The organism is Pseudomonas frederiksbergensis (assembly GCF_003732705.1).
Taxonomy (GTDB): domain Bacteria; phylum Pseudomonadota; class Gammaproteobacteria; order Pseudomonadales; family Pseudomonadaceae; genus Aquipseudomonas; species Aquipseudomonas frederiksbergensis_F.
Map to the genome: position 1 here is coordinate 115,344 of NZ_MOBR01000009.1, position 115,343 is coordinate 230,686.

A 115,343-nucleotide genomic window follows, 5' to 3' on the forward strand; every position below is an offset into this window, starting at 1 on the left:
CACCGACGACGACGCCTTGCGTCGGGTGCTGATCGACCGGACCCGGCCGCCGGCGTTGCTGGTCGATACCGTGCGCCGGTTTGCCACGGACAGCTGGGTCACCGGGTTCATCCAGGACATGAGCACTGAGCGGACAGCGGCGGTCGCCGACGCGGACCTGCAATTGCGTTTGTTGACCTCGCTCAAGACCTGGCCGGTGCAGACCGCGATCAATGTCGTTGACGCCACCGGCCAGCCTTTCAGCCGGTATACCGCGCCCGGCGTCGAGCAGCCCGGCAAGACCCTGCGGCTGAACCTGGACAAGGTGCGCAAAGGCGAGTTCTACCCCGAGCTGCTGTCCGGCCTGAGCGCCAGTGAACGCACGCACCTGCTCGACTCACCGTCGGTGGTGGCCGCCGAGCAGATCACCGCGCTGGTGCAGAAATTGGCCGAGCAGGCTGATCGCAAGCGCCGGGACCTGTTCGAATGGATTTACCAGCGCGCCGCGCCGGAGCAAGTGCTGCGCGCCACGCCGCTGAGTTATCAATTCTCCGATTTGCCGATCAGTGTGATCGATGAGCTGATCCGTCATGCCGACAGCAGTGAACTGACCGAACTAGAAGCCGGCAACGTGCCGCTGCGCCTGGCCGAGGAGGCACGACGCTATCGCCAGGTGGTGCGGGTCAGCCGAGCCTACGAGGGCCTGTACCTCGACGCGGTCGGCGGTATCGATACCGACCGTGTCGTATTTGGCGCGCTGCGGCATCTGCCTGGTTGGCAAAGCGATCTGTACGTGCACGTGCTGGAGTGGTCGTTCTACACCGACGAAATGGCCAGCATCGGCGCGGAAAACGCCTCGCAACAGTTGCTGATCAATGCCCATCCCGACCGTTTTGAAGTCCGCGACGCCAGCTCCAATCTGCTCAGCTACCTGCCGGGGCGCACCCGCGCGCATTATTTCCAGGCGCTGTGGGAAGGCTTGTCCGTCTCCCGTCGTTCGGCGCTGGGCTTGCACGTCGAGGATCATGGGGTCGGCCTCAGGGCGAAAATTACCAACCTGGCCCTGGAGCGGCGGGCATTCGCCCAGGCGAGCCTCGGTATTTTTCCGGTGCGGGCGGGTTATGTTTCGCCCATGCGCCTGGCGGACCCTTTGCTCGTAAAACCGTCAGCGGGGGCAGCGCCACAGGTTCCGGGGCTGATGGGCCGATCCTCCGCGGTTATCCGCCGTGCGCAGGAGCTGTACCCGACCCATTCGATGGAGCAGATCGAGCTGTTTCTCAGCAGCCTGGGGCCGGACGAAGTGTTGGTCTTGAGAAAACTGGAAAACCTGCGCCTGGAGTACCTGACCATCAGGACCGTATTGCAGAACTGGGTCAATCGCGACACCTGGTACCAGACCGAAACGGGGCCGCGGCTCAAGGTCTCGACCCTGGCCAAAAACCGCGCCGCCATGGACATCATCCGCTGCTGGCGGCGGGAAACCCCCAGCACACTAACCCTCGACGGCAGGCTGTATGAACTGTCGTTTGCACCCTTGCAACTGGGCAACTTGCCGTTGATCACTGGCGACTTCAGCCACGTCGGCGCGCTGGTCATGGATCGGGTCGGGGCCAGTCCCGGGCTGAACACGTTTCTGCGCAACTTCAAGTTCCTGCGCCGTTTGTCCCTGGTGGGCAACCAGTTGACGCGCGTGCCCCAGGCCGTCAGCACCATGCCGCGCCTGGAAACCCTGGACCTGAGTGATAACCACATTCTGATGACCCCGGCAGCGGTCGCCGATCTGGCGGGCCTGTTCCGGTTGAAAACACTGAACCTCAACACCAACCCGACCCTGACCCAGGCCCCGGATGTGGCGCGCATGCAACTGCTGGAGCGCCTGGAGCTGCGCAGCACCGGCATCAGCCACTGGCCCAGCGGGTCGACCGGATTGCGGCGCCTGAGGGTCCTGGACCTGCGCGATAACAGCATCACCGAAATCCCGGAGGACGTATTCGCCGCACCCGGCAGTTTGAACCTGGGCACCAACATTTCCGGCAATCCGCTGTCGGCGCAAGCACGCCAGCGCCTCACCGCCTTCCAGCAAACCAGTGAAATCAGCCTGGGACTGATCGCCACAGGGCGTGGGCAAGATGTGCGAGACGTATTGATGGACCTCACGATGAGTTCGACCTGGCTGACGGGAGCATCAGCGCTGGATACGGTGCGCAGGCGCCAGTTGTGGAGCGCGGTGTATGCGTACCCGGATTCGCGGCCGTTTTTCACCTTGCTCAATCGCCTGCGCTTCACCGCTGACTTCCGGGTGGTCTATCGCTCGTTGAGCCAGCGGGTGTGGGACGTGATCGAGGCCGCGGCCGAGGACAGTCATCTGCGCCGCACCTTGTTCCGCATGGCCAATGTCGGGCAACTCAGCGCCGATGGCTCGTCCCTGGTGTTCAGCGATCTGCACGTGCAAGTGCTGTGCTACCGGGCGTTGGGCGTGGTGCGGGACAGGGCCGCGACCGAGACGGAACTGGTGCGGTTGCTGCGCGGTTTGTATCGCCTGCAAGAAGTCGAGCGCCTGGCCGTGAAAAACGTCATCTCCCGATCGCGCACCGGCCCGCTGACCCTCGAACAAGCGATGGAAATCAGCCTGGCCTATCGGGTGGGGCTTGCCGAACGCCTCGATTTGCCGGCGCAACCGCGGGACATGAATTTAAGCCTGGCAATCGACGTGATTCCGCAGACCCTCGACTGGGTCTACGGCGAAGTGCTGAAGCTAGAACAGTCATCGGCGCTGGCGCACTGGATGACGCTGCAGGAGTTCTGGAAGCGTTATGTGGAAGGCATCCATCAGGCCAATTTCGATGATCTGGTGTTACGTACGGCGGTGGCTTTCCAGCAGTTGGATCGCGAGTCACGCTTTGGTCGCGAGCAGTACAACCAACATATGGACGCGATCGTTAATAATTTTCGCAATGAACGCATTGCCCTGATGGCCAAGCTGACCGCTGACAGCTTGCGGCGCAACCCCGGTTTGCCGTCGATCATCGACGACACGAAGCGCACGCCCACCCGCTTTACGATCAGCCCGACGGGGCAAAGGACAGAACCGGAACTGACAAGGAGGTCACAGGATGCGCATTGACCCAAAACACTCGGTCGGCACTGATCGTTTCGCAGGTCTGGCCCTGGACACCGTGCTGCCCATGACCCCGGCGCAATACGCCGCGAAGCTGATCGGGCAACGCTGGGGCACAGCGGTGCTTGATGCGGTTCTGGTGGACCTCAACTACGATTTTTACGGCTACCCGGCCCAGGGCGAAATTCACCAGGGCAGGGCGCGCACCTCCCGCAGCCTGGTCCAGGCGTTGCTCGAGAATTACCAGACCGTGGGCGCCGGACGCTTCGGCGAAACCGCCTTCGGTCTGTACACGCCGCCCACCGTGGGGCCCCAGGTGCGGATCGTTGAGATCGACGAATCGATCAACCCTGGCGGTGGTTATCGCGATTACGAAGGGGTGTACCGCACGACCTCGCCGCAGGTCTACGGACCCTCCACCCAATTGGCGTTGCAACCGGCGGCGTTCAAGGATTGGGTGTGGAACCTCGGGTTCAAGGCGCAATACGCCGCTTACGTGGCGGATGCCTGGCCCCAGGATCAAGCCTTGTTGGCCGCCGACGCTTATCCGTTGCGCACAGCAATCAAACTGGCCTTCGTCATGGCCGCCTGGTTACAGCATCAGGAACGCAGCTTGAGTGACGCCGGGCTCGACCTGGCGTTGCGCGCCGCCGCATTGGACGGACGGCAAACCTGGGCGCAACTGACCCTGGCGCAGTTGCAGGCGAGCACGCTGGTGCCGGACTCCGTGGAGGCGGCGCGCCTGGTGATTTATCGCTACACGTCCGAGGATATCTGGCGTTTTCGCGACCGCTCGACCGGGCGGATGCTGCTCTACGTGCCCGGCAATGCTTCGCCGTTCCATGAATTCGCCGACCATCAGGCGCTGTGCGCCTGGGTGGTCGAGATGGCCCGTGACGGTGCGCGTAAAACGGCGCTCGCCCGACACTTTGCAGACGATGATCAAGAGGACGGCACCTTTCACGCCGGGTTGCTGACCGCCCTGACCGGGATGGTCACGTACCCGCGCCAATACCGCTTGAAAAAGGGTCATGGCTTTTTCAATAACAGCGGTTATTGGTCGCCCGACACCTACGTCAGCGCCGAAGTGGCGCCGCGCGCCGAGGACCCTTTCGCGCAGTGGGTGCTGGTGATGAAACGGGCGGCGCAGGCCAGCATCGACACCATTCGCGACGACGCTCAGGTCAATCGTGACAACCTGAGTGCCGTGGTCGAGCCCGTGGTGCAATGGGTCAACCGATTCGGCCCGCTGGCCTTGTTTGTGCCAGGAGGCGAGGGCCTGCTGGCGCTGGCCGGGTTGATTGATGCCGGGTATGGCCTCGGTGAAGCGGTGAACGGCAAAACCACGGACGAGCGCTGGGGCGGTGTCGGGCGCACCCTGTTCGGTCTGCTCAATGCCTTGCCGATGGTCAAGGCTGGCGCGGTGCTCAAAGTCGAGCAGCGAGCCGCAGAGGCGAGTGTGCCTGGGGTGGTGGGCAAGGCCGCACAAACCGCCGAGCGTGCCGTCAGCGACAGCGTGGCCACGGTGCAATCACGGATTGCTCAATTGCGCACGCTCATTCCTGAAACCGCTGCCTTCGGCGACGATGCGCTGCGTGCCATCGACCAGGTGTGCGAACTCGACAGCAACGCGTTAGCCCTGTTGCAGGGTGGGCAGCCACCGTCGCCGATCCTGGCGGACACCTTGAGCCGTTTTCGTATCGATCAGGATCTGCAACAGGTCATCGACCGCCTGCCGGTGGGGTCGGCCGAGGCCGGACAGGCGCTGGCGGCGCGTGCCGAGCAGTTCAACCTGCGCTACGCCGCGACGCAGCACTCCGATCATGAGTGGGTGAGGCTGTTCCAGTCGCAGTACCCCGGCTTGCCGAAACAGGCCATCGAACAGATGCTCGACCGCTCGGGCATCGACATCGCCGCGTCGCATACCCTGGCCGAGGCCAAGCGTGTGTTGGGCGAGTTGAGCGTCAAGGCGCAGCAATATGAGCAGCATGTGCGCCTGGCCCGGGCTTACGAAGGCCTGTACCTCGCGGCGGTGAAGAATGCTGACAGCGAAGTACTGGCCTTGCATTCCCTGGAGCGCCTCGCCGGCTGGCCGGCTGGAGCGCGAATTGAGGTCTGCGAAGGTTCTGCGGCGGGCCGTGTCCTGGACAGCATCGGCCCGCGCATCGCGACGTCGACCCGCCAATTGATCAAGCTGGGATCCGGTTACCAGGACGCGGGGCGAACCGTGGACTTTTACCCGGCGTTGCTCAAGGCCTTGTCTCCCGAACAGCGCACGGCCCTGGGGTTGCGTGTCGATCACGGCCTGGAAGATTTGCAGGCGAAATTGCGCGCCATGCCGCGTTCGCGCGCCGACCTCGAATCCGGGTTGCGGCGTATGAATGCCGGCCTGCCGTTCGACAGCCTCGGGCTACGCGGCGGCGGCTTTCCGTCCACGACCGATGCGTCGGCTTTTTCCCGGGCGATCGAAAAGCTCCAGTTGCAGGAGCTATACCCGGCCAGGACGGAGCAAGAGATCGAGGCGCAGTTGGCGCTGTGGGGCGAAAAAGCGCAGATGCATCTGATCGACCTGAGCATGCAGGTGCAGCAACTACGCACCGACCTGACGACCTGGGTTGAGCAGGTCGAGGAGGATGTCGATCACATGGACATCGACCTGCTGGAAGCGGACGATCCGGAGGCCGCCGGCCTCAGTGCCGAGCAGATCGAAGCACAGAACGATGAGCGGATCGCCGAATCCATTCGCTATGAGCGGCAAACTCGAATGGAACTGGCTTACGAGTTGGATTTGTTGTGGCAGCAACGAGGCGATGCGTCCAGGCGTGTCTACAACGACGGTGAATTCGTGGGGTTTCGCCTGGAAATGGACTTCGAGCATTTTCACAGCCTGCCAGCCTTGAACGTGCAGTTGGGGCAGGTGGTGGAACTGACCATGTCCAATTTTTCGTTGACCGAGACGGACAGCCTCTCGCCGTTTTTGCGCGGATTTCGCAAATTGCGCGTGCTGGACCTGGCCGGCACCGACCTGCGCCAGAGCGCTGCCAACGGCGCCTGGGTTGGCCATCTGCCGGAGGCCATCGGCGAACTGACCGAGCTCACGCACTTGAACCTGCGGCAAACCGGCGTGACCCTGACTGAACAAGCGGCCGGTGAACTGAGCAGCCTGGCCCGGCTCACGTCGCTGGACATGAGCACTAACCCGTTGGATTTGCCACCGCTGGTGCTGTTCCTGCCCGCGTTGCGCCGCCTCAACCTGCGTGCCACCGGCATTCGGAACTGCCCGGTGGGTGTGCTCGATCACCCGTATCTGCAATTGCTGGACCTGCGTTACAACCACATCGACCGGGTCCCCGAAGCCGTGCGCATGCAGTCGGTGGGCAGCAACCGGGTTTTGCTGACGGGCAACCCGCTGAACGATGCCGACAGCCTGCGCTGGGTGGTCCGTCACCGCCAGGAAACCGGGATCAACGTGTGGATGGGCTTGCCGAGCGCCGATTTCGCCCAGCCCGATGCCTGGCTGACGGGGTTGTCACCCGAACAGTCGGCAACCCAGGCCGGGCGCTGGCAACACTTGGCCACCCTGGAGGGCAACGAACGGTTTTTCGCCACGCTGGACATGGTTCGGCGCAGCGCTGATTTCCGGGTGAATTATGCGGCGTTGCAACAGCGGGTCTGGCACTTGGTCGATGCCATCGAAGCGTCGCCCGCGCTGTGTCAGCACGTGTTCCGCGATGTCGAGTGGACCGCCGCCAATGGCGATGATCCCTTCGCCAGTTTCGATCAGCTGGAGGCGCGGGTCGCCGCGTTCAACGCCGCCCCGGCAGATTAAGGCAGGCGAAAAAAAACCTTGGGCCCGGCTTCACGGCCAGGGCTCAAGGTTTTGGGTACTACAGACTCAGCGACGGCGGAACAGCGGCAGCGGTTCGTCAGTGGCCGCCTGGTACGTCACCGAGAAGTCCTTGAGACCTTCAAGGGCTTCGTACGGGTCTTTATCGGCGCGAATGGCAAACGCGTCGAAACCGCAGCGATGCAGGTAGAACAACTGGTCACGCAGCACATCGCCAATCGCCCGCAGTTCGCCTTTGAAACCATAACGGTCACGCAGCAGACGGGCGTTGGAGTAGTTGCGACCATCGGTGAAGGCCGGGAAGTTCAGGGCGATGACCTGGAAGTTGTCCACGTCTTCACCGATTTCTTCGGCTTCTTCATCGGCGTCCAGCCACACACCCAGGCCGCCATCGCGGGCCTTGAGCATGCGGGCGTGTTCGCGCCACAGCGACAGCGGCACGATCAGGTCGTCGCAGTTGCTGATCTCGTCGATGTTGAAATCCTTGGGCAGCAAGTGCCAGGTTTCGTCGACGACTTCGTTGTTCTTAATGATTCGCTGCATAGACGCGCTCCTTGAAGAGGTCGATGCCGATACGCTGATAGGTGTCTATGAAGCGCTCGTCTTCGTGACGTTGTTCGACGTACACGTTGATCAGCTTCTCGATCACATCAGGCATGGCTTCCTGGGCGAAGGACGGGCCGAGGATCTTGCCCAGGCTGGCGTCACGGCTGGCGCTGCCACCCAGGGACACCTGGTAGAACTCTTCGCCTTTCTTGTCCACCCCGAGGATGCCGATGTGGCCGACGTGGTGGTGACCACAGGCGTTCATGCAACCGGAAATGTTCAGGTCCAGTTCGCCGATGTCGAACAGGTAATCCAGGTTGTCGAAACGACGCTGGATCGATTCGGCGATCGGGATCGACTTGGCGTTGGCCAGGGAGCAGAAATCACCGCCCGGGCAGCAGATGATGTCGGTCAGCAAGCCGATGTTCGGCGTGGCGAAACCTTGCTCGCGCAATTCGCCCCACATCGCGAACAGTTGCGACTGCTCAACGTCGGCCAGAATGATGTTCTGCTCGTGGGAGGTGCGCAGTTGACCGAAGCTGTAACGCTCGGCCAGGTCGGCCACGGCGTCGAGCTGCTTGTCGGTGATGTCGCCCGGTGCCACACCGGTCGGCTTCAAGGACAGGGTCACGGCCACGTAGCCCGGCTTCTTGTGCGCCAGGGTGTTGCGGGTGCGCCAGCGGGCGAAACCCGGGTGTTCCTTGTCGAGTGCGGCCAGTTCGGCGGTCTGGTTCTCCAGCGCCTTGTAGTCCGGATCGACGAAGTGTTTGGCCACGCGATGCACTTCGGCCTCGGTCAGCGTGCTCTGGCCACCGCGAAGGTGTTCCATTTCCGCGTCGACTTTTTGCGCGAAGACTTCAGGGGTCAGCGCTTTAACGAGGATCTTGATCCGCGCCTTGTACTTGTTGTCGCGACGGCCGTAGCGGTTGTAAACCCGCAGGATGGCGTCGAGGTAGCTCAACAGGTCCGGCCACGGCAGGAACTCGTTGATGAACGCGCCAACCACCGGCGTACGACCGAGGCCGCCACCGACCAGCACACGGAAGCCCAGTTCGCCGGCGGCGTTGTGCACCGGCTCGAGGCCGATGTCATGGACTTCGATGGCCGCACGGTCGGAAGTCGAACCGTTGATGGCGATCTTGAATTTGCGTGGCAGGTAAGCGAATTCCGGGTGGAACGTCGTCCACTGACGGACGATTTCGCACCATGGACGCGGGTCGATCAACTCGTCGGCAGCGACACCGGCGAACTGGTCAGTGGTGACGTTGCGCAGGCAGTTGCCGCTGGTCTGGATCGCGTGCATCTGCACGGTGGCCAGTTCGGCGAGGATGTCTGGAATGTCTTCCAGCGCCGGCCAGTTGAACTGCACGTTCTGCCGGGTACTGATGTGGGCGTAGCCCTTGTCGTAGTCACGGGCAATCTTGGCCATCATTCGCGTCTGGCGCGAAGTCAGTTGGCCGTAAGGCACCGCCACCCGCAACATCGGGGCGAAACGCTGGATATAAAGGCCATTTTGCAGGCGCAGGGGGCGGAATTCTTCTTCGCTCAGCTCGCCTGCCAGATAGCGTCGGGTCTGATCACGGAACTGCTTGACGCGGTCCTCGATGATCCGCTGATCGTACTCGTCGTATACGTACATATAAGTCCTGTTCTCAGGCTTGGGCCGGTCGGTTCCAGTTGCGTTTTTCGCTTGCTGAAGTCTCCGATACTGCCTCGGCAATTCTGCGCGCACGGCCGCGCACTCCCTACGGAGCCGGGGCAAGATACCAGTTTGCAGTTATGCGCAAAAGTGATGTTTGAGTATATGTAAAGAACCAAAACGACTAACGAGAACCGTTATCGAAAAGCCATTAGTTGTGGTGCGGGCAATCGTCGTCTTTACTGTGGTCGAGTCTTTATGCAATCACCGATAAAACCGACAAGAGGCGATGCAATGAGCAACCCAACCAAAGCAAGGAAAAGCGACAGTACAGTTGACGCTTGGGCGATTTTGTTCCTGATCATTCTGGTCGTAGGAACCGCCGTTTTCTGGGTCAGTCACCAATAGCGACCCCGTCCGGGCCCGGTTCCGACGGATTGTTGGACAGAACCGGAATAATCCCCGTTTTTCGGGCGTTCGCTGGCTATAATGCGCGGCGAATTTCCGGGGCTCGGACCATTAATGTTGAAGTTTTTGTGTGGTGTATTGCTGACGCTTGGCTCGGTCTTCGGACCCTGTGCCCAGGCGGCTTCGGTGCTGTTCCTGAGCCCGGGAAGTACTAACGAAGCGTTCTGGGTCAGCTATGGGCAATTCATGCAGGCAGCGGCCACGGACTTGGGCATGGACCTGCGGATTCTCTATTCCCAGCGCATGCCCGAACTGACGATTGCCCAGGCTCGCACCGCGTTGCAGGGGCCGGATCGCCCGGACTATCTGGTGTTCGCCAACGAACAATACGTGGCCCCGCAAATCCTGCGCCTGGCCCTAGGCAGCGGCGTGAAGCTGTTCATGGTCAATGCGTCCCTGACCGACAATCAATTGAGCCTGCTGGGTGACCGCCCGGACCGATTGGGTAGCCTGGTGCCCAACGACGAGGAGGGCGGCTACCTGATGCTCAACGAACTGATCCGCCAGCATCCACCGGCAGCGCCGGGCCAATCCATCGAGTTACTGGCGTTTTCCGGGCTGAAGATCACCCCTTCGGCGCAACTGCGGGAAAAAGGCATGCTGCGCGCCCTGGCTGAACACCCGGAAGTGCGCTTGCGCCAATTGGTCTACAGCGGCTGGACCCGTGAGCGCGCTTATGAGCAGGCGAAAATGTTGTTCCTCCGTTACCCCGAGGTGTCGCTGGTATGGTCAGCCAATGACGAGATGGCGTTCGGTGCCATGCAGGCCTATGCCGAAACAGGCGGCAGGCCTGGGGTGGATGCCTTGTTCAGCGCCTTCAATACCTCTCCCGCCGCGTTGAAGGCCATTGTTGATGGACGCTTGAGCGTGCTGTTGGGCGGGCATTTCACCCTGGGTGGTTGGGCGCTGGTGGAGTTGCACGATATCGATCAGGGCGTGGAGCTGAATCAGTATGGCGGGCGTGACCGGCTGATTCCGTTGTTGCAGCTGATCGACAAGGCCCAGGCCAAGCGGATGCTGGCCATGGGCGATTCACCGGACTTCGGGGTGGATTTCCGGCACCTGTCGGCCAAGGGCCGGCCGACGTCCTATCGTTATCCGTTCAGCCTGCAAACCTTGATGCGCTGAATTCGCTTCAAACCCCGGCCAGCAACAGCACCAGTTTCACGATGCCGAACAGCGACAGCGCGAAGACTGCCGTAAACACAATCCCCAGAATCACGAAATGACTCGGCTTGCCGTGGGTAAAGTCCCGAGCGCGATTCTTGCCGCTCTGTACCCCGAAAGCTGCGGCTATCACGCTGTGCAGCATCTGCCACAAAGTCGGTGGCTTGTTGTCGACTGGATCGTCCATAAATCCCTCGTCATGTTTGTGTGTCAGGCAAGCATAGACAATGGGAGGGATTCCTGTGGGATCGAGCCTGCTCGCAACCTCAGCGCAACTCCAACTGCCGCCGATACGGCAGATCCGGCCCGGTCTTGCTGCAGGTCAGTGCCGCTGCTTGCACCGCAAATTTGAGCATGGCGTCAATCTGCTCGCGACTCAGGCGCTGCACACCGTCCACCGAATCCAGTTGCTGCTCGGTCAGCCAGGTAATCAATGCAGCCTGAAAGGTATCGCCCGCCCCAACCGTGTCAGCAATCTTCACCGGACACGCCGGCACCGACCATGATCCGTGGGCCCGGCTGAATACCGTCGCGCCTTCGCCACCACGGGTCAGGAAAACCAACTGACAGCGATGCTGCAGCCAGCCGTCGATCACGCGTTGCGGGTCCTGTTCGGGGTACAGCAGGCTCAAGTCTTCATCGCTGACCTTGATCAGATCGGCCAGCTCCACCAGTTGCGCAATCCGCGAGCGCCACAGATCAATGTTCGGTTCAGGATTCAACCGCACATTCGGATCAAGGCTGATCAGGCGTTTACCGCTTTCGCGCTGGACCAAGGCCAGCAGCGTGTCCGCAATCGGCTGCACCACCAGTGAAAACGAGCCAATGTGCAAGCCGCGCACTTCAGGCCCCAGTTCCGGCAGATGCTCCGGTTTCAATTGCCGATCCGCGCAACCTTCGCCACGGAAGCTGTAGTGGGGCGAGCCATTGGCGCCAACGGCGACCATGGCCAACGTGGTCGGTGCGGCGAAATCCACCAGGTAATCCGGGCGTACGCCTTCGTCCTGCAACACTTGCTGCAAGCGGCGGCCGAGGTAGTCGGTGGACAGCCCGGCAAACAGTGCCGCGTCTACGCCCAAACGGCGCAAACCCACCGCGACGTTGAACGGTGAGCCACCGGCAATCGCCTTGAAATTCACTTTTGAAGCCAGACCACTGGCATCGTCTTCGCTGAAGAAATCGAACAGCGCTTCGCCACACACCAGATACATAATTGTTCGCTCTTTAAAGGGTTGCGACATGCTGTTGATAGCGCTCGTAGGCTTGCTGAGCGGCCGTCACATTGTCGGCGATCGGCAGCGTTTCGCTGGCCAGATCGAGTTTTACGCAGCGCTGGCACAACTCCGCCAGGGTGCTTTCGTGTCCGTTGGACCATGATTTACACCACGCCGCTTGAATCGCCGCGCCCAAGGCCGCGGCTTCGCTTTGTTCGGTGCAGATCACTGGTGTGTTCATGATATCGGCGACGATCTGTCGCCACACCGGGCTTTTCGAACCGCCGCCGATCAAGCAAATGCTGCGGCTTTGTAAGCCATTCTGGCGCAGCAGGTCCAGTCCGTAACGCAGACCGAAGGTCGTGCCTTCGACGGCGGCGCGGCACAGGTTGGCCTGGGTCATGTTGGTCATGGTCAGGCCGTGCAGGCTTCCGGTGGCGTGGGGCAGGGCGGGGACACGTTCGCCGTTGAGGAACGGCAGCATGCTCACGCCGTCCGCACCAATCGGCGCATGGGCGACCAGATTGTTGAATTGTTCGATGTCCAGTTCGAACAGGTCGCGAATCACCCCGGTAGCGTTGGTCAGATTCATGGTGCAGATCAACGGCAACCAGCCGCCGCTGGAGGAGCAGAACGTGGCGACCGATGCATCCGGGCTGACCTGGGGTTGTTCGGAATAGGCACAGACCGTGCCGGAGGAACCGAGGCTCATGGTGATCGCGCCGGGCTGGATGTTGCCGGTGCCGATGGCGCCCATCATGTTGTCACCACCGCCACTGGAAACCAGCGCTTGCGGGTTAATGCCCAGGTGCTCGGCGATGCTCGGCAGGAGTGTGCCGACAGGCTGGTGCGCGTCGATCAGCTCCGGCAACGCTGCTTGCAGGCGTCCGGTGGCGTCGATGTCGCGCAGCAGCTGCAAGTCCCATTGGCGGGTGCGCACGTTGAAATAGCCGGTGCCCGAGGCGTCGCCGTATTCGCTGCAACTGCGGCCGGTGAGCCAATAATTGAGGAAGTCGTGGGGCAGCAGGATGCGGCCAATGCGGGCAAAAATCTGTGGGTGCTGTTCTTTGGTCCAAAGCAGTTTGGACACGGTGTAGCCCGGCGCGATGACGATGCCGAGGCGTTCCAGCGAACCTTTTTCACCACCCAGATGCGCCAGCAGACGGTCGTTTTCCGGCGTGGATTCGGTGTCGCACCAGAGCTTGGCCGGGCGCAGGACCTGGCCTTGATCGTCGAGCAGCACCAAACCGTGTTGCTGGCCGGAAACTCCGATGCCGAGAATGTCCTGGCCGTCGACGTTGGCGGCAAGCAGGGCGCGGCGGGTGGCCAGGGCAAAGGCTTCCAGCCATTGATTGGTGTCTTGCTCACGGCGACCGTTGGCAGCGCTGATCAAGCTGTGGGCGGCGGCACCCTGGCCCAGCACCTGACCGCTGACGGCGTCGAGGATGATCGCTTTGGTGCCTTGGGTGCCGCAATCGATGCCGAGGAATAGTTGTTGGTTTGCCATGTCATGACCCTACCGAAGATCGTTCCCACGCTCTGCGTGGGAATGCCTCAATGGACGCTCTGCGTCCGCTTTTGGATGGGACGCGGAGCGTCCCGGGCTGCATTCCCACGCAGAGCGTGGGAACGATCAGGCGGCGAGGACTTTTTCGAGGGTTCGCGTTACGCCCACTTCCCGCAAGCTGTTACAGCACCACTCAAACGCCGCGACAAACTCCGCCGAACGCGGGATTTCCTTGCCAAAGATCTCTTCAACCTCCAACAACCGCTGGGTGATCAACGCATCATCAGCCACCAACGCCTGACAGAACGCCGCCCGCGGATCGGGAATCGCGTAGGTCGTGCCATTCTCATCCACGCCCTTCAAATACAAGGCCCAGGCCGCCACCACTAGCGCCGCACGCTTGGTTTCCTGACCGTCGGCAATCAACCGGTTAAGCGTCGGCACGGTGAATTTCGGAAACTTCGACGAACCGTCCGAGCACACCCGTTCCAATTGATCGGCAATCGCCTGATTGGAAAACCGCGCCACCAGGGTGTTCTTGTAGTCGGTCAGGTCGATCCCCGGCACCGGCGCCAGTTGCGGCGTGACGTCCAGGTCCATGTAAGCGCGCATGTACTGCACGAACAGCGGATCATTCATGGTTTCGTGGACGAAGCGGTAACCCTTCAAGAACCCTAGGTACGTCAGCGCCAAATGGCTGCCGTTGAGCAACTTGATCTTCATTTCTTCGTAGGGCGTGACGTCGTTGGTGAACTGCACGCCGACCTTTTCCCAGGCCGGGCGGCCGTTGACGAATTTGTCTTCCAGCACCCATTGCACAAACGGTTCGCAGACCACCGGCCAGGCATCGTCGATCGCATGTTTGTCGTGCAATTGCAGTTTGTGCTCGGTGCTGGTCATCGGCGTGATGCGGTCGACCATGGCGTTGGGGAAACTGACATTCTGGTCGATCCAGTCCCGCAGATCGGCATCGCGCAGGGCGGCGAAAGCCAGCAACGCCTTGCGGGTCACCGCGCCGTTGTGCGGCAGGTTATCGCAGGACATCAAGGTGAACGCTGGCGTACCGGCGGCGCGACGTTTGGCCAATGCGGCGCACAGGAAACCGAACACGGTTTTCGGTGCATTGGGATGCGCCAGGTCGTGCTGAATCAATGGCAGATGGGCCATGAACTCGCCGTTGCTGTCGTCGATGCAGTAGCCGCCCTCGGTGATGGTCAGCGAAACGATGCGGATCTCGGGATTGGCGAGTTTGTCGATCAGCGCGTCGGCGCCGTCTTCAGCCAGCAACATGTCACGAATCGAGCCGATCACCCGGACTTCGGCGTCGTCGTTGTCGCCCAGTTCAAACAAGGTGAACAGGTAATCCTGTTCCTTCAGATCGTCCCGGGCGCGGCGGTCTTCGGCACGCAGGCCGACCCCGCAAATCGCCCAGTCCAGGCCTTCGCCAGTGTTCATCAGCGCATCGGTGTAATACGCCTGATGCGCCCGATGGAAACCGCCGACGCCGATGTGGGCGATGCCTTGGCGCGTATCGCTCAGGGCGTAGGCGGGCAGCACCACCTCAGGCGCGAGGCGATTGAGGTTCTGTTTATTCAGTTTCATCGCATAGTCTCGTCAGGCAGCTGCGCGCAGTGGGCGAGTTAACGCCACGCCGTCGGCATCGAATAAATGGCAGTGTTCGGCGTCCAGGTGCAGGCTCAGCGACTCGCCATAACGGCTGGCCAGGTCGCCGCGAACGCGCATGGTCAGCGCCTCACCGGACGAGGTCACCACGTGGCAGAAGGTGTCGCTGCCCAGGCGTTCGCTGACGTCGGCGGTGACTTGCAGGGTGCAGTCGCCGGGTTGCGCGAGGTTGAGGTGTTCCGGGCGAATCCCGAGGGTCACCGGGCCGCCGACGCTCAGGTTGGCGCCGCTCAACGGCAGGGTAATGCGGGTGCCGGCGTCCAGTTGCACTTCGACGCTCTGGCCTGTGACGCCGGTAACCTTGCCCTTGAGGAAGCCCATTTTCGGCGTGCCGAGGAAGCCTGCGACAAACAGATTGGCCGGCTGGTGATACAGGTCCAGCGGCGAGCCGACTTGTTCAACTTTACCGCCATTCAGAACCACGACTTTGTCGGCCATGGTCATGGCTTCGACCTGGTCGTGGGTCACGTAGATCATGGTGGCTTTGAGTTCTTTGTGCAGGCGCAACAGCTCCAGGCGCATCTGCACCCGCAGGGCGGCGTCGAGGTTGGACAGGGGTTCGTCGAACAGGAAGATTTTCGGGTTGCGCACGATGGCGCGGCCGATGGCCACGCGCTGACGCTGACCGCCGGACAGTTGTTTCGGCTTGCGTTCCAGCATCGGCCCGAGTTCGAGGATGCGCGCGGCTTCGCCGACTTTTTTCTCGACTTCGGCTTTTGGTACGCCGGCCAGGTCGAGGGCGAACGACATGTTCTTTTTCACGGTCATGTGCGGGTACAGGGCGTAGGTCTGGAACACCATCGCCAGGTCACGCTTGGCCGGGCTGACTTCAGTGATGTCGCGGCCATCGAGTTCGATGGTGCCGCCGCTGACTTCTTCAAGGCCCGCGATCAGGCGCAGCAGGGTGGACTTGCCGCAACCCGACGGACCGACGAACACCACGAATTCTTTGTCGTTCACTTCCAGGTCGATGCCCTTGATGATGGAAAAGCCTTCGAAGCCTTTTTGCAGATTCTTGATTTTCAGGTTGGCCATGATGATGGGCCTCCACTTTTAGTTATTCAGTTGAGCCGGGCGCGCTTTTTTGTGGGAGCGAGCCTGCTCGCGAAGACGTCGGCACTTACTACATCAATGCAAGCTGACCTACCGCTTTCGCGAGCAGGCTCGCTCCCACAGGGGATAGCTTTGAGTCGGCAATCCTTATTTCACAGCACCAAACGACAGGCCGCGGACCAGTTGTTTCTGGCTGATCCAGCCGAAGATCAGGATCGGCGCGCAAGCCAGGGTCGATACCGCCGACAACTTGGCCCAGAACAGACCTTCAGGGCTTGAGTACGAGGCGATCAAAGCAGTCAGCGGCGCGGCTTTGGACGAGGTCAGGTTCAAGGACCAGAACGCTTCGTTCCAGCACAGGATCAATGACAACAACACCGTGGAGGCCAGGCCACCCTTGGCGATTGGCAGCAGTACCCGGACCATTTCCTGCCACAGGGTTGCCCCGTCGAGGCGAGCGGCTTCGAGGATGTCTTTGGGGATGTCTTTGAAGTAGGTGTAAATCATCCAGACCACGATCGGCAGGTTGATCAGCGTGTAGATCACGATCAGCGCGATACGCGTATCGAGCAGGCCAAAGCTCTTGGCCAGCAGGTAGATCGGCATCAGCACGCCCACCGGCGGCAGCATCTTGGTGGAGAGCATCCACAGCAGCGTACCTTTGGTGCGTTTGGTTTCGTAGAACGCCATCGAGTAAGCCGCCGGCACCGCAATCAGCAGGCACAGAGCCGTGGCGCTGAAGGAAATCACCACCGAGTTCCAGGCGAAGCTGAAGTAGTCGCTGCGCTCGTTAATGTGCAGGTAGTTCTCCAGGGTCGGCGTGAAGATGAACTGCGGCGGCGTGGCGAACGCGTCGATTTCGGTTTTGAAACTGGTCAGCACCATCCAGAAGATCGGGAAGAAGATCAGGATCGCGATGGCCCAGGCCAGGGTGCCAAGCAGCAGGCTTTGCAGACGGCGGGATTGTTGAAGAGTCATGGCGCAGGCCTCAGGCTTTGTCTGTCAGGTTTTTGCCGATCATGCGCACCAGCACGATGGCCGCGACGTTGGCAATCACCACCGCGATCAAACCACCGGCGGACGCCATGCCGACATCGAACTGCACCAGCGCCTGGTTGTAGATCAGGTAGGCGAGGTTGGTCGACGCGTAGCCGGGGCCGCCGTTGGTGGTGGTGAAGATTTCGGCGAATACCGAGAGCAGGAAGATCGTTTCGATCATCACCACCACCGCAATCGGCCGTGCCAGGTGCGGCAGGGTCAGGTGCCAGAAGATCGCGACCGGGCCGGCACCGTCGAGGCGTGCGGCTTCTTTCTGTTCCTGGTCCAGGGACTGCATCGCGGTCATGAGAATCAGGATCGCGAAGGGCAGCCATTGCCAGGACACAATGATGATGATCGACAGCAGCGGGTAGTGGGCCAGCCAGTCCACCGGCTGCGCGCCGAACAGTTTCCAGACGTAGGCGAGGATCCCCGACACCGGATGGAAAATCAGGTTCTTCCAGATCAGCGCTCCCACGGTGGGCATGATGAAGAAGGGCGAAATCAGCATGACCCGCACAATGCCGCGACCGAGAAACTCACTGGCCTCCAGCAACGCACTGATCAACACACCGAACACCACGCTGATCAGCAGCACACTGCCCACCAGCAACAAGGTGTTGGTGGCGCCGGGCAGGAAGCCCGAATCGGTGAGGAAATAGGTGAAGTTCTCCAGCCCCACGAACTCGTTTTCGCCGGGGTTGAGCAGGTTGTAGCGGATCACTGAGAAGTAAAGGGTCATGCCCAGCGGCACGATCATCCACAGCAGCAACATGGCGACCGAAGGGCTGACCAGAAACCAGCCGGGATTGGACAACCGGCTTTTACGCACCGGTTGGGGAATGTCCATTTGAGCTTTGGCAGTTGAAATATTCATGGCGAGAGAACCAATTAAGAACATGAGCAAGAGAGCAGTAGGAGCAACGCTTGCTCGCGATGAACGATGACGCGATTCATCTGACGGACCGCGTCGTGGCGATCGCGGGCAAGCCTTGCTCCTACAGGTAGTGCGGGGTTACTTGGGATAACCGGCGCGCTTCATCTCACGTTCGGTGGTTTGCTGGGCGGCGGTCAGGGCCTGGTCGACCGTGGTCTGACCGATCAGCGCTGCCGAGAAGGACTTGCCGACCTGCGTACCGATGCCCTGGAATTCAGGAATGGTCACCAACTGGATGCCGATGTAAGGCACAGGCTTGATGCTCGGTTTGCTCGGGTCGGCAGTTTTCAGCGACTCAAGGGTCACTTTGGCGAACGGCGCGGCTTTCATGTAAGCCTCGCTGTAGGTCGAGGCCCGCGTACCTGGCGGTACGTTGGCAATGCCGTCTTTCTCGGCAACCAGTGCGCCGTACTCCTTGGAAGTGGCCCAGGCGCTGAAGGTTTTCGCCGCGTCCTTGGCCTTGGAACTGGTCGGAATCGCCAGCGCCCAGGAATACAACCAGGCCGAGCCCTTGTCGGTGGTTTCGTGCGGTGCGTAGGTAAAGCCGACGTGCTCGCTGACCTTGCTTTGGGTCTTGTCGGTGACGAACGAGCCGGCGACGCTGGCATCGACCCAGATCGCGCACTTGCCGCTGTTGAACAGCGCCAGGTTTTCGTTGAAACCGTTGCTGGAGGCGCCGGGCGGGCCGGAATCCTTCATCGTTTTCACATAGAAGTTCAGCGCGTTTTTCCACTCCGGACCGGTGAATTCCGGCTGCCACTTCTCATCGAACCAGCGCGCACCGAAGGAATTGGCGACGGTGGTGATCAGCGCCATGTTCTCGCCCCAACCGGCCTTGCCGCGCAGGCAGATGCCGTACTGCTCTTTATCTTTGTTGGTGAGTTTGCTGGCGAATTCGCTGATCTGGGTCCAGGTCGGGTGCTCCGGCATGGTCAGCCCGGCGTCCTTGAACAGGTCGGTGCGGTAGTAGGTGATCGAGCTTTCGGCGTAGAACGGCAGGGCATACAGCGAGCCCTTGACCGACAGACCTTCACGCACCGACGGGAACACATCGTCGAGGGCGTAGCTGGCCGGCAAGTCCTTCATCGGTTCCAGCCAGCCTTTGGCGCCCCAGAGTGCAGCTTCGTACATGCCGATGGTCAGCACATCGAACTGTCCGCCCTGGGTGGCGATGTCAGTGGTCAGGCGTTGGCGCAGGACGTTTTCTTCGAGCACCACCCAATTGAGCTTGATGTCCGGATGCTCGGTCTCGAACGTTTTCGAGAGCTTTTGCATGCGGATCATGTCGCTGTTGTTGACGGTGGCGATGGTCAGGGTCTGAGCGCCGAGGCTGACGCTGCTGAGTGTCATACAGGTGAGGGCAAGCAGAGCTTTTACAGAAGGTTGCATCGTGCACTCCTTTTCTGCACCCAGCGGGGACAGAAGGACGGTTATTGTTTTTGTGTCTTCCGACGGCAGGAAGAATGTGCAGTGATTACAGCCTTCAATTGAGGATGTGACAAATCATCCATCGCACTTTAATCGATACTTTTTTGCACTGGGGTTTGGGGCGGGAAGTACGGGGTAGGGCTTTTGGGGGATGGTCGGTGATGAAATGCGTATAGGTTTTGACCGTGTAGGAGCAAGGCTTGCCCGCGATGGCGGTCTTGAGGTCGCTATCGCGGGCAAGCCTTGCTCCTACAAAGCCGGCGGTTAACCGCGGTTTTGTTCGGTCAAGCGCTGCACGGCTAATCGCCGATAATGTGACGGAGTCATGCCTTTGAGTTGCTGAAACCGTCGATTGAAGTTGGAAATATTGTTGAAACCCGACTCAAAACACACGTCAGTCACCGGTTTGTCGCCATCGGCCAGCAGTTCACAGGACTTGCTGATCCGCAGGCGATTGACGAATTCGATGAAGCAGCGTCCGGTGGCTTGCTTGAACACCCGACTGAAATACGTCGGCTTCATTCCCAGGTGTTCGGCGACTTCTTCCAGCGGCAATTCCCGAGCGTAATGGGCAAAGATGTAATCCACCGCCCGGTTGGTGCGATCCACGTTGTGTTCATCCGCCAGTTGCGGCGTCGTCGCCCCCGACAGCAACTGGTAATCATCGGACGCCGCGAGCAGTTCCAGCAAAATCAGAAAATGCCCGAGCCGCGTCACGCCTTTGGTGTCGGCAATGCGCTGCATCAGTGTCATGGCCTGGCGGATGGTGCGCTTGCAGCGAAACTCGATGCCGTACTGCGCGCGCTCCAGCAATGGCACCAGGGTCTTCAGTTCGGCAAACACCAGGTGAGCGCTATCGAACAGCTCATCGGTGAAGTTGACCAGCATGTCCCGTTTGGGCACCACCTCGTCCTCGGCCACCTGGCTGATCCAGTTGTGCGGCAGGTTGGGACCGGTGAGAAACAGGGTTTCCGGGTAGAAGTTACCGATGTAGTCGCCGATGAATACCTTGCCGGAACTGGCCACGATCAGGTGCAGTTCATATTCCTTGTGGAAATGCCAGCGCACCAGGGGGCACGGAAAACCATGCTGGCGATAGATGATGGACAACCCGTTGTGGTCGTCCATCAACTCGTAGGAAGGATCGGTAATGCGCGCAGATCGGCTCATGTCAGGGCACTTTTTTTGTTATTGCCCCTGGATGATGCCTCTTTCCGCACCGATTACGCCAGCGCTCAAACCGGTTGGCTGGCGGCCTTCATGCTATTGGCCACCCAGCAATAACCGACGATTTGCGACTCATCGAAAAAGTCGGTGCTGATGATGCTGCATTGGCTGATCCAGTCCTGGTGAGGGTGAAACCACGTATTGATGTGTTGTTTGATGTCCACCGGCCCGCCGAGAAACGTATAGCTGGTGGCGGTCAATGACCACAGGTAGGCACCGAAACGCGGCGTGTCGAGGGTCTTGGCAATATGCCGGCGCAGATCGTCGACATCTGTCAGGCGACTGCCGCTCCAGCGATGGGGCGTGGAGCTCCAGAAGTAATCCATGTCCAGTTCTACCGAAACGCGGGAGGCAAGGACGACGCGTTTTTTACTGCTCGCCGCCTTCAGTTCGCCGATGGTTTTCTCTTCGTCATCCTGAGAAATGGCCCGTGGCCCGAGGCGCTGCACCAGCAGGTCATTGAATTGCCGGTAGTCGAATGGCTTTTCACCGTCGCCCAACTGATGAAAGTCCAACACGATGAATTCATCCGGGTTGCGGTCCAGAAAGGCATTCACCGCATCGATCAGCTCTTCCAGCACCCGATAGGACTGGTAGCCGTTGTGATGGAAGTAGAACGTACCCTTGGGTGAGCCCGGCGTGTAGCCCAGGCGCAGATCCAGCGCCCGGGCTCCGTTGGCCAGTTGCAGGCAAACGAGTCGTTCTGACAGGTGGTCCAGTTGCCGATGATGACTTCGTAGTTGGGGGCTTTTTTGTCCATGCCGGCGTTGTGCGTGCCAGGCCAGATCAGATCGATAAGTCTTAAGCGGCTGATGTCGGGAACGTTGGTCATCCAGCATTGTTTGTCGACATTTGAAGTTGGGCTGTAGGTCATGTTTCAAGGCTCCTGCCTGGGGCTCGTCTCCCCATCCTTGGGGGCGAGGTATCGTGGAAAAATCACCTCATGCCCAAAAGCCTAGAAGCCACGGCGATGTTTTTCAACGCCCGGAAACATCCACATAAATATAGCCTTGCGCCACTTATTTCAGGTCGTTTATCACCCGCGAGACTCGGAAACGTCTGACCCGACAATTCGATTTTTCGCCTCGATCCATTGGGCCATGTACTGCGTACTTTTATGCGCGTGATGGCGAAGCATGGCGCCGGTGAAGTTGTCTCGGCGCCGTTCGGCCAAGTCGCGAAGACAGGCTTGCAGCCGCTGGATCAGGGCCGGGCCATGCACTGATTGAAGGTATTGAGCCGCGAGCAACCGATCACCACGGTTTTGCGCCTCTGTCCACAACGCCTTGTCCTGGTACAGCGCAACCGCAGCGGCGGCGATGGCTTCGGCGGATTCACCAATAACCCCCGGCCATGGCAACCCGTCGCTCATGCCCTCGGCGCCAATCGGCGTGGTGATGTTGGGCGTGCCGCAGAGCATCGCGTCGATAAGCTTGCCTTTGATCCCCGCGCCAAATCGCAGCGGTGCCAGGCAGATTCTGGCCGCCGACATCACTTGTAACGCATCCTCAGCCCAGTTCATCACGTGAAACCCCTGCGCCGGATTGTGCAGGGCCGTCGCTTTGGGCGGCGTATACGCGCCATACAAATGCAGCTGCGCACCGGGCAATTGCTGGCGAATCAACGGCCAGACTGCGGTTTTCATCCAGAGCACCGCATCCCAGTTCGGCGCGTGGCGAAAGTTGCCGATACTGAGGAAATGCGCGCGATCTTCAAATGGCCGATGGACAGCCGTTGGCAGGGCAGGCATCAACGGGCACAGGTGCAGCAAGTCTCGGGGCAGTTTGAATTGCTCGACCAGCAGCTCGATTTCCACCGGCGAAATCATCAGGTTCAGGTCGCAGCGATACAGCGCGGCAATCTCGCGTTTGGCCAGATCGGTGCTGGCCATCAACTCGAATTCCTCGCGCAACGCCGGGGCGAATAAATCGCTGAAGTCGTTTTCGTCGGCACTGGCTTTCAAGCGATCCTTGAGGCGTTGGTGTCGGGCGTGACGCAGGCTTTGCAGGTCGGACGTCTCCAGTACACGCAAAGCGTCGGGGCAGTGTTTCTCCACGCGCCAGCCGAATTGTTCTTCCATCATGAACTGGTCGAACAGCACGATATCCGGCGCCAGTTCGCGGATAAACGTGTCAAAACTGCTGTTATTCAGCTCGATTGCGCATTCCCGGACGCCCAGCGCAGCGAGGTCGGCCTTATGCTCGCCAACGCCCGCCGGGCTACTGAAGGTGATGTCCCAGCCTTGCTGCAAAAACGTTTCAAGAATTTGCATCACATGCCCACTGGCCGCCGAAGAGCGGGGTTCGGGCCAGACGTAACCAATGACCAGGACTTTGGTTGTGGGCTGACTCATGGACATGTTCCTTGACGGCGGGTGAGGGGGCGGCGGTAAAAGGCCGCAATTAAACCACAGTCCTTGGCTCTCGCCCCTCGGGCCTGGCCGTCAATGCCTCATCTAGGCCAACGTGGACAGATTAACAACCACAGAACCTTTGATGAGTTCGCCACCGGCCCCGACAAACTTGCGCTCCATGGCGTACAGGTTTTTGAGAAACAGTGAAGGATTCGTCGAACGTTGATTCAGCAAAGAGACCGCCACGGCATAGGAGTCGGCGTTCAACAGCGCGGGATGCTTGACGACCACCTGGGGCAGGCGGGTCTTGATCTGATGGAAATGATCCAGTTGGAGTTGCTGGATACCTGACTTCCAGGGATGCGCGGCAAGGTTCATCAACGGATTGACATCGATATTGCCGGCGGATCGCAGGCCTGCGTACATCAAATCCACTGTCTGCTGCGATCCGTGGGACATTTCATGCACGATGCCGTCGGCAATCCGGCCCCGGTCAAACTTCGTGCTTTGAAAGTAATCGCTCATTTCAGCGGTGTAGATGGTCAGAAACTTACTGTTGAACGCATCCGCCTGATAGCCGCCGGCTTTCCATTTGGCAAAGCGGTCGATGTACATTTCAGCCAGATAACCTTCGTCCGGGATTTTTTCAAAGTGAATGTTCTTGGTCGAGACATGGGGCAGGTCTTTTTTCATCTTGATCAGTACATCGCTGACATGCTCGGCCGCGTCTGCGGAGGCATCACCGAAGACAAGATTGAGCACCGACTTGATTTCCAGGTGATCGCTGTCCTTTAAAAGCTGGAGCAGCGCCCGGTCGATTTTTTGTTGGGCGATCGGCAGACTCTTGCGCACATAGGAAAACGCAAAGCTGTCAGGCAGCCACCTGAGCCAGGCCCGCGACAGCGCTATTTTTGTACGTTGCAGCGGAGTCAGCCGTGGCCCCCAAGGCTTGCCAGTCCGCAGGTTCAGCGCGTGCCAGTCGTCAACGTTGCGCACGGCCCACAAGGCAGGGATTTCGTCCGAATGGCCGACAACCTTCCAGGTCCCCTGCGTTGTTTCCAAGTGCTGCGTTGCCTGAATAAGCGCTTGGGACGGGTGATGGGTGAGCCTATGCAATTGGTCGACACCTGAATCCAGCAATTCCCGTCCCGCCTTGCCCAAACGCCGGACTCCTTTGCCCAGCAGTTTGAAGCCACCTGTGGCCAGTTCCGGGAGGCCATCCAGCGGGTTCAACGCCGCAATCACCAAGGCAGAGGTGGCACGTGCCAGCTTCGCGGCTTTCGCCGCAGCGGATGCGGATTTGGCGGCAATACCGGCGAGTTTGGCGGCGGCACCGACCACCATGAACAGGGTCGCCACGATTTCCAGCGCGCAGCTGCCGGTGGCGTCCAGCTTGCGGTCGGCATCGCCCGAGGAGAGGTCCTCGATGCAGGCTTTGAACGGCACAAGGATGTTGACGAGCGTCGCCAGCCTTTCTTCGGACTTTTGAACAGCTTCTTCCCATCTGGTCTGGCCCCAGGCCTCGGCGCGCAGCTCTGGCCCGGTCACGAAGGGGCGATGTTTGACCACAAAATCAGCAATGGTTTGGAAGTGCGCCGAATAGAAACTTTGATAACCGCTGGCGTAGTGTTCAGCCACAGAAGGTGCCGGGATCGACCCCAGCCTTTCTATGACCGCCAGGCTGCGCTTGCCACTTTCGGGTTGAACCCCGTGGGTATAACTCTCAATGTCCAGTGGCAACGTAAAAGGGGACGTGGGCGCGGTGTACGTGGTGAGATTGCCCGTAAACGCTTGCCGTGACGGCATGTTCAGCAGGTCGCGTTCGATGATTAGCCGGGCCAGTTCCGGGTTCGAGCGACATTCTCCGTACAGGGTGAACAGTTCGTAGCAATAGAATTGGTTGTCGAATTCGACGCCCAACACCACCCCGAATCGCCCGGTAGCGGCATCCTTGTCCCGTTGGTTCTCTACCGGGTCAGGATGCCGCGGGAGAATCTGTAAATCCGGATGTAGCACCGCCAGGATTGGATGGACGGGCAGATTCGGTCGTTTGTCGTGCTTGATAACAGAAGGCCTAATCGTGAATACGTCGATTTTGCCGTGTTGCAACTTGTGTCGATCGTGCTGTGGCAACGCGGCCATGGCCAGTTTTAACGTGCTGATCACCGCGTTTTCATGCCGGGTATGGGCGCGTTTGAATTCGAGGTCAAACAGGCCGTGGGGCGAAGCCAGGTCGGTGAGCAGTTTCGGAAATCGCTGGTAAACGCTGACCTGCGGTTTCCTGACATCCCACTGCCGGGTGGCAAGGTCATTGGACATATGCAGGTCGAGCATCGACATGGCCAATGGCTCGTTGAACAGATCTTCTCCGCGCCCCTGTTTCAGATAGAGCACTTCCTTTTGCAGGAAATCAGGGTCGGGCGCCGCGTGTTGCAGCACCTTGAGTGCCACTTCGCGACGGGTGGGCATTGGCGTGGCCAGTGTGTGTGCGGCCTCGGTCAGCAGATCGGCGTTTCTTTTAAAAGCTTCCAGCGCGGTGACGAACGCTTGCTTCTTCGGATCCCCCAAGTCCTTCTGCTCAATCACGCCGTGCAGCAGGGCCCAATCAATGATGATCTCGCTGGCAATCAAACCTTGTAGCGATTCCTGCGCCGGTGTGACCGGTTGCAGTTGCCCCAAGTCCTGGATTTGCGAATAGGTCATCAAACGGCTGGAGCCCGCAGCGTTCAGTTCTGCCAGGCTCACACCTTGCCGCAAACTGATCCATTGCTCCGTACCCAGCAATAACGAGGACGGCATTTCCCTGACCAGAAACTCCGGGGCATTGCCTGCCAACAGAAGGTGAGCAACCAGAGGCGCGAGATCGTCCGGGACCCGGCATGCCGCAACTAGGTGATATTCAAATTCGATACGTACCCGCGCGAGCGGTTTTTCTACGTTATCCGGTGAATACAGGTCATAGCCCGCCATGTGATTTTCAGCGGAAGCGGTTTCGATAGCGGCGGGTTCATCCAGCAGCACGGCGGTGAGCAGCAATTGTTGCAAAAGCACTTCGTCGACGGATTCACCTTCCTGTGCGCCATACCAGCCCAGTGCATCCAGGTAGTGCTGTGACCAACGGGCGGCTGTTTCGCTCGACACAAACTTTTGCAACAGGGCATCGGCGTTATCGCGGATGTAATCGGCTGATCGTAATGGCAACAAACTTCGGCTTAACGTTTTCAACAATTTATGAGGGGCATCCACCAGATCAAGGGTGACTTGCTTAATGCTGGTCTTGTTTTCATCCGTCAGGCAGAACGGCTGTTGCCGGGAGGGCAAAAGCAATTCCCGGTAGTTGCCATGGGGTGCACTTGCGGCGGGTGCCAGGGACAGGAACTTGAATAGGCTGAGCGTCTCGGCCGTGTTTGTGGGCACATAGTAATCATGGAACCTGAGCCACTGCTCAACGTTCACCAGACCACCGGAATAGACCGCGCCACCGGTGATGGCGGCCAGTTCGGCAACCGCATCCATATCGCTCTGGAGGTCGGAAAAGGGTTCAACGTCGAGGTTCAGATCAGTCTCCGGTTGATGACCGCTCTCCTCAGGCGTCCAGCCCGCAGGTAGCGCGCAAACCCGGCCGTCTGCGTACACGGCAATATGGCTGGCGTCCACCTCACGACCCTGACGCAGTTCAATGAATGCCCCGGTTTGCATGATTTCGTCGAGCATATTCTGTGCGGGTTCATACGCCAGACTAAAACTGGAGAGCGGATCGCACTGTATATAAGCCTTGAGATAACTCAATCCGAACGTTGAAAAAGTTTGAATGGCATCAATGACGGCTGTTTTATCGGCATGATCTGCTGACTGTTGATTAAGTGCGACAGTAATGTGTTCGTCAGGGTGGGTTGCCGACTGTAGTCTTTTTGCCGTATCGCGAATAAGTTGGGTCATAAAATGAATCCGTTCAATTTATTTAAGAGAAGAAAACAGGGGGCACTTGTTGTACCGATCCGTGCGGTGTGACGATCAGGGCAAGATATTGAAATCAGACAGATTGAGCTTCGGTCCTCTCGGCGCCATCGTGGCCAGGTCCAGCAAGTACCAATCAGTACCTTTTTTGATGATCAGCAAGTTGAACAGGGTGGTCGCGTTATCATAAGTCAGCCATTTGGCTTGCTTTACCTGCGGGTTATTCAGGGTGTGACTGATGTCCTTGGATTGCCCGACGATATTCAACTCCCGCAGATGGGCTGCGGCACGGGCTGTCTCGCTGCGAGCGGATCTGGACAGCAGTAACGTCCCTTTTTTGGTCAGCGCGGTACCTGCCGTCACCAGTTCGGGGAAACCGTCCAAGGGATTGATGAGCGACGCGACAAAGCCGGCCCCCACTTTGCCCAGGCTGAACACCTTTGACGCACGTGAACCGGCACGCATGGCGACGGATAGTATTTTGGGCGCCGTACCCAAGACCGCGCCCATTACCGACAACCCATCCAGCACACAACCGACCGCACCTGCGACTTCGCGCTCGGGGTCACCTGACGTTAGATCTTCAATACAACCCTTGAAAGGAATGATCAAGTTCAACACTTGATGGAAGTTGTCGACGTTTTGGTTTCGTTGCCTCTCCAATAAAGTGATGCCCTTTGCCGCCTCGTATAAATCATCGTGATTAATCGGTGGGCAGACTTCGAATATCTTTTTAACCAATTCGGCAATGCTTGGTGAGTAGAACGTTTCAAGGGAGCTTATAGACGTGTTGCCAGACTTGATCATCGCGCGTTGCCATAGTAAATCCACCACCACACTCGACGTTGTGCCTGTTATGGGCCGGGTGGCGGAAAAATAGGCGTTATAGTCAAGCGGAAAATGTTCTTCCTCGGCAATGCTGAAAATATCGATTCTAGAGAGGTAGTCATCATCTCGACCTTGAAGTGTAAACGGTATATCCAGAAGCCTTTGGAAGGCTGGTTGCAGGTAACACTCACCACGCAAAGTAAATAATTCGTAGTAGTGAAGCTTGTCTTGATAATGGGAACGAATAATGACGCCGTATTTTGCTCTGGCTTTTTTGCGTTCGTTCTCTGTTTCGAATGGTCGGTTGTTGTCGATTTTCTTGCGTACGCCATACACGTTGACGTCGCCGTACTCCAGCGGCAGCCGGTCTTTTAATGGCAGGCGTGAAAGGGTCAGCCTGGCGTTAGTGGAAAGTGCATCACTCAGCGCAGAAAAATAGGCTTCAAACGTTTCATTAAACGTGCCGAGCAGGTTGTTGTTAAGTTTTCGAAAGTACTGTTGCGGTTCTTTTAGCCAGGCAATGGATTGGTCATGACGAAAATCGTAGGACAGCCCATCACCCTGAGCGTTGAGTAAGTCGCCTGACATATACAGTTCTAAAAGGGAATGTTCGTAAGGTACATGCCGATTGGCATTCGGGACGACCGAGTAGGTATGAGTGCGCAGTACTTTTCGCTCAAGTACACCTTGGTCGGCAGGTAACGCTTTTTCCAACTCTTTACGCGCTAATGACTCACGCGTCGGCAGTGGCGTGCTCAACCCTTCGGCGCATTTCCTCAGGCTTTCAATGTAGTCATCATGCCGCCGGGAGGCCCGAATGAAATCCTCCTTGGTGTAATCGCCTTGCGGGTTGTAGCGGATTTCCCCGTTTAATGCCGCCCAGTTCAACAGCGGCCTGATGATCATTGTGGTGTAAAGCTCATCTTGCTCGGCGTTCACCAATTGGCTTTGCGCGTACCGCATGACTTCGTCATACGTCATGACGCAGCAGGCCCCGGGAATCATGGTTTCAATGTGCGCGGCGGCATGGGACAAGCTGATCCAGCCCGTGGTGCCCAGTAACAGCGAATCCGGTACGCCCCTGACAACGAACTCTGGCGCAATCGCGGCCAATAACAAGTGAGCAACGATCGGTGCCGACAGCGGTTGCGCTATACCGCAGGTAATCAGTTGCCGCTCAAGCGCAATCATCACTTGTTGACGATTCATCTCGGTGTTTTGTGGCGCGTATAGCGCGTATCCGAACAGGTTCTGATCGCTATCATCACGGCCGATCGACGGATCGATCTCTAACAGCAGACCGGCCACCAGTAGCGAGTAAAGATCAGCGTCCGAGGGCGTCTCACTGGCTGCTGCACCGTACCAGCCAACGTGCCTGAGCCAAGCGGCGGCCTGACGTTGTGCGTTCACTGTGGTGAAAAGACGGCCTAGCTCGGCGCGTGGGTTGAAGCGGATGATGTCAACCGCCCGAGAGGGGTCGAGCAAACGCGACAGGGTACTTGCACCAGAGGCTAAGTGCGCTCGTTGTTCATCGGTCAACGTCAGGGGTGAAGGTGAGGATTTATTCACCAATTCGCGATAGTTGCCCAGGTTGAAGGTCTTGGCCCTGGGGAATTTAATCGGAATGAGCGGGCCGGCAATGCGCTTCAGGTGTGCGGCAAAGGCAACGCCATAAAAGTTGTGCCACTGCTCGACACTGATGTCAGTCGCAGAGTAGATAAAACGTCCGCAGCGCAGGGTGGCCAGGGTCAATAAATCGAGGTGTGCGCTCAAGCGGCCGTGGTTATCGATCAGGTGGGTCAGGTTTTGTCGGCGATCGTCGGTTTTTGCATAAAGATTCCTGAATTCATCGCAGTAAAACAGTGCGTCCTGGGGGACACACAGCAACCGGCAGACGGTTTTGAACTCCGAGGTATTCATCATATCCAGCAGCAGGCCGCGTTCTTTCTTGTGAACAATATCCAGTGATGACCCCGTGGTGCAGGGGACTTGGAGTTCGCACAATAAAAGCTCAGCGGGTAGTGGGTTATTGAGTGCGCGTAGTTTGTCGGCGATGGATTCTTTTTCTTTTTTATTGAATGTTTCTATTGTAGGTCGGAGCGCTTCAATGTCGTTCTTTGAAATGTTTGTTACGTTATTCATGTTACATCCTTGCAAGGGTGATGTTTTGACAGGTGAATATGAATGCTCGCCTTCCCATAATGTAATTTGAGAGTTGGCTAGATAGCCAGTTTGTTATTTAAACGGGTTATGTCATTGAGGCTTAATGATTTTTTCAGTTTGGGGAACAGGGTGGAGCAACGACGAAGTGATATCGCTTCGTCGTTGCGGGGAGGGGCAATAGCCTGGTTTATTGCGCTGGGGTCTCGGGTAACGTCCTGCACAGCGCCTCATCGGCAGGCGGTGCCTGGGTCGGGTACGCGTTCGGGAGCACCGTGACAGTCGTCGTCGCGAAGAAACCGTCCGCAAACTCGAACTCGAAGAACTCGGCGCTCCAGCCTGCCTTGGGCGCCTGTAAGGTCACGTCCAACGTGGTCGATGCCGGCCATTGCGCGGCGGTGTAGCGCACGCCGCAGTTGTACCGAAAGTCCCGCGCCTGCGGGTTGACGGCGGTCCATTTGGTGATCTTGACCGGTGTTTCGGACAATGTCAGGTGTAACCGGCTCGAGATTGCGTTCAGCCGCTGCTCTTGCGTGTTCACCGTTGGCAGAGCCTTGCCCGCCTGCCGCCGTTTGACGTAAGGAATCAGGTTGGCTTCCACAAACGCCCGCACATCGTGGGCGGCGTTGGGTATCACACGCAGGTTTTTTTCCCCTGGCAAGTCCGGGAAGTACAGGCGCGAAGCATCCGGAATGAAAAAATCATCGCCGCTGGCATTGATGATGTATTTGGGAATGCTCAACCGGGCGGCATAGGCGGGGGGATAGGTCATCGGGTCTTCGACCTGCATTAGTTTGGTGAACACCGGGGTCTTGCGCTGGGCGATCACGCCTTGCAGGTAATAGTCGATGTACGCCAGGGGCCAGTTATCGCCATAGGCCCGAAACGTTTGGTCGAACACTTTCTCGGTGTTCAGCACATCAATCACAAACGGCGCGATGCTATCGATCCGAGCGTCCGCCAGGGCTGCCAGCCACACCGCCCAACCACGCTTTGACGCGCCAGTGGCCAGAAAGCTCTTGACCCGGCCGGATGGCGCTTCTTTCTGTGCCAGGTCCATGGCTTTGACCAACGCCTCCATCATCGGCACATGCACTGACATGAAGGGTTGCTGTTCCGGCGCCTGCATGAACAGTTTCCAGCTGTGGGCCACGCTGCCATCTTCAGTGCGCTGCAGGCCGTCATCGCTGTAGGTCAGATACTGGTTCGGCACATTGCTGACCGCCACCACGATCGAACCGGTCTGCCGGGCGATATTGAGCAGTGTCTGTTGGGTGAAATTGTTGGGTGCGCTGGGGGGCTTGCCGGGCTCCGGGTTGTTGACGCCATCGTTGGCGACCAATACGGCCCGCGTACCCTGAACGTTGTCTGGGATGTACAGGTCGACGTCGTGCAACCATTCTGCCGGTGCGACCTGGCTGTCCGGGCTCCAGGACTGGGACGTCAGCTCGAATCGGCGGATGTTGACGCCGGGCAGTTGCTCCTGGCCCTTGTTGGTGTAGCGCAACGGTTGCGACGCCTGGGCTTTGCGATAACAACTCAGGACTTCGCTGAACGCCTGTCCGCTTTGTTCAAAGCAGTGCTGTGGATCATCGGCGGAGGGGGATTGGCAGCCATAGCCGGCGCTGAGCAGCAACGCTAATGCGCCGGTTTTCATATAACGTGCGTAGAGATCGGTTTGACTCGGCATGGACTCGGTTCCTTATGAGCGGGATGACCGGTCTAATCAAACTCCATGCGAGCGGGGTTCATCTACTGTCAGAGTTGACAGGTGCTATACGCAACGTGCTCAGGCCAACATGCCCTTGACCTTATCGCGCAGTTGATCAATCGAGAATGGTTTGCCAATCACCTGCATGCCCGCCGGCACCTCAATACTTTCGGCATAACCGCTGGCAAACAGGATCGGCAGCTCCGGACGCAGCATCCGCGCTTGCGTGGCCAGTTCACGACCATCCATCACCGGCAGGCCGACGTCGGTCATCATCAGGTCGATGTGCTGGTCTTCGTCATTGAGAAACTCCAGTGCCTGTTCGCTGCCATCGGCTTCCAGCACCTTGAATTCAAGTTCCTCCAGCACATCGACGATCAGCATGCGGACGATGGCATCGTCTTCGACGACGAGAATGATGGACGGATCGGCGGACGAATCGGCGGACATAGTAGGAGCTCTCGAGGGGTGGATTTGCGGGTCGGCGGTCGATCGAAATCGCCGGTCTCTTGCTTGAGTAAATGCCGGACATCGACAAGTTCCCGACACGAGACAAAAAACAACAGCTATACAAGAACCAACAAGGATAACGCGCGGCATTGATCAAGCGCAGTTAATTGCAGGAATTTGTACCCAAAGCTGTCAGAAAATTAGAACCGTATGATCGTTTTGGGGCAAACTCCTTGGTTTTCAACAGTTCGACAAGGCCTTCCCCATGACCCCAGCGTCTTCGGTTGATGAGCAACGATTCCGCAAACTCCTGAGCCGTAACGTCAGCTTGCCGTTGGGCGTGGGCGTGATCAGCGCGGTTTTCTTTGTGGCGTTGATCACGTACCTGCTGTCCGTCATCCAATGGGTCGAGCACACCGACCGGGTGATCAATAACGCCAATGAGGCGGTGAAGCTGACGGTCGATCTGGAAACCGGCATGCGCGGCTTTCTGCTCAGCGGCGACGAGCACTTCCTGGACCCGTACGAAACGGCCCGGCCGAGAATCGCCGTCGCCCTCAATACCTTGCTCGAACTGACCGCCGATAACCCGGTCCAGACCGACCGTTTGCGTCGCCTGCAAGCCTTGCAAACCGAGTGGGCCACTTACGCGCAATCGATGATCGATCTGCAACGCAGCAGCGGCGACTATCGCGGCGCGGTGAAGGCCGGGCGCGGTAAGCGCCTGACCGATGAAATCCGCAAGCAATTCGAAGACGTGATCGACATGGAGCAGCAGTTGCGCACCACGCGTAACGACGAAGTACGCCGCACCACGATCTGGAGCATCACCCTGTACCTGTTGTTCGTGGCGGGGATCAGCGCCTTGCTGGCCTATGTCGGCCGGCGCGACTTGATCACCTTGTCCGAGAACTACAGCGCCACTCTGGCCGCACAAAACACCGCCGCTGAGCGCCTGGAGAAGCAAGCGTGGCTGCGCAGCGGTCAAACCGAACTGGCTGAGCAGGTGCTGGGGCAACTGACCCTGAACCTGTTAGGGCGCAATATCCTGCAATTCTGCGCACAGTACCTGGGCACCGCCGTGGCGGCCATTTACGTGCGGGAAGAGCATGGCGGCCTCAAACGCGTGGCCTCTTATGGTTTGTCCCGGGAGCAGGAAGCGCAGGAACAGTCGATCTACGACGGCGAAGGGATTCTTGGCCAGGCAGTCAAACAAGGCCGGCTGATTCGCCTGGATGACGTGCCTGAAAATTATTTCAGAGTCAGCTCCGGCTTGGGCGAAGGCTTGCCGCACAGTGTGCTGGTGGTGCCGACCAGTGACGACGACCGGGTCAACGGCGTGATCGAACTCGGCTTCCTGCGCCCGCTGGACGAGCGTGACGTCGAATTGCTCGAATTGATTGCCGGCAACATCGGCACCTCGATCGAAGCCGCGCGCTACCGTCAACGCTTGCAGGAAGTGCTGGCCGAAACCCAGCAGCTCAACGAAGAACTCCAGGTTCAGCAGGAAGAACTCAAGACTGCCAACGAAGAGCTGGAAGAGCAGTCGCGGATTCTCAAGGAGTCCCAGGCGCATCTGGAAACCCAGCAAGTGGAGCTGGAGCAGACCAACGAGCAACTGGCCGACCAGGCACAGATCCTTGCCGATCAGCGCGACGCCATGGACCTGAAGAACACCGAACTCAATCAGGCGCAGATTCAGCTCGAAGAGCGTGCCGAAGAATTGCAGCGCTCCAGCAAGTACAAATCCGAATTCCTCGCCAACATGTCCCACGAACTGCGCACGCCGCTGAACAGTTCGTTGATCCTCGCCAAGTTGCTGGCGGAAAACCCGCAGGACAACCTCAGCGCCGAACAGGTCAAGTTTGCCGAGTCGATCTATTCCGCCGGCAATGACTTGCTCAACCTGATCAACGACATTCTCGATATTTCCAAAGTCGAGGCCGGCAAACTGGAAATGCTCCCGGAAAACACCAGCGTGTCCCGTCTGGTGGAAGGCCTGCGTGGGATGTTCGAGCCGATGGCTTCGGACAAAAAGCTGGATTTCCACATCGAGTTGCAGCCCGGCGCACCGATGATGATTTTCACCGACCGCCAGCGTTTGGAACAGGTGATCAAGAACCTGCTGTCCAACGCCGTGAAGTTCACCGAGAAAGGCACGGTCAGCCTTACGGTGGCGAGTCAGCCGGGGGAAGGCATCGCCTTCATCGTTCGCGACTCCGGGATCGGCATCGCCGCGGAACAGCAGGAAAGCATCTTCGAAGCCTTCCGTCAGGCCGACGGCACCACCAATCGCCGGTACGGTGGCACCGGGTTGGGCCTGTCTATTTCCCGAGACCTGGCGACGTTGCTTGGCGGTTCAATCAGCGTCACCAGCGAACCGGGGCAGGGCAGTGCGTTCACCCTGGTGTTGCCGCAGCAGTACGTCGAGCCGGGTGAAGTGCCCATCGAGCCAATGCGCGCAACGCCGGTGGCTTATGTGCCAAAAGCGCCGGTCGCCGCACTGGTGCCGTTGATTGCCGAAGTCGACATCCCGCGTTTCGACGATGACCGCGCCAAGGCGCCGTTCGCCACCCGTTGCATCCTGGTGGTGGAAGATGAGGCGAATTTTGCGCACATCCTCTACGACCTCGCCCATGAACTGGGTTACCAATGCCTGGTGGCCCACGGCGCTGACGAAGGTTACGACCTGGCCAAGGAATACATCCCCGACGCCATCCTGCTGGACATGCGCCTGCCGGATCACTCCGGGCTGACGGTGTTGCAGCGCCTGAAAGAACACGCCGAAACCCGCCACATCCCGGTGCACGTGATTTCGGTCGAAGACCGGGTCGAAGCCGCGATGCACATGGGCGCCATCGGTTACGCGGTCAAACCGACTACCCGCGAAGAGCTCAAGGACGTGTTCGCCCGCCTCGAAGCCAAGCTGACCCAGAAGGTCAAGCGTGTACTGCTGGTGGAAGACGATGACTTGCAGCGCGACAGCATTGCCCGCCTGATCGGCGACGAAGACATCGAGATCACCGCCGTCGGCTTCGCCCAGGAAGCGCTGGACCGGCTGCGCGAGACGGTGTTCGACTGCATGATCATCGACCTGAAGCTGCCGGACATGCTCGGCAACGACCTGCTCAAACGCATGGCCACGGAAGACATCTGCTCATTCCCGCCAGTGATCGTCTACACCGGGCGCAACCTGACCCGGGACGAAGAGGCCGACCTGCGCAAGTATTCGCGCTCGATCATCATCAAGGGCGCCCGCTCGCCAGAGCGGTTGCTGGATGAAGTCACACTCTTTCTGCACAAAGTCGAATCCCAGTTGTCCCATGAGCGGCAGAAGATGCTCAAGACCGCGCGCAGTCGCGACAAGGTCTTCGAGGGTCGCAAGGTGCTGCTGGTGGACGACGATGTGCGCAACATCTTCGCCCTGACCAGTGCGCTGGAGCAGAAAGGGGCAGTCGTGGTGATCGGCCGGAACGGTCGTGAGGCGATTGAAAAATTGAATGAAGTCGAGGACATCGACCTGGTGCTGATGGACGTGATGATGCCGGAGATGGACGGTTTCGAGGCCACGGCCTTGATCCGCCAGGACCCGCGCTGGCGCAAGCTGCCGATCATCGCCGTGACGGCCAAGGCCATGAAGGACGATCAGGAGCGCTGCCTCGCGGCGGGCTCCAACGATTACCTGGCCAAGCCGATCGACCTGGATCGCCTGTTCTCACTGATTCGCGTGTGGTTACCGAAGATGGAACGTATCTAAGTGGAGCGAAATACCGAAATCGAATTGCGGCTGCTGATCGAGGCGATCTACCTCAAGTACAGCTATGACTTTCGTGATTATTCCGGTGCATCGATCAAGCGTCGGGTCGCTCACGCGTTGAGTCAGTTCGAGTGCGCGACCATCTCGGCGTTGCAGGAAAAAGTCCTGCACGACCCGACCGCGTTCATGCAGTTGCTGCAATTGCTGACGATCCCGGTCAGCGAGATGTTCCGTGATCCTTCGCACTTCCTGGCGATCCGTCAGGAAGTGGTGCCGCTGCTCAAGACCTATCCATCGATCAAGATCTGGATTGCCGGTTGCAGCACGGGCGAGGAGGTCTATTCGATGGCGATCCTGTTGCGCGAAGAGGGTTTGCTCGAACGCACCATCATCTACGCCACCGACATCAACCCGCGCTCGCTGGAGAAAGCCAAGCAGGGGATTTTCTCTATGGAGAACGTCCGCGCCTACACTTCCAACTACCAGCAGGCCGGTGGTCAGCGCTCGTTTGCCGATTACTACACGGCGGCGTACGGTTACGCGATTTTCGACAAGACCCTTTGCGAGAACGTGACCTTCGCCGACCATAGCCTGGCGACCGACAGTGTCTTTTCAGAAACTCAATTGGTTTCGTGTCGCAATGTGTTGATTTACTTCAATAAAAAACTTCAGGATCGTGCCTTTGGTTTGTTTCACGAGTCCCTGTGCCATCGTGGTTTTCTGGTGTTGGGCAGCAAGGAAACCCCGGACTTCTCGGCATTCGGAAAACAGTTCGAGCCATTGGTCAAACAAGAACGGATCTACCGCAAATCATGAACAGTGAAGCCGGTTTGCCGACCGTAGAGGCTATCGTGATCGGCGCGTCGGCCGGTGGCGTCGAGGCGTTGCTGAACATCCTCAGTCCGCTGCGCGAAGGCTTTGCGCTGCCGATCATCGTGGTGTTGCATTTACCTGACGAGCGTCGCAGCCACCTGGCCGAAGTGTTTGCCCGGCGGGTTTCATTGCCGGTGCTGGAGGCCGTGGACAAGACGCTGGTCGAAGCCGGGACCCTGTATTTCGCAGCGCCGGGTTATCACCTTTCGGTGGAACAGGACCGCAGTTTTTCGTTGAGCCTGGAAGACCGCGTGCACTATTCGCGGCCCGCCATCGATTTCCTGTTCGAATCTGCCGCCGACGCCTACGGGCCGGCGCTGGTCGCCGTGCTGTTGACCGGCGCCAACCGCGATGGCGCCAACGGTCTGGCCCAGGTCAAGTACCGTGGCGGCCTGACCGTGGTGCAGGACCCGGACGAAGCCCAGGTCGCGACCATGCCCCAGGCGGCGCTGGACTTGCATCAACCTGATCACATTCTCCCTATACGCGGCATCGGCCGTCTGCTTGTCGAGCTGGAACGAATAGCATGCTGAGTAACATCCAAGCCAAACTGCTGATCGTCGACGATCTGCCGGAAAACCTGTTGGCGCTCGAAGCGCTGATCAAGCGCGAAGACCGCGCGGTGTACAAGGCGCTGTCGGCGGACGAAGCCTTGTCGTTGTTGTTGCAACACGAATTTGCCATGGCCATTCTCGACGTGCAGATGCCCGGCATGAACGGCTTCGAACTGGCCGAGCTGATGCGCGGCACGGAAAAGACCAAGAACATCCCGATCGTTTTCGTCAGTGCCGCCGGCCGGGAGCTGAACTACGCGTTCAAAGGCTACGAAAGCGGCGCCGTGGACTTCCTGCACAAGCCGCTGGATATCCACGCGGTCAAGAGCAAGGTCAATGTGTTCGTCGAGTTGTATCGCCAGAGCAAGGCGATGAAGCAACAGGTCGAAGCCCTGGAGCAAAGCCGTCTCGAACAGGAAGCCTTGCTGAAAAAACTGCAGGCCACCCAGAACGAATTGGAGCAGGCCGTGCGTATGCGCGATGACTTCATGTCCATCGTCGCCCACGAAGTGCGCACGCCGCTCAATGGCCTGATCCTCGAAACCCAGCTGCGCAAGATGCACCTGGCCCGGGACAACGCGGCGGCGTTCACCCTGGACAAGATGCACGCCATGGTCGAGCGCGATGAACGCCAGATCAAAAGCCTGATTCGCCTGATCGAAGACATGCTGGACGTGTCGCGCATTCGCACCGGCAAACTGTCGATTCGGCCAAGTCGCTTTGACCTGGTGAAACTGGTGGCCAACCTGCTGCAAAACTTTGCGCCGCAATTCGATGCCGCCGAGTCCACGGTGACGTTTACCGCTGACGAGCCCGTGGAAGGCCCGTGGGATGAGTTCCGTATCGAACAGGTGATCTCCAACCTGCTGACCAACGCGTTGCGTTATGGCGGCAAGGGCCCGATCGATGTGCGGGTGTACAGTCACGAGGGCCAGGCCAGGGTCGAGGTCCAGGACCGTGGCATTGGCATCAGTGAAGAAAACCAGAAACGTATTTTTCAACAGTTCGAACGGGTTTCAGCCAAGACCGTGGTCGCGGGACTTGGGCTAGGGCTATTTATTTCCGAGCAAATCGTTGCCGCCCATGGCGGATCCATCGTCGTCGAGAGCAGAATCAACGAAGGCGCCTTATTTCGCGTTTGTCTGCCGTTGTAGGAAAGCAGCCAGACAAACGCAACCTCTGAGCGACCCCACGGTCGTATCAGCAGCTATTGACCGAACAAAGGCTTCCCATGAGTGAAGATGCGCAAGATGTAGTACTCATTGTCGAGGACGATCCCTCGATTTTGATGGTGTTGTCTGCCTATCTGTCGGGCGAGGGCTATCGGGTGTTGCAGGCCGAAAACGGCGAGCAGGCCTTCGAGATCCTTGCCAGTAAACCGCACCTGGACATGATGATTACCGACTTCCGCCTGCCGGGCGGGATTTCCGGCGTGCAAATTGCCGAACCCGCCGTGAAGCTGCGACCGGAACTCAAGGTGATTTTTATCAGCGGTTATCCGCAGGAAATCCGCGAGACGGACAGCCCGATCACCCGCAAGGCGCCGATTCTGGGCAAGCCGTTTGACCTGGATGTGTTGCAGGAATTGATGCAGGAGATGCTCTCCTGAGTTCGCAAACCTGCTGTCGGTGCATGGCTTGACGGTGAGGGTGATGATGAAATCGCTTTCGCGGGCAAGCCTCGCTCCTACGGGATCGCGCCCATACCTGTAGGAGCGAGGCTTGCCCGCGAAGGCGTCCTCGAAGACACCATCATAGGCAAGCCATCTCGGGCTCGAGCGTTCTAGATCCGGATCATTTCCCTGACCTTCGCCGTTAACAAATCGAAGGTAAACGGCTTGGTGATCATCTGCATGCCCGGGTCGAGGAAACCACCGCGCACCGCCGCGTGCTCGGCGTACCCGGTAATGAACAAGACCTTGAGATCGGGCCGGTACTGCCGGCCGATTTCCGCCAACTGCCGGCCGTTCATCCCTGGCAGGCCCACGTCGCTGATCAGCAGATCGATGCGCTGGGCGGAATCCAGGATCGGCACCGCACTGTCGGCATCTCCCGCCTCGACAAACGCATAGCCCAACTCGCTCAACACCGCACTGACCAGCACCCGAACCGCTGGATCGTCCTCGACGATCAGCACGGTTTCACCGTCCTGGGCGTAAGGCGCTTGCTGGATATCCGCGAGGGGATCCAGCACCAGATTGCCGCTGTAACGCGGCAGGTACACGTTAACAGTGGTGCCGTTGTCGACTTCGCTCTGAATGGTGACATGGCCCCGGGACTGTTTGCTGAAACCGTAAATCATCGACAACCCGAGCCCGGTCCCCTGGCCGATAGGCTTGGTGGTGAAGAACGGATCAAACGCCCGGTTGATGGTGCTTTGCGGCATGCCACAACCAGTATCGGTCACGCTGAGCACCACATAATCCCCCGGCTCAAGGTTGCCGTGGGCTTCGGTGAAACCGGTGTCCAAATGCTGGTTGAAGGTTTTCACCACCAGTTTGCCGCCGTCAGGCATCGCGTCGCGGGCATTGAGCACCAGGTTGAGCAGGGCGCTTTCCAGTTGATTGGGATCTGCCTCGGCCACCCACAGCTGTTCACTCAACTGCATGTCCAACTGAATGCTTTCGTTGATGCTGCGTTCCAGCAGTTCGCCCATCGACGTCACCAGGGTGTTCATCACCACAGGCTTGGAGTCCAGCGACTGGCGTCGGGAAAACGCCAGCAACCGGTGAGTCAGGCCCGCGGCGCGGTTGGCTGAAGTGACCCCCAGATCGATCAGGCTGTCGAGGTCCTCGGTGCGCCCACGGGCCAGACGGCGGCGTAGTAACTCCAGGCTGCCGATGATCCCGGTCAACATGTTGTTGAAGTCGTGGGCGATGCCGCCGGTCAACTGGCCGACCGCTTCCATTTTCTGTGACTGGCGCAGCGCTTCTTCGTTATGGCGCAGCTGGGCGGTGCGCTCTTCGACCTGTTGCTCAAGGGTTTCCAGGGTGTTTTGCAGGCGCAGTTCGCTTTGACTCAGATCTACCAGCCGATCCCGAGCTTCGTACTGTCGTCGTCGCCCACGTAACGCGGTGGTCACCAGACTGATCAGCGTCACCGGATGGAAAGGACGCTCCAGAAAGGTCACGTTGCCCAGTTGCGGGCCGAGCCGAGACGCCGGATTTTGTTCCGGGCCGCCGTGGTAAGTCATCAGCACAATCGGCAAATCCGACCACGCCGGTTGCTGTTCGATCAGGCCGAGCAGGGGCTCAATGTCACCGCCGAGCAAAGCTTCGGAGGAGATCAGCAGCAAACCGGCGCCATGCTCCAGTTCGCTGCACAAGCCTGGCAAGTCACGGCTGATGACGCCGTCATAACCCGCCTCGTTGAGCATCATCAGCGCAATCTGGCTGTCGCGCCCCAGCGGCGCGAGGATGATCGCGCGCTCGGAGGTCGCTGCCAGGGAAGTCATTGGCCGTCGTCCTTAAGCAGCGGGTTGCTGGCGCCCAGGTAGGTCGGTACGCCGCGCAGCACACCTTGGAATGCATCCAGTGGTTCGCCGATGGTCATGCCCTGGCCGCTGATGCGGTACTCGCGGATGGTCGATTCATGGCTGCCGGTGCGTTTTTTGATGATCGAGATCGCCCGGCGCACTTTGCCCAAGGCTTCAAAATAACGCAGCAGAATGACCGTATCGGCCAAGTAAGTGATATCCACCGGCGCTTGCATGTCCCCGACCAACCCGTGCTGGGCGACGGTCATGAACGTCGCGGCGCCTCGGCGATTGAGGTACAGCAGCAACTCATGCATGTGCAGCACCAGGGCGTTTTCCTCGGGCATCGCGGCCTGATAGCCGTTGATGCTGTCGATGACCACGGTTTTGATGTCGCGCTCATCGACGCAGCGGCGAACCCGGTGGGAAAACTCACCGGGGGACAACTCGGCCGCATCCACCTGTTCGATCAGCAGGTTGCCGGTGTCTTGCAACGCCTTAAGGTCGATGCCCATGTTTTTCATGCGCTCGAACAGCAAGCCCAGCTCTTCGTCGAAGATAAACAGTGCCGCTTTTTCACCGCGGGCCACGGCCGCTGCGGCGAAGATCATCGAGATCAGCGACTTGCCGGTACCGGCCGGGCCGAGGATCAGCGTGCTGGAGCCCGTCTCGATGCCGCCGCCGAGCAGGGCGTCCATTTCCTTGATGCCGCTGGTCAATTGCTGGCGCACGTAGCCGCCACGGTGTTCGGCCGCCACCAGGCGCGGGAACACATGGATACCGTCGCCCATGATGGTGAAGTCATGGAAACCGCCGCGGTATTTCTGGCCGCGGTACTTCACTACGCGAATACGCCGGCGTTCGGCGCCGTAGTTGGGGGTCAATTCTTCAAGGCGAATCACCCCGTGCGCCACGCTGTGGACGGTCTTGTCGAGGGATTCGGTGGTCAAATCGTCGAGTAACACGACCGTGGCGTCGTAACGCACGAAGTAGTGCTTGATCGCCAGAATCTGCCGGCGATAGCGCAGGGAGCTTTGGGCCAACAGGCGGATTTCGGACAGACTGTCGAGGACCACACGGGTCGGTTTGACCCGTTCGACCACTTCAAAAATCTGCTTGGTCGCTTCGCCCAGTTCCAGGTCCGAGGAGTACAGCAAACTTTGCTGGTGCTGGGCGTTGAGCAGGCTTTCGGGAGGCGTCAGCTCAAAGATATGGATGTTCTCATCCAGCGCCCAACCGTGGGACAACGCGCCTTGGCGCAGCTCCCGTTCGGTTTCTGACAAGGTGATGTACAACGAGCGCTCGCCGGCTCGGGCGCCGGCGAGGAGAAAATGCAACGCAACGGTGGTTTTACCGGTTCCGGGTTCACCCTCCAGCAAAAACACATGGCCGCGGGACAATCCACCGGCCAGGATGTCATCCAGACCTTCGATGCCGGTGGCGGCTTTTGCACTGAACAACTCGTTAGATGTAGACAAAAAATGCCCTCTCATGACTAGGGGAAGCGAGGCAGCAGGCCTGAAGTGCCTGAATTGACTGCCTGTTTCTCTTGACCCTTGGCCGAGACGACGGTTCAACCTTTTTTGCCGTGTGCGATGACGCCTGTTTACTGTAGGAGCAAGGCTTGCCCGCGATAGCAATCTCACGGACGCCATCGCGGGCAAGCCTTGCTCCTACAGGCCTGCTCGACGCTGTTTTTTTTGTAGGAGCAAAGCTTGCTCGCGATAGCAATCTCACGGACGCCATCGCGGGCAAGCCGTGCTCCTACAGGTCTGCTCGACGCTGTTTTTTTGTAGGAGCAAAGCTTGCTCGCGAAAGCGATCTTACGGACGCCATCGCGGGCAAGCCTTGCTCCTACAGGCCCGCTCGACGCTGTTTTTTTTGTAGGAGCAAAGCTTGCTCGCGAAAGCGATCTTACGGACACCATCGCGGGCAAGCCGTGCTCCTACAGGCCTGCTCGACGCTGTTTTTTTTGTAGGAGCAAAGCTTGCTCGCGAAAGCGATCTTACGGACGCCATCGCGGGCAAGCCTTGCTCCTACAGGCCTGCTCGACGCTGTTTTTTTGTAGGAGCAAAGCTTGCTCGCGAAAGCGATCTCACGGACGCCATCGCGGGCAAGCCTTGCTCCTACAGGCCTGCTCGACGCTGTTTTTTTGTAGGAGCAAAGCTTGCTCGCGAAAGCGATCTTACGGACGCCATCGCGGGCAAGCCTTGCTCCTACAGGCCTGCTCGACGCTGTTTTTTTGTAGGAGCAAAGCTTGCTCGCGAAAGCGATCTCACGGACGCCATCGCGGGCAAGCCTTGCTCCTACAGGGACGGTGGCGAGCGTTACAGGCCTTGCTGCAACGCCGGGTCATCCGGGTTCATCTGCTCCAGTTGCGCCAGCAGAATCTGCACGTTCTGCAACTGTCCGCTTTCTGTCCAGTAATTGATCAGCAATACCCGCGCCTTGCGGTCGGCGGGGTGACGCTGGACGATTTCCTGTAATTGTTTTTGCGCCGCTTCCAGCTCTTCCTCGCTGTGCAGCGTGGTGGCCAGGTCGTAGCGGTATTCCTTGTTGTCCGGCTCAAGCTCAACCGCTTTCGAGAGGCCGAGCACGGCGAATTCACTCTGCCCGTGGTGCAACAGCCAGAGCCCGAGGGCATGTTGCAGGTAGGCGGAGTCCGGTTGGGCCTGCAACTGCTTGGCCAGCAACTGCCGCGCGGCGTCGCTCTGGCCTTGTTTGTCCAGCACTTCGATTTGCATCACCAGCGCCGGCAAATTCCCGGGCTCAAGCTGCAAGGTGCGTTCCAGGGCGTGTAGCGCCTCTTTCAATTCCGCGTTGTGCAGGTGCAGTCGCGCCAATTGGTAGTGAGTGTTGGCGCTTTCAGGTTCGCCCTTGAGGACCAGTTCCCAGGCATCGATGGCCTGCTGCAAGGGCCCGAAATACAAACCCAGATCATCCGGCGACAGCCCCAGTAGCGCGTTGATGGCGGCAAAACGCACGGTCTGTTCGCTGTCATCGAGCAAGGGGCCGAGCAGCAAACTGCGCTGACCACTGGGGACCAGGCCGACAACGCTCTTGATCGCGGCCACCCGGACATCCATCGAGGCGTTTTGCAAATCCGCGCCGGCCAGTTTCAAGGCTTGCGGGCTGGGGTAATTCGGCAGTTCGGCGAGCAACCAGATGCGACGTTTGGCCGATAAGTCAGGACGGCCCAATTGCTGGTAGAGAACCCGCGCCGCCCCCGGTTGACCGGCGCGCGCCTGGGCCAGCGCCTCGCTGTAGCCATGTTTGATCGCCTCCGGCACCATGGGCGTGGTACCGCGCAGGAAAAACCAGGCAAGGGCAACGGCAAACAGGACGCAGAGGCTGATAAGCAGGTAGCGGCGGGACTGGGGCATGCACGGATCCGGGAGCTGGCGAGCTTTTGCAAAGACGCCAGCTTCGGTCAGGCGCGGCGTTGAGTCAAACCCTGGCTCAGTTCAAAACGTATTCGATCGGCTCCAGGGCTGGCGGCAAATCGGTTTGCCCCAACGCGGCCAGGACTTCGCGCTCAAGCGTGCGCAATATCGCGTTACACGGTATATCGTTTTCATCGAAGCCGAACGGGTCTTCGAGGTCATCGCCAATCTCATCGAGACCGAAAAAAGTGTAACTGACGATGGCGGTGAACACCGGCGTCAGCCAACCCAGGGGTTCGGCCATGGCAAACGGCAACAAGATGCAAAACAGGTAAATGGTGCGGTGCAGCAATAACGTGTAAGGGAAGGGCAGTGGCGTGCTTTTGATCCGCTCGCAACTGGCCTGGACCTGACTCAGGCTGACCAGCCGCGACTCGAGTTGGGTATAGCGCCATTCGCTGATTCGTCCGAGCTCGGCGAGTTCCGAGCAGCGGGCGCCGATGCGTTGCAACAAGGCGTCGGGAATGTTCGGGTGCTGATGGTCGATGGGGGTTGAGGTCCACGGCGCGACGGCTTGGCGTTCACTTTCAAAGCGCAGGCGCGCGATCAGGCCATGGGCGAAGCCGCAGAGTTCGCGCAACAACAGCTCGCGTTCGTCTGCATCCATCAAGCCCTGGGTCTGGCGGATCAGCGAGCGCACCTCGATGATCAACTGGCCCAATTGCTTGCGACCTTCCCACCAGCGGTCGTAGCAGGCGTTGTTGCGAAAGCTCATAAAGATCGAAAGCGACAACCCGAGCAGGGTAAAGGGCGTGGCGTTGACCTTGGAGAAGTAGGCCGGGTGCCAGGTTTCTACCAGCACGATCACCGAGGCGAGCAGGGTCACTAACAGGCTGCGCAAGGCAATCCGCTTGGCAATCGAGCCTTTGAGGGAAAACAGGATGCCGATCAGGTTCGGCTTGGGACGTACGATCATGGGGGCGGGGCTTTTATCGAGTGACGCTTTCGCAGCGATTGAAGCCTAGGGGCAGGGTGGGTTTCTGTCCAATCGCTATGGCTGACGGGGTTATCGAGCGCATCTATCGGAAACCTCTGACTCATCAGCGAATTTACCTACGGCTCCTGTCGACTTTTTAACCTGTCGAGGTCCTGAGCCAGTGACTACGCTTGCTTGAGATGACCCGATGAGTTCGCCCATGCAACCGTTTCTTCAATACTTCAGGATGTTGCTCAACCCCGGCCAAGGGGTGCTGCTGTTTGCCTTGCGAACCATCGCCGCCGGGTTGTTGACCTTATACCTGGCGTTCCTGTTCGACCTCGACCAACCGAAGTGGTCGATCATGGCCGTGGTCATCGTCAGCCAGCCGCTGGGTGGCATGGCGTTGGCGCGCAGTTTCGGCCAGGTCATCGGCACCACCGCGGGCGCGGCCGTCGCGGTGTTGATCATGGCGATTTTCCCCCAGGCGCCGTTGCCTTTCATTATTACCCTGGCCTTGTGGCTGGCGCTGTGTACCGCTGGCGGCACCTTGTTGCGCTACACCAGTTCTCAGGCCTTTGTGCTCAGCGGATATACAGCGGTGGTGGTGGCGCTGCTGTCGGTACCGGATCAGGACGGCACGTTCCTGCTGGCCGTGACCCGGGTGACCGAAACCTTGCTGGCGGTTGCCTGTGTGTGCGTGGTCAGCCTCCTGACCGCTCGGCCGGAGACGGTGGCTCGCAACTATTTCGCCAAGGTCGATCACGTGATCAAGTTGCTCGCGACCCACGCGGCGGCGGTTATTCGCACCGAAGAAAGCGAAGCGGATTTTCATCGCCGGCAAATGCAACTGCTGGGCGAGATCAGCGCACTGGAAGGGTTGCGTCGGCATTTGTACTTCGACGCGCCACGGCTGCGCAGTGCCGATGGCCTGGTGCAATTGCTGGGCAATCAACTGGTGCTGCTGACTTCGCGGCTGACCGCTTTGCGCCACCAGCGAGAGTTGCTGGCCGAGCGCTGGCAGGGCGCATTGCCGGAAGAAATCCAGCTGCTGCGCGCCGAAGAGTTGACCTTTCTCGACGAATTGGCGACTCAGGGGCGTTCGTTATCGCCCGAGGCTCGCCAGCGTTTCGTGGCGCTGCAACAGCGATTCGATAACCAAGCCTATAAAGCCGAACAACTCACCGAAACCATGACGGCCACCCTGCGCTCACTGGCCTGGGCGTTGCGTTGGGAGCAGGCGCGGCTGTTGCAACAACTGGAACAGATTCTGGAGTTGAGTGACGCGATCCAGGACGGGCGCGAGGCGAGTTGCGTGTTTCGCGGGCAGGAGAATCCACTGCATCTGGACTTCACCCTGGCCGCGATGAACGCCACGCGTGCCTTTACCGCCCTGGTGGTGGCCGGACTGATTTGGATCGAAACCGGTTGGGACGGCGCTCGCGGCGGGATGGTGCTGGTGGGTATTCTCTGTTCGCTGATGGCCACGTTTCCGCGACCGCTGCTGGCGGCCCAGAGTTATGCGCGGGGCCTGGTGTTGGCGCTCATCGTTTCAGCGCTGTATCTGTTCCTGCTGTTGCCGATGATCAGCAATTTCGAAATGCTCGCCCTGCTATTGGCGCCGTTGTTGTACGCCGTCGCGGTCGGGCTGACCACGCCACCCACCACCGGCACGGCCATTGGTCTTGGGCTGTCCACGTTCCTGCTGTTCGGTCCGCAAAACATCGGGATTGGCCAGAACACCGCGATCCAGTGGTTCGAGTTTGCCGCCGCCTATACCTGCGCCACGGTGCTGGCGTTGAGTGTCTATGCGCTGATCTTTCCGTTTCGGCCGGTGTTGCGGATGCGCCGCTTGTTCAATGAGAACTGCGAGCAGGTCTACACCCTGATGAAGACGGCGGCCACCGATGAGCAGCAATTCGCCTTTGAAAGCCGCATGGTCGATCGCCTGACCATGATGCTCGGCTTGCTGCCGGCGATCAGTGACCGGCGCACCAGCGAGTTGTTCGAAGTCAGCCTCGGTTGCATGGCGCTCGGCGTGGCGTTGAATCAGCTCCGGCAACAGGGGCAGGGCAACACCTTGCTGAGCAGCGAACAGCAAAACCGTTTACTGGGTGCAGTGCGTGAAACCGGCAGGTTGATTGCCGGGCGGCCAGGGATTGACCTTGAGCGACTGCTCGGGGATCTGCATGGCCTGGGCGATGAAATGGATGACCTGCATCTGGATGTTCATGAGCACTTGTGGTCGGTGTTCCGGATGCGCGTATCGCTGCTGATCGTGGTGGCGTTCCTGCAGCGTTATCGCAACTACTTTCAACCCGCAGAACCCGAAGGAGTACCGGCCCTTGCCCATTGATCTGGAAGTAGGCGGGGTCTATCTGCCGCCGATTGCCCAGGCCCTGTTACTGGCCTTGCCGATTTTCCTGGTGCTGGACTGGCTCCTGCGGCGTTTCGGGGTATTGCGTTTCGTCTGGCATGAAGCGCTGTTCGAAGGGGCGTTGTATGCCTGCGTTTGCGCCACGCTGATTCTGGTCATGGGAGCCTGATGCCTTGAAGAAAATCCTTGCCCGACTCGCGACCGTCGCGGTGGTGTTGCTGGCCTTCATCCTTGGCTGGTTCGCCTGGGAACATTACACCCGCGCGCCCTGGACCCGGGATGCCAGGGTGCGTGCGGATGTGGTGACATTGTCGGCCGACGTTGCGGGACGCATTGTCACCCTGGGCGTGCAGGACAACCAGCATGTGGAGAAAGGCCAGTTACTGCTGGAGATCGATCCGGCGCGCTACAGCCTGGCGGTAGAACGGGCCAAGCGTTCCGTGGAAGTGTCGAAAGCAACCCTCGGTCAATCCCAGGCTTCGATTGTCTCCAGCGAAGCCTTGCTCAAGCAGCGTCAGAGCGAGGAGCAGCGGCGGCGCAAGTTAAAACTGGGGTTCGCGATTTCCGGTGAAGAGTGGGAAAAATCCAGCACCGAAGTCGCGGTGGCCCAGGCCGAATTGTTGCGCAACCAGGCCAACCTTGGACTGGCTCAGGCCAATGTACAACTATCGATTGCCGCTCTGACCCAGGCCGAGCTCGACTTGCAGCGCACCCGGGTTGAAGCGCCGGTCAGCGGCTACGTCACCAACCTGCTGACCCGTCAGGGCGACTACGCCACGGCCGGTGGTGCGTTGTTGGCGCTGGTGGACAGCGATTCGTTTTATGTCAGCGGCTACTTTGAGGAAACCAAACTGCCGCGAATTGAGGAGGGCGACCGGGTTCGGATCGAGTTGATGAGCGGCGAAACATTTGGCGGCACGGTGCAGAGCATTGCCTTTGCCATCGCCGACCGGGAAAACGCTCCCGGCGGCCGGCTGCTGGCCAACATCAACCCCAGTTACACCTGGGTCAAACTGGCGCAGCGGGTGCCGGTTCGGATAGAAATCGATGCTGATTACGCCGCTAAAAACCGGCTGCGAGCCGGCACGACAGCCACCGTCACCGTGATGGAAAACCACAAACCCGAAGAACATCGCTAAACCTCTGTAGGAGCAAAGCTTGCTCGCGAAAGCGGTGTGTCAGGCAAAACAGATATCGACTGACACTCCGCTATCGCGAGCAAGCTTTGCTCCTACAGGGGAATGTGATGTCTTTTGAGCAGGCAAAAAAAAGCCCCGCGACCGAATGAGACGCGGGGCCAAAAAATTTGGTTGGTTGCGGCCAACCAAAGGAGCTCTTTAAAACTTTACTTACTGGCGACCGTCTCCGGCTGCCAACCGCCACCAAGGGCCTTGTAGATCGCGACGATGCCGCGATACAGATCCACTTCGGCCTGGGCCTGGGAGTCTTCGGCCGCCAGGCGTTCACGCTGGGCATCGAGCAGGACGAGGAAGTCCGCCGTGCCTTCGCGGTAGCGAATTTCCGCCAGGTCGGCAGCGGCGCGGCTGGATTCGCTCTGACGAATCAGCGAAATCAACCGTTGCTGACGTTTGCCGTAGTCGCTGAAGGCGTTTTCCGATTCTTCCAGGGCCAGCAGCACTTGTTGCTCGTAGGTCGCCAGGGCGCCTTCGGCTTCAGCGTCGGCACCGCGCAAACGGGCCCGGACGCTGCCCAGGTCAAACGCTGCCCAGGTGATGCTTGGGCCGAGTGCCCAGGCGTTGGCCGCCGAGGAACCGATCTGCGAACCACGCCCGGCAGTAAAGCCGAGGAAGCCGCTGAGGCTGACCCGTGGGAACAAATCAGCCTTGGCCACGCCGATACGGGCGGTAGCGGAGGCCAGTTTGCGCTCTGCACTGAGGATGTCCGGGCGACGTTGCAGCAGTTCACCCGGATCACCGATCGGCAGCGCCTTGGCGATGGCTGGCAAGTCTTTCGGACTCAGGTCGACGGTCAGCTTTTCCGGACGTTCACCCAACAGGGTGGCGATACGGTTTTTCTGCCGAACCTGTTCGGCCTGCAGTTGCGGCACGCTGGCTTCGACGGACGCCAGGCGCGCATCGGCGCGGACCACATCGAGCTGGTCGCCGACGCCGGCATCACGCAGGCTGACGGTGATCTTGCTCGATTCCTGCTGGTTGTTCAGGTTGGCCAGGGCGATCTTTTCCCGCAGTTGCGCACCGCGCAGCTGGCCGTAGGCGTCCACCAGTTCGGCAATCATGCTGACTTGCAGTTGGTACAGATCGGCTTCAGCCGCTTGCTGCTCGGCCTCGCTGGATTCCAGGTTGCGCTGGATTCGACCGAAAAGGTCCAGTTCCCAAGCCATGTCCAGGCCCAGGTCGTAGCGTTCGCTATTGACCCGTTTGGTGGTCTGGCCAGGGATTTGCCCCTTGGCCAGGTCACTGCTGGCCCGGCTGGTGATGGTCGGCATCGCGTCGTTGCTGGCGTCATCGCGAATCGCTCGCGCGGCTTTCCAGCGAGCGAAGGCGACGCGCAGATCGCGGTTGCCTTGCAGCGATTGCATCACCAACTGGTTGAGGGTCGGGTCTTCAAACTGTTGCCACCAGATGCCTTCGAAACGCGAGCGGTCGTAATTCTTCTGACCGTTGGCGCCATCGGTGACGGCCGTGATATTGGCCGCCTCCGTGGTTGGGGTTTTGTAGTCCGGGCCGACGGCACAGGCGCTCAGGGCCAGTACCAGCAAGCTCGGCAGGAAGGCTTTCAGGCTCATTGATGCGACTCCAGTTGCTTTTGAATAGTCAGCGCCTTGGCCGCTTTGCGCGCTTCACCGCGCTCCACAAAGTTACGAATCAATACGTAGAACACGGGTGTCAGCAACAGACCGAAGAAGGTCACCCCGAGCATCCCGGAGAACACCGCCACGCCCATGGCATGACGCATCTCGGCACCGGCACCGCTGGAGAACACCAGTGGCACAACACCCATGATGAACGCGAAGGAGGTCATCAGGATCGGCCGCAGACGCAGACGGCATGCTTCCAGTACCGCAGCCAGAGGACTAAGGCCTTCCTGCTGTTTATCCTTGGCAAACTCGACGATCAGAATCGCGTTCTTACAGGCAAGCCCCACCAGTACGATCAAGCCGATCTGGGTGAAGATGTTGTTGTCGCCTCCCGAAGCAATCACACCAATAATCGCCGACAGCAGCGTCATCGGTACGATCAGGATCACCGCCAGCGGCAGGCTCCAGCTTTCGTATTGAGCCGCGAGTACCAGGAACGCCAGCAGTACGCAGAGCGGGAACACGAACAGCGCGGTGTTGCCGGACAGAATCTGCTGGTAGGTCAGGTCGGTCCATTCGTAGGTCATGCCGTTCGGAAGTTCATCCTTGAGCAGTTTTTCGATGGCGATCTGAGCCTGGCCGGAGCTGTAGCCTGGAGCCGCCGCACCGTTGATTTCAGCGGTGATGAAGCCGTTGTAGTGCATCACGCGGTCCGGACCCGAGGTGTCGCTGACCTTGATGAAGGTCGCCAGCGGAATCATCTCGCCTTTGTTGTTGCGCACTTTCAACTGACCGATCTGGTCCGGTTCGAGGCGGAACTGTTGCTCAGCCTGAACGTTGACCTGGTAGGTGCGGCCGAAGCGGTTGAAGTCGTTGGCATACAGCGAACCCAGGTAGATCTGCAGGGTGTCGAAGATGTCGCTGACGGCCACGCCGTGGGTCTTGGCTTTCTCACGGTCGATAGCGGCATCGACCTGTGGCACGTTCACGGTGTAACTGGTGAACAGCGCGGCCAGTTCCGGCACGTTGTGGCTCTTGGTAATGATGTTCATGGTTTCTTTGTACAGCTCGTCGTAACCCAGGTTGCCCCGGTCTTCGATCTGCAGGCGGAAACCACCGATAGTGCCCAGGCCTTGTACCGGCGGCGGCGGGAAGATCGCCATGTAGGCTTCTTCGATCCCGGCGAACTTGCCGTTCAACGCACCGGCAATCGCACCGGCGGACATGCTCGGGTCTTTACGTTCGTCGAACGGTTTCAGGGTTACGAACACGATGCCGGCGTTCGGGCTGTTGGTGAAGCCGTTGATCGACAGGCCAGGGAAGGCCACCGCACTTTCCACGCCGGGCTGTTTCAGGGCGAGGTCGGACATGCGTTTGATCACGTCTTCGGTACGGTCCAGGCTCGAGGCGTCCGGCAATTGCGCGAAGGCCACCAGGTATTGCTTGTCCTGGCCGGGTACGAAACCGGTCGGGGTGTGGGCGAAACCGAAGAAGGTCAGCACCATCAGGCCTGCGTACAACAGCAGGGCAATACCGCTGCTGCGGATAACCCGGGCTACGGTGCCGACATAGCCATGGCTGGCACGGTCGAAAAACCGGTTGAACGGGCGGAACAGCCAGCCGCCCAACAGTTTATCAAGCACTTTGGTAAAGCGATCTTTCGGCGCATCGTGGCTCTTGAGCAGCACGGCGGCCAGGGCAGGGGACAGTGTCAGCGAGTTGAACGCCGAGATCACGGTCGAGATGGCAATGGTCAGGGCAAACTGTTTGTAGAACTGGCCAGTGAGTCCGGAAATGAACGCCGCCGGGATAAATACCGCACACAGCACCAGCGCCGTCGCGATGATCGGCCCGGTCACCTCACGCATGGCTTTCTTGGTGGCTTCGACGGGCGTTTCTCCCAGCTCGATGTGCCTTTCGACGTTCTCCACCACCACGATGGCGTCGTCCACCACGATACCGATGGCCAATACCAATCCGAACAGTGACAGGGCGTTCAGCGAGAAGCCGAACAGGTGCATCACCGCAAACGTACCGATCAACGAAACCGGCACTGCCACCAATGGAATGATCGAGGCACGCCAGGTTTGCAGGAACAGGATCACGACCAATACAACAAGGATCAATGCTTCGAAGAGGGTGTGAACCACCGCTTCGATGGAACCGCGCACGAAGATGGTTGGGTCATAGACGATGCTGAAGTCCATGCCTTCCGGGAAGCTCTTCTTCAGTTCGGCCATCTTGTCGCGAACTTCGTTGGAGATCTGGATCGCATTGGAACCAGGACGCTGGAAGATCGGGATCGCTACCGCCGGTTGGTTATTCAGCAAGGAACGCAGGGCGTATTGGCTGGAACCCAGTTCAACGCGAGCGATGTCTTTGAGGCGCGTGATCTCACCGTTGTCGCCGGAGCGAATGATGATGTTCTCGAACTCTTCCTCGGAAACCAGACGACCTTGGGTGTTAACCGACAACTGGAAGCTGGTGGCATTCGGCGCAGGTGGAGCGCCCAAAGCACCGGCAGCGACCTGACGGTTCTGCTCGCGAATGGCGTTGACCACATCGGTCGCGGTCAGGTTGCGCGAAGCGGTCTTGTTTGGATCGAGCCACACCCGCAGGGAGTAGTCGCCCATACCGAACAGTTGCACATCACCGACACCGCCCAGACGTGCCAGCTCATCCTTGATGTTGAGCAAGGCGTAGTTGGACAGGTACAGCATGTCGTAGCGTTTGTCCGGCGAGGTCAAGTGGACCACCATGGTCAGGTCTGGAGAGGCCTTGTCCACGGTGATACCAATGCGCGTCACTTCTTCTGGAAGCTTCGGCTCGGTCCGGGTTACGCGGTTCTGCACTTGCACCTGCGCGTTGTCCAGGTCGGTACCCAGGGCGAAGGTGATGGTCAGGGTGATCTTGCCGTCAGCGGTGGACTGCGAGGACATGTACAACATGTTCTCGACGCCGGTGATGGCTTGCTCCAGAGGAGCGGCCACTGTTTCACCGATGACTTTAGGGTTGGCACCCGGGAAGTTGGCGCGGACCACAACGGTCGGCGGCACCACTTCCGGGTATTCGCTGATCGGCAACTGGAACAGCGAGATGGCGCCGGCGATCAGGATCAGCAGCGACAGCACCGCTGCGAAGATCGGCCGTGAAATGAAGAATTGGGAAAAATTCATCGTAGAGATCCCTTAACCGCGTGGGGTCGCAGCAGCCAGTTTCACAACCGCACCCGGCGCAACCTTGGCAGGTGCGACTTGGGGCAGGTTGCTGGCTTCCAGCGCTTGTCGTTGTTGAGCCAGAGCGGCGAGGGTTTCCTTGGAGGCCATCGGGATCACTTCAGGGGTGACCGGCGAACCCGGACGAACCCGTTGCAGACCCTTGACGATGACGGTGTCGTCTTTCGTCAAACCGTTACGCACGATGCGCAAGCCTTCGATCTTCGGACCCAGTTCGACCGAGCGGTATACCGTCTTGTTGTCGGCATCCATGACCAGCACGAACTTTTTACCGAGGTCGGTCCCGACCGCTTCGTCGTTGATCAGCACGGCGGAGTAGGTGCCGCTGCCGACCAGTTTCAGGCGAGCATAAAGGCCCGGGGTGTACTGGCCGTCAGCGTTATCGAACACCGCGCGGCCACGGATGGTGCCGGTCTTCGGGTTGACCTGGTTATCAACGAAGTTCATCACGCCCTGGTGCGGGTTGCCGTCTTCGTTGGACAGGCCGAGGTACACCGGAGTCGTTGCGCCGCGTTTACCCTGGCGAGCGAGTTGGGTGTATTTGAGAAATACACGCTCGTCGGCGTCGAAGTAGGCGTAGACCTTGTCGGTGGACACGACACTGGTAAGCGCAGTGGTATCGGCGGTTACGAGGTTGCCGGCGGTGATTTCCGCACGGCTGACGCGGCCACTGATTGGCGAAGTGACGCGGGTGAAGCTCAGGTTCAGTTTGGCCAGATCCAGTTGGGCCTGGAGGGCACCGACCGCTGCGCGGGCTTCTTGCGAAGCGCTGGTGCGCGAATCGGCCAGTTCGGCGGAGATCGCGTTGCTGGTACGCAGGCGTTCACCGCGTTGGGCTTCGTTTTCGCTGCGGGTGGCGTTGGCGCGGGACTGGGCGACCAACGCTTCGAGGCGGCGAACTTCAGCCTGGAAAGGGCGGGGGTCGATCTGGAACAGTACGTCGCCTTTCTTGACCAATGCGCCTTCAGTGAAAGCGACTTCATCGATCTGACCGGAGACCCGTGGACGAATTTCTACGGTTTCTGGCGCTTCGAGGCGCCCGGTGAATTCGTCCCACTCGTTGACTGGTTGCTCCAGCACCTTGGCCACACTGACCTTGGCCGCTGGCATGCTGGCGGCAGTCTCAGGAGCCTTGCCGCAAGCGCTCATCACCAAAACGGCCAACAAGGCCAACGGGAAGCGCAAATGTTTGAGTGACTGTTCCATGGATGCATCCGCCAATGTATTAAGAATGGACGGATGATGCTCGGCGAGGCTGTATCGCACGAATCGAATGAGGCAAAGGTAACTATCATTCGGAATGATATAAGCGCGAACCAAGCCCCCTAGCATGCGCCTTTCGTTAGGGGGCTATCAATCGGCGTGATGACAAATCTGTGTTGCGGGGAGTGCAAAGGTCGGCCTGATTTGAAAACTTGTCAACGGCGCAAACAAAGAGACGGCCATGGCGGCCGTCTCGATCAGCGTTTACTCAATCAGCTTCAGTTGATCCCTTTAGGGTTCGGGCCGAAACGGTTGACGCCAGGCGTGCTGTCCTGGGCCAGGAACACAATGTTCACGATCGGCAGCAGGATCCACCAGCCGCTGCGATCAGTGTCGTGCATCCGGCGAATGGCTGCCGCGATACTCGGCAGCAACACCGCCAGGCTGTAGAGATTCGAAAGGATCCCTTTGGCACCCAGTACGGCGTCAATAACGCCGAGGACGATGGCGACCCCAAGGTTGATCAGAATAAACATCCAGTATTCCCGACGGCTCGCGCGGCCGGTGAACACAGCATATTTCTTCAGCACTTCAACATAAGGATTACCTTGCGCCGCACCGGCGTTCGGCGCCGTGAACGCCTGCTGGCTTACTTGAGCCTGAGGTGCGCCGCATTGCGGGCAGGCCACAGCCAGGCTGCTGATTTCCTTGGCACAACCACGACAAAAAACCATGCTCATATTTTTTCCCTAAAATTAGTCCAGCGATAGGCCGGCGAAACAAAGCGTCGCAATAGCCGACAAGACAACGCCTGCGATCGCGAGGTTATTTCCCGGTTTTTTTTGATTGATGCTGAGGATGCCGCAAACAAGGCCGGCGACAGAGAAGATGCTGATTCCGAAGAGGGTATCTCTATCCCATTCGGAATCATCAAATAGCGTAAGTACGCAGATAATGCCCAATATCAACGAGACAATCGCCAGCCATGGAGAGTCGACGCCCGCCGTTGCCGGCAAGGCAATGTGTTGGCTCGCTCCGCATCGCGGGCAGGTTGGGGCTGTCTCGTGAATGTCCTTGGCGCACGCACGACAAAAAACCATTGCCATCGTTATCCTTAACTTTAAATGCTCAATACCCGCCCGGGTATCGACGGCTACCGGGATAACTTGAAGTTATTCCAGGTTTTATTTCGGTATTCATGCCGCATAGCCATGGTAGTTCACGTTTTGGGGAAGAACAGCGAAAAACAGATAGTCCCGGGCGCTGGCTGTTCAACACTCACATCACCGCCATGCAATTGCATGATTGCGACGACAATGGCGAGGCCCAGGCCATATGAATCGGAGCTTTGGTGACGCGAGGCATCGCCGCGGTAAAAGCGATCAAACAGTTTGCGCAGGGTTTCTTCGCTCAGTACGGGGCCCTGATTCTCCACATCGATCCGCCATCCGCCGCCGGCCGCAACGACGCGCATCAGAATCTCGCTACCCTCGTTGGCATACCGAATAGCGTTCGCGACTAAATTGCTCAAAGCCCGGCGCAGCAACAACGGGTCAGCCAGCAGGGTGCCAGCGCCGGTGGTCACGAGGGTCATCTGCCGCTCTTCGGCCAGCCCTTCGAAGTACCCGGCGATACGCTGCAGTTCATCATTCAGTACCAGCGGCTGGCGTTCGATCAGCGACTGCGCTTCATCTGCGCGAGCGAGGAACAAGATGCTTTCGACGATGCGGGAAATGCGTTCCAGTTCTTCAAGGTTCGAGGCCAGCAGCGCCTGATATTCGTCCTCGCTGCGAGACTGGCGCAGGGCGACCTGGCAGTGGCCCATCAACGAACCCACGGGGGTGCGTATTTCGTGAGCCAGGTCGGCGGAAAACTGCGTCAGGCGCTGATAGCCGTTGGCCAGGCGATCAAGCATGGCGTTATAAGCGTCACTCAGTTGTTGCAGTTCAACCGGTGTGTCGGCGCTGTCCATCCGGCTGTCGAGCCGTTGGGGCGTGATATTGGCGGCATGCGCGGCCATTTTGCGCAGCGGGCGCAGGCCGCGACGCAGCAGCACGTAACCGAGCAGCGCGGTGAGCAGGAATGCCAGGGTCACGGCCAGGTAAATACGCTCGCGAAACGCCGCGAGCATGGCCATTTCCTTGCTCATGATGTGCGCGGCAGTCAGGCGCACTTCGCGCCCGCCCGAGGTCGTTTGCACGGTCGCTGCGCGCAAGGGTGCTCCGGAGTCGGTCACGCCGCTGCGCAAGTCGGTGACGCTCAGCTTGGTTTCTTGGCCAATCACGGGCAAATCGGGCAGCGTGACGTTCAGCGGATTGACCATTATGACCGGCGGCTGGCCGGGCTCGGCGATGATGAAAATGTCGTCTTCACTGTCGAGCATGTTCTTGAAGATCTGCGGGCTGTCGCGCAGCTTCTCGATGGCCAACTCGTAATGCAGCAGCTTGCGAAAGTGATCCAGGCGGCCCATGACCGCGTGATCGCTGTAGATCAAGACCGAGGTTTTCATCGACTGGTACAGATAAAACCCGGCACCGGCCACGGCGAGCATCGCCACCAGCGAGAATGCCAGGGTCGAGCGCAGGGTCAGGGAAGGTTGGCGTCGGGTCCGCATGGCCGCACCTCGCACACATAGCCGATACCGCGAATGGTATGGATCAGCTTGATCGGATAAGGCTGGTCGACCTTGTTGCGCAGGCGTTTGACGGCCACGTCCACGACGTTGGTATCGCTGTCGAAATTCATGTCCCAGACTTCCGAAGCAATCTGCGCCCGGGACAGGACATCGCCTTCACGGCGCAGAAACAGGTGCAGCAGGGCGAACTCCTTGTTGGTCAGCACGATGACTTGCTGTTGGCGCGTGACGCGACGGCGCACCAGGTCCAATTCCAGGTCGGCGATGTGAAAATGATCGGCTTCGCGGACCACGCCACGGCGCAGGATGGTGCGAATGCGCAACAGCAACTCGGTGAAGGAAAACGGCTTGACCAAGTAGTCGTCGGCCCCCAGCTCCAGCCCGCGTATGCGGTCATGCAACTGATCGCGAGCCGTGAGGAACAGCACGGGCACGTCTTGTTTGGCGCGCAATAGCTCGATGATTTGAAATCCATCAATGCCGGGCAACATCACATCCAGTACGATCAGGTCATAGGGCGTTTGCAGTGCCATGTGCAGGCCATCGGCGCCGTGTTGGGTCCAGTCGACGTTATAGCCGGACTCGCCAAGTCCCTTTTTCAGGTACTCGCCGGTTTTGGTGTCGTCTTCGATCAGCAGAATATGCATCGTCAGGGGGCGCTCGGGTCTCTGGGTGACGGGATTCAGCCCGCGGCATTGGCTCTCTGGCTTGCAGTGTAACCAGCTGAGCAGGCTGAGTCGGTTACATTTCTGTCATTCGCAGAAGGGCGTCGCGAATGACAAAAATGTCATCCGGCGGTCATCGTGAGGTCCCGGTCCGGAGCCGAGGATGGCGGCACATAAACCAGTGAGGAATTGTCGCAATGAAGCTCAAGACTGCTCTGTCCACCACGTTCGGTTTGCTGATGCTCAGTGCTGCCGTCATGGCCACCGCGGCCGATATGCCGGTGATCAAGCCGTTGCGTGGCACCGTTGAAAGTGTCAGCAACAACACGCTGACGTTCACCACCCGCGCCGGCGCACAGCAGACCATCGGTCTGACTGACAAGACCGGCATCAACCGGGTATCGAAGACTGATATCGAGTCAATCAAGGCCGACAGCTTCGTCGGCTCGGCAGCCATCCCCCAGGCCGACGGTTCGCTGAAGGCGCTGGAAGTCACCGTCTTCGAGTCCAGCCTGAAGGGCAGCGGCGAAGGTCATTACGGTTGGCAGAATGCCGACGGCAGCACGGGCACCATGACCAACGGCACGGTGGGCAAATTGTCCAAGGCCAATGGCCGCACGCTGACCGTCAATTACAAGGGGGGCGAGAAGCAACTGGTCGTGCCGCAAGATGTGCCTATCGCCTACGTAGAACCAGGCAAGGCAGATGAGTTGGTCAAGGGCGCGAAAATTGTCGTGTTCCCGGCCGAGGGTGGCACCACCGCACGCGGTATCGCCGTCGGTAAGGATGGCTTCCAGCCGCCGATGTAATCACCTGAAAAGGCTGGAGCGGTGTCGTCTGGCATCGCTCCAGTGCACGGATGGTTTCCGAGAGAGGGGCAGCATGCGCAAAAAATCCATCCATCCCTGGCCCGTTCGGCTCACCCATTGGCTCAATGCCGCCTGCATGGTCTGTATGTTCATGAGCGGTTGGGCGATCTACAACGCGTCCCCGTTGTTCGTCTTCAGGTTTCCGGTTGCATTGACGGTGGGAGGGTGGCTCGGCGGCTCGCTGGCCTGGCATTTCGCGTTTATGTGGTTGCTGTTTATCAACGGCCTCATCTATGTGCTGTACGGCTTGATCAGTCGCCACTTCAAGCGTGATTTCTTGCCGATCAGTGTTCACGCGGTAAAGCATGATTTGACGGATGCACTGCGTTTTCGACTGGTGCACGAGAAGGGCGTCTATAACGCGGTGCAACGCCTGATGTATTGGGTGGTGCTGGCGGCAGGTTTGTTGATCGTGATCTCGGGGCTGGCGATCTGGAAGCCCATTCAACTTCAAGAACTGGTAGCGCTCCTGGGCGGCTATGACGTTGCCCGCTACGTGCATTTCGCGGCGATGGCGGTCATTGGCGCGTTCGTCGTTGTGCATCTGGCGCTGGTGCTGCTGGTGCCAAAAACCTTGTTGCCCATGATCACTGGCGGCGTACGGCCGATTGAAAGCGGAAGAACCGACCATGATTGAGCCCAAAAAAACCGCGATTCAGCGCATCAAACTTGAGCCCGCCCAGCAACTTCAACTGGAAAACCTCCAGCGCCGCAACTTCCTGCGGGGCGGCTTGACCGTCGGCGCGATGGCGATGCTGAGCGGTTGCAACCTGCAGGACGGCGACCAAGTCGACAAGGTGCTGTGGGCCATGTCCCGTTGGAACGACCGGGTTCAGGCCTGGCTGTTCAGCGGGCAGAAACTGGCGCCGACCTACACCAAGGCGCAAATGACCACGCCGTTTCCATTCAATGCGTTCTATGGCCAGGAGGATATCCCGGACGTCGATCTGGGCGATTATTCGCTCGCCGTTTCCGGGCTGGTACGGGACAAGGCGCCGTGGACGCTGGAGGGGCTGCGCAAACTGCCGCAGCGCACCGACATTACGCGCCTGATCTGTGTTGAAGGCTGGAGCGCCATCGGGCAATGGGGCGGCGTACCCCTGAAGACGTTCCTGGAGCATATCGGCGCTGACACAACGGCGAAGTTTGTCGGTTTCAAATGTGCTGACCGCTATTACTCAAGCCTCGACATGCCGACCGCCTTGCATCCGCAAACGCTGCTGGCACTGGATTACGCCGAAGTCGCTTTGCCGCCGGAGTATGGCTACCCACTACGAGTTCGAGTGCCCACCAAGTTGGGCTTTAAAAACCCAAAGCATATCGTTGAGATCTTTGTCAGCAACGACAATCCCGGTGGGTATTGGGAAGACCAGGGTTATAACTGGTTTAGTGGTATCTGATGGGAGAGAAATGAAGAGCAAACACTTCGCGACGACCGAACGGGGTAGGGGAGGCGCCGGTAAGACGACTTCCCCGACCTGCAACCGTTTCATGACTCAGACCAATACCAGTTCAAAGCGTCCTTGAGGGGTGGTGTCCTTGAAACGCACCTGCAAGTGGTGGTCATTGCCATAGACGTCGACGGCTTTTATCACGCAGGGACCGTTGTGATTGATTGCACTCTGACTGTGGTAGGGGATGTTATTTGAGGCCTGCAGCACCAGCGTGACATGGTTGGCTTTCGGGTTTTTCACCTGCCTGACCGGTGTGAACGTGCTGCCTAACTGAATGTTGGTGTTGTAGATGAACGTGGTCCCGCCCGGTGCTGCATACCCGACATTAGACGCTTGGGTAACGGATTGATGCTTGTCTGCCCACTGGATCATTCCCGGCGGCAACATGTTCGCAGAAACAAATCCCACCACGGGCTGCTGTACGCCGGCCCCCGCCAACGAGTATTGCAGGGTGAAAATGTCGGAGTTTTCGTTCCCTTCCGTCAACGTGCGCTCGAAGGTGTAATTGCCCGGAACTTGATAAGTCGGAATTTCGGCAGTGCGTACATCGACGCTCTTGTTGAAACTGGTTTCTGACCCATCGGTGTAGTACCTGTGTTGGTGCCCATCGTCGGTGTGGCGGGTAATGCTTACGTACAGCGTTTCCTGGCGCTGGCGAGGTTCGATCTGGCCTGCCGAAACGTAGAAGCTTTGCGTGAAAATATTAGTCGGCGTGTCATCCGGCACCGACTTTAGAGTCCCCGGATACTGAAGGTAGGTATTGGGTGTGTCACTGAAAAACCAGGGTTGTGTGAGCTCGGTCCCCTCAGGCAGTTCCAAGAGTTGTCCGAGGCGGTCGCGCACCACGAGCTTTATGCTCTTCTTCTCTTCGTCTTTCAGCGGAATAGCCATCCGTGACTCCACTAATACCCTCACCTCTATCTGCTGGCGGCCATTAGGATAAACACGGTCCGAGGGCGACATTACAGCAATTCTGAGATCGGCCAACCAACTGCCAAGCGGTGGTTTTGTGTCTTGAGTGTTCATTACGAACTCCTTAAGTGGAGGGGATTCTGATCAGGTTTTGATTTGTCCCTGAGTCTAAGTGCCTGCCCATTCAACGGCTAACTGATAAGTCCAAGGCTCGCGATTGGGCTGAATTGAGGTCAGTGTTACTGCGAGCTTGATGGGGTTGCCATACACATCCGTGGCGACGCCGTAATAACCGGTTCGTTGGTCAAACAACTGGTTGTACGGTGAATAAGCGGCCACTGCTATTGCAATGGAACCTGCACGCGGCGCCCCGATAGTCTTCAAGGCCTCGTTCAGTGCCCGTCCCAAGCGATTAGTAGCAGGCTCGATGGGAACATCTTTTATTGGTGTCGAGCTTCCTGAATCACCAAACGCGGTCCCTTTGTTGTGGTGCAGTGCCGATATTTTTTTGTTGGGTTCCAAAATTGAACCCGGAAGAATGGCAATGGCGGTCGACGTTCCGGGATATCGCAAACTGGTATACGAGTTCCATACTTTGTAGGTGTAGCCCTCGAACTGCGCATTGAAGATTGGGTCAGGCCCACTTTGCGCTACAACCAACCCTCCGTTGTAGGTGGCATATTGCGGCGGCTCTACCGAGCGCAACATGAAGCTACTGTTGAAACGACCATTCTGTCCATTCCCGCCATAAGGAACATCACGTTGGTTACTGACATAGGTCGTGCTGCCTACTTTGACCTGGGCCACAAACTGAATCGTTGTTCCCTCGGGAACACTGGTGTAGCTGATGTAGCGGCGGAATGTCTGCAGATTATTGGGGCGCGCCGCCGGCAACGTGTCTGAGTCTTCCATCCCTGCCCGTGGGATAAGATTTTCAGGAAACTTCAAAACCCCGTTCGGCGGCGGGTTTTTATCGCTGGTCCAAGTGCCTGGAACCTGCATATTGGGAATAGCATTCGCGTTCAGATCATCAGGAAGTTGCACAATTTCACCGTTGATGTTTCGCGCTTGCAGCGTAATTAACACCGCGCACTTTTGTTTTCCGTTTGAAAACAATCGAGCCTGTGCGTTTTGTTGAAATTGGAAATCTTCGGTCTCTATCAGCAAATAACTGAGGCTGACAGGGGTGTTGACAGAGTTACCGTGCTTTTTCATATCGATTTACTCTTGTGTGGCTACTTTCGGGTAGGTGATCACGCTATGCATAGCCGTTCTACCCGGCAAACCTGTTCCTCGAAACTGTAAGAAATAACAGTTCCGACAGACGGTAAAGACGCTTCTGTGTAAGGGTTTTCTTCAACGAGACCGCATTAAGATTGTGACGAGGCCGTTCGTCGGAACTGTTATTTCTTACAGGTGGCGAACGCGAGATAAACGGGACAGCATCGACTCATCCCATCGCCACCGATTAACGAGGATGCACAGATGACACCTATCAAGTTCTTTTTGACTATATTGGCGAGCCTGGCAATTTTAAGTAGTACTCACGCCGCTGAGAAAGTTGTCGATCCGAGTGTCGTGACGTTGATATCACTTTATAAAAAACAGGGCGAAACCCATTTTGACTGCAGCTTCAACTTGACTGTGGGCCCTCACAACCTAAAAAATATCAACGGCTGCACCAATGATGATGACTACTATTTCAGAATAACGAATCCCAATGATGGGCTGTTTTTTGCAATAACCGACAGTCCCGACTGTACAGGGACAGGACCTTGGGTGAATTATAAAATAATTGATCCTGAATATGGCTCGACTTCACCTCTTTTGAGGATTGAGGCCGCCTACAATCAACCTAAGGGCGTTGAGATTGCTGCTGGAATATATACAGCAGGTTTTGATTCAAAAAAAGGAAGGAAATTGGAAGGGAAGGTGTCGTGCGTGCACGTTTACCCCTAGGCCGTTTCCGGGAAAGTAATTAGATGGTAGTTTTGCGCATTCCAATTATTCAATCACTGTTTATGGTATTTACTCACCAAGTGTTTTCCCTGCTTGAGCCCAGCGAGAGTTGATATGAGCACTATCACCCCGGAAACAATAAGTCGCCTCGCCAGCGGCGGCCTCTACTCCCAGGCCAGCAACTTTCTCAGCCATGTCAGCACCGGGGTCGATGTGCGCACCGGCCAGTTTACGCTTGCAATCCAACTTCCAACGTTGCAATCCAACCATCTTGCTGGGCCGTTTGTGAGTCCGGGTTTACACTTCAGTCCAATGCTCTCTCATACCAACTATGGATTCGGGCTTGGTTGGCAAATGGGTGTTTCAATGCTGGACCTCAATACCAACCAACTCACCCTTATCACCGGTGAGCAGTTTCGTCTTGATCGACGCAACTCCGATTTCTTCCCCAATGGTTTGATGGTCTTCCATGACCAAAAGCTGCGCAGTTTCGTGGTGCGCCAAATAGGCGTAGACGGGCGCGTGTTTCGTGTCGAGCACAAGAGTGGCGATACCGAATGGCTGGAGGTTCGGGAGCGCAGCGGCGTGGCGATGGTGGTGCAGATGCGTTCGCCCCATGGACGGCAGGCATTTTTTGAGTGGCTTTCCCGGGGCGATAACCAGTTTCAGCTAGGTAGCATATGGGATGAGCGGGGACCGCAGCAGCCCTTGTTGCGAGTCGTGCTTAACCGTGACGGCGCGGAGTTTGACTTTCACCCCGGCACCTCCAGTGAGTCGAAGATCATTTTGCAACAGACCAACGGAATGCTGAGCAACGTGATCCTGCCGGACGGCGATAGCCGCTGGACTTTCGACTACATGACCGACCGGGACAGCGGATTGCTGTTCCCCAACAAGGTGTTCGGGCCGTTGGGCAGTGAGGACACCGTGCAGTACGCCACTGGCAACCAGGGGCATATCCTGCCACCCGGTGCGCCATTGACCTCGCTGCCGAGGATCACCAACCTGCGGCATTCGCCGGGTGCCGGGCAACCGGAAATCTACCGTAGCTACACCTACATCGGCACGTCCAACTTTCTCGGCGGTGACGTTGCGCCCCCGGGCGGTTGGCAGGACGGCACCGATAACCTGTACCGCAGGGACAGCTACGAATACACCTCCATCGAAACAGTACAGAACGCCAAAGGCGAAACATTGGCCACCGGCGAGCGCACCTGGAACCGTTTTCACCTGCAAACCAAAGAGGTGTTGACCCGCCACAGTACCCGGCTGCAAAACGGTATAACCGTGGCTCAGAACCGTACCGTCACGAAGGAAACGATCTACGGCGACGATCCGGGTAAAGGCTGGGAAGACCAACCCGCCTGGTGCCAACTGCCGGTGGCGACCATTACGCAGTTTGACGACGCAGAGCAAGCGCCACGAAAATTTCGGGAAGAGACCGACTACGACGACTATGGCAATGTGCTGCAAAAACGCTACGCCGATGGGCGGGTGGAAACCTTGGTGTATTACCCGCCGGGCGGTGGCGAGGGCTGCCCGGATGACGGCAGCCCCTTTGTACGCTGGTTGAAAAGCCAGACGTTGAACCCCGCGACACCGGCCGGCGGTGCGCGTACCGTGGAAACCCGCCAGACCTATGCGTTGCTGCCCAAACGTAAAGCCGACGACGTACAGGTGCTGGTGGCGGTTGAGGAAATCGCGCTGGCCATTGACGGTCCGGCGCCAGAGCTGATCGGTACGACCCGGCAGACCTGGAACCTCAACCCCACCAGTGCGTTTTTTGGTCAACCGCTTCAAAGTGTCAGTACCTTGAACGGCTTTGCCACCACCACCGATTTCCAGCGCTCTGTGGACGTGGCTGGTGTTGGTGAAACGGTGACGCACACCGGGCATGACGGGCTTTCGACCAGCACGCGCAACCTGCGCAATGCGCGCAACGGCCTGACGTTAAGTGAGCACAACGTAAACGGGCTGGAAACGGTGCACACCTATGACCATTTAGGGCGGATCGTGTCGCAAAAAGCATCGGTCGGGACCCCCTATGCTGTCACCAAAACCTACGCTTACAACCTCGCCGACAGTCAGCGCCAACGCGCCGTAGTGGTTGAAGAAACTGACTTCACCGGGCAGAAATTGCGCCGCTACCTCGACGGAGACGGGCGCATCGTCAGAGAGACGCGTCAGGACGTCGACATCACCGGCGACGCGTTTCGCGAGATATGGTCGGGTATCTATGACCATGACGGAAAGCTGGCCGAGGAAACAGCGCAGGACTGGTCACCCGGTAACCCCGCCCCGACTCGCCTGACCACCACTCGCGAGCTGGATGCCTGGGGCGAGGTGAGCGTGCAGCATCAACCCGACGGCTCCAGCAGCCATACTTTTTACGATCCGATCAAACTGATCAGCCGCCACTGGACACAGAGCCGCACGGGTGAGCGCAGCGCAGAAACGGAAGTGCTGCGCAACGAGGCCGGCGAAGTCGAAAAAGTCACCCTGTATGCGCCGCGGATGGCAGACGGCAAACCCGGTGCTGTGGTGCGTGTGGAGAGCTGGACATTCGATGGCCTGAACCGCCCCATTACCCATTCGGTCGTCGCCGATGGCCTGACGACGCTCACCCGGACGGAGCGTGATGTGTTTGGCCGTACCATCGCTGTGACGCGTGAAGATAACAGCGTGGTGCGCTGGAGTTACGCCGCACAGAGCGACGGTGAAGATCCGGAGAAAGTGACACTCACCCCTTCGGGCGGTGAAGAACGGGTGTTGGCTGAGGTGACCTACGACGGCCTTGGACGGCCTGTCACACAGCAATCGAGCGGTCAGGTCGAACGGTTGAACTACCTCAAAGGCCAGATTCTCCCGGAGTCCTCGGTCCTGCCCGATGGGCACGTGACCAGAATGAGCTATATCCGCGCGCTTGATGAGGCGCCGCTGAGCGTCAGCCCGGACAACGAAATCGCCAACACGTACAGCTATAGCACGCCGAATGGTTACCTGACTGAAATCACCGGAGAGCTGGGTCGGATCAATTTTGAGTACACCGCCTCCGGGCGCCTGGTCAAGGAACACTGGACGCTGGGCAACGAGACTTACACCAGCGTTTCGACCGAGACGCTGCTCAGTCGCCCGCTGAGTTTTACGGACGTGGGCGGCACACAGCACCAGGTCGAATATGACAGCCTCGGGCGGGTCGCCCTGCAATTGTCGGGAGTAATCACGGTCAAACCCGACTACGACGCTTTTGGCCGGGTCGAACAGATCACTACCACCGATACTACCAATGGCAGCAGCCTGACGCAGACGCTGGCGTATGACGCTATGGGTCGCGAGTTGAGCCGCACTTGGGAAAACATCGGTAACGGACTTCGGCATAAAACCGTGCAAACCTTGGGCTTTAACAGCCGCGACAAAGTCATCAGCCGTTGCTGGGAGCAGGACGGTCACCTTCAGAGCAAGGAAACTTACACCTACGATGCCCGTGGCCGTTTGACCCAGACCGATGCCAGCGGACCCAAGTCACCGCTGGACGGGCGCACAGGCAAGCGCATCAGCCAGCAGAAGTTTACGCTGAATGCACTGGACGGTTACGAAACCGTCGAGACCGTTTTCGCCGACGGCACCGGCAGCGTCATGACCTTCACCTATGACGCGGTGGCACCGGATCGTCCGGTCAAGATCAGCCATCGCGGTGTTCAGGACGTCGATATTGCACTGGTATGGGACGCCGCTGGCAGATTGCTAGAGGAGCGACGCGATGACGTGCTGTACCGACAGTTCGAATGGCGCGCCGACGGTCTTGTGCGCCGCGTGACCGGGATGGGCACCCGCAGCGATTATCGCTATGACCCGCAGGGGCGCGTCGGCGAGCAGCAAACAGACGCGGGCACCACACGCCGCTTCTATAATGGCGCTCAAGTCATCAACGAGCGCGGCGCGGAGGGTTCTTTACTGACGCTGGTGCGTTCTGCCAGCGGCGTATTCGCTGAAAGTCTCTTGAGCCAGTCGATACGCACCGTCCGGTTGACCGGCAGTGATGGCCAGGGCTCGGTTCGCCTGGAGTCCGACCACGAAACCCGTCTGGTCAGCTACACCGCTCACGGCAATGATGACGGCACTGCGCAGAGCCGGGTGGGTTATGCCGGCGAGCTGCGCGATCTGGAGAGCGATCTCTATTTTCCCGGTAGTTACCGTCCTTACGACCCGGTGCTCATGCTGTTTTTGGCCCCGGACAGTGCCAGCCCGCTGGGCGCCGGCGGGTTGAATCGTTATGCGTATTGCGGCGGGGATCCGGTGAATCGAGTAGACCCGGATGGGCACAGCTTCTGGAGTTGGGTTGGGGCAGCCGTAGGGTTAGTGCTCGGAGGAATCGCCATTGTCGCTTCGGCCGGCACACTGACACCCGTGGTGGCCCCCATAATGGCGTCGATAACAAGCGGCACGATCACCTCAGCTATGCTAGGCGCAGTTGCTGCTGCCACATCGGTCTCTTTTATCGCGACGGCGGCGGCAGTGACGCTGACAGCCGTATCGATCGCTACCGGGTTGGCGACGCCCATTCTGGAGCTAACGAACAATAAGCAGGCAGCAAAAATCACGGGGTACGTTTCGGGGGGGACAGGCGTGGCCACGACTGTTGTCAGTGCAATACCCGGAGTCGTGAGAATCGTTGAAAAAGTGGGAAAGTTTGTTGGGCGGTGGCAGTACATGCTTCAGCACTCGACCGGGGGGCGCCGGTTACCGGCCCGCGTTCTCACTGTTGACCCCAGTAACCCCCAATTCGGACCTGGCCTGGTTAACAATTATCAGGGGGGAGGGGCAGGTTCTTTCTTGATTTCCACGAGCGGAACACCAGGAGGAAGATTTGCGTCCATGGTAACCAGATCGCTAGTATCTCCAGCGCAAGCTGCCGATGAGCTGTTGCCATTGATGGCGTATGTTCCCGCAGATGCGCAGGTGACTCTAGTGGCGTCTGGCGTCACTAGCACCTTGGCCGTGCAGGCATTTGCCGATGCTCTCGGGCGTAACTTAAATGCGTTTTTCGGCAGAAACGTGATTTTTCAGCTAAATAATCCGCGTTTGAATCAGCCCTTCAGTGAGAATCTATTTAATTACCCGCTACGAAACAGCCGGAGTATGGTTGCGCGGATACTTCGGCGGATGGGACTGGGGAACACTGCTATAACCAGAAGACCGGCCCGGGGAATGCGAATTGAGGCGGCAACGAATTCGCGGCCATTGGACCTGCCGGTATGGAACACTCCGGTGGACTTTCCGCCATCGTACGGGGAGGTCACGCTACCGTCGTACTCTGAAGCCTTGCGACTGCCGCCGCTCTATACACCTTGACAACACCTGTGACTCACGATGGACGCCCATCGTGAGTCAGCCCTGGTCTGTCATTGCCTGCTTGCCCCGAATGCGCGCCGTATTCGAGCGTTCGCATACGGGGTTGCTGACTGCGGACTGGGGCTGTCGAACGTGATGCACAACTACCAACAGAGCGAATCTTCTCCCAAATAGCATTAATTCCAATAAGCTGTGGTTAAAATCTGAAATAACTAACTAAAGCACAAGATCAGGGAATTACGCGCCTTGAACTGTAGTCTGGTTAATTCTATTATTTTGGGTATTAAAGGGTGTACAGCGACGGAAGACACGTGATGTTGGATTTAAGCTTCAGTAAGCCCAGTGAGATCGTCAAGCGACTCTGTGATCGCCTGCGCACGGAGCGGTTGGCTCTGCAGATGACGCAAGCCGATGTGGCCGGTCGCGCCGGTATCGGGACCAATACCGTGTCCAACCTCGAAGCCGGGCGCAATGTCGGGTTCGAGAATCTGGTCCGTGTGGCCATGGTTCTTGGGCGAACCAAGGAGCTTGAGGGACTTTTTTTGCCAAAGCTGGACAGCCTTGAAGACATTCGCCGATACGAAAACACTGTCAATCGTCATCGTGCCAAGAGGAAGTCCGACAATGCTTGAGCAAGTTGACGTCTACTACGGTGGCTGGGGTGAACGTTGGCTGTGGGGCACGCTTGTGTCTACGACCGCCATCACCGGTCGCCCGCAGATTGTGTTTGAGTACAGCAATGAAGCGAAGCGTAGAGGTTTGGAGCTGTCGTCCTACACACTTCCATTGGAGGGTGCCCAGTTACGTCGAGGCTTTCCATCCCACCAGTTGGGCCTGCCAGGGCCTGTTTATGACGCGTTGCCTGACGGTTGGGGCATGCTGTTGATGGATCGGTTGTTCAGGCGCCGCAGCCTCAACACAGCACGCATAGGACCTCTGGAGCGGCTGGCATATATTGGCAACAATGCCATGGGGGCCATGTCGTTCGAGCCCGTGGCGCCCGAGGGGCAGGCGCCGCAAGCGCATATCCCCCTTGAACTTCTAGCGGCTGAGGTTCAGGAAGTTCTCAATGGTGAAGGTGGGGAATTCCTGCAGACGTTGCTGCTGGTGGGGGGGTCGCCTCAAGGCGCCAGGCCAAAGGCGTTGGTTTATCGCGATCCTCAAAATGGAGCCTTTACTACCGCCGCCAAGCCGAACTTTGAAGCCTGGCTGATTAAATTCCCGGCAAAAGAAGAACATCCCGAGGTGTGTGCTATCGAAATGGTCTATGCCGAGTGCTTGCGCATGTGCGGCATCCAGACTCCGGATACGCAGCACTTCAGCCTGCCCAACGGGCTGGCAGCCTTCGCGAGTAAACGCTTTGATCGTATAGACGGTCAGCGCGTGCCCATGCAAAGCCTTGCAGCCTTTACCGGGGCCGACTACAAGTCACCGGGGGCCTTGGACTACGTCAACTTCTTGCGTGCGACACAGATGTGCACTAACGATGTGCGAGAGAAAGCTATCGCCTTCGAGCGTGCCGTCTTCAATGTCGCGTTCAACAACCGAGACGACCACCCCAAAAACTTCGCCTACGTCATGTCGCCGTCCGGTGCATGGCGGCTGGCGCCGGCCTACGACGTGACTTTCTGCGAGGGACCGGGCGGTTATCACCAGATGGACGTGATGGGCGAGGCCTTGGAGGTTGACCGAGATGCGATGCTCAGACTCGCAGACGAAGCAGAGGTCTGCGTGGAGAATGCAGGCGGCATCATTGACAATATTTGCCGCGTCGCTAGCCAGTTTTCAACCATCGCCGAGAACCTTTTTCCACGCTTGATCACCCAAGACACCCTGGACATTATTCAAGGCCGAATCGACGAGAACATCGACCTGCTGCGCTAACGCTGCTCGCCCACAGCTTCAAACGGATGTTGAACCTGCTGGGCGGTAACGCGCTGATGGCGGCGATGAAGGTCTGAAGCGCTTGAGCTACGCGGTGTCTGCGGCATCTCTTTCGTACAGTGCTTCGCGCTTCAGGGAATTGGGTGCCGAGTTCTACAAGCTATCCGGATCCCCAAAAAACATCTGAATCCTGGACCGCAACCAGCGCTCCCCCGGATCATTGTCCTGCGAACCCCGCCAGGCCATGTGCAATTCAAAACTGCGCGTCGGCAACGGCGGATCCTCCGCGCGAACACCGCCGGCCGCTGTCAACGCTTCAGCGGTGTAGTCCGGCACGGTGGCGACAATATCGGTCCCGCTAATAAGCGTGCTCAACCCATTGAACTGTGGCACGGCCAGTACCACATGACGTTTGCGCCCGAGCTTTTCGAGTTCTTCATCTATAAAGCCACTCAGGTCACCGGCGAACGACACCAGTGCATGGGGCCGCTCGCAGAAGTCGTCCAGGCTTAGCGGCCCCGGCACGGTGTCTGCCCGCAACAGCTTCGGCATGCTGCGACGCAGCACTTTGCGCTTGGCGTTGGCCGGCAGGTCGGCGGTGTAGCTGACACCGATTGAAATTTCCCCTGAAGCCAGCAGGCTTGGCATCAAGATGTAGTTGGCTCGACGCACCACCAGGACGATGCCCGGTGATTCGGCGCGCAGGCGTTTGAGCAACATGGGCAGCAATGCGAATTCGACGTCGTCCGACAGACCGATACGAAACACCGCCGTGCTGGTGGCCGGATCAAATTCCGCCGCGCGACTGACCGCCGTGGAAATGGAGTCCAGCGCCGGGGAGAGCAGGGCGAAGATCTCCACGGCCCGGGCCGATGGTTCCATGCTGCGGCCGGTGCGCACGAATAACGGATCGTCGAACAGCCCGCGCAGGCGTGAGAGCGCTGCACTGATCGCCGGCTGGCCGAGGAACAATTTCTCCGCAGCACGGGTCACACTGCGTTCATGCATTAATGTTTCGAAAACGATCAACAGGTTCAGGTCGACACGACGCAGGTCATTACGATTCATCTGGAGTCCTGGCAGAGTCAGCAAGCTTGACGTGGGCGGCCATATGGGAACAATGGCCGGCATGAATATTACGGGCAAAGGCTGCTACTCTGCACCGTGTAATTCACTTTTTACTTAAATGGCTGCTTCGGTTTTTACGGTATCTGATGATGCCGCCGGCGCTGCGGAATCAATGACAGGCATGTCGACTATTAATAGCCACTGATGGTCTTGGGTAGAAAGCCCAGATAGAGTTCGTGGCATTAGAGGTTACTTTGACGAGGTTTGCGATGTCCCGCACGATCCGTTTTCACAAGTTTGGTCCAGCCGAGGTGCTCAAATGCGAAGAGCATGCGGCCGCTCTGCCTGCACCGGGTGAAGTGCAGGTGCGCGTCGAAGCAATCGGCATCAGCTGGTACGACATTCTTTGGCGCCAGAACCTGGCTTCTTCTCACGCTCGTCTGCCTTCAGGCCTTGGCCATGAAATGTCAGGTGTGGTGACGGCAGTCGGTGACGGTGTTGATGACCTGGCAGTAGGCGACAAGGTCGCCAGCTTCCCGGCCGAGAGCCCCAACGATTATCCGGTCTACGGCGAGCAGATTGTTCTGCCACGCTCGGCATTGACCCGCTACCCGGACGTGCTCAGCCCGATCGAAGCCAGCGTGCATTACACGCCGCTGCTGATCGCCTATTTTGCCTACGTCGATCTGGCGCGGGTCAAACCGGGGCAGTTTGCCTTGGTGACCGACGCAAGCCACTGCGCAGGGCCGTCCTTCGTGCAACTGGGTAAAGCCTTGGGTGTACGGGTGATCGCGGCGACCAAAACTGCGGAAGAACGTGAATACCTGCTGTCCCTGGGTGCCGAGAAAGTCATCGTCACCGAAGAACAGGATCTGCTGATGCAGATCAACAAGATCACCGACAACCGTGGCGTCGATGTAGTGTTCGACGGTCTCGGCGGGCCACAGATGTCGTTGCTCGGTGACGTGCTTGCGCCTCGTGGCAGCCTGGTGCTCTACGGCCTGCAAGGCGGTAACCAGACGCCATTCCCGGCCTGTGCAGCGTTCCAGAAGAACATTCAGTTCTTCGTGCACTGCATCGGTAACTTCACCGGCAAGCCGGAGCTGGGCATCATTCAGGATCAGGTGGCGTTGCAACGAGCGTTGCGCGACATCAACCAGTTGACTGCGGACCGTGTGCTGCTGCCGCTCAAGACTCGGGTTTTCCCGTTTGCCGAGTTTGTCGAAGCGCACCGCTACATGGACGAATGCCCATGCCGCGAACGAGTGGCTCTGCAGGTCGAGCCGGCGTAACACCTTTCAAGCAATGCCCTCGATGCCTCCGGTGCTCCCTGCACCGGGGGCATTGTCGTCCCTGACGACCCGGTTTCAGCAACTGAACCGGTTTTTGCTTTTGATCTGTATCTTCTAATCATCATATAAGCCCTGATAATTGAATGATTACTTTCATCTCAAGGAACGAGTCATGAGTGGGCGTTCGGCTGATATTAATCAGCTCATGTTTGCGACAGACGACGGGCAAATGTCACAACGTTTGAAGACTAAGGATATATCAGTGTCTTCTTTCTCTATTTCTTGTACTCAATGTCTGTGGGACGCTGTCGGAAGTTTCCTAGGAAGTCGAAAAAATCCCAAAGGGCCTTGCCCTGCCGGGCTTTGCGAGGAGGTGGCTGTCGCCTTGGCATAGGCAGAGTTCATACATTTCAAATAATTACCCAAAACTTAAGTGCTAGCATTTTGTGACAGGATCCAGCACTTCACACCGAGAATCGGTCGCGCAGTGTCTATCACTCTTTGCGTGACATTGAACTTCCGAATACCAGGTAAAACACTGATGACCACAATCCACGACCAGGCAATGAACTATGTATATCAGCAAGTACTGCAAAGGCTGCTGAGTTTTTTCTCACGCGCCGAACGCACAGCCTTGCAGCTGATGATTCAGCGCCTGGTGGTGTCGGCCGGCGGCATAGAGCGGATTGGCGACTTCAAGGTGATGTCGATTCAGTCCGGGACACTGGACAGCTGCTACACCCTCGCGTTGCTGCGCGCAGCCCAACTGAGTATCGCCAGCCGGGCACCGGCGACCTTTCAGCTACGGGTGGCGACCTTGCGCTTGAGCGGGACCAGTTCTGCGGCGCTGGAAAATATCCATCGCACCAATGCGGCACTGTTCCTCTACGACGATCCGCGGGTTGAATTGTTGATGGTGGATAACCGCGAGATCCTGCCGTTCAACCATTTGGCGCCGATCTCGGAGGCGGGGCGCGAGTCGAACCGGCTCAACCTGTTGATGGTCGGCCATCAACGGGCGTGGGAGGGGCCGCTCGATCTGTGGGACGACGGCTACCTGACAACGGGCGAGTTCTACGGGCAAATTGCCCGGTGGGACAATGGCGTCGATGCGTTGATCAGCAGCGAAACGCCTCGCCAGCAGAAGCAGTTTCTCGACGGCTTGAAGCGTGCAGCGCAAAAGGCGAGCCTCGGGACATTGAATTACAACGTCGCCGGGTTCGATGGGTTGTTCGCCATGCTCGATGATCTGGGCAGTGACTACTTCCGTGAGTTCTACGCCGGTCATGAGTACGCGCAGTGGCGCCCGGCGGGTCGATTCGAAGCCTGCCGTCGCACGACCAATATCGATATTCACGACATGGTGGTTGGGAAACTGGAAGAGCGCTGGCCGTTGCTCACTGAGTTCCTGGGTGTCCAGCTCGACGAAATGGCAGCGCACCTGAGCGATAGCGAATTCGTCAGCCCGACGATTGCGGCGCACCTGCGGGGGTTACAGGCGTGCGTTGTCTCCGGTGACAGTTACGAAACCGGCATTGCTGAATACTTGCAGCGAGCCTTGGTGATGATGCGTCGCAAGCAAGTGCCGGAACGTTTTTGCGAACTGGCACTGGAGTCGTTCGGCAATCCGGCAGCCATGGTTGATCGGCGCTTACAGGCGGCGGACGAGGCACTGAAAACCCTCGGGTTGACCGAAACCCAATTGATCTGCCTGCTCTTTGCGCCGTTTGTCGATGGCGGCGCAGGGCTGGAGCGCTTCCTGCGCAGTTGCCATCCCGGCATGCTGGTGGCAATGCCGGACCTGCACAAGGCGATGCAAGGGCATCAGGTGGCCGAACAGGTGATGCAATGGATGGTCGATGTCAGTGGGTTGCCGGTCAGCCTGATCGGCACGTTGTATCGCATGAAGCCGGTGACGGTGGAGGACAGCATTGCGGTCGAAGACCCGCCGAACGATGACGCTGACGTGATTGGCGAACTGTCAGCGGGGCATTGAAGGTGCAGGGGCTGCCACGATTCACAACCGTTCAGGCACACAATTGCACAGTGTCCGGCTATTACCGATGAAAGGACCCAGGGAAACGGACTTTGCGTACCAGGCGGTGTATCGATATTTGACGCACCTCATCAACGAACCGGGCTGCGGCACGCCGATTCGCCTGCCTTCGCTGAGGCAGTTGGCGCTGCGCCTGAACGTGTCGATCTCGACCATCCAGTACGCCTATTCGCTGCTGGAAAAAGAAGGGCGGGTCTACTCGGTGGCCAAGTCTGGCTATTACTCCCAGCCGATCGCCACCCTGGGTCCGTTGACCAGCGGTAATGATTTGCTTGAAACCGTCTATTTCAATGCGCGGCGTCCCGGAATGCTGGTGTTGAGCGCCGATGAGCCGGCCCTGCTGCAACCGCTGGACAGCCCGTTGCTGATGCTTGAGCGCGAATTGCTGCGTCAATATCCGCGCCAGCCACAATCGGCTTCGCAACCCTGCGGGGAGCAGGAGCTGCGCACGGCCCTGGCGGCGCGCTACACCACGTCGCCGGCGCGTTGCTGGCATGCCGACGAGGTTTACATCGGTGCCGATCTGCGGGGAGTGCTGGAAATACTGATCACCATCCTCTGTCTGAAGGGCGCCACGGTGGTGGTTGAATCGCCGTGCGACTGGGTGATTCTGCGTTTGCTCGAGGCGGCGGATGTACGGGTGATCGAGCTGCCATTGCAAGCTTGCGGCGCGCTGGACCTGGGGCAGCTTGAGGAAGTGCTGCAGACCCAGCCAGTGCGGCTGGTCATGCTTTCGTCGGGCTTGAGCATGCCGCGGGGAAGCCAGGTGCCCCACGACAAACGCCAGTCGATCGCGCAGCTGTTGGCCCGGCATGACTGCTGGGTGCTGGAAAACGACTGTTATGGCGAGCTCGGTTTCGAGCTAGAAGGGCCGAAGTTTCGCGACCTTCTGGACCCTGACCGGCTGATCGTGTTTTCTACTTTCGAGAAAATCATCGGGCCGGAAGCGCCCTACGGCTATCTGCTCTCACGGCAACTGGGTGAGGAGCTGCAGCGGCATTTCCTGCTGCGTGCGTTTCGCCTGTCACCGATCCGCCAGAAAGCCATCGCCCGCTTGTACGGCAATGGACGTATCGACCAGCATCTGCAAGTGCTGAGGCGTATGCTCAAGGATCGTCAGTTGCAGATGATCCAGCTGCTGCACGAACGGCTGGGGGACGCCTTGCAACCGGTCGAGCCGCAGGGTGGGGCGACGATCTGGGTGCGCTCGTTGCGCCAGGTCGATGTGCGCCGGGTGTTCCAGCGCTTGCTCAAACAGCAGGTGGTGATTGCGCCAGGCGAGCTGTTCAGCCTGCAAGGCCTGCACGGTCAGCATCTGCGCCTGAGCCACACGTTCAGCGGCGAGCATGACCTCGGCTACGCTCTGGGATTGCTGGGGGATGCATTGCGTCTGGAAGCGATTGAATGAGCTGCGTTAAAAAAGGTCGCGGAGCGTGTGGATCGTTACCATCGCGCGATGGTCAAACTGCCAGTAAACTGCGTTCCTATTCCTGAACCACTCTTTTTCAGAGGTTTTGCATGACACTCAGTCCTTTTGCGGGCAAACCGGCACCGGCAGAATTGTTGGTCGACATCCCGCGACTGGTAACGGCCTATTACACCGGCCAGCCTGATGCCGCCATCTCTACACAGCGCGTCGCCTTTGGCACGTCCGGTCACCGCGGCAGCTCTTTCGACTTGAGTTTCAACGAATGGCACGTTCTGGCGATCAGCCAGGCCATTTGCCTGTACCGGCAAGCCCAGGGCATCGATGGTCCGCTGTTTGTCGGTATCGACACCCACGCGCTGTCGACCCCGGCCGGCGCCAGCGCCCTCGAAGTGCTGGCCGCCAACGGTGTCACCGTGATGATCGCCGAAGGCGACGAGTACACGCCGACCCCGGCCATCTCCCATGCGATTCTTTGCTATAACCGCGGCCGCACCTCGGGCCTGGCGGACGGCATCGTCATTACGCCGTCTCACAACCCGCCACAAAGCGGCGGCTACAAATACAACCCTACCAACGGTGGCCCGGCCGATACCCACATCACCAAGTGGATCGAAGCCAAGGCCAACGAACTGCTCGGCAACAAGCTGGCTGGCGTCAAGCGCATCAGCTACGAGCAGGCGCTGAAGGCCAGCACCACCCATCGACACGACTACGTGAACACCTATGTCGCCGACCTGATCAACGTGATCGACTTCGATGCCATTCGCGATGCCAAGCTGCATCTGGGTGTCGATCCGTTGGGCGGAGCAGGGGTGCGCTACTGGTCGGCGATTGCCGAGCATTACCGCCTGGATCTGGAAGTGGTCAACACCCAGGTCGATGCCACTTTCCGCTTCATGACCGTCGATTGGGACGGGCAGATCCGCATGGACCCATCGTCCACCCACGCCATGCAAGGTCTGATCGGGCTCAAAGATCGTTTTGACGTGGCCTTCGGCTGCGACCCGGATCACGACCGTCACGGCATCGTCACCCCGTCCGGCGGCCTGTTGGCACCGAACGCCTACCTTGCTGTGACTATCGACTACCTGTTCCAGAACCGCCCGCACTGGCGTGCCGATGCCGCCGTGGGTAAAACCGTGGTCAGCAGTGGCTTGATCGATCGCGTGGCCAAGCGCCTGGGTCGTCGCCTGTACGAAGTGCCGGTTGGCTTCAAGTGGTTTGCCGATGGCCTGTTCGATGGCTCTCTGGGCTTCGGTGGCGAAGAAAGCGCCGGTGCCTCGTTCCTGCGCAAGGACGGCGGCGTCTGGAGCACTGACAAGGACGGCTTGATCCCGGCCCTGTTGGCGGCAGAAATGACCGCCCGCACCGGTCGCGACCCAAGCCAGGCCTATCGCGCACTGACCGATGAGCTGGGCGAACCGTTCTCCGTTCGGGTCGATGCCAAGGCCAATCCTGAGCAGAAAGCGCTGCTGAGCAAGTTGTCCCCGGATCAGGTCACCTCGACTCAATTGGCTGGCGAAGCGATCCAGAGCATCCTCAGCCATGCTCCGGGTAACGACCAGGCTATCGGCGGCTTGAAAGTCATGACCGAAAACGGCTGGTTCGCGGCGCGTCCGTCGGGCACCGAGGACATCTACAAGATCTACGCCGAAAGCTTTATCAGCGACGAGCATCTCAAGCAGTTGGTGGCTGAGGCTCAGACGTTGGTGGATGGCGCGATTACTGCGAAGTAGTTGAGGGTCTCTTCGCGGGCAAGCCTCGCTCCTACAGGATAGAGTCGATCACATGATTTGTGAGCGATTACGTCCTGTAGGAGCGAGGCTTGCCCGCGAAGGCATCAGCATGAACACAGAAGATCTCGAACCAAACAAAAATGGGCGACCACTCGGTCGCCCATTTTTTTGCCCGGTATTTAAGCCAGATCAACCAACACGATTTCACTGTCTTCAATCGCCGTCACCCGCAACACCTGTTCCTCAGCTACCGCCACACCGTCTCGAGCTTGTGCACGCAAGCCATTGACTTCAATCACACCGGTGGCCGGAACCAGGTACGCGCGACGCCCATTGTCCAAACGATATTCCGCCGATTCCCCGGCTTTCAGGTTCGCCGCCACCAACCGTGCATCAGCGCGAATCCGCAGGCTTTGATCGTCGCCGGCCTTGCCGCTGGCCAGGGTCACGAAACCTTCACGCTGACCTTTCGGGAAAGGCTTGGCGCCCCACGACGGTGCCGAACCGGCCTCGTTTGGGATGATCCAGATCTGGAAAATCCGCGTCTCGGTGGATTCCAGGTTGTATTCGCTGTGGGCGATCCCGGTACCGGCGCTCATGACCTGAACGTCGCCTGCTTCAGTGCGACCCTTATTGCCCAGATTGTCCTGGTGGGTAATCGCACCTTCACGCACATAAGTGATGATTTCCATGTCGCGGTGCGGATGCTGTGGAAAGCCCGTGCCGGCGGCGATCACGTCATCGTTCCAGACCCGCAGGTTGCCCCAGTTCATGCGTTTGGGGTCGTGGTACTCGGCGAACGAAAAGTGGTGATGGGCATCCAACCAGCCATGGTGGGCGCCGCCCAAGGTGTTGAAAGGTCTGAGTTCAAGCATGATCGTCTCCTGAAAAGGTTCGTCATGGGGCGGTGCGCCTGAGCCACGAAACAAGAACCGGTGGTTGATGGCGTGCATCATCTATCAGGTGATAATCGATAAAAAGCGTAAAAAGTGCCTCAAAACAATCGAATTGGTTGATGTTAAATAACCTCGAAACATTCTCATCCAGCCTTCACTTCATCGCATAAGCCAATGACCTGTAAGCATTTCACTAGAACTCAACGGCAAATGCAGACACCATAGCCCTCAACAGCCTCACACCCTGGAGTCCGTCCGCGTGCCGCAACACACCCCTGATCTTCCACCTGAACTTCGTCCCCTCGCCGAGATGCCACTGCTCAAGCGCCTGGCCGTCCGATTTTTTGGGCATGGCCTGACCCGGTTACGCGCGCAACACCGTGCGTCGTGGCTGCACGGGCAAGCTGATGGCTTTCGCAGCGGTCACAGCGCCGGGGTGGATTACGGGTTCAAGGAAGGCAAGCTTGAAGGGCTGGAAGAAGGCCGACAGGTGCTGCTGATCCGCGACTCGCGCTCCACCGAGCACCGGCCACCGAATGTCGATGACCATTTGTTCGATGATTGGCGCCTGCCATTGAGTGCCGAGATCAAGAAACGCATGAAGGCGGATGTCGCGCGGCTGCTGCCAGCCCACGCCCAGCCAAGCGTTGCGCAATGGAAGATGATCTTCAGCGACACACCATCGACCTCAGTGATTGCCGGGGCGGGCGCGGGTAAGTCGACGACCCTGGTCCTGCGCATTCTACTGCTGACCCACTACCTGGGCTTTGAACTCAGCTCGATGACCGTGGTGACCTTCACCCGCGAATCGCGCAAAGACTTCATTAATAAACTGATCGAACTGTTTGGCTTGTGGGGCCGGGTGCTCAGCCTTAAAGAAGGGCGGGATCTGGTGCGTACCTTTCACTCGCGGATTCTGCCGATGGTCCGCAGTTTGCCGGGGTTCGAACGCCTGCAAGCCTTCGAAAACCTCAGCAATCGCCCACAAGGCGGGGATGAGGAAGTCGACAGTAATCCGTTCGACCTGCGCATCAACGACGCCCAGCGCCAGCAACTCAATGCCTGCTATCACGGCTTGTTTACGACCAACGAACGCTTCCGCGAGTTGATTCAGCCGTTATCCCGCCACGCCTTGCAGCTCAAGGAGCTGGAGCGCGATCACCCGGATGTGCAGAAGCGCGTGGCCGTGACCGAACTGGCGGCCAAGCGCGATGAAGAGCTCTGCGACACGATAGAAGACCTGTGGTTTCGCGCCGGTGCCTGGCCAATCAAAGGCATTGAGCCCAACCGTCAGGCATTCGATATCAACGGCTCGACATTCCATTGCCATGGCTATATTCCGAGCCTGGACGCCTGGGTGGTCCTGGGTTTCGATCCTCGGGAAAACCCGCAAGTCAGCCGCCCGAATGCCAAGCTGACGGTGCGGGCCGAATGGGCAGTAAAGCGCACCCTGTTTCAAGCTTTCTGTCGTAAGCCATTGATATGGCTTGATAGTTACGAGTCATCCAGACGTGTTTTAGCCTCGCTTGCCGGGGATGCCAGCGCCGGGCCGGGCTTTGATTACAAGGTGAAAGGTGAGCTCGGTTCTGCGCCGTTGCTCGATTGTTTTGTCGCCGCCGCCGGGTTTATCGAGAACCTGGGGTTGGACGTTCCCGACGCTGTAGGCCGGATGAGTTTCGCCAAAGATGACCCGGACCGGTTTTTCTTTGAAGCCCTGAGCCTGTTCTGGCGCGCCCTGGAAGACCACTTGCTTGATCAAAAGCCGCCGGTGATGACGTACAACCGAATGTTTGCCTTGTTCAGCGAGCACTCGCCAGAAAATCTGAAACTGTTGAGCGACGAACTCCTCAGACCGCTGTCGCACCTGATGATCGACGAATTTCAGGACGTATCGCCGAAAATCGTCTCCTGGATTCGCGCCAGCCTGGCCGAAATCCGCAGCCGTGGGCCGGCGATGCATGTAGGGCGCGGCGCTCAGCGTTCGTCATTGCTCTGTGTTGGCGATGATTGGCAGTCGATCTATGGCTGGCGCGGCAGTTCGCCTACGTATTTCATGGAGTTCAACAAGGAATTCCCGTCGCCAAGCACGACCCGGGTCATGCTCAGCGACAATTACCGCAGTCATCAGCACATCATCGATGCCGCCGAACACATCGTGCGGGCTGCTCCGGCCATCCCTGGCAAAAAGGCCAGGGCCAGCGGCGAAGCCAAGTCGCTGCAACCTGTGAACGTGTTTGATCGCGATGATCAGGGCATGGCGCAGCGACTGATGGAACACTACAGACGGGGTGATTCGATCTTGATGCTTTATCGAAAAAGTAACGATAAGTTATTAATACAAGAGCATATTCAGTCTGTAGTTAATGTGGATTCGAGCTTGCCGTACGAAGCCCGGCGCCTCAAACAACTGACCTATCACAGCGCCAAGGGGCTGCAGGCCGATGCGGTGTTCTTGCTCGGCGATTGCCAGCATCTGACCAGTTCGCCGTACAAGAACCAGGTGTATCGCATGGCTGGACTCGGCAAGACCGGGGACAGCGAGGCTTATGACACTGCGCAGAAAGACGAGATTCTGCGGTTGGCCTATGTCGGCATTACGCGAGCGGTGAGTCATTGCTATTGGTACGTCGATGGCCAGGACGGCCAGGCCGTCAATATGCCCAAGGCATCGGACAAGATCGACAAGGGCAAGGTGTTCTTTGCCGATCACCGGCAGAGCGCGAAATCGGCCTGACCCAAATCCCTGTGGGAGCGAGCTTGCTCGCGATAGCGGACGACCAGATAACTTACATGTTGACTGACACACCGCCATCGCGAGCAAGCTCGCTCCCACAGGTTTTGCATTGAGTCAGCAAAAATACGCACCCACAAAAAAGCCCACATCCTGTGGGCTTTTTGTTATCTGCAAACGGCGTCAGGCATAACTCCTGAGTGCCACCGGCGGAATGAACGCTTCGAGTTCGTCCTCCACCGCTTCAATTATTCGTTCTACATCCGCAGCATTCATCACGGTCGCGCAAGGAATGCCGGCAATGGCGATCATGGTTTCGCCACTGGCACGGTCAAAAAGACGGGCAATCATGCTGCCCGGCGCGTCCATGCTCGCCTCGAAACCCATGGGATGAAAATGCCAGCGCATCAGCTGGCAGGCGTTTGGAAAGGTGACTTTGCTAAAAGACCCTTTGTTCATGTGTTGCCCACCTTAGTCATCGAGCGCTTCCTTTAGCTCATGTGAGGAGGGGTAGAACCTTCAATGGTTCAACCGATTAGTGCATTTAAAAGTAGCATCCAGATGTGAAAACCATGTGGATTTTTTCAGTCCGTTTGGCGATTGGTGTGATTTTTTTTGATATGGGTCACGTAACGCGGCGTATTCGCCAAAAGGCCAGCATGGATTGGCGGCCATTTGGCCATTGAAGCCGGGGCGTAACTTGGGCAAGCTCGGTTTTTTTCGCCGAGCCCTTTATGCACGCCGATGACGATGGTCCGCTGCAAACCCAGGCCACGGGCGAGACGGTCATGCGCTACCACCTGTGCTGGAAACACCGGGATCTGGACGGCGTCATGGCGCTGTATCACCCGGACATCCAATACAGCGACTTTTTCCAGAACCGCGTGATGGGGCTGGACGAACTGCGCGAGTACGTGCGCGACAGCATGCCGCGCAATCCCGGGGAAGCGCTGGAGCATTCGGACCGCATTCGGCTGGACGGCAATACGGCGTTCATTCAATACCAGATGACCTTGCGCGGCGGCGAAGGGCTGGTGTCGTTCCGTTCCAGCGAAGCCATCACCGTGCGTGACGGGCTGATCTGGCGGGTCAACGAATATGCGTCCCTGGTGCGCGAGCAACCGCCCAGCAAAACCTCGAATAATCTGCGCCCGGCGGCCAGTCGGCTTGGATTGTCCCCGCGCCAACTGAGCTTTATGGCCGAAGACCTGCAGCAGTACTTTCAGCGCCAGCAACCGTATCTGGACCCTGAACTCGATTTGCAGCGGGTGGCGAAGGAGTGCGGTTACAGCCGTAATCAGATTTCCTACCTGCTGAACCAGGTGCTCGGGCAAAGCTTCTATCGCTACGTCAACCAGGCGCGCTTGCAGCATTTGCTCGCGGCGTTGGACAAGGCCACGCCACCATTGCGCGTCGATGAACTGGCGTTTGCCGCCGGTTTCAACTCGCTGTCGGCGTTCTACAGTTGTTTCCGCCAGCACACCGGCCAGTCGCCCAAGGCCTACGTCAAACAAATTTCTTTGCGTGCACGCGCGCAAGACAGCCTCTGAGGTCACGCTCTAGGATCGACGCCATCGAAGTTTGAGTGGTGGAGTCTGGTATGCCGGCGTGGCGCAACATCAGTTTATGGATGGATCAACTCGACGAGCCGTTGCTGGCCCGTCCGGCCCTTGACCAGGATCTGGACGTCGACGTGGCCATCATCGGCGCCGGCTACACTGGGCTGTGGACCGCGTACTACCTCAAGCGCCTGGCCCCAGGCCTTGAGATCGCCATCGTCGAAGCGCAAACCGCCGGTTTTGGCGCGTCGGGTCGTAATGGCGGTTGGTTGATGGGCAACCTGCTGGGCGAAGACCGCTTGCTCGCCGGCCTCTCGCCCGAACAGCGCCGGGCCTCATTTGATCTGTTGCACAACATTCCGGATGAAGTGGAGATCGTCCTCGAACGCGAAGGCATCGCCTGTGATTACCGCAAGGGTGGCGTGCTGTATTGCGCGGCCCGTTATTCGGAACAGGAAGCCAGCCTGCGCAGTTACCTGGACAAACTCTATCGCCAGGGCCTCACCGAAAACGATTACCGCTGGCTCAGCCCCGAACAATTGGCGCAACAAATCAGAATTGCCAAACCTTATGGCGGTATCTATGCACCGCACGTAGCGACCATTCACCCGGCAAAATTGGTGCGCGGTCTGGCCCGGACGGTGGAGCGCTTGGGCGTCAAGATTTACGAGAACAGCCCGGTCACCCAGTGGCAGTCAGGCAGTTTGTGCACGGCCAAGGCTCAGGTGCGCAGTCGCTGGATTGTGCCCGCGGTCGAAGGCTACGCCGTGACATTGCCGCCGCTGGGGCGTTATCAGTTGCCGGTGCAGAGCCTGATCGTGGCCACCGAGCCCTTGTCCGCCGCGACGTGGGACGAAATCGGCTTGAGCCGCGGTCAGGCTTTCGGCGAGAGCAGTCGCCAGGTCACCTACGGCCAGCGCACCGCCGACAACCGCCTGGTGTTCGGCGCCCGGGGTGGTTACCAGTTTGCGGGCAAATTGCGTCATGACTTCGACCTGACCACCAGTGAAGTCGAGCTGCGGCGTTATCTGTTTGGCGAACTGTTCCCGCAACTCAAGAACGTGCGGATCACCCACGCCTGGGGCGGCAACCTGGGCATGTCCCGCCGCTTCAAGCCGCACATGCTTTGCGATCGGGCCAGCGGCATCGCGTTGTCCGGCGGTTATGGCGGGGAGGGCGTGGGTGCCAGCAATCTGGGTGGGCGAACCCTGGCCGATCTGATTCTGGAACGCGATACCAACCTGGTGCACCAGCCCTGGGTTCTGCCGCAGGGTGGCCTCGATGCGCTGAAAGCCTGGGAGCCGGAACCCTGCCGCTGGCTTGGTTACAACGCGATCATCCGCAGCTTCGTCCACGAAGACCAGACCCTGGCCAACCCGGCCACCGCACCCTGGCGGCGCAAACTGGCCAGCGGCGTGGCGGGGTTCATGGAAGGTTTCATGCAGTAACCATTGAAAGGTATGTCCATGAGCATCACGCAATTCAAAAACACCGCAACCCTGAAGCTGGACGAATCCAACCCTGTCGCCGTGCCGCTGGGAACCCTCGTGGCTGTGGCCTCGACCACCAGCGTCGAACGCGACGACGGCGTGGAAACCGGCGTCTGGGAATGCACCCCCGGTCGCTGGCGGCGACAGATCGTCGCCCAGGAGTTCTGTCACTTCATCCAGGGTCGCTGCACGTTCACCCCCGACGGCGGGGAAACCCTGCACATAGAAGCCGGCGATGCATTGATGTTGCCGGCCAACAGTCTCGGTGTCTGGGATATCCAGGAAACCGTGCGCAAGACCTACGTTTTGATTTTTTGATCCTTTGATTGCCTGCCAATAACAATAGCCCCTACAGGAATCGACTCATGATCCGAAAGACACTGACTCTGGCGCCCCTTGCACTCGTCGCGACCCTCGGCCACGCGGCCGAAACCGTCAAGATCTACAACTGGTCGGACTACATCGCCCCGGACACCACCAAGAATTTCCAGAAAGAAACCGGCATCGGCTTCACCTACGACGTCTACGACAGCAACGAAACCCTCGACGGCAAATTGATGACCGGCAAATCCGGTTACGACGTGGTGTTCCCGTCCAACCACTTCATGGCCCGGCAGATTGAAGGCAAGGCGTTGAAGAAGCTCGACAAGAGCCAGTTGCCCAACTGGAAAAACCTCAACCCGGTGCTGCTCAAAGCCTTGCAGACCAACGATCCGGGCAACGAGCACGGCTTCCCGTACCTGTGGGGCAGCACTGGCATCGGCTACAACATCGCCAAGGTCAAGGCTGTGTTGGGCGATAACGCGCCGGTGGATTCCTGGGATTTGATCTTCAAACCGGAAAACATGCAGAAGCTGCAAAAGTGCGGCGTGGCCATCCTCGACAACGGCCCGGAATTGCTCCCGGCCGCCCTGAATTACCTGGGCCTGCCGCACCACAGTAAAAACCCCGAAGACTATAAAAAAGCCGAAGCGCTGCTGCTCAAAGTCCGGCCGTATGTCAGCTATTTCCACTCGTCCAAATACACCAGCGACCTGGCCAACGGCGACATCTGCGTAGCTGTCGGATTCTCCGGCGACATCCTGCAAGCGGAAAACCGCGCCAAGGAAGCCAAGAACGGCATCGACATTGGCTACTCCATTCCCAAGGAAGGCGCCGCCATCTGGTTCGACATGGTCGCCATGCCCGCCGACGCCCCGGACGACAAGGCCGGCTACGCCTTCATGAACTACCTGCTGCGCCCGGACGTCATGGCCGACATCAGCAACTACGTGCACTACGCCAATGGCAACGCACAGGCCGACAGCCTCATTGATCCCGCAATCAAGAACGACACCAAGGTCTATCCGAGCGCGGAAATGATGGGGAAATTGTTCGCGCTGGAGGCGATGCCGCTGAACATTGACCGGATTCGGACAAGGGTTTGGAACAAGATTCGGACGGGGAGTTGAGTCAGTCTAGATCGTCTGAAATAGCGAAATGATCTTGAGACCTGTCAATCCTGACAGGTTTCAACGTTTTTATTTGTCGGTTAAATCATGACGGCAAGCGCCTCCCATTGAGGCGACACAAGGAGGGTTCGTCATGAGCAGCACTGTCACCGGCACGATGAAAGGCACTATTTCCAATTTATACACGGGGGTGCAGAGGCCCTTCACTTCAACCAATGTGTTTCGACATAACTCCGACCACCACTTGAACGTCACCGGATATGCGGGAGGTTTCGCCGGGGAAGGTATCGCTTTTAGATTGGCCGACGAAAATGCTCTGAGCGGTACGTACGAGGTGGGCAGCAGTTCTGTGGTGGGTCTCTTCTATTTTGTGAACCCGTCTGGGGAAGTGTTCGAAGCTGTCAGTGGCACCATCCACCTTCAGAATCACCAGCCGGAGGAGCGAGTCAATGGACGATTGAATTTTCGTTACCATACTCAGGCAGGCGAGCGAGTGGATGTTGAGGCAGTGTTTGCTATCGAAGGCATTGATCGAGTGCCTTAGGGCGTGAGGATGAGAGGGACGGATTTATTGATCAGGAATCCGTCCGCACTCATTCATGAAGCGACACATCAGCGCTTGAATTTAGTTGATGGCAATGCACTGGCACTCATATTAATAAGTTGAACAAAGTGAGACGTCCTCGACAAAAACCAACTTACCCCTATTTAATAATTAAATTTGAAATTGTCAGACAATTCACCCAAATCCACCCATCTAAAACTATATTTCGACCTCGCATCCCTTGTTTCCGGGCACTTGCTGGAACACAACAATTTGACCTCAAAAAAGTACTAGACGTTTGATTTCAAATTGTGTCAGTTTTCTTTCGCCTTCATTGGGCGAGTGATAGGACGATCTCGCCAGAGATTGTCTCTATCTGACAAAAACTGTTCCATTGCTTAACAAGGAAGTGTGTTTATGTCGAAAGTAAAAGCCAAAGCTATTGATTCCGCCGAACTGGCCTTTCAGCCACTGCAAGCACTGGCCGCGCCGAGTTCTGCGTTCAACCAGATCAATAGCTTCAGCCATCAATACGATCGTGGCGGCAACCTCACGGTCAATGGCAAACCCTCCTTCTCGGTGGATCAAGCCGCGACTCAACTGCTGCGCGATGGTGCTTCCTGGCACGATCTCAACGGCAGCGGCAAGATCGAACTGACTTACACCTTTCTGACGTCCCAGACCTCGAATTTCAGCGGCCTGGGCGTCACCGGTTTCAGTCAGTTCAGCGCCCTGCAAAAAGCCCAGGCTGTGCTCGCCATGCAATCCTGGGCCGATGTGGCCAAAGTCACCTTTGCCGAAGCGGCCAAGGGCGGCGACGGTCACATGAGCTTCGGTAACTACAGCGGTGGCCAGGAAGGCGCAGCGGCATTTGCGTTCCTGCCGGGCACCGAGCCGGGTTATGACGGTCAGTCCTGGTACCTGACCGGCAGCGGCTACAACGTCAACAAGACCCCGGGTGTGAACAACTACGGGCGTCAGACACTCACCCATGAAATCGGCCACACCCTGGGCCTGTCTCACCCTGGCGACTACAACGCCGGCGAAGGCAACCCGACCTACAACGACGCGTCCTACGGCCAGGACACCCGTGGCTACAGCCTCATGAGCTACTGGAGTGAAAGCAACACCAGCCAGAACTTCAGCAAGGCCGGTGTCGAAGCTTATGCCTCCGGTCCGCTGATGGACGACATCGCGGCCATCCAGAAACTCTACGGCGCCAACACTGAAACCCGTACCGGTGATACCACCTACGGCTTCAACTCCAATGCCGGTCGTGATTTCCTGAGCGCGAGCTCGTCGGCCGACAAACTGGTGTTCTCGGTTTGGGATGCGGGCGGCAAGGACACCCTGGACTTCTCCGGTTTTACCCAAAACCAGAAGATCAACCTTAATGACGCCTCGTTCTCCGACGTTGGCGGCCTGGTAGGTAACGTGTCTATCGCCAAAGGCGCGATTATCGAGAACGCCATTGGCGGTTCGGGCAACGATCTGTTGATCGGTAACAGCATCGCCAACGAACTGAAGGGCGGTGCCGGCAACGACCTGATCTACGGCGCGGGCGGTGCGGACAAACTGTGGGGCGGTTCGGGTTCGGACACCTTCGTGTTTGCCGCCAGCAATGACTCCAAGCCAGGTGCAGCCGATCAGATCCTCGATTTTGTCAGCGGCCTGGACAAGATCGACCTGACCGGCATCACCAACGGCGCGGGCGTGCACTTCGTGAGTTCGTTCACGGGTGCGGCAGGCGACGCGGTCTTGACCTCTTCGGGCGGCAACAGCCTGTTGTCGGTGGACTTCTCCGGGCACGGCGTGGCTGATTTCCTGGTCAGCACCGTTGGCCAGGCAGCAACCACGGACATCGTGGCCTGATACAAGGCAAAAGGAGCGCGGCGCGTCATGCGCCGCGCTCTGTCCTTGCATCCATGTCCGCTGTGGGTGAGGCTACACCCCGGAGTGAAACGTCCTATGACCCATAACGCCTTTACCTACAAAGCAACTGCGTGGCTATTGGCGACGCTGATGATGTTTTTTGGAGATGTAGCCATGGCAAGCAGCCTGAAATTAGCGGACCCCTCGGAACTGGCAGGCCTTTGGCAAGCGACTTTGAACGACTCGCAAGACACCGCTGAGTCTCAGGCCTTGCAGGACAAGCCATCGAACACGTGCACCATCGATTTTCAACAAAAACAGACCCTGGGTGACGGCGCCGAATGCCTCAGCGCCTGGCTGGAGGAACCTGCGATTGGCTGGTTTACCGAGCCGGACGGCATCTCGATCACCGGTAAAGAAGGCTCAAGAATCGTATTTTTCAGCCGACAAGCCGAGGGGCTGTATAAAAGCACTTCGAAGTCGGGACTGATCATTACGCTCAAGCGCGCCGCGCAATAAGCATAAGTACAAGATCGATGTTCTGAGCGCTGGATATAAAGCGCGTCAATGCAGTTATAGGCAACGGATCAATAACCCTGGCCCTCGCTAGATCCAAAAGAGTTGTTATTCATTTGTAACCGCCAACTAGCAAAGAAAGAACGCCTGGGCTCGCGTGCAGGCCGTTAATTGAAACCTCGTCAAAGAATGGCGAGGACTAACATCTCAGGATAAATCAATGAAGATGGCGAAGGCCCCAGGCACCGCACCGTTACTCAAGGCACTGGGCGACTATAAGAGCATCTTGATCAGCGTCGGTTGTTTTACTGCACTGATCAACGTGCTGATGCTGGTTCCCTCCATCTATATGCTCCAGGTTTATGACCGGGTGCTGTCTTCGCAAAACGAAACCACCCTGGCGATGCTGTCCTTGATGGTGGTCGGTTTCTTTGCCTTCATCGGCATGCTCGAAGTCGTACGCAGCTTTATCGTCATCCGCATCGGCAGCCAACTGGAGCGCCGCTTCAACCTGCGGGTCTATCAAGCCGCATTCGAGCGCAACCTGTTCAAGGGCGAGGGCAACGCCGGGCAATCCCTCGGGGATCTGACCCACATTCGCCAATTCGTCACCGGCCCGGCGCTGTTCGCCTTCTTCGATGCGCCGTGGTTCCCGGTGTACTTGTTTGTGATTTTCCTGTTCAACGTCTGGCTGGGTGTTTTGGCCACGGCCGGTGCCGTGTTGCTGATCGGGCTGGCGTGCCTCAACGAGGCCATGACCAAAAAGCCCTTGGGCGAAGCCGCCGGTTTTTCCCAGAAGTCGAGCCAACTGGCCACCAGTCACCTGCATAACGCCGAAACCATCCAGGCCATGGGCATGCTTGGGGTGCTGCGCAAGCGCTGGTTCCAGGTGCATTCGCGTTTCCTGGGTTTGCAGAATCAGGCCAGCGACACTGGCGCGGTCATCAGTTCCTTGAGCAAAACCTTGCGCCTGTGCCTGCAATCGCTGGTGCTGGGGCTGGGTGCGCTGTTGGTGATCAAGGGTGACATGACCGCCGGGATGATGATTGCCGGTTCGATTTTGATGGGCCGCGTCTTGAGCCCCATCGATCAACTGATCGCCGTGTGGAAGCAATGGAGCGGCGCCAAACTCGCCTACCGTCGTCTCGACGCGTTGCTGCAAGCCTATCCGCCGAGCGATGAAGCCATGGCGCTGCCGGCCCCGCAAGGCCAGATCACCTTTGAGCAAGTCAGCGCCGGCCCGCCAGGCAAACGTGCGGCGACCTTGCACATGGTTAATTTCAGCCTGGGTGCCGGAGAAGTGCTGGGCGTGCTCGGCGCTTCCGGTTCCGGCAAATCGACCCTGGCGCGGGTGCTGGTGGGTGTCTGGCCGACCCTCGGCGGCACCGTGCGACTCGACGGCGCCGACATCCATCGCTGGAACCGCGACGACCTCGGCCCGTACATCGGTTATCTGCCCCAGGACATCGAATTGTTCAGCGGCAGCATCGCTGAAAACATCGCGCGGTTCCGTGACGCCGATCCGCAGAAAGTCGTTGAAGCGGCCCAACACGCCGGTGTCCACGAACTGATCCTGCGCATGCCCCAAGGCTACGACACCGTGCTCGGTGAAGATGGCAGCGGTTTGTCCGGCGGCCAGAAGCAGCGTGTGGCTCTGGCTCGTGCGTTGTACGGCAACCCGAGCCTGGTGGTGCTGGATGAACCCAACTCCAACCTCGACACCGTCGGCGAAGCGGCATTGGCCGGCGCCATCGCGCACATGAAAGCCCGGGGCACCAGCGTGATTCTGGTCACCCATCGCTCCTCGGCGCTGGCCCAGGCGGACAAACTGCTGGTGCTCAGCGACGGTCGCTTGCAAGCCTACGGCCCGAGCCAGGAAGTGCTCAAGGCACTGTCCGGCAACCAGTCCGGCAATCAAACGGCCAATCAGGAACAGAAGGCGGCGCAGGCACCGGGCGGGCTCAGCATGAGCCGGCAGTATCAGCCCACGACAAGGAATTCGGGTGTATGAGCAGCGCACGCATGAACACTGAAAACGAAGCAACCATGGAACACGATTACATCGCCGAGCGCCCAGAGCGCGATGCCAGGTTTTTCTCCCGCATGGGCTGGATTCTGGCGATCGTCGGCGCCGGCAGTTTCTTCACCTGGGCCAGCCTTGCGCCGCTGGACCAAGGGATTCCGGTGCAAGGCACCGTGGTGGTCTCCGGCAAGCGCAAAGCCGTGCAGTCGATTGGTAACGGTGTGGTCAGCCGGATTCTGGTGCGCGAAGGCCAAGTGGTTAAGCAAGGCCAGCCGCTGTTCCAGCTCGACCAGACCCAAGCCGCTGCGGATGTCGATTCGTTGCAGGCGCAATACCGCATGGCCTGGGCCAGCGTCGCCCGTTGGGAAAGCGAGCGGGACAACCTCAAGCAGGTTACGTTTCCCGCCGAGCTGAGCAAGGACGCCGATCCGCGCCTGGCGTTGGTGCTGGAAGGCCAACGTCAATTGTTCAGCAGCCGTCGCGAAGCCTATGCCCGTGAACAGGGCGGGCTGCGTGCCAATATCGAAGGCGCCAGCGCGCAATTGGCCGGCATGCGCCGTGCGCGCACCGACCTGACGGCCCAGGCCAACTCGCTGCAACAGCAATTGAGCAACCTTCAACCCCTGGCAGACAACGGCTACATCCCGCGCAACCGGTTGATGGAGTACCAGCGTCAACTGTCGCAAGTGCAGCAACAACTGGCCGAGAACACCGGCGAAAGCGGCCGGGTGGAGCAGGGCATCCTCGAAGCGAAACTCAAGCTGCAACAGCACATCGAGGAATACCAGAAAGAAGTCCGCACCCAACTGGGTGACGCGCAGCTCAAAAGCGTGACCCTCAAGGAGCAACTGACTTCCGCCGGGTTCGACTTGCAACACCGCGAGATCATCGCCACCGCTGACGGCGTCGCGGTCAACCTCGGGGTGCACACCGAAGGCGCCGTGGTGCGCCAGGGCGAAACCCTGCTGGAAATCGTGCCCCAAGGTACGACGCTGGAAGTGGAAGGGCACTTGCCGGTCAACCTGATCGACAAGGTCGGCACCCACTTGCCGGTGGACATCCTGTTCACCGCGTTCAACCAGAGCCGCACCCCGCGAGTGCCGGGGGAAGTCAGCCTGATTTCCGCCGACCAGATGATCGACGAGAAAACCGGCGCACCGTATTACGTGTTGCGCAGCAGCGTCAGCGATCAAGCCATGGAAAAACTCCACGGGCTGGTGATCAAGCCTGGCATGCCCGCGGAAATGTTCGTGCGCACCGGTGAGCGTTCACTCCTCAACTATTTGTTCAAGCCGCTGCTCGACCGGGCAAACTCCGCGTTGACCGAGGAATAAGGATGTTCGGCTGTATGAATAAGCTTTCCATGCTCGGGGCAGCCCTGGCGTTGCTGACGTGCAACAGTGCGATGGCCCTGGGGCCGTTTGAAATCTACGAACAGGCGTTGCGCAATGACCCGGTGTTCCTCGGCGCCATCAAGGAACGGGATGCAGGTCTCGAAAACCGCATCATCGGCCGCGCCGGGCTGTTGCCCAGGATCGGTTACAACTACAACAAGGGGCGCAACTCCTCCAAGGCCACCGCCCTTGATGAACGTGGGCGCAACCGCACCGATGACCGCAACTACAGCAGTTACGGCTCGACCCTGAGCCTGCAACAACCGTTGCTCGACTACGAGGCCTACGCGTCGTACCGCAAAGGCGTGGCGCAGTCGCTGTTCGCCGATGAAACCTTTCGCGGCAAGAGCCAGGAATTGCTGGTGCGGGTGTTGGAGAACTACACCAAGGCGTTGTTCGCCCAGGATCAGATCGACATCGCCCAGGCGAAGAAAAAGGCCTTCGAACAACAGTTCCAGCAGAACGAGCAGATGTTTCGCCAGGGCGAGGGCACGCGCACCGATATTCTTGAAGCCGAGTCCCGTTATGAGTTGGCCACGGCTGAGGAAATCGAAGCCCGGGATGAACAGGACGCCTCGTTGCGCGAGTTGGGCGCGCTGATCGGCGTGCCGGCGATCAACATCGGCGACCTGTCACCGCTGGACCAGAACTTCCAGACCTTCGCCCTGACACCGGCCAATTACGACACCTGGCACGAGATGGCCGTGGCCAACAACCCGAACCTGGCCTCCCAGCGTCAGGCTGTGGAAGTGGCGCGCTATGAGGTCGAACGCAACCGCGCCGGGCACCTGCCGAAAGTCAACGCGTACGCCACCGTGCGGCAGAACGAATCGGAAAGCGGCAACACCTACAACCAGCGCTATGACACCAACACCATTGGTATTGAAGTCAGCGTGCCGCTGTATGCCGGCGGTGGGGTGTCGGCCATGACCCGTCAGGCCAGCCGCACCATGGAACAGGCCGAGTACGACCTCGATGGCAAGACCCGGGAAACCTTGATCGAATTGCGCCGTCAGTTCAGCGCCTGCCTGTCGGGGGTCAACAAACTGCGCGCCTATCAAAAGGCCCTGACCTCTGCTGAAGCGTTGGTGGTGTCGACCAAGCAAAGCATCCTCGGTGGCGAGCGGGTCAACCTCGATGCACTGAACGCCGAACAACAACTGTTTACCACCCGCCGCGATCTGGCCCAGGCACGTTACGACTACCTGATGGCGTGGACCAAGCTGCATTACTACGCCGGGACGTTAAATGAGCAGGACCTGGCGAAGGTTGACGAGGCGTTTGGCCGGGGGGGATTCAAGCAGTGATGGAAGCTTAAGAGCCACCCCTCACCCTAACCCTCTCCCCAGGGGGGAGAGGGGACTGACCGGGTTGTACTTTCGAGCTACATCGACCTGAAAAACCGAGCCGAACTCAGGTTTGAAAACAATGAAGATCGGCTCCCTTTCCCCCTCTCTCCACTGGGGAGAGGGGACTGACCGGGTTGTACTTTCGAGCTACATCGACCTGAAAAACCGAGCCGAACTCAGGTTTGAAAGCAATAAAGATCGGCTCCCTTTCCCCTCTCTCCACTGGGGAGAGGGGACTGACCGGGTTGTACTTTGGCGCTACATCGACCTGAAAAACCGAGCCGAACTCAGGTTTGAAAGCAATAAAGATCGGCTCCCTTTCCCCCTCTCTCCACTGGGGAGAAGGGACTGACCGAGTTGTACGTTGGCGCTACATCGACCTGAAAAACCGAGCCGAACTCAGGTTTGAAAACAATGAAGATCGGCTCCCTTTCCCCTCTCCCCAGGGGGGAGAGGGGACTGACCGGGTTGTACTTACGAGCTACATCGACCTGAAAAACCGAGCCGAACTCAGGTTTGAAAGCAATAAAGATCGGCTCCCTTTCCCCCTCTCTCCACTGGGGAGAAGGGACTGACCGGGTTGTACTTTGGCGCTACATCGACCTGAAAAACCGAGCCGAACTCAGGTTTGAAAGCAATAAAGATCGGCTCCCTTTCCCCCTCTCTCCACTGGGGAGAGGGGACTGGCCGAGTTGTACTTTGGCGCTACATCGACCTGAAAAACCGAGCCGAACTCAGGTTTGAAAACAATGAAGATCGGCTCCCTTTCCCCCTCTCTCCACTGGGGAGAGGGGACTGACCGAGTTGTACGTTGGCGCTACATCGACCTGAAAAACCGAGCCGAACTCAGGTTTGAAAACAATGAAGATCGGCTCCCTTTCCCCCTCTCCCCATTGGGGAGAGGGCTGGGGTGAGGGGTGGATCTTCAGTCAGACACACATTTAAGTAACACAGCAAAAACAGCACGACCACCCCCGCGAGCAGGGGGCTAAAACTCTAAAAACGCCAAAAAAGCGAGAAAGACATGGACGTACAAATCAAACCGATTTCGGTCGGCACGCTATTGCTCCTGGTTTCGGCCATCCCCGGCGCAGTCCAGGCCCAGTACCTTGAAACCGGCAAACCCGGCGACGCCGCCAGTTGGCGTTCCGCCGAGTTTCAGCGCGATTGGGGCTTGGCGCGCATTCAGGCCGATCAAGCCTACGCCGCCGGCATCACCGGCAAAGGCGTGATCATCGGTGAACTGGATTCCGGTTTCGATTCCGCCCACCCAGAGTTCGCCACCGACCGCTATCACGGGGTTACGGCCAGCGGCACCTACGTCGATGGCACACCGTTCAATGTCAACGGTACGCTCAACGCCAACAACGACTCCCACGGCACGCACGTCGCCGGCACCATCGGCGCTTCCCGCGACGGCACCGGCATGCACGGTGTGGCGTACAACGCGCAACTCTACGTGGCCAACACCAACAAGACCGACAGCTTCCTGTTCGGCCCCAACCCCGATCCACGCTATTTCAAAGCGGCGTATGACGCGCTGGCGGATGCCGGCGTGCGTGCGATCAACAACAGCTGGGGCAGCCAGCCGCCAGATGTCAGCTATCGAACCCTCGACGATTTGCACGCGGCCTACGCCCAGCACTTCAACAAAGGCACCTGGCTGGATGCCGCCGCCGACGTCTCTTCCCGTCGCGGTGTGATCAACGTGTTCAGCGCCGGCAACAGCGGTTACCCCAACGCCAGCGTGCGTTCGGCGCTGCCGTACTTTCAGCCGGGCCTGGAAGGCCACTGGCTGGCGGTCTCGGGCCTGGATCAAGGCAATCTGCAAAAGTACAACCAGTGCGGGATCGCCAAATACTGGTGCATCACCACCCCCGGCGCGAAGATCGACAGCACCATCCCCGATGGCGGTTACGCGATCAAGTCCGGCACCTCCATGTCCGCGCCGCACGCCACGGGCGCCCTGGCGCTGGTGATGGAACGCTATCCGTACATGAACAACCAGCAAGCGCTGCAAGTGCTGCTGACCACCGCGACCCAGCTCGACGGGTCGATCACCGACGCACCGAACACTCAGGTCGGCTGGGGCGTCGCCAACCTCGAACGGGCGCTGCACGGGCCGGGGCAATTGCTCGGCGCGTTCGACGCCAGTCTGGGGGCAGGGCAGAGCGATGTCTGGAGCAACGGCATCAGCGACAAAGCGTTGATCCAGCGCCAGGCCGAAGACGCCGCCGAACACAGCGCCTGGCAACAAACCCTGAAGGACAAAGGCTGGGAAAACGGCGTTGCGGCGGGTGCCAGTCAACAGGATCAGACCGACTACGCAGTGGGCATGGCGCGGGATGCCGCAGCCGCCACCCGGGTTTATGAAGGCAGCCTGATCAAGTCCGGCGCCGGACGCCTGATGCTCACCGGCGACAGCACCTATCGCGGACCGACCACGGTCAACGGCGGCCTGCTGGCGGTGAACGGTTCCCTGGCCTCCAGCGTCACCGTGAATGACAGCGGCACCCTGGGCGGCTCCGGGCGCATCGGCGCACTGACGGCCAACGCGGGCGCGACTGTCGCTCCGGGCAATTCCATCGGCACTTTGCAGGTCAACGGTGACGTGACCTTCGCACCGGGTTCGACCTACGCCGTGGAACTGTCGCCCACCAGCAGCGACCGGATTGTCGCCGGCGGCACCGCCACGGTCAGCGGCGCCACGGTGAGCCTGTCCCTGGAAAACAGCCCGACCTTGCTCAGCGCCCAACAAGTGCAAAGCCTGCTCGGTCATCAGTACGACATTCTGCAAGCGGCGGGTGGTATCCAGGGGCAGTTCGGTGCGGTGTTGCCCAATTACCTGTTTATCGGCGGCAGCCTCGATTACTCGGCGAACAGCATCCAGTTGAGCGTGGCGCGTAATGCCACGAGTTTCGCCAGCGTCGGCCAGACCCCCAACCAGCGTTCCGTGGCCAGTGCCGTGGAAGGGCTGGGCGCGGGCAATCCAGTCTACGAAAGCGTGCTGCTGTCGGCGTCCGCCAGTTCGGCGCAGCAGGCGTTCCAGCAGTTGTCGGGGGAAATCTACCCGGCGCTCGGTTCGGTGTTGATCAACGACAGCCGTTACCTGCGCGATGCCGTGGGTGAACGTCTCAACGACGCGAAAGCCTCCCAAAGCAACGGCTGGATCAAAGCCCTGGGTGCCTGGGGCAACACAGATGATCGCCATGACACGGCCGGCTATACCACCTCGATTGGTGGTTTGCTGGCGGGTGTCGATGGTGCGGTGGATGAGCAAACCCGGATCGGCCTGGTGGCTGGTTACAGCGACAGTTCGGTCAACATGGGTTCGGGGACGCATTCCTCGGCGCAGGTCGACAGCTATCACTTGGGCGCCTATGCCGGCCACGAATTGGGCGCCTGGCGCCTGAGCGCGGGCGGTGCCTATAGCTGGCATCGCGCCGATGTGAAACGTGATCTGCAATACGGCGACGTCAGCGCCAAGCAGAAAGCCAAGGTTGATGCGGCAACGACTCAGGTCTTCGGCGAAGCGGCGTATCGCCTGCACCTGCAACCCCTGGCCCTGGAGCCGTTCGCCAACCTGGCTTACGTGCACCTCGATACCGAGGGCTTCACCGAAAAAGGCGACGCCGCCGCGCTGAAAAGCCATGGCGACACCCGCGATGCGGTGCTCAGCACGTTGGGCCTGCGGGCGCTGAAAACCGTGAACCTGTCCGGCCAGCAACAATTGGACCTGAGCGGCAGCCTCGGCTGGCAGCACAACCTGAGCAGTGTGGATGCCGAGCAGCACCTGGCGTTTGCCAGCGGCGGCAGCGCGTTTGCGGTGGAAAGTTCGCCACTGGTGCGCGATGCCGCGCTGGTCGGTGCCCACGCCAGCCTGGCCCTGAGCCGCGACATTCGCCTGAACCTCGATTACACCGGCCAATTGGCCAGCCGCGAGAAAAGCCATGGCGTGGTGCTGAGCCTCAATTGGCAGTTCTAAACATTTGATGGGGTGAATGGGGTTATCCCGGCTAAGGAAATTTCCCTGTGGGAGCGAGCCTGCTCGCGAAAGCGGTGTATCAGCCAACATCGATATCGACTGACAGGTCGCCTTCGCGAGCAGGCTCGCTCCCACAAGTTCCGCAGCAGATCAGGTGAAGCCCATTGCCACAGGATTTTTGGCAACACAACTAAGGAAGGTAGCTGGATGACTGTTGAAAACAAAAAGTTCGCGTTGAAAACCCTCAACCTCGCCGTGCTCTGCGCACTGGCCACGCTGGGCACTGCCCATGCCGCGCCTTATGTGGAAAGCGGCAAACTCGGTGACCCGAACAGTTGGCGCAGCGCCGAGTTCAACGCCGATTGGGGCGTGGGCGCGATCAATGCCCAGCAAGCCTACGCCGCCGGTTACACCGGTAAAGGCGTGAAGCTGGGGATCTTCGACCAGCCGGTCTACGCCCAGCACCCGGAATTTTCCGGGGCCAACAAGGTGATCAACCTGGTCACCAGCGGCATCCGCGAATACACCGACCCCTACATCCCGGTCAAAGCCGGGGACGCCTTCCGTTATGACGGCGCACCCTCGATCGGTTCCGACGGCAAACTCGGCGCCCACGGCACCCACGTCGGCGGGATTGCTGCCGGCAGCCGCGACGGCGGGCTGATGCACGGCGTGGCCTTCGGCGCGCAAATCATCAGTGCCGACAACGGCGACCCAGGCCCTGAAGACGGGATCATTCGCGGCAACGACGGCGCGGTCTACAAGGCCGGCTGGGATGCCCTGATCGCCAGCGGCGCGCGAATCATCAACAACAGCTGGGGCATCGGCATCACCGACCGCTTCGACCTCGGCGGGCGCAACCCGGCGTATCCGCACTTCACCGTGCAGGACGCGCAATTGCAGTTCAACGAGATCCAGCCCTTGCTCGGCACCAAACCCGGTGGTGCCTACGACGGCGCCATCGCCGCCGCCCGCAGCGGCATCGTCACGATCTTCGCCGCCGGCAACGACTACAACCTGAACAACCCGGATGCCATCGCCGGTCTTGCGTACTTCGTGCCGGACATCGCGCCGAACTGGATCACCGTCGCCGCCCTGCAAAAGAACCCGGACCTGACCAGCGCCGATATCTACAACATCAGCGTGTTCTCCTCGCGCTGTGGCTACACCGCGAGTTACTGCGTGTCGGCGCCGGGCAGCAAAATCTACAGCTCGATCATCACCGGCACCGACCCCAACAATGTCGGCACCAGCTACGCCAACTACAACGGCACCTCGATGGCCGCGCCCCATGTGGCCGGTTCCATGGCGGTGTTGATGGAACGCTTCCCGTACATGACCGGCGCGCAGGTCGCCAGCGTCTTGCGCACCACCGCCACCGACCTCGGCGCCCCTGGCGTTGATGCGTTGTACGGCTGGGGCATGATCAACCTGGGCAAAGGCATCGACGGCCCGGCGATGTTCGTCACCGAGCAAGACATCCCCGAAGAGTTCCGCATTCAAGGCGCCTACGGCTCCAGCCAGTTTGTCGCGGACCTGCCGGGCATCGGCGGGATCATCGACGCCGGCAAACCCACAGAACGTGTCTGCAACGACGTGCACTGCGGGCTCGACACCTGGCGCAACGACATTTCCGGTCACGGCGGCCTGACCAAGCAAGGCATCGGCACCCTGGTGATGACTGGCGCCAACACCTACACCGGCCCGACGCTGGTCAATCAGGGGCGCCTGGCGATCAATGGTTCGCTGACCTCGGCGGTCACGGTCAATGACAGCGGCATCCTTGGCGGTAACGGTCGCATCGGCGCACTGACCGCGAAAAGCGGCGGCACCGTGGCACCGGGCAATTCCATCGGCACCTTGCAAGTGGCCGGCGACGTGGTCTTCGAGCCGGGTTCGACCTACGCGGTGGAACTGTCGCCCACCAACAGTGACCAGATCATCGCCGGCGGCAAAGCCGTGATCGATGGCGCAACGGTCAGCCTGTCCCTGGAAAACAGTCCGACCTTGCTGACCACCGCCGAAACCCAATCCTTGCTCGGCCATCAGTACAACATTCTGCAAGCGGCGGGCGGCATTCAGGGCCAGTTCGGTGCGGTATTGCCGAACTACCTGTTTATCGGTGGCGCTCTCGATTACTCGGCCACCGGCATTCAACTGGCGGTGGAGCGTAACGCGACGTCCTTCAGCGATGTCGGCCAGACCCCGAACCAACGCGCCGTGGCTGCGGCCGCCGAGCAATTGGGCGCGGGCAATGCGTTGTACGAAACCCTGCTGTTGTCGCCAACCGCAGCGGTAGCCCAGCAAGCGTTCCAGCAACTGTCCGGCGAGATTCATCCGGCCATCGGCACGATGCTGATCAACGACAGCCGTTACCTGCGTGACGCGGTCAGCGATCGTTTGCGTGAACGTGATCTGTTCGACGCCGGCGCGCCGACGGATGACAAAAGCAACCTGTGGGTCAAAGTCCTGGGCGCCTGGGGCAAGAGCGATGGCGGCAACGAGAACGCGAGTTCCACCAGCTCCATCGGCGGTTTGCTGGTGGGTGGCGATGGCTTGATCGCTAAAGATACCCGTCTGGGTTTCGTCACCGGTTATAGCAACAGCTCGTTGAGCATGGGCGATGGCACGCACTCGTCGGCAGACGTCGACAGCTACCACTTGGGTGCGTACCTGGGGCATGAAATCGATGCCCTGCGCCTGAGTGTCGGCGGTGCCTACAGCTGGCATCGCATTGATGCGAAACGTGAGCTGCAATTCGCCGATGTCAGCGGCAAGCAGAAAACCAAACACGATGCGACCACCGCGCAGGTGTTCACCGAAGCGGCTTATCGTTTGGACCTGCAACCCCTGGCCCTGGAACCGTTCGCCAAACTGGCCTACGTGCACCTGAACAGCGACAGCTTCACCGAGAAGGGTGATGCCGCCGCGCTCAAAAGTGGTGAAGACAACCGCGACGCGGTGCTCTCGACCCTCGGCCTGCGGGCGAGCAAAGCCATTGCGCTGTCTGACCAGAAGCAACTGGAACTGTCCGGCAGCCTTGGCTGGCAGCACAACCTGAGCAGTGTCGATACCGATCAACACCTGGCCTTTGCCAACGGCAACACCGGGTTCAACGTGCAGAGCGTTTCCATGGATCGCGATGCCGCCGTGGTTGGCTTGCGCGCCGGGTTGGCCTTGAACAACGCCACACGGGTAAACCTGGATTACAACGGGCTGCTCGGTTCCAACGAGAAGGACCACGGCGTGGGCCTGACCCTGGACTGGCAGTTCTGATTTGACGCTAAGGAAGCCAAAACATGGGACTGTTTGATTACAAAAATGCCGGCAGTGCGGCCGGCAAGGCGTTGTACAGCGATGCCATCGCCCTGACGCTTTACGCCTACACGCCGACGGGCAAGCCATTGCCCGCCACCGCTTGGGCGCCGATTGGCGCGACGGCGCTGGGTTATCAAGGCAAGGTCAGTGCGCAAGGTTCGTTCTTTGGCGAGAAGGACGGGTTCACCAGCGCCGAAGCCGAAGTGCTCGGCAAGTACGACGCGGCGGGCAAGCTGATCGGCATCGGCGTGGCCTTTCGCGGCACCGGTGGCCTGGGCTACAGCGACACCTTCGGCGACATCAAAAACAACCTGCTGGCCGCCATCGGCCCGGTGGATTACGCGAAGAACTACGCGAAAAATGCCTTCGACACCTTGCTCAAGGACGTCGCGGCCTTCGCCATCGCCCATGGCGTGGGGGCCAAGGACGTGTTGGTCAGCGGCCACAGCCTCGGCGGCTTGGGCGTCAACAGCGTGGCCGAGTTGAGCGGCGACAACTGGGGCGGTTTCTTCAAGGAGGCCAACTACGTGGCTTTCGCTTCGCCGACCCAAAGCGTGTCGACCAACGTGTTGAACATCGGCTACGAGAACGATCCGGTGTTCCGCGCGCTGGATGGCACCACGTTCAGCAGTGGCTCGGTGGGTAAGCACGATGGTTATCAGGCGTCGGCGACCAACAACATCGTCAACTTCAATGACCATTACGCCTCCACCGCGCAGAACCTGGTGCCGTTCAGCATTCTTAACCCGATGAGCTGGTCGGCCCATGGCTCGCTGGGCTATGCCGACGGCTTGAACCGGGTGATCGGTTCGAGCTTCTACGACCTCACCAGCAAGGACTCGACGCTGATCGTCTCCAACCTGGCGCTGGATTCCCGGGGCAAGACCTGGGTCGAGGATTTGGGTCGCAGCGGCGAGCCGCTCACCGGCAGCACCTTCATCATCGGCACCGACAGCAACGACTTGCTCAAGGGCGGCGCCGGCAATGACTTCATCGAGGGCCGGGACGGCAACGACCGCTTCCGCGATGACGGTGGCTACAACATCCTGCTCGGCGGCAAGGGCAGCAACACCTTCGAGCTGCAAAAGCCGTTGCAGAACTTCAGTTTTGCCAACGACGGCGACGGCACGCTGTATGTGCGCGACGCCTACGGCGGCATCAGCCTGACCCGGGACATCGGTGCGTTGGTGAGCAAGGAGCCTGGCTCGTGGTTGAACACTAAGGATGTCACCTACAACGTCACGGCCAACGGTTTGCTCAACGGTACTGAGCTGACCCACTACAACCATTCGCTCAATGGCGACGCCTACGGCAACACCCTGGCGGCCACCGTTGATGGCGACTGGCTGTTCGGCAATGCCGGAGACGACCTGCTGCGCAGCGACAAAAGCCACGTCACCTTCGTCGGTGGCGCGGGCAATGACGTGATGCACGCCAGTGGTGGCAATAACACCTTCCTGTTCAGCGGTGCCTTTGGTTTCGATGCGATCAATGGCTATCAGGGCAGCGACAAACTGGTGTTCATGGGCGTACAGGGCGCGGGGCAGGGCTATGACTACAAGCAACATGCGACCCAGTCCGGCCACGACGCGCTGCTCAAGGTCGGCGATTTTACCGTGACGTTGGTCGGCGTCGGGCTGGATAGCCTTTCGGCTTCAGGCGTTACTTTCGCGTAAGAACAGCTGCATGCACTGAATGCTCCGGGGCGCCTCGTCAGTGAGGCGTCCTGGTTGTGAGCTATCTCTGACAACTCCAATAAAGAGAGAGGCAATTTCAATGGGTGTGTATGACTACAAGAACTTCAGCACAGCAGAATCCAAGGCGTTGTTCAGCGACGCCATGGCCATCACGCTGTACTCCTATCACAACCTCGATAACGGCTTTGCCGCTGGCTATCAGCACAACGGCTTCGGCCTCGGGCTGCCAGCGACGCTGATCACCGCGCTGGTCGGTGGCACCGATTCCCAAGGGGTGATTCCCGGCGTGCCGTGGAACCCGGATTCGGAAAAACTCGCACTGGAAGCCGTGAAAAAGGCCGGTTGGACGCCGATCACAGCCACGCAATTGGGCTATGACGGCAAGACCGATGCACGGGGAACCTTCTACGGTGAGAAGGCCGGGTTCACCAGCGCGCAGGTCGAGATCCTCGGCAAATACGACGCCCAGGGTCATCTCACCGAAGTCGGCGTGTCTTTCCGTGGCACCAGTGGCCCACGGGAAATTCTGATTGGTGATTCCATCGGCGATGCGATCAATGATCTGTTGGCCGCTTTGGGCCCCAAGGATTACGCGAAAAATTACGTCGGTGAAGCGTTCGGCAAACTGCTCGGCAATGTGGCGGCGTTTGCCAGTGCCAATGGTTTGTCCGGAAAGGACGTGCTGTTCAGCGGCCACAGCCTCGGCGGGCTGGCGGTCAACAGCGCGGCGGACCTGAGCACGGACAAGTGGGGCGGTTTCTACAAGGATTCGAACTACATCGCCTACGCCTCACCGACCCAAAGCAGCAACGACAAAGTGCTGAACGTCGGTTACGAAAACGACCCGGTATTCCGCGCCCTCGACGGCTCGACCTTCAACCTGGCGTCAGTCGGCGTGCACGACGCGGCCAAGGCATCGACCACCGACAACATCGTCAGCTTCAACGATCACTACGCCTCGACCGCGTGGAACGTGCTGCCGTTTTCCATTCTCAACATTCCGACCTGGATCTCGCACTTGCCGACTGCGTACGGCGATGGGATGAACCGGGTGATCGAGTCGAAGTTCTACGACCTCACCAGCAAAGACTCGACCATCGTCGTCGCCAACCTCTCGGACCCGGCGCGGGCCAACACCTGGGTCCAGGATCTGAACCGCAACGCCGAAACCCACAAGGGCAGCACCTTCATCATCGGCAGCGACGCCAACGACCTGATCCAGGGCGGCAAGGGCAACGACTACCTCGAAGGCCGGGACGGCAACGACACCTTCCGCGACGGCGGCGGTTACAACATCGTGCTCGGCGGCAAGGGCAGCAACGTGCTGGATTTGCAGCAGTCGGTGAAGAACTTCGTGTTCGCCAATGACGGCGTCGGCAACCTCTACGTGAAGGACGCCAACGGCGGGATCAGCATCACCCGCGACATCGGCAACATCCTCACTAAGGAACCGGCGTTCCTGTGGGGCGTGTTCAAGGACGACGTGACCCACAGCGTCACGGCGGATGGCCTGAAAGTCGGCAACAACATCACCCAATACGCCTCGACGGTGAAGGGCGGCGCGGGGGCTGACACGCTGACGGCACATGCCACGGGTGACTGGTTGTTTGGCCTGGACGGCAACGACCATTTGATCGGCGGCAAGGGCAACGACGTATTCGTCGGCGGCGCCGGCAATGACCTGATGGAGTCGGGGGGCGGGATCAATACGTTCCTGTTCACTGGCGGGTTTGGCCAGGACAAGGTGATTGGGTATCAGGCCAGCGACAAACTGGTGTTCCTCGGGGTTCAGGGCGTTACGCCCGACGATAACTTCCGCGCCCACGCCACGACGGTCGGGCATGACACCGTGCTGACGTTTGGCGGGGATTCGGTGACGTTGGTGGGGGTTGGGCTGGAGAGTTTGTCCGGCTCAGGGATCGTCATCGCCTGATAAGGCCTCTTCGCGAGCAGGCTCGCTCCTACAGGGAAATGCACAGGGAAATGCATTCCAATGTGGGAGCGGGCTTGCTCGCGAAAGCGGTGGGTCAGTCAACCTCTATGCTGACTGTGAAATCGCCTTCGCGAGCAAGCTTTGCTCCTACAGGATTGGCGTCGCTCCACGGTATAGCGGCCGACAAAAATCCCCTGTAGGAGCAAGGCTTGCCCGCGATGAGGCCGCCCCATTCAACATCAAATCAAGCCGTCAAACCCGAGCCCGAATCCGCCGCCCCAACACATCCATCACATCACACCCATCCCTCAACAACATCGCCGCCGCCTGCGCCAATTGCTGCACATCGGCGCCCTTGGCCTGGCTGATATCCAGGCTGGCCAGACTCTCCATCATCTGCGTCCCCGCCAGAAAACGGCCGGCAGCGCTGTCGTGCAACACATCCAGCGGCGCCTCGGTCGCGACCATCAGCACCGGCGTATCGCTGTCATTGCTGGTCATCGGCATATGCGCATTCATGCTTCACCTCCCGCTTCGGCCGCATGCAAACCGCCGATCGAAGCCTGAACAATCGAGCGCGCAGTGCCGAGCATTTGTTGGCTGGCCCAGCGCATGGATGCACCGTGTTCCGGGCGGGTGGCGGTGGGGGCTTGATGGGCGAGGGCTTCGGCGCAGCTGAGGTAGACCGAGGCGTGTTCCAGGGCGTCGAGAAGCGGGATATCGGGTTGTACGGCGAAGAGGTGGTGATCGACGTGATCGCAGGGGGAAAAAGGGGTGGATTTTGTGGTTGCTTGCGTCATAAGCGAGGTATCTCTTTTAGATTAAAAAGAGCTGCCACGAAATCGCCGTCAAACGAATTGGGTGGCAACTGTGCGCAGGTTGACGGACCGGTCCTCACTAACCCGGCGCATCCGAAGATGCCCCACGCACAGTCGCCATATGCAATGACCGGGCACACAAGTGCACGAGCAGAGAAAGGCTGAGCGCGTAGTAAGGAAGTCCAGGCCGTCAAACCCGATCACGAATGAGTCGTGACGGGCGTGAGGATAGGGAGCCAGGGCAGGGCAGTCAACCCGGCGCAACGCCTGAAACAGCTGCTTTTCCCGTAGGCAACTTCCGCACCCGGCCACACCCCGTAGGCGCAGCTTCGTTTCACTCGACAGCTCCTACAAGGGGCGTGGGTCTCTAAAAATACATGCGTCCCCGTTTTGCAATTTTTTTGCTCAAAATCCTTGAATTACCTCAATAGTATCAATGGGCGTACGGGCTATATAAACGCGACTGCTATCCGCGCTAACGGCAATGCCATATGCAGCGCTACTGCCATCTATCTGATGAATAACTCGCTGAGTCATTACGTCAATTACCGTTATTAGTCTGTATGATTCGTGGGAGATATAAGCGCACGCCCCGTCCGGGCTAAATGCGATATAACTTGGTCGGTACGAAACAGGTATATTTTTAACTGCTTGATTTGAAGCGGTGCTAATCACTGTAACTGAACCCTCATTGTAGTGGCAGACATAAACAAAAGCTCCATTAGGACTCATCGCAAGGGAAGTGTTCCCTGGTGTTGGAATGCTTTTCAATACTGTGTGCGTGCGCGTATCTATGACATCTATGTCGTTGTGGTTATCGCTTCTGGTATAGAGCGAGTTGCCGTCGGGGCTGATGATAATTTTCACGGGGAGCCGAACGGTACTGATGAAAGACAACTTCTGAAGTGTTGCTGCGTCAATTACTGCGATTTGGTAACCCTCGGGATCATTGCAGCCAACATAAATTCTTTTGCTATCAGGACTAATAGCAATGCCTATACCGTAACGCACGGGTAGACGTCCTATAACTGTATTACTGGTTGTATCGGCTACAGCTGGTTGGTTATCATTGCTACAGGTTAGATAAAGACGTCCGCCATCTGGGCTAATAGCTAGGACTCTAGGATTAGAAGCAATTGGCATATTGAATCTTGCTACTTCCAATAATGTCGTAGCATCTGCTACGACGATTATACTGCTATAAGTTTCTCGGCAATAAAGACGAGTGCCGTCCGGGCTGATTAAAATGTCGCCTGCTCGAACGGCAATAGTACCTAGTGGTGGCTGCGCAGTGATGATTAGATCGGACTCGGTTATAACTGAAGAGCTGCTCGCTATCAATTTATATTCCCCTGTGTCCATGTTTGCCTTCACGCCGCTGATAACAACAGTGCCGTCACTATCTGTCTTGAACCCACGTGCTCCGTTCCCACCATCAGCATATTTGAACTGCGCGGGCAACGTCAGCGTTACTTCGCCGTTGGCAACTGGTGTGTTGTTTAAGTCGTGCAGGCTAAGTTGGATGTTCTTGACGCGGCCCATCGGTGCAACTACATACGGTCCATTAATAAACTCCAGTTTAATCGCCGCAACCGCTTTGACGGTATATATGCGTACCGGAAACCTAACCGCCGACGCTCTATCCGCCACCTTGTCAAAGTTGACCATAAACGTAACGGTCAACTCCGAACCGTCCTTCAACGTCCTCAACCAATCAATAGGTGCCGGTGTTTCCAGTCCGGCCGAAGGGATGTGAGCCGGACCTTCCCAAATGATCAACTCATCCTCGGCACCATTCTCTTTTGTTCCTTTCAGACTCAGCCACACCCGTTGACCGCTGAGTTGCAACAGCCATTCGTTTACGGCCAGTTTCTCATCACCCTTCAGCCCGGCGACGTTCAGATCCCTTTCCGTCACTCCCGCGATGGTTGGCGTTGGTAAATCAGCGCTTTGATCCGGAATGTTGAGCACGTTCAAACGCAACGGGAGCGAAGGTTGGGCGGGGTCACTGCCGCGCGTGACGCTATACGTTACGGTCACGGTGGTTCCCAGACAAAACGCTACCAGCGAGTTCGGCAACGGCACGTCTTTCGGGCTCACTGTCACAATATCGATCGAGGTTGTGGTGTGAGAACCTTCGGCCGGTCTGCCAGCAGCGGCAGCCCAGGTGACGGTAATCTTGTCGCCGACCTGCATGTCGTCGTAGTCCACGACAGCAGTCAGAACATCTTTGGCAGCCACTGGATTTAGCGTGGTGCCAGGCGCTTCCTTGATCTCCGGCGCCTTCAACTCCAGTTGCACGCCGCCCACACTCCACACCCGCGCCATCGAAAACCGCGTCACTTCCCCCGTGCGTTTACGGTAGTAATCCACTGTCACCGTGCCATTGAGGTTGGGGTGGATATGCTCTGGCCTGACAAAAAACGGTACCGGTTTGCCGGCGGTCTGGTTGGTCAGCGGAATTTCGTATAGCGGATGAGCCCCGGTGACCGATCCGGTCCAGCGCAGGCCGACGGTGTCGCCGGCGCGGGTGTCGGAGGGTAGGTTGAACGGCGCGATCACGTTGGCGCCGTTCGGGGTGTTTTCCGGCAGTAGCACGTCGCCGTCGGCTTCGGTGATTTCCGGTTGTTTGAAATCGGGCAGGGCCACGCCGACGCTGAGTTCCAGCGGCAACGAGTCGCGCTCGCTGCGCACCGCCAGGTCGTCGTTGGCCACCACGTAGTAAATCTTCAGCGTGCCGCCTTGCAGCGGCGCAATTTGGTTGCCGGGCAGGTCGCGGGTGATGGCGGCCTTGCCGTCGCTGTCGGCGACGATGATGGTGATCGGGTAATACGTCTCGCCACCGCCGGGACGCCGGCCCTGGCAATGCACGGTGATCAGGTCCCCGGTTTTTCGGCCTTCAAAGTACGGCACGGAAATCGTCGCGTAAGGCGAATCCGGCGGCAGGGTGCCGCCGGGTGCTTGCGCCACGCTCGGGGCAGGTAAACGGCTGATATCGCCTTGCACGCTGACGCTGGCGGTTTTCGACGGGCGATCCGTTTCGCCGCTGCGCACCCGCACGTAGGACACCGTGGCGAAGCCTTGGGCGATGGCTTTGACGGCGGCGTTGGGGATGGTGAAGTCGAGCTGAAACGGCACGAAGTCCACCAACTCTTGCAACGGCCCGACAATGATCGGCGAGCCTTGGGCGGGCGTACCGGTCCAGGTGAGCCGGACAGTGTCGCCCACCGCGAAGTCTGCGGTGGTGGTGTAGACCCGCACCACGACATCGTCGTCGCCCAACTGGTCGAGATCGATGCTGTTGGTGGGTCTGTTGTTGACCAGAACCAGCGGCGCATCCAGCCGATTCCCCCCCAGATCCACCAGCACATAACTGAAGGGCGCCCACGGATCACGTTCATCCGGGTAGTTACCGACGCAGTCGATCACCTGATACGTCACCACCACCCGCGAGCCATCGCCGGCCTTTTCGATCACATCGCGGGTGAAGGTGATCACGATAGGGTTGTTCACCGGGTCATCGACCTGTTCCTGGGTCACCGGATAGTGCATCACCTCCTGACTGCCCCAACGACAGACGATGCGGTCGAACGCCGTCATGTTTTCATACGGCTCAATCCGCAACTGCACACCGCGATCCGCCATATCGGCATCGACACCGCCGGAGATGTCCGTCAGGAAGGTGTAGCGAAAGCCCGAATGCCCCGGCTCGGGGCTGTCGTCGTAACCGCCGGGGCGGGTGGTCTTGACCAGATAGGTTTCCTTCGGCTCCGAGTCTTCCGGTCCTTGACTGCGGCGTCTCACCCGATAAAAAACCGGCATCGCGTCACCTTCCAGCACTTGACTGCGCGGCACCCAAAGCACCACTTGCTGGTTCACTTCATGGTCAAACTGGATGGATTTGCTGGCGGCTGGCGAGGTGAGGCTGTGCCAGAACAGTTCAACCTCATCGCCGATGCCCATCACACCCCAGGGGGAGATGATGCATTGCAGGTTGCCTTCAAGGGCACGAATCGGGATGCCGCCGGCGTAGTGCCGAGGGTCGATCAGGTCAGTGCCGGACGGGAAGTAGGGCGGGCGCAGGGCGAGGGTGGAATCGGATTCAAGTGCAGGTAACCGGGTCATGGGAAGGCTCCTTTGCCGCAGGACGGGCATTGGTGCTATCACACGAAAAATGATGGGGTATTGGCTACTGTCAGATCTGACAGTGGCGACGGGTGGTCGATGTACAAACCCTGTGGGAGCGAGCCTGCTCGCGAAAGCGGTGGGTCAGCCACCTTCAATGTTGAATGTGAAACCGCCATCGCGAGCAGGCTCACTCCCACAGGGATTGGTGCCGAACACGGATTTTGTGTTCACCGAAGATCCCCTGTGGGAGCGAGCCTGGTCGCGAAAGCGGTGGGTCAGTCACCTCAATCATGAATGTGAAACCGCCATCGCGAGCAGGCTCACTCCCACAGGGATTGGTGCCGAACACGGATTTTGTGTTCACCGAAGATCCCCTGTGGGAGCGAGCTTGCTCGCGAAAGCGGTGGGTCAGCCACCTTCGATGTTGAATGTGAAACCGCCATCGCGAGCAGGCTCACTCCCACAGGGATTGGTGCCGAACACGGATTTTGTGTTCACCGAAGATCCCCTGTGGGAGCGAGCTTGCTCGCGATGAACGATAACGCGTTAAACCTGGCCATCACCCGTGACTTGAAGGTCACAACAGGACTCAAACACCTGCACCAACAGGAACCGGCATTAAAGCATCCGCTCGCTTCTGCGTTATTTCTGTAACGCACCAGCGGCATGCCGCCATTGAGTACAGGAGATTCAGCAACGTGAGTAACAGCAAGAGGGTTGTCTTGGGGTTGGCTTTGGCCGTGTTATCGGCGAACGCTGCTGCAGAATTGCCTCACAACTCGATTTTGAGCCGTTATGGCATGACGCCCGATGAGTTGCCGAAACCGGCAGTGATCGAAACCCAAGAACCTGTCGACGAGAAAAGTCGCTTTCATATCGAGCCGGAGCAGCCTTGGGCGACGATCCGGATCGGTGACGGGAAGAAACCGCAAGTGACCGGCAATATCAGTATCGATAATTCAGTGCAGCAGGAATATGACCGGTGCCAGAAGCTGCGGGCGGAGATGATCAAGCGCGGGGAGCGTTATGTTGTCTGCGATACCAGCATTCCGGGGATGCCGTGATTTTGCAGCGTCTGTGAGGGCCTCTTCGCGAGCAAGCCCGCTCCCACATTTGGAATGCATTCACCTGTGGGAGCGAGGCTTGCCCGCGAAGAACGATAACGCGGTCTCAATCTTCCTTGCGAACCGTCGCCACATCATTGGCATTGACCTTCACTTTCGCCCCGGAAATATCTTCGAATTCATAGAAGCCGTCCTTGGTTTTGGTTTTCGGCATGTCCTTGGTCAAATACTGGGTGCCGTTCTGCAAGGTCACCACCGTTGGCGTCGAGCAACCGGCCAGGGCCAGGAAGGCGGCTACTGCCAGGGGCAGGCCCAGGGTTTTGATATTCATACACACCTCTCATGATGCTGAAAAAATCAGTGTGACTGCGTTCAGTCATCACTGTTGCTCTATGGCGATTGGTGCCATGGATCGGCAGAAAGTTCGATGGTCACCTGAAAAATGCTGGATTAGCCGCGCCGCCCATCTTTTTCCGTTTGCGCCGGCCGGGCATGGCTGGTATCTGTACGCATAACCAGTACTCGCTCGCCATGGCCCTTTTTCCTGTGACTGCAAACCCGCTCGACGATCCGTTCTATTACCTGAACAACTTTATGCAAGTGCTTGATTGGCTTGAGCATCGCTATGCCGATGTGTTGAGTCCGCAAGAACAGCATTTCATTCTTGAGTTCAACCGGCTGCCCCGTGAATCCCGGGCACTGCTGGTGCGGATGGTGATGCGCAAGGGTCTGCATTTCAGGGCTGGCAAGCTGCATTACGTTGAGATCGGCGATATTGCCAGTGCAGCCTGCCCATTGCTGGAACTGGGCTGGATCGATGAGCAGGCGCCGTTATTAATAGAAGAACTGTTCGACGTACTGCTCAAGGCCGAGATTCTCCAATGCCTGGGCCATGCCATCGAGCAGCCTAAAGGCAAAAAGACCGATTGGCTGCCGCTGCTGGGTGAGCAGTTTCCCGAATCCCGCAGTTTCCAGCAGTGGTGCCCGACGCTGGATGACCGCTTGTTCAGCCTGACCATCATGGGCCTGTGCGACCGGTTGCGCTTGATGTTCTTCGGCAATCTTTACCAGGACTGGTCGGAGTTTGTGCTGGCTGACCTCGGTATCTACACCTATGAAAAAGTCGAGTTCTGCGATGATTCTCGCGGCCTGCGCAGCCGTGAGGACGTGGACGCCTGTGTGTTCTTGCACGAGTGTCAGCAGCGCTTCGAGGCTGGTGAAGCGGTGGCGGATGTTGTCGGGCAGATCAACGCATTGGCGCTGAGCAATCCGTGGCTGCAACGCCGTCGCGGCAAGCTGCTGTTCCAGATCGGCCAGCACTGCGAACGCATCGCCGATTTCTCCACGGCGTTGGGCATTTACCGCGAATGTGGGTATCCCGGCGCGCGCCTGCGTTTGATTCGAGTGTTGGAGCGTTGCACTGAATACGCGTTGGCACTGGAACTGGCGATCATCGCCGAGCTATCGCCGCAAAGCGCCACCGAACAACAGCAGTTGCTCCGTGTGCTGCCGAGGCTGCGGCGCAAACTGGGCGGGCCGCCGATCAAACGCGCAGGTCCCCGGGTCATGGAACGCCTGGACCTGCAACTGCCCCGCACCGATCTGGCGCTGTCGGTGGAGTATTACGTGCAGGCGCACCTGGCCGAAGAGTCGGCGCCGGTGCATTACGTCGAGAACAGTCTGATCAATTCGCTGTTCGGCTTGCTCTGCTGGCCGGCGATTTTCGCGCCGTTGCCGGGGGCGTTTTTCCACCCGTTCCAGCGCGGGCCGGTGGACTTGCTCAATGAAGACTTTCACGCTCGCCGAGCCGAATGGTTCCAGGCCTGCCTCGCCGAGCTGGATGACGGACGCTACCGCCAGACGATCCGCGAGCGTTATCTGGCCAAGTGGGGCGTGCAGTCGCCGTTCGTGTTCTGGGGCGCGCTGAGCGAAGAACTGCTCGATCAAGCGCTGGACTGCCTGCCGGCCGAACACCTCAAGCACTGGTTCAATCGCCTGCTGCTGGACATCAAGGCCAATCGCGCCGGGATGCCGGACCTGATCCAGTTCTGGCCGCACAACAAGACCTACCGCATGATCGAGGTCAAAGGCCCCGGCGACCGCCTGCAAGATAACCAATTGCGCTGGCTGGAGTTCTGCCACGAACACCAGATGCCGATTGCGGTGTGCTACGTGCAATGGGCGGAGCAGAGCGCTTGAGCTACAGCATCGCGGTGCGGGCGCTGTGTGAGTTCACCGCCAAGGTCGGTGACCTGAACCTGCGCTTCACTCCATCGCCGACCGCGCTGGAAGGCATCGTCGGCCATCGCACGGTCGCGTCCCGCCGCAGCGACAGCTACCAAAGCGAAGTGGCGCTGGAAGGGCTGTATCAAACGCTGAAGGTCAGGGGCAGGGCGGACGGTTACGATCCTGCGCAAAACTGCCTGGAGGAAGTCAAAACCTATCGCGGCGACCTGAGCAAACAACCCGCCAACCACCGCCAATTGCACTGGGCCCAGGCCAAGGTCTACGGCTGGCTGATGTGCCAGAAGCTGCAATTGGCGCAAATCAATCTGGCGCTGGTGTATTTCGACATCGTCAGCGAGAAAGAAACCTGTCTGGTCGAGGGCTTCAGCGCCGCTGAGCTGGGGGCGTTCTTCGAGCACCATTGTCGATTGTTCCTGCATTGGGCCGAGCAGGAAATGGCTCATCGCGACGCCCGCAACCAAGCGGCGCAGGGCTTGACGTTTCCCCACGCCGGGTTTCGTCCGGGGCAACGGCATCTGGCTGAGTCAGTGTTCAAGGCTGTCAGCACCGGTCGCTGCCTGATGGCGCAGGCGCCCACCGGGATCGGCAAGACCGTTGGCACGTTGTTCCCGATGCTCAAGGCGTTGGCGCCGCAGCAACTGGACAAGGTGTTCTTCCTCACGGCGAAAACCCCGGGGCGCAAACTGGCACTGGACGCCGCGCAGGTGATCCTCGACAGCGCCGACGCGCCACCGTTGCGAGTGCTGGAAATGATCGCCCGGGACAAGGCCTGTGAGCACCCGGACAAAGCCTGCCACGGCGAATCCTGCCCGTTGGCCCAGGGCTTCTACGATCGTTTGCCCGCCGCGCGCCAGGCAGCCAGTCAGTTGAGCCTGTTGAACCAGAGCGCCTTGCGTGACGTCGCGCTGGAGCACAACGTTTGCCCGTATTACCTGAGTCAGGAAATGGCGCGCTGGGCGGACGTGGTGGTCGCTGACTACAACTATTATTTCGACTTCAGTGCCTTGCTGTTCGGACTGGCCCAGGCCAATAACTGGCGGGTTGCGGTGCTGGTGGACGAAGCCCACAACCTGGTGGAGCGCGGCCGGCAGATGTACAGCGCCAGCCTCGACCAGGCGACCCTCAACGTCGTGCGCAAAACCGCGCCGCAGCCGCTGAAGAAATCCTTGCAGCGGGTCAACCGTGAATGGAACGCCTTGCATGACCTGCAACTCAGCCCCTATCAAGCCTACGACAAGGGCCCGGAAAAACTGCTCCAGGCCTTGTCATCGTGCAGCGCGAGCATCGGCGACTACCTCAACGATCATCCCCAGGGCCTGGACAGCGCCTTACAGAATTTCTACTTCGACATCTTGCAGTTTGGCCGGGTGGCGGAGCTGTTCGATGAGCAGTTTCTGTTCGACATCAGCAAGCGCGACCTGGAGCGTAAACGCAATCTGTCACAGCTGTGCCTGCGCAACGTGGTGCCCGCCGGGTTCATCCGCCCGCGCCTGACGGCGGCGCGCAGTACCGTGCTGTTTTCCGCGACCCTGAGCCCCCGGCATTACTATGCGGACCTGTTGGGCACACCGGCGAATACGGTGTGGATCGATGTGGAGTCGCCCTTTCACGCGGACCAGTTGCAGGTCAGCATTGTCAGCCAGATTTCGACCCGGTTCGTTCACCGTCAGGCGTCCCTTGAGCCGATTGTCGAGCTGATCGCCCGGCAGTTCACCGAGCGCCCTGGTAACTACCTGGCGTTTTTCAGCAGCTTCGATTATCTGCAACAAGTGGCGCAGTTACTGGCCGAGCGGCATCCGCACATTACGTTGTGGTCGCAGTCCCGGGGTATGGCCGAACGTCAGCGCCAGGACTTCCTCGACCAATTCACCGCTCACAGCCAGGGCGTCGGCTTCGCGGTACTGGGCGGGGCATTCGGCGAAGGCATCGACTTGCCCGGCGCCCGACTGATCGGCGCTTTCATTGCGACCCTGGGGCTGGCGCAACTGAACCCGGTCAACGAACAAATGAAACACCGCATGGCGGCGATTTTCGGCGCCGGTTATGACTACACCTACCTGTACCCCGGCGTGCAGAAAGTCGTGCAGGCCGCCGG

General features: G+C 59.0%; 76 protein-coding genes and 1 pseudogene (2 of these 77 cut by a window edge). 40 read left to right on the forward strand and 37 right to left on the reverse strand.

Going from position 1 to position 115,343, the window contains the following annotated elements:
- Together BK667_RS12270 and BK667_RS12275 are read left to right on the forward strand one after the other, a co-directional pair.
- A protein-coding gene (locus BK667_RS12270; protein WP_123597745.1) for an NEL-type E3 ubiquitin ligase domain-containing protein crosses the window boundary here: on the forward strand, positions 1-3,103 show its 3' portion. It extends 1,805 nt beyond the left edge of the window; 3,103 of the gene's 4,908 nt are visible here — the last part of the coding sequence; its start codon lies beyond the left edge, outside the window; its stop codon occupies positions 3,101-3,103.
- Positions 3,093-6,926 (forward strand): dermonecrotic toxin domain-containing protein, encoded by a 3,834-nt coding sequence (locus BK667_RS12275; RefSeq protein ID WP_123597746.1) that lies wholly within the window; start codon positions 3,093-3,095, stop codon positions 6,924-6,926. Before BK667_RS12270 ends, BK667_RS12275 begins: the two co-directional genes overlap by 11 nt.
- 66 nt (positions 6,927-6,992) lie before the next feature.
- On the opposite strand, the gene BK667_RS12280 is transcribed toward BK667_RS12275, so the two are convergent.
- Positions 6,993-7,487: a DUF934 domain-containing protein gene (locus tag BK667_RS12280; protein ID WP_123408979.1), complete on the reverse strand. Its 495-nt coding sequence runs from the start codon at positions 7,485-7,487 to the stop codon at positions 6,993-6,995.
- The gene (locus BK667_RS12285; protein WP_123508470.1) at positions 7,471-9,129 is read right to left on the reverse strand and encodes a nitrite/sulfite reductase; all 1,659 of its coding nucleotides are present in this window, start codon (positions 9,127-9,129) and stop codon (positions 7,471-7,473) included. Before BK667_RS12285 ends, BK667_RS12280 begins: the two co-directional genes overlap by 17 nt.
- Before the next feature lie 522 nt (positions 9,130-9,651).
- Between BK667_RS12285 and BK667_RS12290 the strand changes: the two genes are divergently transcribed.
- Positions 9,652-10,725 carry an ABC transporter substrate-binding protein gene (locus BK667_RS12290; RefSeq protein WP_123597747.1) on the forward strand — a complete coding sequence of 358 codons (1,074 nt, stop codon included), beginning with the start codon at positions 9,652-9,654 and terminating at the stop codon, positions 10,723-10,725.
- A gap of 7 nt (positions 10,726-10,732) precedes the next feature.
- On the opposite strand, the gene BK667_RS12295 is transcribed toward BK667_RS12290, so the two are convergent.
- The 15 genes and pseudogenes from BK667_RS12295 to BK667_RS12365 form a co-directional block, all read right to left on the reverse strand.
- A complete protein-coding gene (locus BK667_RS12295) occupies positions 10,733-10,951 on the reverse strand; it encodes a DUF2970 domain-containing protein (protein WP_123597748.1) in 219 nt (72 codons plus the stop codon).
- A 79-nt stretch (positions 10,952-11,030) separates the two neighbouring features.
- Entirely contained in the window at positions 11,031-11,975 is a 945-nt protein-coding gene (locus BK667_RS12300) for a carbohydrate kinase family protein (protein WP_123508467.1), read from the reverse strand.
- Between the two features lie 13 nt (positions 11,976-11,988).
- Entirely contained in the window at positions 11,989-13,485 is a 1,497-nt protein-coding gene (gene xylB / locus BK667_RS12305) for a xylulokinase (RefSeq protein ID WP_123597749.1), read from the reverse strand.
- A gap of 126 nt (positions 13,486-13,611) precedes the next feature.
- Positions 13,612-15,087, reverse strand: coding sequence for a mannitol dehydrogenase family protein (locus BK667_RS12310; protein WP_123597750.1), 1,476 nt, complete (start codon positions 15,085-15,087; stop codon positions 13,612-13,614).
- Between the two features lie 12 nt (positions 15,088-15,099).
- Positions 15,100-16,203, reverse strand: coding sequence for an ABC transporter ATP-binding protein (locus BK667_RS12315; RefSeq protein ID WP_123508464.1), 1,104 nt, complete (start codon positions 16,201-16,203; stop codon positions 15,100-15,102).
- Positions 16,204-16,368: 165 nt separating this feature from the next.
- Entirely contained in the window at positions 16,369-17,199 is an 831-nt protein-coding gene (locus BK667_RS12320; protein WP_054046221.1) for a carbohydrate ABC transporter permease, read from the reverse strand.
- 10 nt (positions 17,200-17,209) lie between these two features.
- Positions 17,210-18,109, reverse strand: coding sequence for a carbohydrate ABC transporter permease (locus tag BK667_RS12325; RefSeq protein WP_236708625.1), 900 nt, complete (start codon positions 18,107-18,109; stop codon positions 17,210-17,212).
- A gap of 165 nt (positions 18,110-18,274) precedes the next feature.
- Positions 18,275-19,585 (reverse strand): ABC transporter substrate-binding protein, encoded by a 1,311-nt coding sequence (locus tag BK667_RS12330; RefSeq protein ID WP_123508463.1) that lies wholly within the window; start codon positions 19,583-19,585, stop codon positions 18,275-18,277.
- A gap of 303 nt (positions 19,586-19,888) precedes the next feature.
- Positions 19,889-20,794, reverse strand: a complete 906-nt coding sequence (locus BK667_RS12335) for an AraC family transcriptional regulator (protein ID WP_123508462.1) — start codon at positions 20,792-20,794, stop codon at positions 19,889-19,891.
- Positions 20,795-20,859: 65 nt separating this feature from the next.
- Positions 20,860-21,725 (reverse strand): annotated as a pseudogene (locus BK667_RS12340) (phosphatidylinositol-specific phospholipase C domain-containing protein).
- A gap of 162 nt (positions 21,726-21,887) precedes the next feature.
- Complete coding sequence (locus tag BK667_RS12345) at positions 21,888-23,204, reverse strand: glycosyltransferase (protein ID WP_123597751.1); 1,317 nt, start codon at positions 23,202-23,204, stop codon at positions 21,888-21,890.
- Between the two features lie 102 nt (positions 23,205-23,306).
- Positions 23,307-27,143: a hypothetical protein gene (locus BK667_RS12350; RefSeq protein WP_148060135.1), complete on the reverse strand. Its 3,837-nt coding sequence runs from the start codon at positions 27,141-27,143 to the stop codon at positions 23,307-23,309.
- Positions 27,144-27,218: 75 nt separating this feature from the next.
- Positions 27,219-30,131 carry a hypothetical protein gene (locus BK667_RS12355; protein ID WP_123597753.1) on the reverse strand — a complete coding sequence of 971 codons (2,913 nt, stop codon included), beginning with the start codon at positions 30,129-30,131 and terminating at the stop codon, positions 27,219-27,221.
- Positions 30,132-30,339: 208 nt separating this feature from the next.
- Positions 30,340-31,839 carry a PhoPQ-activated pathogenicity-related family protein gene (locus BK667_RS12360; RefSeq protein WP_123597754.1) on the reverse strand — a complete coding sequence of 500 codons (1,500 nt, stop codon included), beginning with the start codon at positions 31,837-31,839 and terminating at the stop codon, positions 30,340-30,342.
- A gap of 99 nt (positions 31,840-31,938) precedes the next feature.
- Positions 31,939-32,310, reverse strand: a complete 372-nt coding sequence (locus tag BK667_RS12365) for a response regulator (RefSeq protein ID WP_123597755.1) — start codon at positions 32,308-32,310, stop codon at positions 31,939-31,941.
- Between the two features lie 265 nt (positions 32,311-32,575).
- Here BK667_RS12365 and BK667_RS12370 point away from each other — a divergent pair, with 265 nt between their 5' ends.
- The 5 genes from BK667_RS12370 (at position 32,576) to BK667_RS12390 (ending at position 39,103) form a co-directional block, all read left to right on the forward strand.
- Positions 32,576-36,067 carry a response regulator gene (locus BK667_RS12370; RefSeq protein WP_123597756.1) on the forward strand — a complete coding sequence of 1,164 codons (3,492 nt, stop codon included), beginning with the start codon at positions 32,576-32,578 and terminating at the stop codon, positions 36,065-36,067.
- Positions 36,068-36,883 carry a CheR family methyltransferase gene (locus BK667_RS12375; protein WP_123508454.1) on the forward strand — a complete coding sequence of 272 codons (816 nt, stop codon included), beginning with the start codon at positions 36,068-36,070 and terminating at the stop codon, positions 36,881-36,883.
- Complete coding sequence (locus BK667_RS12380) at positions 36,880-37,473, forward strand: chemotaxis protein CheB (RefSeq protein ID WP_123597757.1); 594 nt, start codon at positions 36,880-36,882, stop codon at positions 37,471-37,473. The genes BK667_RS12375 and BK667_RS12380 overlap by 4 nt, the downstream gene beginning before the upstream one ends.
- The gene (locus tag BK667_RS12385; RefSeq protein ID WP_123508452.1) at positions 37,467-38,648 is read left to right on the forward strand and encodes a hybrid sensor histidine kinase/response regulator; all 1,182 of its coding nucleotides are present in this window, start codon (positions 37,467-37,469) and stop codon (positions 38,646-38,648) included. The genes BK667_RS12380 and BK667_RS12385 overlap by 7 nt, the downstream gene beginning before the upstream one ends.
- Before the next feature lie 77 nt (positions 38,649-38,725).
- Positions 38,726-39,103 (forward strand): response regulator, encoded by a 378-nt coding sequence (locus BK667_RS12390; RefSeq protein WP_059405185.1) that lies wholly within the window; start codon positions 38,726-38,728, stop codon positions 39,101-39,103.
- Positions 39,104-39,276: 173 nt separating this feature from the next.
- Here the strand turns inward: BK667_RS12390 and BK667_RS12395 are convergent, their stop codons facing one another.
- The 4 genes from BK667_RS12395 to BK667_RS12410 form a co-directional block, all read right to left on the reverse strand.
- The gene (locus BK667_RS12395) at positions 39,277-40,947 is read right to left on the reverse strand and encodes an ATP-binding protein (RefSeq protein WP_123597758.1); all 1,671 of its coding nucleotides are present in this window, start codon (positions 40,945-40,947) and stop codon (positions 39,277-39,279) included.
- On the reverse strand, positions 40,944-42,446 hold the full coding sequence (locus BK667_RS12400; RefSeq protein ID WP_123597759.1) for an ATPase domain-containing protein: 1,503 nt from the start codon (positions 42,444-42,446) through the stop codon (positions 40,944-40,946). Before BK667_RS12400 ends, BK667_RS12395 begins: the two co-directional genes overlap by 4 nt.
- A gap of 849 nt (positions 42,447-43,295) precedes the next feature.
- Complete coding sequence (locus BK667_RS12405; RefSeq protein WP_123597760.1) at positions 43,296-44,351, reverse strand: tetratricopeptide repeat protein; 1,056 nt, start codon at positions 44,349-44,351, stop codon at positions 43,296-43,298.
- 76 nt (positions 44,352-44,427) lie between these two features.
- Positions 44,428-45,327: a bestrophin family protein gene (locus BK667_RS12410; protein WP_123597761.1), complete on the reverse strand. Its 900-nt coding sequence runs from the start codon at positions 45,325-45,327 to the stop codon at positions 44,428-44,430.
- A gap of 208 nt (positions 45,328-45,535) precedes the next feature.
- On the opposite strand from BK667_RS12410, the gene BK667_RS12415 reads away from it, so the two are divergent.
- Genes BK667_RS12415 through BK667_RS12425 form a run of 3 tightly spaced genes read left to right on the forward strand, consistent with a single transcriptional unit; the run spans position 45,536 to position 48,843 of the window.
- Complete coding sequence (locus tag BK667_RS12415) at positions 45,536-47,683, forward strand: FUSC family protein (RefSeq protein ID WP_123597762.1); 2,148 nt, start codon at positions 45,536-45,538, stop codon at positions 47,681-47,683.
- Positions 47,673-47,873: a DUF1656 domain-containing protein gene (locus BK667_RS12420; protein ID WP_123508446.1), complete on the forward strand. Its 201-nt coding sequence runs from the start codon at positions 47,673-47,675 to the stop codon at positions 47,871-47,873. The genes BK667_RS12415 and BK667_RS12420 overlap by 11 nt, the downstream gene beginning before the upstream one ends.
- 4 nt (positions 47,874-47,877) lie before the next feature.
- On the forward strand, positions 47,878-48,843 hold the full coding sequence (locus BK667_RS12425; RefSeq protein WP_123597763.1) for an HlyD family secretion protein: 966 nt from the start codon (positions 47,878-47,880) through the stop codon (positions 48,841-48,843).
- 206 nt (positions 48,844-49,049) lie between these two features.
- Here the strand turns inward: BK667_RS12425 and BK667_RS12430 are convergent, their stop codons facing one another.
- From BK667_RS12430 to BK667_RS12460, 7 genes are all read right to left on the reverse strand, one after another.
- Positions 49,050-50,471, reverse strand: coding sequence for an efflux transporter outer membrane subunit (locus BK667_RS12430; protein WP_123597764.1), 1,422 nt, complete (start codon positions 50,469-50,471; stop codon positions 49,050-49,052).
- Positions 50,468-53,659 (reverse strand): efflux RND transporter permease subunit, encoded by a 3,192-nt coding sequence (locus BK667_RS12435; RefSeq protein ID WP_123597765.1) that lies wholly within the window; start codon positions 53,657-53,659, stop codon positions 50,468-50,470. The genes BK667_RS12430 and BK667_RS12435 overlap by 4 nt, the downstream gene beginning before the upstream one ends.
- A gap of 12 nt (positions 53,660-53,671) precedes the next feature.
- Complete coding sequence (mexE, locus tag BK667_RS12440; RefSeq protein WP_123597766.1) at positions 53,672-54,925, reverse strand: multidrug efflux RND transporter periplasmic adaptor subunit MexE; 1,254 nt, start codon at positions 54,923-54,925, stop codon at positions 53,672-53,674.
- 275 nt (positions 54,926-55,200) lie between these two features.
- Entirely contained in the window at positions 55,201-55,662 is a 462-nt protein-coding gene (locus tag BK667_RS12445) for a DUF805 domain-containing protein (RefSeq protein ID WP_123508441.1), read from the reverse strand.
- Between the two features lie 15 nt (positions 55,663-55,677).
- The gene (locus BK667_RS12450; protein WP_123597767.1) at positions 55,678-56,028 is read right to left on the reverse strand and encodes a DUF4190 domain-containing protein; all 351 of its coding nucleotides are present in this window, start codon (positions 56,026-56,028) and stop codon (positions 55,678-55,680) included.
- A 113-nt stretch (positions 56,029-56,141) separates the two neighbouring features.
- Positions 56,142-57,536: a heavy metal sensor histidine kinase gene (locus BK667_RS12455; RefSeq protein ID WP_123597768.1), complete on the reverse strand. Its 1,395-nt coding sequence runs from the start codon at positions 57,534-57,536 to the stop codon at positions 56,142-56,144.
- Complete coding sequence (locus BK667_RS12460; RefSeq protein ID WP_122539579.1) at positions 57,509-58,204, reverse strand: heavy metal response regulator transcription factor; 696 nt, start codon at positions 58,202-58,204, stop codon at positions 57,509-57,511. The genes BK667_RS12455 and BK667_RS12460 overlap by 28 nt, the downstream gene beginning before the upstream one ends.
- Before the next feature lie 215 nt (positions 58,205-58,419).
- On the opposite strand from BK667_RS12460, the gene BK667_RS12465 reads away from it, so the two are divergent.
- From BK667_RS12465 to BK667_RS12475, 3 genes are all read left to right on the forward strand, one after another.
- Positions 58,420-59,031 carry a hypothetical protein gene (locus BK667_RS12465; protein ID WP_123408408.1) on the forward strand — a complete coding sequence of 204 codons (612 nt, stop codon included), beginning with the start codon at positions 58,420-58,422 and terminating at the stop codon, positions 59,029-59,031.
- A 73-nt stretch (positions 59,032-59,104) separates the two neighbouring features.
- Positions 59,105-59,728, forward strand: a complete 624-nt coding sequence (locus BK667_RS12470; protein ID WP_123597769.1) for a cytochrome b/b6 domain-containing protein — start codon at positions 59,105-59,107, stop codon at positions 59,726-59,728.
- Positions 59,721-60,491 carry a molybdopterin-dependent oxidoreductase gene (locus BK667_RS12475; protein ID WP_123597770.1) on the forward strand — a complete coding sequence of 257 codons (771 nt, stop codon included), beginning with the start codon at positions 59,721-59,723 and terminating at the stop codon, positions 60,489-60,491. Before BK667_RS12470 ends, BK667_RS12475 begins: the two co-directional genes overlap by 8 nt.
- Before the next feature lie 96 nt (positions 60,492-60,587).
- Here BK667_RS12475 and BK667_RS12480 read toward each other — a convergent pair whose 3' ends face one another.
- Both BK667_RS12480 and BK667_RS12485 read right to left on the reverse strand, forming a co-directional pair.
- On the reverse strand, positions 60,588-61,571 hold the full coding sequence (locus tag BK667_RS12480; protein WP_123597771.1) for a hypothetical protein: 984 nt from the start codon (positions 61,569-61,571) through the stop codon (positions 60,588-60,590).
- 54 nt (positions 61,572-61,625) lie between these two features.
- Positions 61,626-62,672, reverse strand: a complete 1,047-nt coding sequence (locus BK667_RS12485) for a hypothetical protein (protein WP_123597772.1) — start codon at positions 62,670-62,672, stop codon at positions 61,626-61,628.
- A 270-nt stretch (positions 62,673-62,942) separates the two neighbouring features.
- On the opposite strand from BK667_RS12485, the gene BK667_RS12490 reads away from it, so the two are divergent.
- The 4 genes from BK667_RS12490 to BK667_RS12505 all read left to right on the forward strand — a co-directional run bounded on the left by BK667_RS12490 (position 62,943) and on the right by BK667_RS12505 (position 70,652).
- A complete protein-coding gene (locus tag BK667_RS12490) occupies positions 62,943-63,416 on the forward strand; it encodes a hypothetical protein (RefSeq protein ID WP_123597773.1) in 474 nt (157 codons plus the stop codon).
- A gap of 114 nt (positions 63,417-63,530) precedes the next feature.
- The gene (locus BK667_RS12495) at positions 63,531-68,768 is read left to right on the forward strand and encodes an RHS repeat-associated core domain-containing protein (RefSeq protein ID WP_123597774.1); all 5,238 of its coding nucleotides are present in this window, start codon (positions 63,531-63,533) and stop codon (positions 68,766-68,768) included.
- A gap of 314 nt (positions 68,769-69,082) precedes the next feature.
- Positions 69,083-69,400, forward strand: a complete 318-nt coding sequence (locus tag BK667_RS12500; protein WP_123597775.1) for a helix-turn-helix domain-containing protein — start codon at positions 69,083-69,085, stop codon at positions 69,398-69,400.
- Entirely contained in the window at positions 69,393-70,652 is a 1,260-nt protein-coding gene (locus BK667_RS12505; RefSeq protein ID WP_123597776.1) for a type II toxin-antitoxin system HipA family toxin, read from the forward strand. Before BK667_RS12500 ends, BK667_RS12505 begins: the two co-directional genes overlap by 8 nt.
- 153 nt (positions 70,653-70,805) lie before the next feature.
- Here the strand turns inward: BK667_RS12505 and BK667_RS12510 are convergent, their stop codons facing one another.
- Positions 70,806-71,720 (reverse strand): LysR family transcriptional regulator, encoded by a 915-nt coding sequence (locus BK667_RS12510; RefSeq protein ID WP_123597777.1) that lies wholly within the window; start codon positions 71,718-71,720, stop codon positions 70,806-70,808.
- A 269-nt stretch (positions 71,721-71,989) separates the two neighbouring features.
- On the opposite strand from BK667_RS12510, the gene BK667_RS12515 reads away from it, so the two are divergent.
- The 4 genes from BK667_RS12515 (at position 71,990) to pgm (ending at position 78,233) form a co-directional block, all read left to right on the forward strand.
- Positions 71,990-73,012: a zinc-dependent alcohol dehydrogenase family protein gene (locus BK667_RS12515; protein WP_123508434.1), complete on the forward strand. Its 1,023-nt coding sequence runs from the start codon at positions 71,990-71,992 to the stop codon at positions 73,010-73,012.
- A 541-nt stretch (positions 73,013-73,553) separates the two neighbouring features.
- Positions 73,554-75,008 carry a hypothetical protein gene (locus BK667_RS12520; protein WP_123597778.1) on the forward strand — a complete coding sequence of 485 codons (1,455 nt, stop codon included), beginning with the start codon at positions 73,554-73,556 and terminating at the stop codon, positions 75,006-75,008.
- A gap of 67 nt (positions 75,009-75,075) precedes the next feature.
- A complete protein-coding gene (locus BK667_RS12525) occupies positions 75,076-76,476 on the forward strand; it encodes an aminotransferase-like domain-containing protein (protein WP_123597779.1) in 1,401 nt (466 codons plus the stop codon).
- Between the two features lie 110 nt (positions 76,477-76,586).
- Positions 76,587-78,233: a phosphoglucomutase (alpha-D-glucose-1,6-bisphosphate-dependent) gene (gene pgm / locus BK667_RS12530; protein ID WP_123597780.1), complete on the forward strand. Its 1,647-nt coding sequence runs from the start codon at positions 76,587-76,589 to the stop codon at positions 78,231-78,233.
- 179 nt (positions 78,234-78,412) lie between these two features.
- Here the strand turns inward: pgm and BK667_RS12535 are convergent, their stop codons facing one another.
- A complete protein-coding gene (locus BK667_RS12535; RefSeq protein ID WP_123597781.1) occupies positions 78,413-79,108 on the reverse strand; it encodes a pirin family protein in 696 nt (231 codons plus the stop codon).
- 280 nt (positions 79,109-79,388) lie between these two features.
- Here BK667_RS12535 and BK667_RS12540 point away from each other — a divergent pair, with 280 nt between their 5' ends.
- Entirely contained in the window at positions 79,389-81,863 is a 2,475-nt protein-coding gene (locus tag BK667_RS12540) for a UvrD-helicase domain-containing protein (RefSeq protein ID WP_123597782.1), read from the forward strand.
- Positions 81,864-82,043: 180 nt separating this feature from the next.
- On the opposite strand, the gene BK667_RS12545 is transcribed toward BK667_RS12540, so the two are convergent.
- Positions 82,044-82,319, reverse strand: coding sequence for a DUF1652 domain-containing protein (locus tag BK667_RS12545; protein ID WP_027923219.1), 276 nt, complete (start codon positions 82,317-82,319; stop codon positions 82,044-82,046).
- A gap of 275 nt (positions 82,320-82,594) precedes the next feature.
- Between BK667_RS12545 and BK667_RS12550 the strand changes: the two genes are divergently transcribed.
- The 14 genes from BK667_RS12550 (at position 82,595) to BK667_RS12620 (ending at position 104,991) form a co-directional block, all read left to right on the forward strand.
- Positions 82,595-83,410, forward strand: coding sequence for a helix-turn-helix transcriptional regulator (locus tag BK667_RS12550; RefSeq protein WP_123508429.1), 816 nt, complete (start codon positions 82,595-82,597; stop codon positions 83,408-83,410).
- Positions 83,411-83,460: 50 nt separating this feature from the next.
- The gene (locus tag BK667_RS12555; protein ID WP_123597783.1) at positions 83,461-84,867 is read left to right on the forward strand and encodes an NAD(P)/FAD-dependent oxidoreductase; all 1,407 of its coding nucleotides are present in this window, start codon (positions 83,461-83,463) and stop codon (positions 84,865-84,867) included.
- An 18-nt stretch (positions 84,868-84,885) separates the two neighbouring features.
- Positions 84,886-85,227 (forward strand): cupin domain-containing protein, encoded by a 342-nt coding sequence (locus tag BK667_RS12560; RefSeq protein ID WP_123598012.1) that lies wholly within the window; start codon positions 84,886-84,888, stop codon positions 85,225-85,227.
- A gap of 47 nt (positions 85,228-85,274) precedes the next feature.
- Positions 85,275-86,360 carry a polyamine ABC transporter substrate-binding protein gene (locus BK667_RS12565; protein WP_123508426.1) on the forward strand — a complete coding sequence of 362 codons (1,086 nt, stop codon included), beginning with the start codon at positions 85,275-85,277 and terminating at the stop codon, positions 86,358-86,360.
- 133 nt (positions 86,361-86,493) lie between these two features.
- Positions 86,494-86,904 carry a hypothetical protein gene (locus BK667_RS12570; protein WP_123508425.1) on the forward strand — a complete coding sequence of 137 codons (411 nt, stop codon included), beginning with the start codon at positions 86,494-86,496 and terminating at the stop codon, positions 86,902-86,904.
- Between the two features lie 417 nt (positions 86,905-87,321).
- The gene (locus BK667_RS12575; protein ID WP_123597784.1) at positions 87,322-88,776 is read left to right on the forward strand and encodes a serralysin family metalloprotease; all 1,455 of its coding nucleotides are present in this window, start codon (positions 87,322-87,324) and stop codon (positions 88,774-88,776) included.
- Positions 88,777-88,872: 96 nt separating this feature from the next.
- A complete protein-coding gene (locus BK667_RS12580; protein ID WP_123508423.1) occupies positions 88,873-89,295 on the forward strand; it encodes an AprI/Inh family metalloprotease inhibitor in 423 nt (140 codons plus the stop codon).
- Positions 89,296-89,512: 217 nt separating this feature from the next.
- Positions 89,513-91,303 carry a type I secretion system permease/ATPase gene (locus BK667_RS12585; RefSeq protein WP_123597785.1) on the forward strand — a complete coding sequence of 597 codons (1,791 nt, stop codon included), beginning with the start codon at positions 89,513-89,515 and terminating at the stop codon, positions 91,301-91,303.
- Complete coding sequence (locus BK667_RS12590) at positions 91,300-92,649, forward strand: HlyD family type I secretion periplasmic adaptor subunit (RefSeq protein WP_123597786.1); 1,350 nt, start codon at positions 91,300-91,302, stop codon at positions 92,647-92,649. The genes BK667_RS12585 and BK667_RS12590 overlap by 4 nt, the downstream gene beginning before the upstream one ends.
- A 2-nt stretch (positions 92,650-92,651) precedes the next feature.
- Positions 92,652-94,016, forward strand: coding sequence for a TolC family outer membrane protein (locus tag BK667_RS12595; protein WP_123597787.1), 1,365 nt, complete (start codon positions 92,652-92,654; stop codon positions 94,014-94,016).
- A 1,066-nt stretch (positions 94,017-95,082) separates the two neighbouring features.
- Positions 95,083-98,043 carry an autotransporter serine peptidase EprS gene (eprS, locus tag BK667_RS12605; RefSeq protein ID WP_123597789.1) on the forward strand — a complete coding sequence of 987 codons (2,961 nt, stop codon included), beginning with the start codon at positions 95,083-95,085 and terminating at the stop codon, positions 98,041-98,043.
- A gap of 207 nt (positions 98,044-98,250) precedes the next feature.
- Positions 98,251-101,319, forward strand: a complete 3,069-nt coding sequence (locus tag BK667_RS12610; RefSeq protein ID WP_123597790.1) for an autotransporter serine protease — start codon at positions 98,251-98,253, stop codon at positions 101,317-101,319.
- Between the two features lie 23 nt (positions 101,320-101,342).
- Positions 101,343-103,037, forward strand: a complete 1,695-nt coding sequence (locus BK667_RS12615; protein ID WP_123597791.1) for a polyurethane esterase — start codon at positions 101,343-101,345, stop codon at positions 103,035-103,037.
- 100 nt (positions 103,038-103,137) lie between these two features.
- On the forward strand, positions 103,138-104,991 hold the full coding sequence (locus tag BK667_RS12620) for a polyurethane esterase (RefSeq protein WP_123597792.1): 1,854 nt from the start codon (positions 103,138-103,140) through the stop codon (positions 104,989-104,991).
- 252 nt (positions 104,992-105,243) lie between these two features.
- Here the strand turns inward: BK667_RS12620 and BK667_RS12625 are convergent, their stop codons facing one another.
- From BK667_RS12625 to BK667_RS12635, 3 genes are all read right to left on the reverse strand, one after another.
- The gene (locus BK667_RS12625; protein WP_123508415.1) at positions 105,244-105,510 is read right to left on the reverse strand and encodes a short-chain dehydrogenase; all 267 of its coding nucleotides are present in this window, start codon (positions 105,508-105,510) and stop codon (positions 105,244-105,246) included.
- Positions 105,507-105,791 (reverse strand): DUF3077 domain-containing protein, encoded by a 285-nt coding sequence (locus tag BK667_RS12630; protein WP_123597793.1) that lies wholly within the window; start codon positions 105,789-105,791, stop codon positions 105,507-105,509. Before BK667_RS12630 ends, BK667_RS12625 begins: the two co-directional genes overlap by 4 nt.
- Positions 105,792-106,214: 423 nt before the next feature.
- Complete coding sequence (locus BK667_RS12635) at positions 106,215-109,934, reverse strand: hypothetical protein (RefSeq protein ID WP_123597794.1); 3,720 nt, start codon at positions 109,932-109,934, stop codon at positions 106,215-106,217.
- Between the two features lie 701 nt (positions 109,935-110,635).
- Here BK667_RS12635 and BK667_RS12645 point away from each other — a divergent pair.
- Positions 110,636-111,001 carry a hypothetical protein gene (locus tag BK667_RS12645; protein WP_123508410.1) on the forward strand — a complete coding sequence of 122 codons (366 nt, stop codon included), beginning with the start codon at positions 110,636-110,638 and terminating at the stop codon, positions 110,999-111,001.
- A gap of 106 nt (positions 111,002-111,107) precedes the next feature.
- On the opposite strand, the gene BK667_RS12650 is transcribed toward BK667_RS12645, so the two are convergent.
- Complete coding sequence (locus tag BK667_RS12650; protein WP_054046026.1) at positions 111,108-111,332, reverse strand: YgdI/YgdR family lipoprotein; 225 nt, start codon at positions 111,330-111,332, stop codon at positions 111,108-111,110.
- Positions 111,333-111,532: 200 nt separating this feature from the next.
- Between BK667_RS12650 and BK667_RS12655 the strand changes: the two genes are divergently transcribed.
- The gene (locus BK667_RS12655) at positions 111,533-113,200 is read left to right on the forward strand and encodes a VRR-NUC domain-containing protein (RefSeq protein ID WP_123597796.1); all 1,668 of its coding nucleotides are present in this window, start codon (positions 111,533-111,535) and stop codon (positions 113,198-113,200) included.
- Positions 113,197-115,343, forward strand: the 5' portion of a protein-coding gene (locus BK667_RS12660; protein WP_123597797.1) for an ATP-dependent DNA helicase. The gene runs 166 nt beyond the window's last position; the window shows 2,147 of its 2,313 coding nt (coding positions 1-2,147); its start codon is at positions 113,197-113,199; its stop codon lies beyond the right edge, outside the window. The genes BK667_RS12655 and BK667_RS12660 overlap by 4 nt, the downstream gene beginning before the upstream one ends.

Excerpts from the sequence above, each read along its gene's own strand:
- BK667_RS12480 (WP_123597771.1), bottom strand. The coding sequence starts at position 61,571 with ATGAACACTCAAGACACAAAACCACCGCTTGGCAGTTGGTTGGCCGAT.
- BK667_RS12295 (WP_123597748.1), bottom strand. The coding sequence starts at position 10,951 with ATGGACGATCCAGTCGACAACAAGCCACCGACTTTGTGGCAGATGCTG.
- BK667_RS12580 (WP_123508423.1), top strand. The coding sequence starts at position 88,873 with ATGACCCATAACGCCTTTACCTACAAAGCAACTGCGTGGCTATTGGCG.
- BK667_RS12390 (WP_059405185.1), top strand. The coding sequence starts at position 38,726 with ATGAGTGAAGATGCGCAAGATGTAGTACTCATTGTCGAGGACGATCCC.
- BK667_RS12285 (WP_123508470.1), bottom strand. The coding sequence starts at position 9,129 with ATGTACGTATACGACGAGTACGATCAGCGGATCATCGAGGACCGCGTC.
- BK667_RS12360 (WP_123597754.1), bottom strand. The coding sequence starts at position 31,839 with ATGCCGAGTCAAACCGATCTCTACGCACGTTATATGAAAACCGGCGCA.
- BK667_RS12330 (WP_123508463.1), bottom strand. The coding sequence starts at position 19,585 with ATGCAACCTTCTGTAAAAGCTCTGCTTGCCCTCACCTGTATGACACTC.
- BK667_RS12550 (WP_123508429.1), top strand. The coding sequence starts at position 82,595 with ATGCACGCCGATGACGATGGTCCGCTGCAAACCCAGGCCACGGGCGAG.
- BK667_RS12575 (WP_123597784.1), top strand. The coding sequence starts at position 87,322 with ATGTCGAAAGTAAAAGCCAAAGCTATTGATTCCGCCGAACTGGCCTTT.
- BK667_RS12335 (WP_123508462.1), bottom strand. The coding sequence starts at position 20,794 with ATGAGCCGATCTGCGCGCATTACCGATCCTTCCTACGAGTTGATGGAC.
- BK667_RS12570 (WP_123508425.1), top strand. The coding sequence starts at position 86,494 with ATGAGCAGCACTGTCACCGGCACGATGAAAGGCACTATTTCCAATTTA.
- BK667_RS12385 (WP_123508452.1), top strand. The coding sequence starts at position 37,467 with ATGCTGAGTAACATCCAAGCCAAACTGCTGATCGTCGACGATCTGCCG.
- BK667_RS12610 (WP_123597790.1), top strand. The coding sequence starts at position 98,251 with ATGACTGTTGAAAACAAAAAGTTCGCGTTGAAAACCCTCAACCTCGCC.
- BK667_RS12620 (WP_123597792.1), top strand. The coding sequence starts at position 103,138 with ATGGGTGTGTATGACTACAAGAACTTCAGCACAGCAGAATCCAAGGCG.
- BK667_RS12370 (WP_123597756.1), top strand. The coding sequence starts at position 32,576 with ATGACCCCAGCGTCTTCGGTTGATGAGCAACGATTCCGCAAACTCCTG.
- BK667_RS12290 (WP_123597747.1), top strand. The coding sequence starts at position 9,652 with ATGTTGAAGTTTTTGTGTGGTGTATTGCTGACGCTTGGCTCGGTCTTC.
- BK667_RS12475 (WP_123597770.1), top strand. The coding sequence starts at position 59,721 with ATGATTGAGCCCAAAAAAACCGCGATTCAGCGCATCAAACTTGAGCCC.
- BK667_RS12495 (WP_123597774.1), top strand. The coding sequence starts at position 63,531 with ATGAGCACTATCACCCCGGAAACAATAAGTCGCCTCGCCAGCGGCGGC.
- BK667_RS12365 (WP_123597755.1), bottom strand. The coding sequence starts at position 32,310 with ATGTCCGCCGATTCGTCCGCCGATCCGTCCATCATTCTCGTCGTCGAA.
- BK667_RS12655 (WP_123597796.1), top strand. The coding sequence starts at position 111,533 with ATGGCCCTTTTTCCTGTGACTGCAAACCCGCTCGACGATCCGTTCTAT.
- BK667_RS12590 (WP_123597786.1), top strand. The coding sequence starts at position 91,300 with ATGAGCAGCGCACGCATGAACACTGAAAACGAAGCAACCATGGAACAC.
- BK667_RS12585 (WP_123597785.1), top strand. The coding sequence starts at position 89,513 with ATGAAGATGGCGAAGGCCCCAGGCACCGCACCGTTACTCAAGGCACTG.
- mexE (WP_123597766.1), bottom strand. The coding sequence starts at position 54,925 with ATGGAACAGTCACTCAAACATTTGCGCTTCCCGTTGGCCTTGTTGGCC.
- BK667_RS12355 (WP_123597753.1), bottom strand. The coding sequence starts at position 30,131 with ATGAATAACGTAACAAACATTTCAAAGAACGACATTGAAGCGCTCCGA.
- BK667_RS12560 (WP_123598012.1), top strand. The coding sequence starts at position 84,886 with ATGAGCATCACGCAATTCAAAAACACCGCAACCCTGAAGCTGGACGAA.
- BK667_RS12435 (WP_123597765.1), bottom strand. The coding sequence starts at position 53,659 with ATGAATTTTTCCCAATTCTTCATTTCACGGCCGATCTTCGCAGCGGTG.
- BK667_RS12350 (WP_148060135.1), bottom strand. The coding sequence starts at position 27,143 with ATGACCCAACTTATTCGCGATACGGCAAAAAGACTACAGTCGGCAACC.
- BK667_RS12410 (WP_123597761.1), bottom strand. The coding sequence starts at position 45,327 with ATGATCGTACGTCCCAAGCCGAACCTGATCGGCATCCTGTTTTCCCTC.
- BK667_RS12515 (WP_123508434.1), top strand. The coding sequence starts at position 71,990 with ATGTCCCGCACGATCCGTTTTCACAAGTTTGGTCCAGCCGAGGTGCTC.
- BK667_RS12565 (WP_123508426.1), top strand. The coding sequence starts at position 85,275 with ATGATCCGAAAGACACTGACTCTGGCGCCCCTTGCACTCGTCGCGACC.
- BK667_RS12315 (WP_123508464.1), bottom strand. The coding sequence starts at position 16,203 with ATGGCCAACCTGAAAATCAAGAATCTGCAAAAAGGCTTCGAAGGCTTT.
- BK667_RS12405 (WP_123597760.1), bottom strand. The coding sequence starts at position 44,351 with ATGCCCCAGTCCCGCCGCTACCTGCTTATCAGCCTCTGCGTCCTGTTT.
- eprS (WP_123597789.1), top strand. The coding sequence starts at position 95,083 with ATGGACGTACAAATCAAACCGATTTCGGTCGGCACGCTATTGCTCCTG.
- BK667_RS12520 (WP_123597778.1), top strand. The coding sequence starts at position 73,554 with ATGACCACAATCCACGACCAGGCAATGAACTATGTATATCAGCAAGTA.
- BK667_RS12525 (WP_123597779.1), top strand. The coding sequence starts at position 75,076 with ATGAAAGGACCCAGGGAAACGGACTTTGCGTACCAGGCGGTGTATCGA.
- BK667_RS12545 (WP_027923219.1), bottom strand. The coding sequence starts at position 82,319 with ATGAACAAAGGGTCTTTTAGCAAAGTCACCTTTCCAAACGCCTGCCAG.
- BK667_RS12395 (WP_123597758.1), bottom strand. The coding sequence starts at position 40,947 with ATGACTTCCCTGGCAGCGACCTCCGAGCGCGCGATCATCCTCGCGCCG.
- BK667_RS12455 (WP_123597768.1), bottom strand. The coding sequence starts at position 57,536 with ATGCGGACCCGACGCCAACCTTCCCTGACCCTGCGCTCGACCCTGGCA.
- BK667_RS12535 (WP_123597781.1), bottom strand. The coding sequence starts at position 79,108 with ATGCTTGAACTCAGACCTTTCAACACCTTGGGCGGCGCCCACCATGGC.
- BK667_RS12320 (WP_054046221.1), bottom strand. The coding sequence starts at position 17,199 with ATGACTCTTCAACAATCCCGCCGTCTGCAAAGCCTGCTGCTTGGCACC.
- BK667_RS12450 (WP_123597767.1), bottom strand. The coding sequence starts at position 56,028 with ATGGCAATGGTTTTTTGTCGTGCGTGCGCCAAGGACATTCACGAGACA.
- BK667_RS12310 (WP_123597750.1), bottom strand. The coding sequence starts at position 15,087 with ATGAAACTGAATAAACAGAACCTCAATCGCCTCGCGCCTGAGGTGGTG.
- BK667_RS12510 (WP_123597777.1), bottom strand. The coding sequence starts at position 71,720 with ATGAATCGTAATGACCTGCGTCGTGTCGACCTGAACCTGTTGATCGTT.
- BK667_RS12415 (WP_123597762.1), top strand. The coding sequence starts at position 45,536 with ATGAGTTCGCCCATGCAACCGTTTCTTCAATACTTCAGGATGTTGCTC.
- BK667_RS12615 (WP_123597791.1), top strand. The coding sequence starts at position 101,343 with ATGGGACTGTTTGATTACAAAAATGCCGGCAGTGCGGCCGGCAAGGCG.
- BK667_RS12625 (WP_123508415.1), bottom strand. The coding sequence starts at position 105,510 with ATGAATGCGCATATGCCGATGACCAGCAATGACAGCGATACGCCGGTG.
- BK667_RS12445 (WP_123508441.1), bottom strand. The coding sequence starts at position 55,662 with ATGAGCATGGTTTTTTGTCGTGGTTGTGCCAAGGAAATCAGCAGCCTG.
- BK667_RS12280 (WP_123408979.1), bottom strand. The coding sequence starts at position 7,487 with ATGCAGCGAATCATTAAGAACAACGAAGTCGTCGACGAAACCTGGCAC.
- BK667_RS12630 (WP_123597793.1), bottom strand. The coding sequence starts at position 105,791 with ATGACGCAAGCAACCACAAAATCCACCCCTTTTTCCCCCTGCGATCAC.
- BK667_RS12430 (WP_123597764.1), bottom strand. The coding sequence starts at position 50,471 with ATGAGCCTGAAAGCCTTCCTGCCGAGCTTGCTGGTACTGGCCCTGAGC.
- BK667_RS12635 (WP_123597794.1), bottom strand. The coding sequence starts at position 109,934 with ATGACCCGGTTACCTGCACTTGAATCCGATTCCACCCTCGCCCTGCGC.
- pgm (WP_123597780.1), top strand. The coding sequence starts at position 76,587 with ATGACACTCAGTCCTTTTGCGGGCAAACCGGCACCGGCAGAATTGTTG.
- BK667_RS12500 (WP_123597775.1), top strand. The coding sequence starts at position 69,083 with ATGTTGGATTTAAGCTTCAGTAAGCCCAGTGAGATCGTCAAGCGACTC.
- BK667_RS12650 (WP_054046026.1), bottom strand. The coding sequence starts at position 111,332 with ATGAATATCAAAACCCTGGGCCTGCCCCTGGCAGTAGCCGCCTTCCTG.
- BK667_RS12595 (WP_123597787.1), top strand. The coding sequence starts at position 92,652 with ATGTTCGGCTGTATGAATAAGCTTTCCATGCTCGGGGCAGCCCTGGCG.
- BK667_RS12460 (WP_122539579.1), bottom strand. The coding sequence starts at position 58,204 with ATGCATATTCTGCTGATCGAAGACGACACCAAAACCGGCGAGTACCTG.
- BK667_RS12380 (WP_123597757.1), top strand. The coding sequence starts at position 36,880 with ATGAACAGTGAAGCCGGTTTGCCGACCGTAGAGGCTATCGTGATCGGC.
- BK667_RS12300 (WP_123508467.1), bottom strand. The coding sequence starts at position 11,975 with ATGTATCTGGTGTGTGGCGAAGCGCTGTTCGATTTCTTCAGCGAAGAC.
- BK667_RS12490 (WP_123597773.1), top strand. The coding sequence starts at position 62,943 with ATGACACCTATCAAGTTCTTTTTGACTATATTGGCGAGCCTGGCAATT.
- BK667_RS12485 (WP_123597772.1), bottom strand. The coding sequence starts at position 62,672 with ATGAAAAAGCACGGTAACTCTGTCAACACCCCTGTCAGCCTCAGTTAT.
- BK667_RS12465 (WP_123408408.1), top strand. The coding sequence starts at position 58,420 with ATGAAGCTCAAGACTGCTCTGTCCACCACGTTCGGTTTGCTGATGCTC.
- xylB (WP_123597749.1), bottom strand. The coding sequence starts at position 13,485 with ATGGCAAACCAACAACTATTCCTCGGCATCGATTGCGGCACCCAAGGC.
- BK667_RS12555 (WP_123597783.1), top strand. The coding sequence starts at position 83,461 with ATGCCGGCGTGGCGCAACATCAGTTTATGGATGGATCAACTCGACGAG.
- BK667_RS12345 (WP_123597751.1), bottom strand. The coding sequence starts at position 23,204 with ATGAGTCAGCCCACAACCAAAGTCCTGGTCATTGGTTACGTCTGGCCC.
- BK667_RS12275 (WP_123597746.1), top strand. The coding sequence starts at position 3,093 with ATGCGCATTGACCCAAAACACTCGGTCGGCACTGATCGTTTCGCAGGT.
- BK667_RS12325 (WP_236708625.1), bottom strand. The coding sequence starts at position 18,109 with ATGGACATTCCCCAACCGGTGCGTAAAAGCCGGTTGTCCAATCCCGGC.
- BK667_RS12470 (WP_123597769.1), top strand. The coding sequence starts at position 59,105 with ATGCGCAAAAAATCCATCCATCCCTGGCCCGTTCGGCTCACCCATTGG.
- BK667_RS12505 (WP_123597776.1), top strand. The coding sequence starts at position 69,393 with ATGCTTGAGCAAGTTGACGTCTACTACGGTGGCTGGGGTGAACGTTGG.